This window comes from Paenibacillus sp. YYML68, assembly GCF_027923405.1.
Taxonomy (GTDB): Bacteria; Bacillota; Bacilli; order Paenibacillales; family NBRC-103111; genus Paenibacillus_G.
Genome location: NZ_BQYI01000001.1, coordinates 4,340,172 through 4,455,514 on the forward strand (window position 1 = coordinate 4,340,172; position 115,343 = coordinate 4,455,514).

General features: G+C 54.0%; 98 protein-coding genes, 1 CRISPR repeat array and 1 riboswitch (1 of these 100 only partly in view). Of the genes, 22 read left to right on the forward strand and 76 right to left on the reverse strand.

Annotated features, from left to right (window positions below):
- Nucleotides 1-7: 7 nt before the first annotated feature.
- Nucleotides 8-307 carry a hypothetical protein gene (locus tag PAE68_RS19470; RefSeq protein WP_281889712.1) on the reverse strand — a complete coding sequence of 100 codons (300 nt, stop codon included), beginning with the start codon at nucleotides 305-307 and terminating at the stop codon, nucleotides 8-10.
- A 352-nt stretch (nucleotides 308-659) separates the two neighbouring features.
- Between PAE68_RS19470 and PAE68_RS19475 the strand changes: the two genes are divergently transcribed.
- The 4 genes from PAE68_RS19475 (at nucleotide 660) to PAE68_RS19490 (ending at nucleotide 4,944) form a co-directional block, all read left to right on the forward strand.
- Entirely contained in the window at nucleotides 660-1,478 is an 819-nt protein-coding gene (locus PAE68_RS19475; RefSeq protein ID WP_281889714.1) for a hypothetical protein, read from the forward strand.
- 77 nt (nucleotides 1,479-1,555) lie between these two features.
- Nucleotides 1,556-2,398 (forward strand): hypothetical protein, encoded by an 843-nt coding sequence (locus PAE68_RS19480; protein ID WP_281889715.1) that lies wholly within the window; start codon nucleotides 1,556-1,558, stop codon nucleotides 2,396-2,398.
- 73 nt (nucleotides 2,399-2,471) lie between these two features.
- Nucleotides 2,472-3,317: a hypothetical protein gene (locus PAE68_RS19485; RefSeq protein WP_281889717.1), complete on the forward strand. Its 846-nt coding sequence runs from the start codon at nucleotides 2,472-2,474 to the stop codon at nucleotides 3,315-3,317.
- 34 nt (nucleotides 3,318-3,351) lie between these two features.
- Nucleotides 3,352-4,944, forward strand: coding sequence for an S-layer homology domain-containing protein (locus PAE68_RS19490; RefSeq protein ID WP_281889719.1), 1,593 nt, complete (start codon nucleotides 3,352-3,354; stop codon nucleotides 4,942-4,944).
- A 119-nt stretch (nucleotides 4,945-5,063) separates the two neighbouring features.
- Here PAE68_RS19490 and PAE68_RS19495 read toward each other — a convergent pair whose 3' ends face one another.
- The 5 genes from PAE68_RS19495 to yyaC all read right to left on the reverse strand — a co-directional run bounded on the left by PAE68_RS19495 (nucleotide 5,064) and on the right by yyaC (nucleotide 9,486).
- On the reverse strand, nucleotides 5,064-5,825 hold the full coding sequence (locus tag PAE68_RS19495) for a hypothetical protein (RefSeq protein ID WP_281889721.1): 762 nt from the start codon (nucleotides 5,823-5,825) through the stop codon (nucleotides 5,064-5,066).
- Complete coding sequence (locus PAE68_RS19500) at nucleotides 5,812-6,513, reverse strand: ABC transporter ATP-binding protein (protein ID WP_281889722.1); 702 nt, start codon at nucleotides 6,511-6,513, stop codon at nucleotides 5,812-5,814. Before PAE68_RS19500 ends, PAE68_RS19495 begins: the two co-directional genes overlap by 14 nt.
- A 7-nt stretch (nucleotides 6,514-6,520) precedes the next feature.
- Nucleotides 6,521-6,907 carry a GntR family transcriptional regulator gene (locus tag PAE68_RS19505; protein ID WP_281889724.1) on the reverse strand — a complete coding sequence of 129 codons (387 nt, stop codon included), beginning with the start codon at nucleotides 6,905-6,907 and terminating at the stop codon, nucleotides 6,521-6,523.
- Between the two features lie 162 nt (nucleotides 6,908-7,069).
- Nucleotides 7,070-8,887 carry an ABC transporter ATP-binding protein gene (locus PAE68_RS19510; RefSeq protein ID WP_281889726.1) on the reverse strand — a complete coding sequence of 606 codons (1,818 nt, stop codon included), beginning with the start codon at nucleotides 8,885-8,887 and terminating at the stop codon, nucleotides 7,070-7,072.
- Nucleotides 8,884-9,486 (reverse strand): spore protease YyaC, encoded by a 603-nt coding sequence (gene yyaC, locus PAE68_RS19515; protein WP_281889727.1) that lies wholly within the window; start codon nucleotides 9,484-9,486, stop codon nucleotides 8,884-8,886. Before yyaC ends, PAE68_RS19510 begins: the two co-directional genes overlap by 4 nt.
- Nucleotides 9,487-9,656: 170 nt before the next feature.
- Here yyaC and PAE68_RS19520 point away from each other — a divergent pair, with 170 nt between their 5' ends.
- The gene (locus PAE68_RS19520) at nucleotides 9,657-10,943 is read left to right on the forward strand and encodes a glycosyltransferase family 2 protein (RefSeq protein ID WP_281889729.1); all 1,287 of its coding nucleotides are present in this window, start codon (nucleotides 9,657-9,659) and stop codon (nucleotides 10,941-10,943) included.
- Nucleotides 10,944-11,459: 516 nt separating this feature from the next.
- Nucleotides 11,460-11,741 (forward strand): hypothetical protein, encoded by a 282-nt coding sequence (locus PAE68_RS19525; RefSeq protein ID WP_281889730.1) that lies wholly within the window; start codon nucleotides 11,460-11,462, stop codon nucleotides 11,739-11,741.
- Nucleotides 11,742-11,923: 182 nt separating this feature from the next.
- Here PAE68_RS19525 and PAE68_RS19530 read toward each other — a convergent pair whose 3' ends face one another.
- The 4 genes from PAE68_RS19530 to PAE68_RS19545 all read right to left on the reverse strand — a co-directional run bounded on the left by PAE68_RS19530 (nucleotide 11,924) and on the right by PAE68_RS19545 (nucleotide 14,332).
- Nucleotides 11,924-12,271 carry an aegerolysin family protein gene (locus PAE68_RS19530; protein WP_281889732.1) on the reverse strand — a complete coding sequence of 116 codons (348 nt, stop codon included), beginning with the start codon at nucleotides 12,269-12,271 and terminating at the stop codon, nucleotides 11,924-11,926.
- A 161-nt stretch (nucleotides 12,272-12,432) separates the two neighbouring features.
- Nucleotides 12,433-12,750: a hypothetical protein gene (locus tag PAE68_RS19535; protein ID WP_281889733.1), complete on the reverse strand. Its 318-nt coding sequence runs from the start codon at nucleotides 12,748-12,750 to the stop codon at nucleotides 12,433-12,435.
- Between the two features lie 93 nt (nucleotides 12,751-12,843).
- Nucleotides 12,844-13,350 (reverse strand): dihydrofolate reductase, encoded by a 507-nt coding sequence (locus PAE68_RS19540; RefSeq protein ID WP_281889735.1) that lies wholly within the window; start codon nucleotides 13,348-13,350, stop codon nucleotides 12,844-12,846.
- A gap of 25 nt (nucleotides 13,351-13,375) precedes the next feature.
- Complete coding sequence (locus tag PAE68_RS19545) at nucleotides 13,376-14,332, reverse strand: thymidylate synthase (protein WP_281889737.1); 957 nt, start codon at nucleotides 14,330-14,332, stop codon at nucleotides 13,376-13,378.
- Between the two features lie 142 nt (nucleotides 14,333-14,474).
- On the opposite strand from PAE68_RS19545, the gene PAE68_RS19550 reads away from it, so the two are divergent.
- Together PAE68_RS19550 and PAE68_RS19555 are read left to right on the forward strand one after the other, a co-directional pair.
- Entirely contained in the window at nucleotides 14,475-15,275 is an 801-nt protein-coding gene (locus PAE68_RS19550) for a Cof-type HAD-IIB family hydrolase (protein WP_281889740.1), read from the forward strand.
- 134 nt (nucleotides 15,276-15,409) lie between these two features.
- A complete protein-coding gene (locus PAE68_RS19555; RefSeq protein ID WP_281889742.1) occupies nucleotides 15,410-15,928 on the forward strand; it encodes a hypothetical protein in 519 nt (172 codons plus the stop codon).
- A 156-nt stretch (nucleotides 15,929-16,084) separates the two neighbouring features.
- Here PAE68_RS19555 and PAE68_RS19560 read toward each other — a convergent pair whose 3' ends face one another.
- The 4 genes from PAE68_RS19560 to PAE68_RS19575 form a co-directional block, all read right to left on the reverse strand.
- Complete coding sequence (locus tag PAE68_RS19560) at nucleotides 16,085-17,488, reverse strand: MFS transporter (RefSeq protein ID WP_281889743.1); 1,404 nt, start codon at nucleotides 17,486-17,488, stop codon at nucleotides 16,085-16,087.
- A gap of 174 nt (nucleotides 17,489-17,662) precedes the next feature.
- On the reverse strand, nucleotides 17,663-18,475 hold the full coding sequence (locus tag PAE68_RS19565; protein WP_281889744.1) for a VanW family protein: 813 nt from the start codon (nucleotides 18,473-18,475) through the stop codon (nucleotides 17,663-17,665).
- Between the two features lie 127 nt (nucleotides 18,476-18,602).
- Nucleotides 18,603-19,622, reverse strand: a complete 1,020-nt coding sequence (locus tag PAE68_RS19570) for a Gfo/Idh/MocA family protein (protein WP_281889746.1) — start codon at nucleotides 19,620-19,622, stop codon at nucleotides 18,603-18,605.
- Nucleotides 19,623-19,694: 72 nt separating this feature from the next.
- Complete coding sequence (locus PAE68_RS19575) at nucleotides 19,695-20,459, reverse strand: sugar phosphate isomerase/epimerase family protein (RefSeq protein ID WP_281889747.1); 765 nt, start codon at nucleotides 20,457-20,459, stop codon at nucleotides 19,695-19,697.
- Between the two features lie 142 nt (nucleotides 20,460-20,601).
- On the opposite strand from PAE68_RS19575, the gene PAE68_RS19580 reads away from it, so the two are divergent.
- A complete protein-coding gene (locus PAE68_RS19580; protein WP_281889748.1) occupies nucleotides 20,602-21,414 on the forward strand; it encodes a helix-turn-helix domain-containing protein in 813 nt (270 codons plus the stop codon).
- Here PAE68_RS19580 and PAE68_RS19585 read toward each other — a convergent pair.
- From PAE68_RS19585 to PAE68_RS19610, 6 genes are all read right to left on the reverse strand, one after another.
- Nucleotides 21,411-21,638 carry a 3-dehydroquinate dehydratase gene (locus tag PAE68_RS19585; protein WP_281889750.1) on the reverse strand — a complete coding sequence of 76 codons (228 nt, stop codon included), beginning with the start codon at nucleotides 21,636-21,638 and terminating at the stop codon, nucleotides 21,411-21,413. The genes PAE68_RS19580 and PAE68_RS19585 overlap by 4 nt on opposite strands.
- Before the next feature lie 120 nt (nucleotides 21,639-21,758).
- Nucleotides 21,759-22,124 (reverse strand): DUF2512 family protein, encoded by a 366-nt coding sequence (locus PAE68_RS19590; RefSeq protein WP_281889752.1) that lies wholly within the window; start codon nucleotides 22,122-22,124, stop codon nucleotides 21,759-21,761.
- 49 nt (nucleotides 22,125-22,173) lie between these two features.
- Nucleotides 22,174-23,286 carry a GerAB/ArcD/ProY family transporter gene (locus PAE68_RS19595; RefSeq protein WP_281889754.1) on the reverse strand — a complete coding sequence of 371 codons (1,113 nt, stop codon included), beginning with the start codon at nucleotides 23,284-23,286 and terminating at the stop codon, nucleotides 22,174-22,176.
- On the reverse strand, nucleotides 23,286-23,516 hold the full coding sequence (locus PAE68_RS19600; protein ID WP_281889755.1) for a hypothetical protein: 231 nt from the start codon (nucleotides 23,514-23,516) through the stop codon (nucleotides 23,286-23,288). The genes PAE68_RS19595 and PAE68_RS19600 overlap by 1 nt, the downstream gene beginning before the upstream one ends.
- Nucleotides 23,516-24,715 (reverse strand): Ger(x)C family spore germination protein, encoded by a 1,200-nt coding sequence (locus PAE68_RS19605; RefSeq protein WP_281889757.1) that lies wholly within the window; start codon nucleotides 24,713-24,715, stop codon nucleotides 23,516-23,518. The genes PAE68_RS19600 and PAE68_RS19605 overlap by 1 nt, the downstream gene beginning before the upstream one ends.
- Nucleotides 24,712-26,250 (reverse strand): spore germination protein, encoded by a 1,539-nt coding sequence (locus PAE68_RS19610; RefSeq protein ID WP_281889759.1) that lies wholly within the window; start codon nucleotides 26,248-26,250, stop codon nucleotides 24,712-24,714. The genes PAE68_RS19605 and PAE68_RS19610 overlap by 4 nt, the downstream gene beginning before the upstream one ends.
- 184 nt (nucleotides 26,251-26,434) lie before the next feature.
- Here PAE68_RS19610 and PAE68_RS19615 point away from each other — a divergent pair, with 184 nt between their 5' ends.
- Nucleotides 26,435-26,929 (forward strand): MarR family winged helix-turn-helix transcriptional regulator, encoded by a 495-nt coding sequence (locus PAE68_RS19615; protein ID WP_281889761.1) that lies wholly within the window; start codon nucleotides 26,435-26,437, stop codon nucleotides 26,927-26,929.
- Nucleotides 26,930-26,946: 17 nt separating this feature from the next.
- Here the strand turns inward: PAE68_RS19615 and PAE68_RS19620 are convergent, their stop codons facing one another.
- From PAE68_RS19620 to PAE68_RS19700, 17 genes are all read right to left on the reverse strand, one after another.
- Nucleotides 26,947-29,352, reverse strand: coding sequence for an EAL domain-containing protein (locus PAE68_RS19620; protein ID WP_281889763.1), 2,406 nt, complete (start codon nucleotides 29,350-29,352; stop codon nucleotides 26,947-26,949).
- An 87-nt stretch (nucleotides 29,353-29,439) separates the two neighbouring features.
- A riboswitch (cyclic di-GMP riboswitch) is annotated at nucleotides 29,440-29,522 on the reverse strand.
- 174 nt (nucleotides 29,523-29,696) lie between these two features.
- A complete protein-coding gene (locus PAE68_RS19625; protein ID WP_281889765.1) occupies nucleotides 29,697-30,839 on the reverse strand; it encodes a metallophosphoesterase in 1,143 nt (380 codons plus the stop codon).
- A 139-nt stretch (nucleotides 30,840-30,978) separates the two neighbouring features.
- Entirely contained in the window at nucleotides 30,979-31,674 is a 696-nt protein-coding gene (locus tag PAE68_RS19630; protein ID WP_397379115.1) for a sulfite oxidase-like oxidoreductase, read from the reverse strand.
- Entirely contained in the window at nucleotides 31,671-32,225 is a 555-nt protein-coding gene (locus tag PAE68_RS19635) for a hypothetical protein (protein WP_281889767.1), read from the reverse strand. Before PAE68_RS19635 ends, PAE68_RS19630 begins: the two co-directional genes overlap by 4 nt.
- Nucleotides 32,226-32,421: 196 nt before the next feature.
- Complete coding sequence (gene mnmH, locus PAE68_RS19640) at nucleotides 32,422-33,465, reverse strand: tRNA 2-selenouridine(34) synthase MnmH (protein WP_281889769.1); 1,044 nt, start codon at nucleotides 33,463-33,465, stop codon at nucleotides 32,422-32,424.
- Between the two features lie 37 nt (nucleotides 33,466-33,502).
- Nucleotides 33,503-34,555 (reverse strand): selenide, water dikinase SelD, encoded by a 1,053-nt coding sequence (gene selD / locus PAE68_RS19645; protein ID WP_281889771.1) that lies wholly within the window; start codon nucleotides 34,553-34,555, stop codon nucleotides 33,503-33,505.
- Between the two features lie 238 nt (nucleotides 34,556-34,793).
- Nucleotides 34,794-35,540 (reverse strand): phosphonate ABC transporter ATP-binding protein, encoded by a 747-nt coding sequence (phnC, locus tag PAE68_RS19650; RefSeq protein WP_281889772.1) that lies wholly within the window; start codon nucleotides 35,538-35,540, stop codon nucleotides 34,794-34,796.
- A 1-nt stretch (nucleotide 35,541) separates the two neighbouring features.
- Nucleotides 35,542-36,288, reverse strand: a complete 747-nt coding sequence (gene phnE, locus PAE68_RS19655) for a phosphonate ABC transporter, permease protein PhnE (protein ID WP_281889774.1) — start codon at nucleotides 36,286-36,288, stop codon at nucleotides 35,542-35,544.
- A gap of 5 nt (nucleotides 36,289-36,293) precedes the next feature.
- Nucleotides 36,294-37,241: a phosphate/phosphite/phosphonate ABC transporter substrate-binding protein gene (phnD, locus tag PAE68_RS19660; RefSeq protein ID WP_281889776.1), complete on the reverse strand. Its 948-nt coding sequence runs from the start codon at nucleotides 37,239-37,241 to the stop codon at nucleotides 36,294-36,296.
- 174 nt (nucleotides 37,242-37,415) lie between these two features.
- Entirely contained in the window at nucleotides 37,416-39,107 is a 1,692-nt protein-coding gene (locus PAE68_RS19665; RefSeq protein WP_281889778.1) for a methyl-accepting chemotaxis protein, read from the reverse strand.
- Between the two features lie 165 nt (nucleotides 39,108-39,272).
- Nucleotides 39,273-43,409: an S-layer homology domain-containing protein gene (locus tag PAE68_RS19670; RefSeq protein WP_281889780.1), complete on the reverse strand. Its 4,137-nt coding sequence runs from the start codon at nucleotides 43,407-43,409 to the stop codon at nucleotides 39,273-39,275.
- Nucleotides 43,410-43,411: 2 nt separating this feature from the next.
- On the reverse strand, nucleotides 43,412-45,487 hold the full coding sequence (locus PAE68_RS19675) for a lamin tail domain-containing protein (RefSeq protein WP_281889782.1): 2,076 nt from the start codon (nucleotides 45,485-45,487) through the stop codon (nucleotides 43,412-43,414).
- 43 nt (nucleotides 45,488-45,530) lie between these two features.
- A complete protein-coding gene (locus tag PAE68_RS19680; RefSeq protein WP_281889784.1) occupies nucleotides 45,531-46,739 on the reverse strand; it encodes a HupE/UreJ family protein in 1,209 nt (402 codons plus the stop codon).
- Nucleotides 46,740-47,927: 1,188 nt separating this feature from the next.
- The gene (locus tag PAE68_RS19685; protein WP_281889786.1) at nucleotides 47,928-48,020 is read right to left on the reverse strand and encodes a YjcZ family sporulation protein; all 93 of its coding nucleotides are present in this window, start codon (nucleotides 48,018-48,020) and stop codon (nucleotides 47,928-47,930) included.
- A gap of 422 nt (nucleotides 48,021-48,442) precedes the next feature.
- Nucleotides 48,443-49,522, reverse strand: a complete 1,080-nt coding sequence (locus PAE68_RS19690) for an ABC transporter ATP-binding protein (protein ID WP_281889788.1) — start codon at nucleotides 49,520-49,522, stop codon at nucleotides 48,443-48,445.
- Nucleotides 49,519-51,282 carry an ABC transporter permease gene (locus PAE68_RS19695; protein ID WP_281889790.1) on the reverse strand — a complete coding sequence of 588 codons (1,764 nt, stop codon included), beginning with the start codon at nucleotides 51,280-51,282 and terminating at the stop codon, nucleotides 49,519-49,521. Before PAE68_RS19695 ends, PAE68_RS19690 begins: the two co-directional genes overlap by 4 nt.
- 9 nt (nucleotides 51,283-51,291) lie before the next feature.
- Nucleotides 51,292-52,350, reverse strand: a complete 1,059-nt coding sequence (locus PAE68_RS19700; RefSeq protein WP_281889792.1) for an ABC transporter substrate-binding protein — start codon at nucleotides 52,348-52,350, stop codon at nucleotides 51,292-51,294.
- 357 nt (nucleotides 52,351-52,707) lie between these two features.
- On the opposite strand from PAE68_RS19700, the gene PAE68_RS19705 reads away from it, so the two are divergent.
- The gene (locus PAE68_RS19705; protein WP_281889794.1) at nucleotides 52,708-53,415 is read left to right on the forward strand and encodes a pirin family protein; all 708 of its coding nucleotides are present in this window, start codon (nucleotides 52,708-52,710) and stop codon (nucleotides 53,413-53,415) included.
- A 23-nt stretch (nucleotides 53,416-53,438) separates the two neighbouring features.
- Here PAE68_RS19705 and PAE68_RS19710 read toward each other — a convergent pair whose 3' ends face one another.
- From PAE68_RS19710 to PAE68_RS19765, 12 genes are all read right to left on the reverse strand, one after another.
- Entirely contained in the window at nucleotides 53,439-54,449 is a 1,011-nt protein-coding gene (locus PAE68_RS19710; protein ID WP_281889796.1) for a DUF3231 family protein, read from the reverse strand.
- Between the two features lie 40 nt (nucleotides 54,450-54,489).
- Nucleotides 54,490-55,599, reverse strand: a complete 1,110-nt coding sequence (locus tag PAE68_RS19715; protein ID WP_281889798.1) for an NAD(P)-binding protein — start codon at nucleotides 55,597-55,599, stop codon at nucleotides 54,490-54,492.
- Nucleotides 55,600-55,832: 233 nt separating this feature from the next.
- Entirely contained in the window at nucleotides 55,833-56,141 is a 309-nt protein-coding gene (locus PAE68_RS19720; protein ID WP_281889801.1) for a hypothetical protein, read from the reverse strand.
- 149 nt (nucleotides 56,142-56,290) lie between these two features.
- Nucleotides 56,291-56,770: a CBO0543 family protein gene (locus PAE68_RS19725; protein WP_281889803.1), complete on the reverse strand. Its 480-nt coding sequence runs from the start codon at nucleotides 56,768-56,770 to the stop codon at nucleotides 56,291-56,293.
- Nucleotides 56,767-57,258, reverse strand: coding sequence for a CBO0543 family protein (locus tag PAE68_RS19730; protein ID WP_281889805.1), 492 nt, complete (start codon nucleotides 57,256-57,258; stop codon nucleotides 56,767-56,769). Before PAE68_RS19730 ends, PAE68_RS19725 begins: the two co-directional genes overlap by 4 nt.
- 88 nt (nucleotides 57,259-57,346) lie before the next feature.
- Nucleotides 57,347-58,120 carry a DeoR/GlpR family DNA-binding transcription regulator gene (locus tag PAE68_RS19735; RefSeq protein ID WP_281889807.1) on the reverse strand — a complete coding sequence of 258 codons (774 nt, stop codon included), beginning with the start codon at nucleotides 58,118-58,120 and terminating at the stop codon, nucleotides 57,347-57,349.
- 89 nt (nucleotides 58,121-58,209) lie between these two features.
- Nucleotides 58,210-59,580 (reverse strand): ABC transporter substrate-binding protein, encoded by a 1,371-nt coding sequence (locus tag PAE68_RS19740; RefSeq protein WP_281889809.1) that lies wholly within the window; start codon nucleotides 59,578-59,580, stop codon nucleotides 58,210-58,212.
- 96 nt (nucleotides 59,581-59,676) lie between these two features.
- The gene (locus tag PAE68_RS19745) at nucleotides 59,677-61,107 is read right to left on the reverse strand and encodes an MBL fold metallo-hydrolase (RefSeq protein WP_281889811.1); all 1,431 of its coding nucleotides are present in this window, start codon (nucleotides 61,105-61,107) and stop codon (nucleotides 59,677-59,679) included.
- A gap of 41 nt (nucleotides 61,108-61,148) precedes the next feature.
- Nucleotides 61,149-62,081, reverse strand: coding sequence for an HAD family hydrolase (locus PAE68_RS19750; RefSeq protein WP_281889814.1), 933 nt, complete (start codon nucleotides 62,079-62,081; stop codon nucleotides 61,149-61,151).
- A gap of 90 nt (nucleotides 62,082-62,171) precedes the next feature.
- The gene (locus tag PAE68_RS19755) at nucleotides 62,172-63,059 is read right to left on the reverse strand and encodes a carbohydrate ABC transporter permease (protein ID WP_281889816.1); all 888 of its coding nucleotides are present in this window, start codon (nucleotides 63,057-63,059) and stop codon (nucleotides 62,172-62,174) included.
- A gap of 51 nt (nucleotides 63,060-63,110) precedes the next feature.
- Entirely contained in the window at nucleotides 63,111-64,181 is a 1,071-nt protein-coding gene (locus tag PAE68_RS19760; RefSeq protein WP_281889818.1) for a carbohydrate ABC transporter permease, read from the reverse strand.
- A 299-nt stretch (nucleotides 64,182-64,480) separates the two neighbouring features.
- Nucleotides 64,481-65,791, reverse strand: a complete 1,311-nt coding sequence (locus PAE68_RS19765) for an ammonium transporter (protein WP_281889820.1) — start codon at nucleotides 65,789-65,791, stop codon at nucleotides 64,481-64,483.
- 219 nt (nucleotides 65,792-66,010) lie between these two features.
- Between PAE68_RS19765 and PAE68_RS19770 the strand changes: the two genes are divergently transcribed.
- The gene (locus PAE68_RS19770; protein WP_281889822.1) at nucleotides 66,011-66,526 is read left to right on the forward strand and encodes a hypothetical protein; all 516 of its coding nucleotides are present in this window, start codon (nucleotides 66,011-66,013) and stop codon (nucleotides 66,524-66,526) included.
- A 31-nt stretch (nucleotides 66,527-66,557) separates the two neighbouring features.
- Nucleotides 66,558-66,752 (forward strand): hypothetical protein, encoded by a 195-nt coding sequence (locus tag PAE68_RS19775; protein ID WP_281889825.1) that lies wholly within the window; start codon nucleotides 66,558-66,560, stop codon nucleotides 66,750-66,752.
- A 249-nt stretch (nucleotides 66,753-67,001) separates the two neighbouring features.
- On the opposite strand, the gene PAE68_RS19780 is transcribed toward PAE68_RS19775, so the two are convergent.
- From PAE68_RS19780 to PAE68_RS19805, 6 genes are all read right to left on the reverse strand, one after another.
- Nucleotides 67,002-68,870 carry a sensor domain-containing diguanylate cyclase gene (locus PAE68_RS19780; RefSeq protein WP_281889827.1) on the reverse strand — a complete coding sequence of 623 codons (1,869 nt, stop codon included), beginning with the start codon at nucleotides 68,868-68,870 and terminating at the stop codon, nucleotides 67,002-67,004.
- A 74-nt stretch (nucleotides 68,871-68,944) separates the two neighbouring features.
- On the reverse strand, nucleotides 68,945-69,997 hold the full coding sequence (locus PAE68_RS19785; protein ID WP_309299344.1) for an HD-GYP domain-containing protein: 1,053 nt from the start codon (nucleotides 69,995-69,997) through the stop codon (nucleotides 68,945-68,947).
- 352 nt (nucleotides 69,998-70,349) lie between these two features.
- Nucleotides 70,350-71,069, reverse strand: a complete 720-nt coding sequence (locus PAE68_RS19790; protein WP_281889829.1) for a 3-ketoacyl-ACP reductase — start codon at nucleotides 71,067-71,069, stop codon at nucleotides 70,350-70,352.
- Nucleotides 71,070-71,140: 71 nt separating this feature from the next.
- A complete protein-coding gene (locus tag PAE68_RS19795) occupies nucleotides 71,141-72,109 on the reverse strand; it encodes a carbohydrate kinase family protein (protein WP_281889831.1) in 969 nt (322 codons plus the stop codon).
- A 140-nt stretch (nucleotides 72,110-72,249) separates the two neighbouring features.
- A complete protein-coding gene (locus tag PAE68_RS19800; protein WP_281889833.1) occupies nucleotides 72,250-72,711 on the reverse strand; it encodes an AraC family transcriptional regulator in 462 nt (153 codons plus the stop codon).
- 162 nt (nucleotides 72,712-72,873) lie between these two features.
- On the reverse strand, nucleotides 72,874-74,355 hold the full coding sequence (locus PAE68_RS19805) for a PepSY-associated TM helix domain-containing protein (protein ID WP_281889835.1): 1,482 nt from the start codon (nucleotides 74,353-74,355) through the stop codon (nucleotides 72,874-72,876).
- A 382-nt stretch (nucleotides 74,356-74,737) separates the two neighbouring features.
- Here PAE68_RS19805 and PAE68_RS19810 point away from each other — a divergent pair, with 382 nt between their 5' ends.
- A complete protein-coding gene (locus PAE68_RS19810) occupies nucleotides 74,738-76,474 on the forward strand; it encodes a methyl-accepting chemotaxis protein (RefSeq protein WP_281889837.1) in 1,737 nt (578 codons plus the stop codon).
- Nucleotides 76,475-76,633: 159 nt separating this feature from the next.
- Nucleotides 76,634-77,710 carry a C4-dicarboxylate TRAP transporter substrate-binding protein gene (locus tag PAE68_RS19815; protein ID WP_281889839.1) on the forward strand — a complete coding sequence of 359 codons (1,077 nt, stop codon included), beginning with the start codon at nucleotides 76,634-76,636 and terminating at the stop codon, nucleotides 77,708-77,710.
- A gap of 132 nt (nucleotides 77,711-77,842) precedes the next feature.
- Nucleotides 77,843-81,834: direct repeats of the CRISPR family, unit length 33 nt; unit sequence ATTTCAATCCACGCACCCCATACGGGATGCGAC.
- A 182-nt stretch (nucleotides 81,835-82,016) separates the two neighbouring features.
- Here PAE68_RS19815 and cas2 read toward each other — a convergent pair.
- The 7 genes from cas2 to cas3 all read right to left on the reverse strand — a co-directional run bounded on the left by cas2 (nucleotide 82,017) and on the right by cas3 (nucleotide 90,136).
- The gene (cas2, locus tag PAE68_RS19820) at nucleotides 82,017-82,307 is read right to left on the reverse strand and encodes a CRISPR-associated endonuclease Cas2 (protein WP_281891159.1); all 291 of its coding nucleotides are present in this window, start codon (nucleotides 82,305-82,307) and stop codon (nucleotides 82,017-82,019) included.
- Between the two features lie 9 nt (nucleotides 82,308-82,316).
- Nucleotides 82,317-83,348 (reverse strand): type I-C CRISPR-associated endonuclease Cas1c, encoded by a 1,032-nt coding sequence (gene cas1c / locus PAE68_RS19825; protein ID WP_281889841.1) that lies wholly within the window; start codon nucleotides 83,346-83,348, stop codon nucleotides 82,317-82,319.
- Nucleotides 83,345-83,998: a CRISPR-associated protein Cas4 gene (gene cas4, locus PAE68_RS19830; protein ID WP_281889843.1), complete on the reverse strand. Its 654-nt coding sequence runs from the start codon at nucleotides 83,996-83,998 to the stop codon at nucleotides 83,345-83,347. The genes cas1c and cas4 overlap by 4 nt, the downstream gene beginning before the upstream one ends.
- Complete coding sequence (gene cas7c, locus PAE68_RS19835; RefSeq protein WP_281889845.1) at nucleotides 83,988-84,848, reverse strand: type I-C CRISPR-associated protein Cas7/Csd2; 861 nt, start codon at nucleotides 84,846-84,848, stop codon at nucleotides 83,988-83,990. The genes cas4 and cas7c overlap by 11 nt, the downstream gene beginning before the upstream one ends.
- A 14-nt stretch (nucleotides 84,849-84,862) precedes the next feature.
- A complete protein-coding gene (gene cas8c / locus PAE68_RS19840; protein ID WP_281889848.1) occupies nucleotides 84,863-86,779 on the reverse strand; it encodes a type I-C CRISPR-associated protein Cas8c/Csd1 in 1,917 nt (638 codons plus the stop codon).
- On the reverse strand, nucleotides 86,776-87,495 hold the full coding sequence (cas5c, locus tag PAE68_RS19845; protein ID WP_281889850.1) for a type I-C CRISPR-associated protein Cas5c: 720 nt from the start codon (nucleotides 87,493-87,495) through the stop codon (nucleotides 86,776-86,778). Before cas5c ends, cas8c begins: the two co-directional genes overlap by 4 nt.
- A gap of 211 nt (nucleotides 87,496-87,706) precedes the next feature.
- The gene (gene cas3 / locus PAE68_RS19850; RefSeq protein ID WP_281889853.1) at nucleotides 87,707-90,136 is read right to left on the reverse strand and encodes a CRISPR-associated helicase Cas3'; all 2,430 of its coding nucleotides are present in this window, start codon (nucleotides 90,134-90,136) and stop codon (nucleotides 87,707-87,709) included.
- Between the two features lie 185 nt (nucleotides 90,137-90,321).
- Between cas3 and PAE68_RS19855 the strand changes: the two genes are divergently transcribed.
- Nucleotides 90,322-91,509 (forward strand): ATP-grasp domain-containing protein, encoded by a 1,188-nt coding sequence (locus PAE68_RS19855; protein WP_281889855.1) that lies wholly within the window; start codon nucleotides 90,322-90,324, stop codon nucleotides 91,507-91,509.
- Complete coding sequence (locus PAE68_RS19860; protein WP_281889857.1) at nucleotides 91,506-92,258, forward strand: esterase family protein; 753 nt, start codon at nucleotides 91,506-91,508, stop codon at nucleotides 92,256-92,258. Before PAE68_RS19855 ends, PAE68_RS19860 begins: the two co-directional genes overlap by 4 nt.
- A 109-nt stretch (nucleotides 92,259-92,367) precedes the next feature.
- Here the strand turns inward: PAE68_RS19860 and PAE68_RS19865 are convergent, their stop codons facing one another.
- A complete protein-coding gene (locus PAE68_RS19865) occupies nucleotides 92,368-92,970 on the reverse strand; it encodes a sulfite oxidase-like oxidoreductase (protein ID WP_281889858.1) in 603 nt (200 codons plus the stop codon).
- A gap of 145 nt (nucleotides 92,971-93,115) precedes the next feature.
- On the opposite strand from PAE68_RS19865, the gene PAE68_RS19870 reads away from it, so the two are divergent.
- A complete protein-coding gene (locus PAE68_RS19870; protein WP_281889861.1) occupies nucleotides 93,116-93,685 on the forward strand; it encodes a hypothetical protein in 570 nt (189 codons plus the stop codon).
- A 115-nt stretch (nucleotides 93,686-93,800) separates the two neighbouring features.
- Here PAE68_RS19870 and PAE68_RS19875 read toward each other — a convergent pair whose 3' ends face one another.
- The 7 genes from PAE68_RS19875 to PAE68_RS19905 form a co-directional block, all read right to left on the reverse strand.
- Nucleotides 93,801-95,432, reverse strand: coding sequence for a leucyl aminopeptidase (locus PAE68_RS19875; RefSeq protein WP_281889862.1), 1,632 nt, complete (start codon nucleotides 95,430-95,432; stop codon nucleotides 93,801-93,803).
- A 769-nt stretch (nucleotides 95,433-96,201) separates the two neighbouring features.
- Nucleotides 96,202-97,233, reverse strand: a complete 1,032-nt coding sequence (locus PAE68_RS19880; protein WP_281889863.1) for an aldo/keto reductase — start codon at nucleotides 97,231-97,233, stop codon at nucleotides 96,202-96,204.
- 257 nt (nucleotides 97,234-97,490) lie between these two features.
- Nucleotides 97,491-97,925 carry a hypothetical protein gene (locus tag PAE68_RS19885; RefSeq protein ID WP_281889865.1) on the reverse strand — a complete coding sequence of 145 codons (435 nt, stop codon included), beginning with the start codon at nucleotides 97,923-97,925 and terminating at the stop codon, nucleotides 97,491-97,493.
- Nucleotides 97,922-98,227 carry an antibiotic biosynthesis monooxygenase family protein gene (locus PAE68_RS19890; RefSeq protein ID WP_281889867.1) on the reverse strand — a complete coding sequence of 102 codons (306 nt, stop codon included), beginning with the start codon at nucleotides 98,225-98,227 and terminating at the stop codon, nucleotides 97,922-97,924. The genes PAE68_RS19885 and PAE68_RS19890 overlap by 4 nt, the downstream gene beginning before the upstream one ends.
- Nucleotides 98,228-98,531: 304 nt before the next feature.
- Nucleotides 98,532-100,076: an anti-sigma factor domain-containing protein gene (locus tag PAE68_RS19895; RefSeq protein ID WP_281889869.1), complete on the reverse strand. Its 1,545-nt coding sequence runs from the start codon at nucleotides 100,074-100,076 to the stop codon at nucleotides 98,532-98,534.
- The gene (gene sigI / locus PAE68_RS19900; protein WP_281889871.1) at nucleotides 100,069-100,872 is read right to left on the reverse strand and encodes an RNA polymerase sigma factor SigI; all 804 of its coding nucleotides are present in this window, start codon (nucleotides 100,870-100,872) and stop codon (nucleotides 100,069-100,071) included. The genes PAE68_RS19895 and sigI overlap by 8 nt, the downstream gene beginning before the upstream one ends.
- Before the next feature lie 276 nt (nucleotides 100,873-101,148).
- Entirely contained in the window at nucleotides 101,149-101,577 is a 429-nt protein-coding gene (locus PAE68_RS19905; RefSeq protein WP_281889873.1) for a hypothetical protein, read from the reverse strand.
- A gap of 221 nt (nucleotides 101,578-101,798) precedes the next feature.
- Here PAE68_RS19905 and PAE68_RS19910 point away from each other — a divergent pair, with 221 nt between their 5' ends.
- The 4 genes from PAE68_RS19910 (at nucleotide 101,799) to PAE68_RS19925 (ending at nucleotide 107,847) form a co-directional block, all read left to right on the forward strand.
- Nucleotides 101,799-102,308 (forward strand): DUF4912 domain-containing protein, encoded by a 510-nt coding sequence (locus PAE68_RS19910; RefSeq protein WP_281889875.1) that lies wholly within the window; start codon nucleotides 101,799-101,801, stop codon nucleotides 102,306-102,308.
- Between the two features lie 12 nt (nucleotides 102,309-102,320).
- Complete coding sequence (locus PAE68_RS19915) at nucleotides 102,321-105,245, forward strand: 1,4-alpha-glucan branching protein domain-containing protein (RefSeq protein ID WP_281889877.1); 2,925 nt, start codon at nucleotides 102,321-102,323, stop codon at nucleotides 105,243-105,245.
- A gap of 203 nt (nucleotides 105,246-105,448) precedes the next feature.
- Entirely contained in the window at nucleotides 105,449-105,658 is a 210-nt protein-coding gene (locus PAE68_RS19920) for a KTSC domain-containing protein (protein WP_281889879.1), read from the forward strand.
- A gap of 221 nt (nucleotides 105,659-105,879) precedes the next feature.
- Nucleotides 105,880-107,847, forward strand: a complete 1,968-nt coding sequence (locus tag PAE68_RS19925) for a glycoside hydrolase family 15 protein (RefSeq protein ID WP_281889880.1) — start codon at nucleotides 105,880-105,882, stop codon at nucleotides 107,845-107,847.
- Between the two features lie 198 nt (nucleotides 107,848-108,045).
- Here the strand turns inward: PAE68_RS19925 and PAE68_RS19930 are convergent, their stop codons facing one another.
- The 6 genes from PAE68_RS19930 to PAE68_RS19955 form a co-directional block, all read right to left on the reverse strand.
- On the reverse strand, nucleotides 108,046-110,064 hold the full coding sequence (locus PAE68_RS19930) for a heparinase II/III domain-containing protein (RefSeq protein ID WP_281889882.1): 2,019 nt from the start codon (nucleotides 110,062-110,064) through the stop codon (nucleotides 108,046-108,048).
- A 24-nt stretch (nucleotides 110,065-110,088) separates the two neighbouring features.
- A complete protein-coding gene (locus tag PAE68_RS19935; RefSeq protein ID WP_281891161.1) occupies nucleotides 110,089-110,874 on the reverse strand; it encodes a carbohydrate ABC transporter permease in 786 nt (261 codons plus the stop codon).
- Between the two features lie 112 nt (nucleotides 110,875-110,986).
- Nucleotides 110,987-111,883 carry a carbohydrate ABC transporter permease gene (locus PAE68_RS19940; RefSeq protein ID WP_281889883.1) on the reverse strand — a complete coding sequence of 299 codons (897 nt, stop codon included), beginning with the start codon at nucleotides 111,881-111,883 and terminating at the stop codon, nucleotides 110,987-110,989.
- 27 nt (nucleotides 111,884-111,910) lie between these two features.
- A complete protein-coding gene (locus PAE68_RS19945) occupies nucleotides 111,911-113,299 on the reverse strand; it encodes an ABC transporter substrate-binding protein (RefSeq protein WP_281889884.1) in 1,389 nt (462 codons plus the stop codon).
- A gap of 105 nt (nucleotides 113,300-113,404) precedes the next feature.
- Entirely contained in the window at nucleotides 113,405-115,039 is a 1,635-nt protein-coding gene (locus PAE68_RS19950; RefSeq protein ID WP_281889886.1) for a cache domain-containing sensor histidine kinase, read from the reverse strand.
- A 128-nt stretch (nucleotides 115,040-115,167) separates the two neighbouring features.
- Nucleotides 115,168-115,343, reverse strand: the 3' end of a protein-coding gene (locus PAE68_RS19955) for a helix-turn-helix domain-containing protein (protein ID WP_281889888.1). The gene runs 1,462 nt beyond the window's last position; the window shows 176 of its 1,638 coding nt (coding positions 1,463-1,638); the start codon falls outside the window, past its right edge; it ends in the stop codon at nucleotides 115,168-115,170.

Below are 115,343 nucleotides of genomic sequence, written 5' to 3' on the forward strand. Positions count from 1 at the left end.
AGCCTGCTCACGTCTGCGGAGGCAAGCTCGACAGCCCTGCTGCTGCGTGTGCACCCGGCGACATATGCTTAATCTGGTTGCTTAGCCACTCCTCATCCGCATTGTCAGCAATGTGCGGATCGAGCACAGGACGTGCGTCGTTCCAGACGCATTCCACGCCAAGACCTCCTGCGAAGCCCTCCAGCATCCCGCAGCCGCTGCAGAACTGCTGGATCTGCTGCTCATCCAGGCAGACCACCTTATTACGTAAGCAGCAATATACATTCCCCTTCTCATCCTTCAAATTAATATGCTTGATGCTCTTCAATGACTCCCGCTCCTCTCTGTCCAGCACACGAAGTTATTAAGTGGGTAATATTTATTGTATATGCGGACGAACTCCGATATGTGACAAACTTCAGAGTGCTCGTCCTTTATTAACGTATAGACAGTCATAATGCTATAGTACCAATTGTAGAGGGGCTAAAAATGGGACTTTTGACTAACTTGCACTTGTAAAGTCAAATATTTTTAAGGGTGTCGTGTCGAATTTTGACTATTCAAACTGATAACATTGGAGTATACTCGACTACACAACGCTTATACATAGCATCACTATGCACACGGAGGGATTCCAACTGAAACACTCAAAGTTCATCTCCAAAATGACCAAGACCAGCATGACTCTTCTGCTAGCTGGAGCGCTAAGCGCACACCCTGTATTCGCTGACGCCCCACCACAAGGTATCGGCAACGAGCTCGAAATGGAGTTCAACGTGTACGATGTCGTATACAGCAACATCGTCAAGCTGACGTGGGATGACGGCGGGCAAGCTCTGAAGCCGTTCCAGACCCGTCGCGGCATTGCTCAGCAAGTGAACTATAAGGTGACAGCTGGCACTGATTATGATGATTACACCGAGCTGGGTGATCAGAAGGTGGATGTGCTGCTGAAGGTATCGGGCATGAACCCGAGCAACATTCAGACTGTAACAGCAGACGGCAATGAAGTGCAGCCTGTGCAGATTGATGGGGAGACCTACTACTTGCTGAAGGACGGCGTCAATATTGCGCGCAGCATGACGGCCATTAACGGCAACATGTCGATCGCCTTCAACTCCGTTACGTACGGCAATCCGTACAGCGTGAAGATTGTAACGGTGAAGGATGAGGTGCAACAGCAGCTAGAGCAAGAAGCGCCTCAGTTCTATCATGTTTCCACAGACTACTCAAGTCCGGTCAGGAGCGTAACCTTGGGAGCTAATTCTCCGCTGGAGGATTGGTACGCCAACCTCTATTCGGTATCTTACAGCAAGGACGACGAAAGCACCTACAATATGCTAGATATGGACGACATCACTTTGAACTCTGATGGTACGATCACGATCACAGGAGATGCAGCGGAAATTGATTATCAGAACAACTACTATGTTTTGTATTACAAGTTCAAATCTACAGGATATAAAGAAGGGGCATTCAATTATTGGGGTGAAGTCTAGTACGTTCATCACCATTCCGTCCTTTATTACCAGCTCCAATCATACATAATACAACCATACCCCTGGAGGGATCTCGCTTGAAACATTCGAAGCTTATGTCCAAATTGACCAAAACGAGCATGGCACTCCTGCTAGCTGGAGCGCTAAGCGCTCAATCTGCTATCGCTACCCCTGCACCAGCAGGCATCGGTAACGAGCTCGAAATGGAATTTAATGTATATGATGTCGTCTACAGCAACATCGTCAAGCTGACGTGGGACGACGGCGAGCAAGCTATGAAGCAGTTCCAGACCCGTCGCGGCGCTGCTCAACAGGTGAACTATAAGGTGACGGCCGGCACCGATTTTGAAGACTATACAGAGCTTGTAGCGGAGAAGGTAGATGTGTTGCTGAAGGTTACAGGTATGGACCCGAACAACATTCAGTCTGTAACAGCAGACGGCAATGCGGTGCAGCCCGTACAGATTGACGGGGATACCTACTACTTGCTGAAGGATGGCGTCAATATCGAACGCAGCATGGCTGCCATTGACGGTAGCATGTCCATCGCCTTCAACTCCGTTACTTCCGGCAATCCGTACAGCTTGAAGATTGTAACCGTGAAGGATGAGGTGCAAGCGCAGGAGCCGCCTCAGTTGCATTATGTTAGCGATCTTAATAATGAAGGAGTATGGAGTATAACCTTCGGATCCCAATCGTCACTAACGAACTGGTACAACAATCTCACCTCTGCTACGGTCAGCAAAGATGCCAATACTACCTACGCTCCATTTAACCTGAGTGAAATCACCTTGAATTCTGACAATACGATCACGATCACAGGTGATGCAGCGCAGATGGATTACAATCACTGGGTTCTCTTTTACAAGTTCAATGCTACAGGATACAAAGAGGGCACGGCCATCTGGGGCATAGACTAGACCGCTCATCACCACTCCATCCTATCTTGTAAGCTTGTTATATCAATAAACCATACCCACGGAGGGATCTCGCTTGAAACACTCGAAGCTTATGTCCAAATTGACCAAAACCAGTATGGCACTACTGCTAGCTGGAGCGCTGAGCGCTCACCCTGCTATCGCGATCCCTGCACCGGCAGGCATCGGTAACGAGCTCGAAATGGAATTCAATGTATATGATGTCGTCTATAGCAACATCGTCAAGCTGACGTGGGAGGACGGCGAGCAAGCTATGAAGCAATTCCAGACCCGTCGCGGCTCTGCTCAACAGGTGAACTATAAGGTGACGGCCGGAACCGATTTTGAAGACTATACAGAGCTTGTATCTGAGAAGGTGGATGTGCTGCTGAAGGTATCGGGCATGGACCCGAACAACATTCAGTCTGTAACAACAGACGGCAATGCAGTGCAGCCCGTACAGATTGACGGGGATACCTACTACTTGCTGAAGGATGGCGTGAATATCGAGCGCAGCATGACGGCCATTAACGGCAACATGTCGATCGCCTTCAACTCCGTTACCTCCGGCAATCCGTACAGCTTGAAGATTGTAACGGTGAAGGATGAGGTGCAAGCGCAAGAAGGGCCTGTGCTCCATTACATTGATAATGACTTTAACAGCAACAACGAATTTTACGTCACCTTCGGGTCTCAATCCTCGTTGAGTGATTGGTTCTCCAATCTCACCTCGGTGACTGTTAGCAAGGACAACGGAGTTACCTATAGTCCGGTTGACCTGAGCAATTTGACCTTGAATTCGGACGACAGCATTACGATTACAGGAGACGCAGCGCAATTCCAGCAAGGTTACTGGATGCTCTATTACAAGTTCAAGTCCACAGGGTTTGGTGAGAGCACCTTCTATTGGGGCGCACCTTAAGCAACTAATTCATACATGAAGCGGTGAGAATAGATTGAATACACGACGACTTTCTATCAAACAGTTCCTCGTCGCAGCCGCCCTGCTCATCTTAACGACAGGACTGGCCGGCTCCACCATTGCCGTGAAGGCGGACCCGACGCTTCAGCACGTATCGAACGAGCTGAAGATGGAGTTCACGGTGCTTGAGCCTGTGCCTGATCCGGTGCCTGTTCCGGTCGACACAGGTTCCAGCGAGCCGACGACGGAGCAGATTACGGTCGTTGTCGATAGCGGCGACTCACGTGGAGGCACAGTCTCGACAGCGACGATCGAGCGAACGACGAAGACTAACGGCTCCAAGCAGGACAAGGTGACCTTCACGCCGGATAAGGCACAAGAGACGCTGGACCGCGCTGTAGTCAGCGGGCAGAAGACGTCCCGAATCGTCATTCCAGATACGAAGGACGAGGTCGCCGAGGTGAATGTCAGCATCCCACGGGACACACTGTCCAAGCTGTCTGGGGGCAGCATGAGCCTTGAGATCTACACAGACAATGCACGTATCGTACTCCCAAGCAATTCACTGAACGGACTCGATAAGGACGTGTTCTTCCGGGTCGTGCCGATCAAGGATCAGCCGCAGCGCTTGCAGGTCGAACAGCGAGCGAAACAGGAGCAAGTCGTGCGTGATGCGCTCGGTGACGGTACCGTACAGGTCGTCGGACGACCGGCTACGATCGAGACGAACATCTCGAGCCGCCCTGTAGACATTGTACTTCCGCTGCGCGACGTTACGTTGCCGACCGATGCACAGGAGCGCCAGTCGTTCCTTGCTGACCTCGTCATCTTCATCGAGCATAGCGACGGCGACCGCGTTCTAGTGAAGCCAGAGCCGATCGCGTTCAAGGATGAGCAGCTAGGCTTGAAGTTCACGGTGACGAAGTTCAGTACATTCACGATTCTCAATATGGAGAATTGGGAGGAGTACTTCAACGCCCAGCAAGGCGCACGAGAAGGCAAGCACCAGCCTTATATGCTCGGTTATCCGGATCAGACGTTCCGTCCAGACCGAGGCATTAGCCGGGCAGAGATGGCAGCTATCCTGAATCGTCTCGGAGCAAGAAGCGCTGCAGGCGCGTCGAATGTTGAGCTCGTACCAGCAGCTTACACGGATCTGGAGCCTCAGCACTGGGCCCATACAGCCATTGACGAGACGACGAAGAACGGTCTCATGAGCGGATATCCGGACGGCTCCTTCGCACCGGAGAAGCCGGTTACACGAGCAGAGCTTGCGGCTGTCGTATCGCGCTGGAAGGGCTACAGCACGGAGGGCGACGTATCGTCCAAGCTTACTGACCTTGCAGGTCATTGGGCGCTCCGTCACATTGCACAAGCGGAACAGGACGGTCTCGTGCAAGGGTTCCCGGACGGCACGTTCCAGCCGGATAAGCCGCTGAGCCGTGCGGAAGCGGTCACGACGTTGAACCGTCTGCTGAAGCGCGGACCGCTCACAGGCTATACGCTCATCCCTTGGAGTGATGTGAGCAGAGGACATTGGGCAGCTGACGATATTATGGAAGCGTCTGTCCCGCACAGCTTCACGAAGGATGCTTCAGGCAAGGAGAAGATGGTTGAGCCGCAATAAGCTTAGCTGCAGATGATCTCATATAGAATCAGGCACAAGCCGCTTTGGGAGCAGCTTGTGCCTGATTTTTTTTCAACACTGGTAGGACTGCCTCTTGATCACTTAAGCTGCGTGCTTGACTAAGACTGAACCCGCCTGTTCAGCAAATAAATCGAACCGAGCACATATAGCACGCTAAGTGCCGCATTCACCGCTAACGGGAGCGCCACATAGACCGTCGTAACGTTGTCCACTGTTAGAAACAGCGTACTACCTGGCAGCCCGACCACGCTCTGAATCACTCCTCCCCGATCCGCCAGCATGAAGCTGAGCATGGTCGGCGCATTCAGCAGCAATACGAAAGTGGCAAAGGTGACGAAGCCAGACGCTCGTCTGACCGCCTTCCCGAGCAGGAAGCTGAAGGACCCGAGCAGCACGATGGTGACAAGAGCGAACAGATTGGTGAAGATGGCACCTCTGGGCGCAAGAGACAGCACATCTGATATCGTTGGTACCCCGAAGGCGGTGCGAGCCTCGAGCATGAACAGCAGCACGAATACGCCTAGCAGCACCGTACCGGTCATCAGCGCGACCAGCACCTTGGACAAGTAGACCCAGCCACGATGAATCGGAAGCGTAAGCAGCAGCAGGTGTTGTCCGCCCTTCCACTCCGAGGCCCAGATCGTCATGGATATGACGAGCGTGCTGACAAGTGCAGAGCCGCCCGTCATCGCGTTGACGACCGTGAACCAGACCTCATACTCGCTGAAGGACAATCTATCGATGAGCAGCAGGAAGACCGCATGCACGATTGCATATATAGACAATGTGTAGAGCAGCTGAGTCCGTACATTGCGAAAATCCGTTCGAAGCAAGCGAATGAAAGCACTATACGTATTCATCGGCATACAGCTCCTTCATCATCTCGACGAGCGACTGCTTGCGCGAGAGCTTCAATTGCTCCAGCGAGCCCTCCAGCACGATACGGCCATTGCGCAGGAACAGCACCTCGTCTAGTATCATCTCAATTTCCTTCACCTCATGCGTCGTCATGAGAATCGTCTGTCCCTCCTCAGCGAAGTCCTCCACAAGTCCTTGGATCAAGCTCTCTCGAGCGAGCACGTCGATGCCGGACAGTGGTTCATCGAGCAGCACATAGCGGGCTCTGCGGCTGAGGGCGAGCAGCAGCTTCGCCTTGGCTCGCATACCCTTGGACATCGCGCTCAGGCGCATATCCGGCTGCAGACGGAAGTAATCGAGCAGATGTGCTGCCTTGCGCGAGTCCCAGTCGGCAAACAAGTCCCTCGTGTAGTCCATCGCGTCCTGCAGCTTCATCCAGCTGTAGTACGTGTCGCTGTCGGGTAAATACGCCAGACGCGCACGCACCTCAGCGGACGGCTTGCTCCCATCTACGAGCAGCTCGCCGCTATCCAGACGCCGGAGCCCAGCGATGCACTGGAGCAGTGTCGATTTCCCAGCACCGTTCACGCCGAGCAGACCGACGATCTTCCCTTCTCCGATCGTCACGTCCACATGGTCGAGGGCGACGGTGCGGCCGTACCTCTTACAGCCTTGCTTCAACGTAATCATCTTCTACTCACTCTCCTCCCGATTGTCCTTGGCCTTGCGCATCCAGCTGCTCCAGCACGAGCTGCAGCAGCTCTGTCTTGCCGATGCCGAGCGCCTGCATCTCCGTGATGAAGCCGGCGACGATGCCGCCGATCATCTCCCGCTTCACGCTGTGCAGCACCGCTGCATCGGTCGTCAGCACGCTGCCTTGCCCACGAGCCGTATGAATGAAGCCTTCATCCTCCATTTCGCTGTACGCCCGCTGTACCGTATTCGGGTTCACACCGAGCTGCTTCGCCAGCTCCCGGCGAGACGCAATGGGTTGACCGGGGCTGTAGGTGCCGTTGATCAGCTTGCGCTTGAAGTCCGCGATAATTTGCAGGTAGATGGGCTCCCGATCATTAAATTCCAGCAAGCGGCCTCCTCCTCTCGGTCGTACTCTTTGTTCAAGCATTCGTTATTCTTTCAATCATTCTGCAGCCGTCACCATCGTGTCGGTGTATTAGTTAACTAGTACAGTATTACAATAAAAGATCCGGCAGCATTTGTCAACCTTCTGCCACCGGATATAGTTCAACTACCTGCTTCCAAGCTCCGCCTGCCCGCGCTCGAATTGGGTTCGGAACAGTCGCGCGTACAGCCCTTCCTGCGCGAGCAGCTCCTCGTGTCGTCCGATCTCGACGACACGCCCGGCCTCCAGCACGACGATACGGTCAGCTGCAAGTATCGTCGACAACCGATGGGCGATGACGAGCGTCGTCCGTCCGACCATCAGCTTGTCGAGCGCCGCTTGAACATACGCCTCGGAGGCGGAATCGAGATGCGACGTCGCTTCGTCGAGTATGAGGACGCGCGGATTTTTCAATATCGCTCTGGCAATGGACAGCCGCTGACGCTCCCCGCCAGACAGCCGGTGTCCACGCTCGCCGACGACTGTATCGTAGCCTTGGGGCAGCGCCTCGATCACATCATGAATGTACGCCTGACGACACGCCTCCTCCAGCTGTTCATGTGTGGCGTCGCGGCTTGCGAACAGCAGATTCTCGCGTACCGTATCATGGAACAGGAACGACTCCTGCGTCACGTAGGCTAGCTGGCGACGTAAGCTATGTACCGTTAGGTCTCGCAGATCGAGACCATCGAGTGTGATCGCGCCGTCCGTCGGGTCGTAGAGCCGCGCCAGCATGCCGAGCAGCGTCGACTTGCCTGCCCCGCTCGGGCCGACGATCGCGACGACCTCACCTGGCGAGGCGGTGAACGTAATGTGCTGCAGCACCTCATCCCCGCCGCTCTCGTAGGCGAACGAGACGTCCTGGAACTCGACTCGTCCTCGCGAATTGGCTAGCTCCACCGCTCCCGAACGATCAGCGATATCAGGCTCGAGGTCCGCATACTCGAACAGCCGCTGGAACACGCCGAGCACCGTGCCGAGCTCGACCCGGAGGTTCAGGAGCGTGCTGACCGGGCCGTACAGCATGCCCAGATAAGCGGCGAAGGCGACGATGCTGCCGATCGTCATCGTTCCCTCGATCACCTTCCAGCCGCCGTACAGGTAGATGAGCGCGGTGCCGAGCGGGCCGAGTACGCCGAGCGTCATGCCGAACCAGCGCCCGACGAGCGTCAGCCGCAGCTCGAGCCGCATCACCTCCTCGTTCTGCTGATGGAACATGCGCTGCTGCACCGGCTCCTGCTGGAAGATGCGCGTCAGGAGCGCACCGGAGACGCCGAATAGGTCCCCAAGTCTCGCGGACATCTCCGCGCGCACCTGCTGCGTCTCGATCCGCAACCGCTTGCGCAGCTCGGACACCTTGCGCACCGGCAGCAGGAATAGGGGCAGGATGACGGTAGCCATGACCGCGAGCTGCCAGTCGAGCGTGAACAGAATTGTCACCGTCGTCACGACGATGACCGATTGTGTGACCGTCGAGACGACGAGCGTCGAGACGATGTTCTGCACCGCTTGTACGTCACCTGTCAGCCGCTGTACGATCTCACCTGACTTCGCATCGGTGAAGAAGCTCATCGACTGCCGCTGCAGGTTCGCGAACAGCGTCTGGCGCAGATCGCGCATGACGCCTTGGGCTACCTTCGTGTTCTCATAGTTTTGCCAGACGCTGAGCAGCCCGCCGACGAGCGGCAGCAGGACTAGCGCTGCTGCCAGCACCAGCAGCTGGCTTATGTTGCGCTCTGGCAGCGCGCCGTCGATAATCTCTCGAATGACGAGCGGGGGCAACAGGCCAAGCACACCGCCAACGAGCGCCAGCAGCAGTATAGCCGCGAGCGGCGCCCGGTAGGCGCGGAACAGCCCGTACACGCGGGAGAGCGGCACATCCTTCAGCTGCGCCCGGCCCCGGCTCTGCATATTGTGGCCCATACCTCCACCGAAGCCTCTCATCGCGTGTCCCCCTCACTGCGCCCCCCGCTATGCGGACGGGCTGACGGCTTACTGTCGCTCTGCGGCGTCAGCGGGAATGCCATTCGGATGGCCGTCGTAATTTCTTTAGCCATCATCATAACTTTATATAACGAGGTGCTCTGCAGGATCGAATACTTCTGCCCTTGGTCCACGTTCACGATCGCTGCGATCGAATACGTGCCTAGTAGCGGCAGCTGCTTGCCAACCGACTTGCCCGGCGCGAGCGGTCGGTTGGACACCTGGTACCAGCCGACCGAGGACGCTTGCCCGAGACAGGCGTCGATGGCGAGCGCGACGCTGCCCGGTGGAATCTCGATCAGCCGCGCATGCATATTGCTCGCGTCGAGCGGATGCTCAAGCGTGCCGATCACCCCTGTGTAGCCTGCCTCCTGCAGCATCGTGCCGACGATTGGACCGAGCGAATCGCCGGTCGAGCGGTCAGTGCCGATGCAGATGAAGACGAGCTCCTCTGCCTTCGCGCCTTGCTTTTGCATAAGCTCCATGAACGAATGCAGCTCGTCTGCCTTTACTTTTTTGCGGAGTAACGGCCCAGCCGCGTTCGAGTCCCCCCATATCATGTATGTCTCTTCCTCTCTCTATCGTGTAGTGACAGGTTCCCTCCATATCGGATTCACTCTCGATATTGAGCATACTGGAGCATAGGTGCGGAAGGCAACCATTTGTTGCGGCGATCCCGGCCATGCTATAATTCGTTCAACGCGAACGAACAGGCAGGTGAACGTATCGTATGAACCTATTCAGCCTATTATCCCTATTGTCTCTTGCCTATTGGCTTTACGTACTGCGCGATACGCTGCAGGCGCGACGGTGGATGTACAAGCTGCCCCGCTCGACGGATCGGACCATGTTCGAGGCTCAGCCTTCGGTCCGTGACCAGACACAGCCGAGGCCATCGGCTTATCGGCCGAGGAAGGAGCCCGCTCCGACTCAGGTGAAAGCCTCCGGCTCGGAATGGCCGCTCGTCTCCATCATCGTTGCCGCCAAGGAGGAGGAGGAGTCCATCTCCGAGACGGTGAAGCATCTGCTCAACCAGACGTATCCGCGCATCGAGATTATTGCGGTGAACGACCGCTCCCAGGACAGCACGGGACGACGACTTGACGAGCTGCGCCGCTGGTCCGAGAGCCGTGACGGCCTGCGCATCCCGATACGCATTATACATATTACGACACTGCCCGGCGGCTGGCTCGGCAAAAACCACGCCCTCTACCAAGGCTACGCCGAAGCGCGAGGCAAATACCTGCTGTTCACCGACGCCGACGTGCTGTTCGCCCCGGATACCGTAGCCGACGCGGTCGCCTACATGCAGCGCGAGCACGCCGATCATGTGACGCTGGCGCCGCGCATCCGTACGCGCAGCTTCTGGCTTGCCGCGTTCGTCGAATATTTCTTCTTCACGTTCAGCTTGTACGTACGGCCGTGGTGCGCCAATGCCGACCTGCAGCACAAGCACGGCATGGGCATCGGCGCCTTCAACCTGATCTCACGGCATGCCTATGAGAAGATCGGGACCCATCGCGCGTTCCCGCTCCATCCCGACGACGACCTGCAGCTTGGCCGCATGGTCAAGCGAGCGAAGCTGAGGCAGCGACTCGCCTCCGCAGTCGAGCATCTTGAGGTCGAATGGTACACGAGCTTGGACGAGGCGATACGCGGACTAGAGAAGAATCTGTTTTCCGGCTTCGGCTACAAGCTCTGGCTCGCGGCGCTCGGCGTGCTCGGTCAGCTGCTTCTCTTCTTCGTCCCACTCGTCGCCTGGCTCTTCGCCCCCGGCTGGAGTGCCGTTGCGTTCGGCGCATCCGCACTGCTGCTCATTACGGTCTATGTCATGCTGATCCGCTCCATAGCTGGCGGTACAAGCCGCGGCGTGCTGGTGCTGCCAGCGACGGTGCTGCTGCTAACGTACGTCGTCATCCGCTCGGTAGTGCTGACGCTTCGCCAAGGCGGCATCTATTGGCGCGGCACCTTCTACTCCTTGAAGGAGCTGCGAGCGATGCGCAGGACGGACGAATAAGCGTAAGCTTCATAAAATCTTAACACGACTCGTCCATATGCTGCGTTACAATAAGACATGGATAGACGGTTCAACCGAACAATATACGATCATTAGATCCAAGAAGGAGAGATTCCCGATGAACTACTCCATGCGAGCCGTTAAGTACGCGCTTGTAAGCGCCCTGCTCACGTTCACTCTCATTGTGCTTCATCAGGCTAAACAGCTTCTGTAACTCGAGCCTCCGATAGATTATAGAATTTCACTGACAAGCGTGCCGGCAGGTGCGCTTGTTTTTTGTACACCGAACAACTGGAATGTATGCCCATTTATTGCGAGGACTTACATAGACAAGTACCCGCTCCGCGTAAGCCACATATACATGTAGCGAAAGCCACTACATCAGCGAAAAGAGGAATCATGAAATGGCAAACAACAAGCGCTCCTATGGCCACTATCCGCAGGGCTACTCCATATTCCAGCCTTGGATGACAGGCACTTATCCATATCCGTCTCCTCAAGGCTGGGGCCACTGGTATGGTCATCATGGACACCAGGGGCATCCATGGCACCATGGACACCATGGGCATCACGGACACCACGGGCACCACGGGCATCACGGGCACCACGGACACCACGGGCATCACGGGCATCACGGGCATCACGGGCATCACGGGCATCACGGGCACCACGGGCACCATGGACACCATGGACACCATGGACAGCAGGGCCGATAACAAGTCAATGAATATGCTTGCCCACATCCGGGACCGGGCTAAGCTTATCAACATGCCGCTCCAGATGGAGCGGCTTTTGTGATGATGGCCTCCTCGAGCAGCATTGACTTAACATCAGCAATGGTCACGCGATCCCGCTCTAAACAGTACAAGATCGCCATTCCATACGATCTATAATAAAAAGAGACCTCCCACAATTGCGCAGAAGATCTCTATAACGAACAGTTATCCATGTGCCATACTGAGCTGATACAGCCTTTACTATTAGTTATTCGTCACAATGTATGTAACGCTGCAAGAATTTCCGCTTCCACCGATTGTTTGAACTGCATAGCTGTCCGAGCTGCTTGAACCCGAGAAGCCATTGCTGCCTACGTACGGATCGTCAAAGTACAAGCAGATTTCACCGTTTGGCAGGCTGTAATAAATTCTGCCTTCCACACCGGTAGCGAAACCATCGGAATCAGCCTGAAAATGTACAGGCTTGCCGTTACCCGGAACATTGGTAGGAGTGGAGGCCCATTCTCCATGTGCAAGAGTCGTCTTGCTCTCTAGCTGCATTTCAATTCCTGTAGCATTGATTACCGAAATGTGTACTTCACGTGCGGACATAGATCATAACCTCCAAAGTATAAAAATATTTACTACACAGTTAATATATTACATGTAAATATTTCCTGTCAATTCATTTTTCGACATTTACAAACATTTAATTTCACAAAACAGCCCCGTCGAGTCATTTCTCGACGGGGCTGTTTTGTGGTAATCGACAATTATCGGACCTGCTTCGGCTGCTGCGTATTCGCTGCAATCGCATCTAGGCTGTGCAGCGCCGCAGTCACCTGCTCCTCTACCTGCGTCAGCTGCTGGTGGAACCGCTCGTCATCCTGGGCCACGAGCTCTCGCTGCGCGTTCGTCAGCGCGTGCTGGGCCGCCTCCATCTCAGCCATAGCTGCGCTAAGCTTGTTCGGGTTTGACTCCAGCTGCGCATGGCGAACCGCCATCTCCGCATCCTTGGCGATCTGAATCGCCTTCTCCGCATTGTCGACGACATGGCGCATCGGCATCTGGTGCTGCTTCACATCGGTCATATCGGCATCTCCTCTTCGGCTGTGATGAATCCTGCAAGCCTTAAGATGCGCGAATGACCGCCTTTATATACCAAATACTTGCGAACGTACCGCTTAACGGGCCCGCTCATAGACGACAAACTCGTAGTCGTACGGGTTGCGCTCGTCCTTCACCCCGGCCGTGCGCGACGTCACCTGCCACTCTTCAGGCGTAACCTCCGGGAAGAACGCATCGGCTTCGAAGCGGCGAGCGATCTCCGTCAGGTACAGCTTGTCCGCGGCAGGCAGCAGCAGCTTGTACACCTCCGCGCCGCCGATGACGAACAGCTCCTCACCGGACCTGTCGCCATTCTGACCGTACAGGCTCACGATGTCGTCCACAGAGCTAACCACCTCACAGCCTTCAGCCGCATACTGCTCATCGCGCGTCAGCACGATGTTGCGCCGTCCCGGCAATGGCTTGCAGCCGATCGACTCGAACGTCTTACGTCCCATCAAGACCGGCGCCCCCATCGTCGTCCTCTTGAAATATTGCAGGTCCGCCGGCAGATGCCACGGCATCTTGTTGTGATGTCCGATTCCTCCACCTTGATCCATCGCCGCTATTAATGAAATCGTCATACTAGTCCCTCTCCTATCGTATGAACTACACGGCCACTGGAGCCTTGATCGCTGGATGCGAATCATAGCCCTCAAGGCTCATATCCTCCAGCGCACAATCGAAGATCGAGCCCATGCTCTCGCTCAGCTTCAGCGTCGGCAGCGCTCTTGGCTCGCGGGCGAGCTGCGTCTCGATCTGCTCCAGATGGTTCAAGTAAATATGCGCGTCGCCAATCGTATGGATGAACTCCCCGACCTCGAGACCGCACTCCTTCGCGACCAGATGCGTCAGCAGCGCGTAGCTCGCGATATTGAACGGAATGCCCAGGAAGATGTCGCCGCTGCGCTGGTACAGCTGGCACGATAGCTTGCCGTCCGCCACATAGAACTGGAACAGCGTATGACACGGCGGCAGCGCCATCGTCGGCACGTCCTCTGGATTCCACGCCGATACGATCAACCGACGCGAGTTCGGATTACGCTTGATCGTCTCTACGACATCGCGCAGCTGGTCGATCGTCTCCCCTGTCGTCGTACGCCAGGCGCGCCACTGGGCGCCGTACACATGGCCGAGCTCACCGAAGCGGGCCGCGAATGCATCGTCCTGCAGCACGAGCTGCTTGAAGCGCTCCATCTGCTGCTCATATACCGCACAGAACGCCGCATCCTTCTGCGACCGCAGGCCGAAGTCGGTCATATCCGGGCCGTCATAGGCATCGCTTTCGACCCAATGCTTGAACGCCCATTCGTTCCAGATGTTGTTATTGTGCTGCAGCAAGTACCGAATATTCGTGTTCCCCTGTATGAACCAGAGCAGCTCGCTGGCCACGAGACGGAACGACACCCGCTTCGTCGTCAACAGCGGGAAGCCCTCTGAGAGGTCAAATCTCATCTGGTAGCCGAACGTCGAGATCGTCCCCGTTCCCGTCCGGTCCTCCTTCTTACTCCCGTACTCACGCACATATCGCAGCAAGTCCAGATATTGCTCTTCATTCCGGCTCATCGCCGAGCTCCCCCTTTTTGCGCAAGCGTCATCATAAGCCCCTATTATACCACGGTAATAAATTGGTTTGAAACATCGGCCTAGAGCGCATATAATGAGAGCGATTCGTAACACGAAGCACGGAGAGGAGCACTTATTCATTATGTATAAAATGATTGCAATCGACATCGACGACACGTTGATCAACGACGAGAAGCAGGTGACCGCAGGAACGAAGCAGGCGCTCGCAGCAGCGATGGAGCAGGGCGTCGTCGTGACGCTGGCTACAGGCCGCATGTACGCTTCGGCACAGGCGATCGCCGCCCAGCTTGGCTTGAACGTGCCCCTCATTACATACCAAGGCTCTCTGGTCAAAAACGCGCTCGACGGCCGCGTCCTGTACGAGCGCAGCGTGCCGAGCGAGGCAGCCAAGGCGATATTCGACTACTGCGAGCGTGAAGGGCTGCATCTGCAGACGTACTTGAACGACGAGCTGTACGTCAAGGAAGCGAACGAGCGTGCGGAGGATTACGCCGCGCTGTCGCGCATTCCGTTCAAGGTGTATCCGAGCTTCTCGGAGCTCGCTGACCAGTCGGCAACGAAGCTGCTCATGATCGACGAGCCGGACAAGCTCGACCGTGTCGCGGTGGAGCTGCGTGAGCTGGTCGGCAGCGCCGTTCACATTACGAAGTCGAAGCCGCACTTCCTTGAGGTCGTCCATGCCGAGGCGACGAAGGGCCATGCGCTGACCCATCTGGCCGATCACTTCGGCTTCAGCGTGGACCAGGTCATCGCGATCGGCGACAGCTGGAACGACCGCGAGATGCTGGAGACCGCAGGTCTTGGCGTGGCGATGGCCAATGCGGTGAGCTCCCTGAAGGAGATCGCCAACTACATTACGCTCAGCAACAACGAGGACGGCGTGAAGCACGTCATCGACAAGTTTATTCTGCAGACCGTCTAAGCGAGAACATCCGACAAGCTCTCTTAATTCGCGGTTCAATTCTCCTTCTTCGCCTCATATAGTTGGGTAGGGATTCGTGGCATCGGCCTGAACCGGACCGGTGACCCACCTATATGAAGAAGAGGTGAAGCATAATGTTCAACTACCCTTACGCAACGAATGCATGGGCACGTGGCTTGTTCGGAGGCTTGCAGGGCGGTATTCCGGGAACGGGCACGACGGGCGTATTCCCCGGTCCTGGCCCATTGCCAGGTCCTGGCACGCCGCCGGGTGGCTTCCCTGGTCCGGGAGGCTACTTCCCACCTGCACCGTTCCCCGGCCAGCCAGGTCAGCCTGGACAGCCAGGCGGGTTCCCGCCGCCACCGGGAGGCGTACCGCAAGGTCAGCAGCCTGGAGCGCCGCAATCTCCTCCGCCGCAATTCATCCCGCAGAAATCTGCTCAGCTGTATGCGGTAGATCCGGGCGGTATTCGCCGTTGCCTGTATCGCTATGTGTATATTTGGCAAGATAACGGCGAGCAATATTGGGCGTACGTCACTTATGTCGGACGCAGATCGCTCTCAGGCTATCGCTGGTATGGCTTCGGTCCGCTCGGTTATTGGATATACTTCGGCTTGGATTTAAGACGTGTCGAGCAGTTTTTCTGCTACTAAGCGCTAGATTCTATAAGTCATCACAGCTCCATCTATGAAGAAGAAGCATCCCCGCTACTTCGCGCACGTTATTGGCGCGGCTGAGCGGGGATGCTTCTTGTCTTCTTGTCTTCTTGTCCGTTACATACTCCTATACTCCTGCAACCTGCACAACCACTAAGCGGCTTGGGATTGAGCCTTCGCCTCACGCCCGTAGCTGCGGTAATACAGCAGAGCGCCGATGATGACCGCTGCAGCCGATGCGAGCATCAGGTTGCTGTAGTTCCACGAGGCAGCCTCCAGCACGAATGGGTTCGCCTTGAATTGCAGCAGCTGCTCCGATAGTACCCGCCCGACGAGCGCCATCCCGACGGCTCCAGAGATGAAGCTGACCAGATTGAACAAGCCCATGCCGATGCCCGTCTCCTCCATCGTCAGCGTACGCGAGACGCTATTCGCAACGGCCGTCTGAATGAACGACAGCCCGATGTACATCAGCACGAGAGCGGCAGACAGCAGCCAAGCGCTGAACTCAAGCAGGGTAGAGAGGAGCAGGAAGCTGCTTACGAGCATCAGCGCGCCTGCCATTACGACGAACGTATTGCCCCTCTTGTCAGCCAGCCCCCCGCCGATCGGCCCGACGACAACGGCGCTGATCGCACCTGGGAACAGCACCCAGCCGACTTGACTCGCATTCATGCCCTTCAACTCGTCGAGCATGAATGGAATGGCGTACATGAGCCCCATTACTGTACAGAAGATGATGAACGCCACGATCAGACCGCTGCGGAACAGTCGGTTGCGGAGCAGCGACGGCTCGATGAACGGCGCGCGTACGCGGTGAATGTGAACGGCGAACCAGCCGATCAGCACAGCACCCATCGCGAGCCAATACCAGTGCGACTCCGTCGTGTAGAGGATGAGCGCAGCGACACCTGAGGCGATCAGCACCGCTCCCGGTATATCGATGGACCCCGGCTTCGTCCCCTCATCGGGCAGCACGCGGCTGAAGAATGGCAGCGAGATCAGGGTGAACAGCGGAATGATGAACAGATACGACCAATGCAGCGACGACGACACGAAGCCGCCGATGACCGGACCGATGCCGACCGCGAAGGCGACTGTCGAGTTCAGGATGCCGAACACCTTGCCCCGATCCTCCATGGAGAAATATCTCGCCACGACGACCATGATGAGCGCCGGAATCGCCGAGGCTCCCGCCCCCTGCAGTGCGCGGAACACGATGACGAGCGCATACGAGAACTGACAGACGAACCCGAGCACCGAAGCGATGTTGTAGATAACAATACCGATCACGATCAGCTTCTTCAGACTGAACAGATCGGACAGCTTCCCGTAGATGACCGAGCCAATCGCGAAGAAAATAATGAATGCCGTCGACACCCAGCTCGCCGCTGATGGCGTCAAGCTATACTGCTCCGCAATGCTCGGCATCGATACGTTGAACACCGTCTCATTCAACACACCGAAAAAAATAATAAAAATGATCCAAGGCGCCGTCTTCTTGACGTCCAAGGCGGGGTAGCTTGCAGCCGCCCCTTGAGCTGATGAATCCAGCATCGTGTGAATCTCTCCCTTCTCTTCCCTCCCCAATCGTACCACGTCCGTTAACGGCTGATGAGGGTAAACAATCGTTTCAGTTGTTTTTTCCATGACCGCAGCCCATAGCCGTCCTCCTGACAATACGTAATATAACAGCTATCCATGACAGCTTATGTCATAGATTGATCAGAATTATCGCTTCGCCTCACCCAGCATCGGCTCATACATCATGATGGCATGATTTTCCGTAACATATTCATCGTCAATAAGCTCACCCTCCAGACTGTACAGCTTGCGGTAGATCGTGTTATGTCTGACGTACCCGCCCCAATGCTCGTAAGTGATCCAATGGTCCTTCTCGTACACCTCATACGTGCACGCCCGCTGCGCATCCGACCGCCATTCTCCGACCAGATGCGTATCGGTCACATACACGATCAGCTGATACGATTGGGACGTCTCGTTCGTAATCTGAAGGTCCAAGTAATTGTATGCACAGGTAGCCCCACTTCCGAACGGCTGGCTGCGCTTCGAGTCCGGGAACACGTCGTAGCTATGCCGGTATCGTTCCGTCACCGTCAGCGGCGAATGGAGCGTCATCCAGTAGATTAGATTCGACAGCTGGCATAAGCCGCCCCCTACTCCCACCTTCAGCTTTCCGTAGAATAGCACCATTCCCTCGACATACCCTTTGCGCCTCGTCGTATGACCGATCAGACGCCAGTACGAGAACGTCTCGCCCGGCTTCACCAGCACCCCGCTCAGCCTCCCTGCTGCGAGCTTCAGATTCGTTACCTTATTACGCTGCAGTTGCATATCGACGTCCTTGAGCTCGCGGTACAGCGGTGTCTGATGCTTAAAGTTGACGTATGGAAGCTTATCGGCCTTCTCCGACGCATAAGCTCTCCCGTCTATATACCACGCCACGTATCGCTTGAGTCTGTAGTAAGCTTTGCCCGCACGTATACGCCATACGCTTCGTTTAATCGGCTTCAACGATGCCATCTCCGTACCCCTCCACTTGGTAGTGACTTCCTCCTCTTCCAACGTCTCCAGCGGCTATTTTGTTTCGATCTGCATATAAAAAACGCCCCGTCCCATCGGACGAAGCGCCGCTCGATCAATCACAAATCTAAAGCTTCACAATCTGACCCGTCGCCTGAGACTCGAACGCACCGAGGATCACCTTCAGCGAGCGCAAGCCCTCCTCGCCGGAGATGCGCGGAGGCGTACCGCTGCGAATGCCCTCCACGAACTCGTCGATGATGCCGCTCGACGTCTGCTTCTGGTTCGTTGCAATCTCACCGACCTTATGGCGCTCCACGGAGCCGTCGCGAAGCTCCACGATCACTTGATCCTGCGGGTCAGTGCCGATCTTCATCACACCCTGCTCGCACCACAGCACCGTGCTGTTGTCCTCGCCCTTGTAGTACGTCCAGCTGGCGACCAGCGTACCGATCGCGCCGCTCTGCATACGTAGAATGCACGTCGCGTTGTCGTCGACATCGGTGCCTTCCTTATGACGCGTGTCGATGAACGCCGCTACACTCTCCACCTCATCACTCAGCAGCCAGCGGATCAGGTCGGACTTATGTACGCCCAGATCGCCCATCGCTCCCATAATCGCCTCGGGCTTACGGAAGAACCAGCTCTCCTTGCCGTCTGCGCTCCAGCCCTCTGGTCCCGGGTGACCGAACGACGTGCGGAACGTGAGGACCTTGCCCAGCTTGCCGCTGTCGAGCACCTGCTTCGCCTTTACGTGCGGAGGCATCAGACGCTGGTTGTGTCCTACCATGAGGTGTACGCCGCTCGCCTTCGCTGCCTCGATCATCGCCAGCGCCTCATCCTCAGAAGCGGCCATCGGCTTCTCGACGAGCACATGTGCGCCTGCCTGCGCCGCGGCGATCGACACCTCGGCATGCAGTGCATTCGGCAAGCAGACACTTACCGCATCCGGCTTCGCCTCGGTCAGCATTTCACGGTAGTCCGTATATGCCTTGCCGCCATGCTGGTCGGCGAACTGCTGTGCGCGTGCTTCATTGACATCGACGAAGGCGACGAGCTCCACATCCTCGCGGCCTGCGTACTCTGGAATATGACGATGCTTCGAGATTGAACCACAGCCGATTACGGCTACTCTCAACTTATTCATGAACAATATCGCTCCCTTAGCTTCTTAGTCTGGTATGGAATAATTACGGAACAGATACAGAATGACAATAGACTACACCTGCTGCAAATAGTGCTCTCTCAGCCAGTTCAAGCTGTTCTCCACGCTGACGAGAGGCGGGTTCTGGCAGCGGTCCTGCTCGACGATCAGCCATTGTACCCCACTGTCCGAGGCAGCTGCAAGCACCTCCGCGAGAGGGACGATCCCTTGACCGAGCTCCAGCGTCTGCACACCGTCGCCATCATAGTTGAAATCCTTCATATGAACGAGCGGCAGCCGGCCGGCATACTTGTGAATATATGCAATAGGGTCCTGTCCGCCGCGCTTCACCCAGCATACGTCCATCTCGACTTGCAGCGTCTCGGGCGACGACGACTCGAAGATCGCATCGAAGATGAGCGAATCGCCGACCTTGCCCTCGAATTCGAACTCATGATTATGATACGCGAACAGAAGACCATGCTTGCTGATCTGCTCCCCGTACGACCTCAGCTCAGCAATGACCGCCTTCCAGCCTTCCTCATCTGCATCCGGCGAGGAATAGGGACAGATAATCGTCTTGCCGCCGATCGTCTTCATGTACGCGATCTCGCCCTCCAGATTGCTGCGCAGCCGCTCCAGGCTTACGTGGCTTCCTGCGACTTGAAGACCCAGCTCCTGTAGGAGCGCTTTCATTTCGTCTGCAGCAATATCCCCATAGCCGGCGAATTCAACACCCTCATAGCCAAGCTCCGCTACCTTCCGCAGCGTTCCCCGGAAGTCAGCAGCCAGTTCATCACGCAGCGTGTACAGCTGGACGCCGATACCCATTCTTCTCATTGCGGTCACTCTCCCTCTGAATTCATCATGCCCTTGTTACGTATTACTATATCCGCTATCGCCCTCGCTGCATATAAACGATATAATGAAAACATCAACTATTTTGCTATTATTTCATCGATACGAAGGAGACCGTACGATCATGAATGCAAATCTGCTGGCGTGCGGCTACGCCTACCACCGAGAACGTTATTACGGCATGGACAAGCATGGTGCCCCTAACTACTTGTTCCGTCTGCAGACAGAGGGACGCGCCAAAGCGTACATTAGTCATCAATGGGTTCCGATCGAGGCCGGCGATCTTATCCTTGTCCAGCCTGGAGATTCTTATGCGCTGCTGATCGAAGAGGAGACCGACACCAACGGCGTTACGATACCAATCGTAAGCGGGGATTACTATTTATTCTGCAACGGGTCCTGGATCAGCGAGTGGTGGCAGCGCAGTCATAAGCCCGGTGTCACGCGGATCGATCCGGACGACAAGCTGATTTCATTATGGCAGCAGCTTATTATCGAGAAGCGCAGACTCGGCAAGACCGATGGCAGCGAGCTTACAGACTATTTACTCCGCGCCATGTGCCTGTACTTGGAACGAGCGGTGACGGAGACGACGCCATCGCATGGCCGTTCCTTCTCCGCGATGCGGATGAAGCGATATATCGAGGAGCGGGCGACGCAATCGTTCAAGGTAGAGGACGTTGCCTCTCACGTAGGCTTAAGCGTCTCGCGAGCGGTCCATCTATACAAGGAATGCTTCGGCCAAACGATGCTGGAGTACGCCCTGCATCTTCGACTGTCGGCTGCCATTGAACGTATGCTATATACCTCCATGTCGCTGGAGCAGATCGCGCTGACCTGCGGCTTCGGCGGATATTCATACTTTCATCGGGTGTTCAAGGAGCATCACGGCATCGCGCCAGGACAATACCGCACAGAACAAAAAAAGTCCCTCTAATAGAGGGACAGTGCTAATGTATCTTTCTCGTTCAATGAATGCAAGATGGCTTCGCACCCGATGACCTCGATGCTGATTAACGTTTGTAAGCACTTCTGCAGAGCAGCTCTGCCGGTTTCTACCTTCTTGTCAAGCGCGGTCTTCAGAAGCTTCAGCGTCTTCTTATTCAAGCTGTCGGCGAAAACCGGGACTTGTCTATCTTGAAACGTGACGAATACTTTCATCCCCTACACCGTCCTATCCGAAAAATAGTCTAGTTTCTTCATCCACTAATAGTATAAATTACGATGATTAATAGAAGCTTAAAAATATATTACAAAATTAAAACAATTTAAGCAAATTGATTATTGAATGTCCCGATATGAGAACGCATTGCTGCGCTTGTCCCATCGAATTAGGATCACATGATACATGTACTCAAGGGCGCCGATGACAAGAGACGTAATGACGATTCCCCAAGCGGACATGGACCAGCCTACGTACCGGGATACAAGCAGCAAGTACAATGCGGTTAGACCAGCATCTGTAACGGTAGCCACCACGTTGCCCGACCTGCGCAGCACCCATTGATCGACCGCCGCGTACCCCAATACACTTAAGCCGACGCTCGTGCCGACCATCTGCCAAAAGGTCGCGTCCGAGAACAAATACAAGAGCGGAATAAGCAGAGCCGCGTTCAGCAGCAGCTTGAGTGATATGCGTTGAAACATAATCCGATCTCCTCCTTCATATGCGCAATGCGTCACGGGCCTAAGCCTCTTATATGCTAGAATGCCCAGACGCCTTCGGCTTATGCTTCCCGCTCGACGACCCGGCCTTCTTCGGACGTAAAAATAAATACAACAGCACCGGCATGAGCCCGGTAAACAGAACCGTTATCAGCGGCCAGCGCTTCATCATGCCCATCAGCTGCAAGTAGCTCTCATAGAACCAGATCGAACCGACGACTGCGGCCAGGGCAACGGGAGCGGCAGTTAGTGCCTCGTCCATCTGCGGTACGACCCGAACGACGGCGCGGCAGATCAGATATAAGATGATGCTCGTGCGCACGATCGCCGCTGGCAGCCATATACCGACAATAGCAAGGTCGAACCGGTCCAGGAAGTCCGTAATCCGAATCTCCCGTATGAGATGATAGTTCGGATAGACGGTCTGGCTCGTTAAGTCCGGATTCATCACCGTCATGCATAGCACAATGAGCAACTGAAGCAGACCGATGCCCAGCAGCAGGCCGAGCAGCCCTGCTCTGCGAGGGTACGGCTGCGCTGTAATGAGGAACGGCAGCAGGCACAGCTCGCCGATGTAGCCGTAAGCATAGAAGCTGGCAGTCGCAATTTCGTATATGCCCGTCTCCAAGAAAGGACGCGTATTGTTAATCTCAATCTCCTTAGCCAGAGCGAATGGGAGCATGCAGATGACGATGATAAGGAATGTCTGGTAGATCTCCGTCATCCGGCCCACCGCCGTGAGCGAGCCTCGGCTGATGAACACCAGACTTGCTCCTACTGCAAGCGCCAGTAAGATGCCAGGCGTCGTGGGCAGCAAGGAATAGCTGACGAAGTCTACGATAGACCTCATATCTCTTGTTAATATAAGAAAAAAGTAGCCGCCATAAGCGATAATGACCAGCTTGCCCAGCTTACCGAAGCGAGTCGTCATCGCTTGAAACAGATCACGCCCCGGATACCGGGCCATCGTCCTCGCCAGCAGCAGCCAGCATAGCCCGACAACCAATAACGGCAGCACGTAGCCGAATATCGCGCTTTGACTTGCCGCCTTGGTCATCAGCATCGGGGCGCTGATTAAAGTGGTGTTGAGGACAAGACTAGAGCCGATTAGAACAATTTGTCTATTCGATAGCTGCTGCTCCATCATTCCGCTCCTTGATAAGAGGATATCCATCGTCTCAAAAACCGATCGAGCTCGGTCAGCGGATGGATCGGATTCTCAGTACCTTGATCGATGACCCACATGGCAGCACATGCGACATATAGCATAACGGCAAACCACAGGTTCAACCGATGCTTCTTCCGATATGCTTTCCACTGAGCGAGCCAGATGAACACAATGAATACGACCGCTTGAGTGATGACGATCAGCATTATTCAATAACCGCCTCCTCAATCAATCCGAACGGCTTCGTCACGGCGCCAGGATGATTAATCTGTATGTTCGTTCTCACATCGAACTTGAGCCGGGGATAATACAATTCATTCCATTCCCGCTCCATCTCTCTCCATTCCTGCTTGTAGCTGCGATGTATATATTCACCTAGGCCGAGCGGATCGGATTTATATTTCATCTGAAGCTCACGTAGAACGCGCTCAACGTCAGACTTGATCTGTGTGGAGATGGCGCTGTTCAGCTGCAACAAATTTTCATCCGGCAATGGATCGTACAAGGATGCGTTCTCCATCATCGTTCCTTTGGCGCTGATCCTAATATCAAACTGAAACCGTTGGTCGTTCGTGCGGACCGGACTTACCTCAGTCGTCAATTCAGTCAGCATTACGGTAACTTGTCCTTTGCCCCGGGGGACGTCGAAGGAGATCAGCGGATTTTTGGCGTTATTACTGAGCATGAGCACATACATCGCATCCTTGCCCTCCAAGGTTCCGGTGAGCCGCCCTTCCTTGAACAAGGCGAGCCCCATCCACTTCACCTTCGACTTCGCCGTTCCATATGAGCCGGGAGATGTCTTGTCCAGCTTGATTAGAGGCAGCATCTCATCCATGCCTTTCGCCAGATGCGCCTGTACGTACGAGCGAAGCGTAATCGGACGCACCGTAAAGTTCTGTGCCAGCTCACGAATCATCTCCGCCGGCAGCTGCTCGATCGACGCCTCGGCATTCAGCACGCTGCGCGCCTCTCCCATGGATACGACCGGTATAGCGGAGAGCCGATTTTGCGGTGTTCGGATGAAAACATCTATCACAGGCGTAAGACCGTCTCTGGCAAGCTCTGCACTGAACACGACTGTACGCCGATGGGCAAAATATAGCTGACGGGACATCGCCTGCTGCTGCTTCTTATTCGCATCTCGTATGGTACCGCCAGTGTACGAGTCGATGAAGAACGACTTGTCGCCCGACGTACCGCCCCCGCCGCCCTTGGAGCCTGCGCCGCCGAGCTGGCTCGGCAGCGGAATTTGCACCGTGACGCGGTATTCATCCCCCGTCTTATCGAAGCCCGTTGCTGCGACGAATGCGACGTCGTTGACCTCCTTACGATCCCAGCAGCCGCTCAGCAGCAGCAGCACCAGCACAGCGGCCAAGGAGCGTGCTCCTGTCCAACGTCTCATGGCGCATCGTCCTTTTTGTTCATAATGATCGACTTCAGCTTGCTGGGCATGCGCTGTACATTGCCGACAGTCGGCTCCGGACGACGCGTCATCTTCCACCAAGGCGCCCTGACGAATATATCCTTGATCTCGTTCTTCCGGTACGGAGCGAAGCCCGACATATAAGGGGTGCCGAACGACTGCAGCAGGCACAGATGCGTCGTAATCCACAGCACACCAATGACGATGCCGAACAGACCGAATACACCGGCGAGAATCATAAGCGGAAAGCGGAGCATTCGAATCGCAATCGCCATGTTGAAGCGCGGCACGGTGAACGAGGCTATACCGGTTAGCGATACGACGATGACCATCGGCGCGGAGACGATTCCAGCCTCAACCGCTGCTTGACCGATTACGAGCGCCCCGAGAATACTGACCGCCTGACCGACCGTCTTCGGCAGCCTTATCCCGGCCTCGCGTAGCGCCTCGAACGCCACCTCCATGATGAGCGCCTCTACAAGCGCCGGGAACGGAATGACCTCACGCGCTGCTGCGATGCTCAGGATGAGCGTGGTAGGCAGCATGTCTTGATGGAACGTCGTCGTCGCAATATACAAGCTTGGCATCAGAAGCGCTACCGCGATGAACAGCAGGCGAAGCCAGCGCACGAGCGTAGAGATCATATATCGCTCATAGTAATCCTCAGACGCCTGCAGCATCTGCCAGAACGTCGTCGGACCCTTTATCACAATCGGTGTACCGTCGATCATAATTGCGAACTTCCCTTCTAGAAGCTGACTGACGACGGAATCCGGCTTCTCTGCATAGAGCAGCTGCGGGAACGGTGAATACGAGTTATCCTCGATCAGCTCCTCGATATACCCACTCTCCAGAATCGCATCGATGCGGATCGCCTCCAGCCTGCGCTTCACCTCCTGAATCACCTTCGGGTCAGCGAGCCCCTCCATATAGAGCAGAACGACCTTCGTTCTTGACTGCTCACCTATTTCGAATGGAATGGTCTTCATGCTCGCATTGCGAAGCCTCTTGCGCACCATCCCGAGGTTCGTCTGCAGGCTCTCGGTGAACGCCTCCCTCGGACCGCGGATGACGACCTCAACTGACGACTCCGTAATTGAGCGACCAGGCGTGCCGTCGATATCGAGTCGCAATGCCCCGGCCTGTCCCTCTATGAATAATACGGCACTGCCTGCCAATATATCGTGAACGGCACGCTCATATCGCTCTAGCTGAACGAAGCTGGATACGCTCAGCACCTGCTTGCCCAACTCGCTCAAGTCTGTAAGACGATCCAGCGTGTCTCGCTTCAGCTCCTGCAGTGGACGAATGACATGCTCCTGCAAGTCCTCTGACATCAGCATGCCGTCTATGTATAGGAAAAAAGCTCTCACATTCGCATCCGATATGTAAATCTCACGGAGAATGAGATCCGAGCATTGATCGAACTGCTGCAGCATCAGCTGCTTCGACTCTTCGTAACGATCACCGATCTTACTTTCCAGTGAAACCGTCGGCCCAGGTTTATCGTTCACGTTGATCGCCTCACACATCGTTATGGCTATATACAGCTATTTTTTGCATCTACGACCGTATTCATGCAGTCATTCTGAGGAATAGTTGCAAAAAAATCGCCCGGACACTCACTACGAGTTGCGACTACAGTAGTCAGCCCGTATACTTGGCTTAGCCTATAATAAGGGGAGGCGAGCACGCGGCATGGCTGAGAAAAAATATACAATACCCCGCTGGATATCGCTGCTGTATCGCTACGGTCAAATGTATATGGGTGATCGACTGGAAAAGTATGGAATAGGCAGAGGGCAGTTTATGTTCCTGAATGCGCTATACTGGAGAGACGGGTTAAGTCAAGAGGAGCTGTCCGAGCATCTGTGTATTGACAAGGGAACGACAGCCAGAGCACTCAAGAAGCTGGAGGAGCAAGGCTACATCTATCGGGAGGTGCGCGCCGAAGACAGACGGTATTACAGCGTCTATCTTACCCCGCGCGCTATGGAAATCAAGGATGAGGTGCGCGCCGTCATCGTGTCTTGGCGCAGTGTGCTGACCGATGGCTTATCGGAGGAAGAGCTGGAGATTGCGCTGGAGCTGCTAGACCGAATGGGAGCTAATGCGGAGCGCCAGATGAAGCTGCAATGGCAACAGGAGGAGACCGATGCACTGCCAAGCGATGAAGCCACAAAAGAAGCATAGCTAAGCAACGCCGCAGCTTATCCTGCGGCGTTGCTTCGATTATGCGGCTTGTTCTTGTGGTCCAGAAAGCGGACGAATTGCTCCGCCGCTACAGGACGGCTGACGACATAGCCCTGCACCTCATCACAGCCGAGCAGCTCCAGCATATCCCACTGTCCACGCTGCTCCACACCTTCAGCGACGACCTTCTTACCGAGGCTATGGGACATGGCGATCATCGCTTTAATAATGGCCCGGTCGTTCTCATTGCTCTCCATCTCCATCACGAACGAGCGGTCGATCTTGATCGAATGCACCGGAAGCTGCTTGAGCAATACGAGCGACGAGTAGCCAGTGCCGAAATCATCGATCGACAGCTTGACGCCGAGTGCCATGATCTCTTGACAGAGCACGTTGCTCTGCTCCTGCTCCAGCATCGCAGTGCGCTCCGTAATCTCAAGGCATAGCAGCGACGGGTCGATGCCGGTGCGATGAAGCGTCTCTGCGAGAACCTGAGGGAATTTAGGGTCCTGGAATTGCTTGGCCGACAAGTTAATAGACAGACAAATCGGCTCATAGCCAGCCTCCAGCCAATCGCGCAGCTGCTCACAGGCCGTCTCCAGCACCCAGTAGCCGATATCGACGATGGTGCCCGATTCCTCCGCGAGTGGTATGAACAATCCAGGTGAGATGAGCCCCCTCTCTGGATGATTCCACCGGATAAGCGCCTCTGCGCCGATCATTTTCCCCGAACGAATATGCACCTGTGGCTGGTAATGAAGCGCGAACTCTCCTTGCTTCAGCCCCTTACGAATCCAACCATCCATCCGGAAGCGCTCCCGCTCCTCATGATGAATCGAAGGGTCGAAGATGACCGCGCGATTACGACCCGATTTCTTAGCGTGGTACATGGCCAGATCCGCATGCTGCTGCAGCTGCTCCGCCGTCTGCCCATGCTCCGGGAAGCTGCTGACGCCGATGCTCACCGAGATGTAGTGCGACTTACCCTCATACACAATCGGCTGCTGGAAGCGCTGGTACAGCTCCTGACAATAAGCCTGAATTCGATCCAAACCGGACAGTCCCGGCACGAGTATCGCGAACTCGTCTCCAGACAGCCGCGCAACGGTCATATTCGGAAGCGCAGCACCTCGCAGCAGAGCTGCCACATGCTCCAGCAGTCGATCACCGACGTGATGTCCTTGCGTGTCGTTAACTTTCTTAAAGCCGTCCAAGTCAAGCACCATCATCGAGAAGGGCGCATCGAACTTCATGCCGTGGAGCAGGTGCTCCTCAAGCTTTCTCTGCATCATATACCGGTTCGGCAGCTCGGTCAGCTTATCGAAGTAGGCCATGTGCCTGATCTGCTCCTCGGCTTCCTTCATACCTGTTATGTCGAGCAGAACCACACATTGGAATCGTTCTCCTGCTGTATGTATAGCCTCGCTGTCCGCTCTCACGTACTTGAGGCTTCCATTACCGAGGTTAACCTTATACTCGCCCTTGAACATCGGTTCATGAGACCCCTTACGGCGATCGTCAGCTTCAACTGGTTCTGCCACAAGCTCCATATAACTCGACAAACGGGTTAGATTCGACTTGTCCTTCGGCTTAGACAGCTTCAGCATAGCCTGTGCCTCTGAATTGAGCTCACGGATATATCCGTCTCGATCCAGCAGCAGAATGGCCATAGGCGAGAGCTCGTACAGCACCTGATACTTCCGTTCAATAGAGGGCAGCAGATCGTACTTGATCATCGCATACCGCATGAACAGCGCATAGATCATGACACCGAACAGGCTGAAGTCGACGACCCGCATCATCTCCGGGACGAGCTGTAGGCCGCGAAGCATCGTAAGCACTACGACCCACATTCCTCCGAAGCCCAGTCCGATTAGCACCGTCTTCAGCTGCTTACGGCGAAGCTTGATAGCGGTGTGGTCGGCAGAGCGTAGACAAGAGATTATAAATATGGAGGACAGAACGATCGTATAGACGGCCGCTCCTAACGTCATACCGAGCAGCATCGGTTGTGCCGTCTGGTAGCTCCACATGCCGATGCTGTCGATCTGAATCAGCTGCTCCGGCTTCCAATATAACGTGACCATTACAGCAAGAAGCGGCATCAGAGACAACGCTTGAATTAGCCTGTGCCCCCATATGCGCTTCATCTCCGTTAGCTCCGCGAAGAACAGAATCACACAGCACATGATGAGATAAGCAGGTATAAAAACGGAAATATAAACAAAAGCTTCGGCGAAGGGCAGCTGAACGATACTCGTCAACATATTTCCCAGCAGGAGCACGATCGTTAAGAAGAAAAAAACGGCTGCAATTCGATTCAATAAGCCCTTGCGGTCACGCTGAAGCGTCTCCATCGCGATAAAAAACAATACGGAGATCGGGATGAGGTGAGCAGCTAGAAGGATAATAAATGATATCATGGAGCATACCTCCGGTTTGAAGCATATAGTCATCATCGTCTGTCTGTAACGGAGGGCTAACTTAAGCGTTCGTTGTCGTCTCTACGAGACGGCAGCTGGCTGGCAAGCGTGTTCGCGTAGCCCCTGTAGTTTTGCGTCCCTTGCTTTCGCAAGGTTTGCCAATCCCAATATACAACATGAGCTAATTCTGTTATAACATAATATTCCGAATAATGAAAGCGTTTCACTTAAATTCTTGACCGCTCCATCCATGACGCGAAGCCTCATCCAAAAGCACAAAAAGGCTGCTCGATCCGTCTCCCGCACGTAGGTGCAAGTCTTGGATCGAGCAGCCATATGACCATCTATGAAGTAAACCTGATGTCCAGCTGAAGCAGCTCTGAGCGGCTGCCGATGCGCATAGGCGGGCCCCAGAAGCCGAAGCCTGACGAGACGAGCGCGTGCATGGAGCCTTTGCGCACATAACCCCAGTCCAGCTCGAACAATCGCCGTGTAATGAGATGGTTCGGCATCATCTGGCCGCGGTGCGTATGACCTGACAGCATGATGTCCGCTCCGGCCTCGGCAGCCTTATCCAGCTTGTAGGGCTGGTGATCGAGCAGCACGATCGGCTTCGTCCGATCGATGCCGTCCAGCAGCTCACTCACCGTAAGCCGGGCAGACTTGGCGAAGCGCTCGACCGCGTAATCCTTGCGTCCAGCGATGACAAGTCCCCCTTCGAGCTCGACCGTACGGTCGAGCAGCACCTCGATGCCGATCGCCTTCATCCGTTCCACATACTCATTCACGTGACCACCGATATACTCGTGGTTGCCGAGCACGGCATAGACGCCCAGCGGCGCTCGCAGCTGCTGCATCACGCCCTCCATCCGCTCCTGCACGAACGGCTCGATGCTGTCGTCCAGCACGTCACCCGGCAGCAAGATCAGGTCTGGCTTCATCGCCTCCACCTGCCTCACCAGCCTCCGCAGATGACGCGTGCCGACCATCGTGCCAAGATGCAGATCCGAGGCGACCGCTACGCGCAGCTCCTGTCGCCCTGCAAGCCGCTTCGCGATGGTCAGCTCGTAGCGGCGAACGACCGGGCTCCACGCATTGCGCAGCCCGATGACAGCCAGTACAGCGAGCACGACCACGAGCACCGTACCGACAGAGACGATAGCCCCTGTCTTGGTCATACCTCCGACCATTAGCCCCCATACAGCTAGATGTCCGAGCGGAACGAGCAGAATCGCATAATACAGAAGCCCCATGCCGATCGAGCCAACCTGCCTCAGCAGCTTGAACATGCGGTATGGCAGCACTCTGCGCAGCAGCATGGCCAGCATGTAGCCGAAGGCCAGCAGCACATAGACCGTCACGTATACGACAAGTGGGACTTCAGGCAATATGGCTTGCCAGTACGCCGAGCCGGCCCACCCGATGTATACGAGCAGCGCCACCAGCAAGGCTACGATCGCAAGGAACAGGAACAGCTGCTTTCTCATGGCAAGGTTGATCTCCTTCAATTAACTATTGTGTGCAAGCCTCGATCCATCTACCGCAACGGCTACTATTGTCCCACAATGAACAGCTCTGCACAACGCGGTACACACTGGTCAGAGCTTCCTCGTCACCGTCATAAGCTCAGTCGTACTCCTTGTGCACCCATTCGTCCTCAGGCAAGCCGAGGTCCTCCCCCGAGAAGCGCTCCTCGCGGAACGGGTCTGCCTCCAGATGAAACCCGTTGCGCTCCCAGAAGCCCGGCCGATTGTCATGCATCAGCTCGAAGCCGCGAATCCACTTGGCACTCTTCCACAGGTACAGGTGCGGCACCAGCAGCCGCAGCGGCCAGCCATGCTTCGGCGTGAGAGGCTTGCCGTCATACGAATGCGCCAGCAGAACATCGTCGCCCATCAGATCAGCGAGCGGCACATTCGTCTCGTAATCGTGATCCGCATGAACCATCACGTAAACAGCGCCAGACTTCGCCTGTATGCCCGCCAGCTCCAGCACATCGCGGAAGCGTACCCCTTCCCAGTGCGTATCCGCCTTCGACCACCGCGTGACGCAATGAATGTCGCACTTCACCTGTACTTGTGGCAAGGCGAGCAGCTCACGGTAAGTGAGCGTCCGCTCCTCCTCGACCTCACCGAAGAAGCGCAGCGTCCACTGCTCCATATCGTACTCCGGTACTTGACCTTCATGAAGGATAGGGAATCGATCCGTCCATACTTGACCTGGCGGCAAGCGGTGCTCGAAGCCCGGCAGCTCCACGCCCATCGACTGCGTCTGTTGTGCAGACTGCTGCTTCAGCTTCTCCGCTTTATCATGTCTCTTCATTGCAGCTTCCCTCCCTCGGCATACAGATGAATATGTGTAATATACTCGCTGACCATCGTATGGATCGCTCGTGCCGCCTCATCAGACGGACCGAGTGCAGACAGCTGCTGACGGATCGCCTCGATCCAGCGTGCGCATGACTCCGCTCCGGCCGCGTGCACCCGGCTGAAGTCATCCAGATAAGCCGGAATGAAGCTGCAGTCGATCGAATTCATCGAGTACGTATACGTTGCTGGGTTGTGGCCTGCGGCCTCCCATTCCTTCAGCCCATCATACAGCTGACTTAGTGTAATGAGACCGAGCCTGTACGTGCGCCTCGCATATTCATATGCATCGTGCTCGATGAGTCCTTTCTCATACCGCTTCTTGTTCGTCTCGTCGAGCAGGTACAGTGCGCCTCCCCATTCCAAGGCGAACTTGAGCCAGAATTCGGCGTCCGCCTTCTCAAGGGTCAGACGGATCCGTTCCTCGAATACGAGATCGGGATTCGCCGCCAGCAGCCGTCTTGCTTCCTCCGCCTCGCGTCGCTGCTGTTCCGATTGAACGTTCATGCTCGTGTCATCTCCTTGTTAGATCATGGTGCTCCAGGTTGAAAAAAGAAGACGTCGCCGTCTCCCGCAACGTCTTCTCTTGAACGGCTGCCAGCCTTCACGCTACGCTTAGTCGTCGGCGGCTCTCTTGAGCTTCCACCGGGCTTCACGCTTCGCGTATGTCATCTGCTGCGGCCCTCTCGACTTCTACCGAGCGTCACTCTGCCGATTCCAGCGGTGGCAGCAGCTTCATAATCTGCTTCAGCGCGTCGTCCAGATCGGTCGCCTGAATCGGGATGCGCTCCTTCTCATACTTATCGGTCGCGTGCTGGTAGCGCGGATCGTAATAATACAGGAGCAGCAGCTCGACCCCTTCGTCGAACCGATCGTGCTGCAGCGCCTCGCGAATTTGTGCGGCGATCGGCGTATGAATGCGATCGGCGATAAGCTCGAAGGCCGCAATGCATGCAGCCTTGTGCTCCTCTGGCTTGTAGTCGCTCAATATATGCTTAACGCGCTCCTTCGTCGGCATCTCGACGAACAGCGCTGTACCGTTCTCCTTCGCCTGAACGACGAGGTCAGGCAGCACGACCTTGCCGACCCGCTTGCTCTCCGCCTCGATGATCAAGAATGGAGCATCCTGGTACCGCAGCAGCTCATGTAGCAGAAGCGACTCGAACGTCTTCTGGTTGTTCGGCACAAGGCCGATCTGACCGAAGATGGAGCCGCGATGCTGCGCCAGCGCCTCGAGATTGATCACCGGATAGCCGCGAGCAGCAAGACGGTTCAGCAGCTCCGTCTTGCCGCTGCCCGTATAGCCATTAATGACATAGCAGGGAGGCAACGACGTCAAGCTCGCCAGCGTCTCCACGACCCACTTGCGGTAAGCGCGGAAGCCTCCTGTGAGCCGGTACATCCGCAGCCCCATCAAGGCAGTGACCGTCGCGCTTGTCTTGCTTCGCATTCCCCCGCGCCAGCAGAACACAGCCTTGCGTCCTGGACCGGCCTGCTCGATCGACTGGATGAAGGCCGGCAGCTTGCGCGACACAAGCTCGAGACCTTTCGTTTTGGCAGCGTCTACACTGACCTGCTTGTACAGCGTGCCGACCTCAGCCCGCTCCTCGTCGTTGAACAGCGGAATGTTCAGACTCCCCGGTATGGTCGAGTCCACATACTCGGACTCCGACCGTACATCGATGAGTACGATTTCCCGCTTGCGCTGAAGCTCCAGCAGCTCAGCTACCGTAATATCCTGAAACATGGCCATGCTCTCCTTTGCAGGTAAAGTCTTGTTGATGTTACTTCGTCACGACAATATGTCCGGGGTGCTCGCTTGTGATGTCACCGATCTCATGAGCATCGACGCCAGCTGCCCGCAGCTCGCTGAGCAGCTTGTCCGCCTGAGCGGCCTCGACCGCAATGAGCAGTCCACCGGACGTCACCGCGTCGCATAGAATCCATTGGTCGAGCTGATCGAGGTCAGCCGGGAACGTCACCGCGCCCTCCAGATGGGCGTAGTTGTTCTTCGTGCCGCCCGGCACGAAGCCCGCCTCCGCCAGCTCCCGCACCCGCGGCAGCAGCGGCACGTTCGGCTGAGCGATACGCACGCCGACTTGGCCGCCGCGCGCCATCTCCAGCGCGTGACCGAGCAGGCCGAAGCCTGTGACATCTGTGCAAGCATGCACATCATACGGCTCCATCGTCTCGGCGGCCGTCTTGTTCAGCGTCGCCATCACCTTCGTTACCTGCGCGACCTCGTCCGCGTTCAGCTGATCCTTCTTGATCGACGTCGTCAGAATGCCAACGCCGATCGGCTTCGTCAGAATGAGCTTGTCGCCCGGCTTCGCGCCCGCATTCGTCCGCACCTTGTTCGGATGAATGAGACCGGTCACCGCAAGCCCGAATTTCGGCTCATTATCGTCAATGGAATGTCCGCCTACGAGCGTAGCGCCAGCCTCCTTGACCTTGTCTGCAGCGCCACGGAGAATGTCGGCCAGCACCTGCTTGTCGAGCTTCTTGATCGGGAACGCCACAATGTTGAGCACCGTAAGCGGCTTGCCGCCCATCGCGTATATATCGCTAATGGCATTCGCCGCGGCCACTTGTCCGAACGAATATGGATCATCCACGATCGGCGTGAAGAAGTCGACGGTCTGTACGAGCGCCAGCTCATCGTTCAGCTTGTATACGCCCGCATCGTCACTCGTATCGATCCCGACGAGCAGGTTCGGGTTCAGCTCAGCTGGAGGCAAGTTGCTCAGCACCTGAGACAGCTCGCCTGGACCGATCTTGCAGCCGCAGCCTCCCTTGCTCGACAGGCTGGTCAGCTTTACATTTTCAACAGAAGACATACGCGTTCTTCCCCCCCCTGGAATAACAGATTCCGTATATATCGGAATCTGTTATGGCAAGCCTCGAATTTGGCACAGCCAAATTGAGGGCCATCTTTGGTATTACCCCTGGAATAACAGATTCCGTATATATCGGAATCTGTTATGGCAAGCCTCGAATTTGGCGCAGCCAAATTGAGGGCCATCTTCGATATGACTTAAAATCTTCGATATACTTCACCTGAACCCTCAAATCACTCTAAACGTCATCCGGCGGGTAGATCAGCTCAAGCTCAGCCTCGCCAAGCTGGTCAGGAGTCCCATCGAAGACGATGCGTCCGCCAGCCATGCCGATGATGCGCGAGGCACAGCTTCGAGCGAGCTGCAGATCGTGCAGGTTCATCACGACCGTCAGCCCTTGCTCCCGATGGAGCGACTGAATATAGCCCATGACGCGCCCGGCTGTCACCACATCAAGGCTCGACACCGGCTCATCGCCGATCAGCAGGCGAGGCTGCTGCATCAGCACGCGCGCAATCGCGACGCGCTGTCTCTGTCCGCCGCTCAGCTGCTCAACGCGCCGCTGCGCCAACGCCTCGAGACCGACCTGGCGCAGCGCCTCAAGCGCAGCAGCCCGGTCGGCCTCGCTGAACAGCCCGAGCAGGCTACGCCAGCGCGGCATCACCGCGAAGCGGCCGGCTAGCACATTGGTCAGCACCGATAGCCGGGGGAGCAGCTGGAAGTGCTGGAACACCATCCCGATCTCGCCCCGAATCGCCCGCAGCGCCTCCGACTGCATCGCCGTAATGCTGCGCCCACGCCACAGCACCTCGCCTGCATCCGGCTCCACGAGTCGGTTAATGCAGCGAATCAATGTCGACTTGCCTGCTCCACTTCGACCGAGAATGGCGACGAACTCCCCTTCCTCAATGCGCAGGTCAACAGCGGCCAGAGCGGGCTTGGCAGCAGATTTATACGTTTTACTAATTCCACGTAGCTCCAGCACCTTAATTCACCCTCTTTCGAATGAAGGCGCCCGTATAGTCGACGAGCGTAACTAGAGCCATGATGAGGATGACCTCGAACGTCACCTTCGGGTACATGAACTGCTTGAAGTCGTTGTACAGCATCTGACCGATCCCGCCCGCTCCGACGATGCCGAGAATGAGACAGGTACGAATCGCAACCTCCAGCCGATAAAAGTACTGCGACAGCACAAGCGGCAGCATCTGCGGCAATATACCGTACAGAGCGACATGCAAGCGCGTGCCGCCGACCGCCCTTACCGCCTCCTGCGGCCCGTCGTCCATAGCTTCAATCATCTCCGAAATCATTTTGCCGAATACGCCGACGTTATGAATAATAAGCGCGATAACTGCAGGTAACGGACCGAGGCCGAGCGTCGGGATAAAAATGAGCGCAAGCACAAGCTCCGGTACCGAGCGGCATAAATTGAAAAACGTCCGCGAGGCATCGTACACCCATCGGGCCGGCGTCCAGCTGCGAGCTGCGAGGAAGCTTGCGGGCAATGCCAGCAGCACCGCAGCTAGTGTGCTGAACAGCGCAATCTGCAGCGTATCGAGCAAAGCCTGAAACGCCGGACGCCAATCTGAGGCGTCCGGCGGCAGCCAGTGCTCCGCGATGAACCGGTACGTGTTGCCGATATCGCGAAATAAAGCAAGGTCGATCCCGACACCTTGTCCGGACCATACAAGTAGCACAACGATGACAGCTGCAACAGGTAAGACTCTCATGCTCGCTACTGCTTCACCTTCAGCCTTCCGTCTTCAATGGCTGCTTGACGAATAGCGGCATAGTCCTCATTCTTCGCTTCAATGAAGCTGCTTGCTCCACCGAATGCCTTCAGCACATCCGGATCTTGAATCGCCAGCATCGCTTCCTGAATTTTCTTCACATCGGCATCCGACACCGTCTTGATGACCGCCCACGGATACTGGAACAGCTCCTCAGACTGCCATACCGTCTTAATCTTCGTACCGTCCACCTTGCCCTGCTTCACGAGATTGTTGAATATCGCGCTATCAATGGCGCCGATGTCCTGCTGCTTGTTCTGAATCGCAAGCGCTGTAGCCGTATGATCGCCCGTATAGGTCACGCTCTTGAACTTATGCTCCTGCTGCGTCTTGAACACGCCAGCCTTCTTCAGCGCAATGCCCGGAATCAAGCTGCCCGACGTCGAGCTGATGTCTCCGAATGCGAAGCGGATCGAGTCGGATTGCTTCACGACATCATCGAACGATTGATACGGGGAATCCGCAGGCGCGATCAGATAGGAATAGTAGAACGGCTTGCCATTAATCAGCTGTGTCATGACCGCCTTCACTCCGTAGCGCTCATGCGCCTCCACATACGTCAATGGTCCGAGGTACGCCATATGCGCCTTGCCCGCTCCCATCGCCTCGACAACACCGTTATAGTCAGGATATACTTCAGCGCGCACCTTACGGCCCAGCTTCTCGCCGAGCACCTCCGCAAGCTTGTCCGCACCGATCTTCATCTGGTTGCTGCCTTGCGCCGGGATCACGCCGATTAGGAACTCCTCCTGTACTGCGGCTCCTCCTGCTTGCTGCCCTGCTTGTCCTGCTGTCTTGTCCGCTGCCGGGGCGTTGCTGCCGCACGCTGCCATGACGAAGCAAGAGAGCACAAGACCTGTTAATGCCAGAAACGATTTTCTTCTCCGGAACATGATCTTCTCTCCTTCATATGTGGTTAGGTTTACATCTATTCAGATTAGCATAGTTTACGGTTAATGAAAAGAAGCCCGCCTGCACAAATAAGAGCCGCGGCCAATGGCTCACAGCTCCTTCGGCGGCATCAGCTGCCGCTTCATCATGTACAGCCTACCGTGTCGTCTGTCGTCCTACTTCACCTTGAAGCGCCGTACCGATTCCTCCAGCTCACGGGCCATCATAGCTAGCTCCTGCGTCGATGCGGTCATCTCCCCCATCGTCGATTGCTGCGCAGTCGATGCGTGCAGGATGTGGCTGGACACTTCCGAATGGGTTGCCGCTATTTCCGCTACCGTGTGGATCGTCTCCGCGACATGCGCAGTCTCGGCCGCCATCTCCGCAGAGGAGCGCACGACTTCCTGGAACTCATCATCCAGCTCGTGAATCGTGCGGACGATGTGATCGAACGAGCTTCCGGCATCATTCACGAGCTGCAAGCCTTCCGTGACCTCATCCATGCTCGCCTGCATCCACAGGGCCGCCTTCTGCGTCTCGTCCCGAATGAGCGCAATCGCTTCAATAATATGATCGGCAGACTCAGAGGAACGCACCGCCAGCTTGCGCACCTCCTTGGCGACGACCTCGAAGCCTTTGCCGTGCTCGCCGGCTCTCGCCGATTCGATGCCCGCATTAAGCGCGAGCAGGTTCGTCTGCCGCGCGATGTCGTGAATAAGCTGAATCATGCTGCCAATATCCTGAGAGCGCTGCTGAAGTCCGGATACGATGTCCTTCATCAGCGACATTTTGTCATGAACCGAGGACATCTGTTGCATAGCCGCTTGGATCGACGCGTTACCGTCTGATGCCGTGCTTCGGGTATGGCTCGTCTTCACGGATACGCCCTCCGACTTAATGGAGATTCGCTTCGCGTGCTCGGAGATGTCATCGATGATGCGTGAGCTCTCCATGACGCTGCTGTGCTGCTTCTCGGCACCAGCGGCGACCTCTGTGACTGTACTTGCGATCTGCTCGGCAGCTTGTCCGGTTCTCGACGTATTGTCCTTCATATGAGACGTGTACCGTGCAATGTTGTCGGCATTCTCGCTAACTTGATGAACCAGCTTGCGCAGGTTGCCGAGCATCCGGTTGAACGAGCTGGCCAATTGACCGAACTCATCCTTCGACTCAATGCGAATCTCCTTCGTCAAATCTCCATCGCCCTGTGCAATCTCCTCCAGCTGTCGGTTCACAAGTCGCAAGGATCGGGTGAACTTGACGGCGAGCGCCATCCCGATGACAAGGGCAATGACGACCGCTCCAAGACTGGCCGCTAATATCATCGTCCGCGTATGCTCGACGAGCCCTGCGCTCTCCTCGCTCGAAACCTTCATCAACAGCTCCTGCTGATCGACGACGACCTTAGCGAGGTTCACAATCTCCGTCCCGGTGGAGAACACCTCAGAGCTGATGACAATACGCGCCTGCTGCGGATCGCTCTTGAGCAGCGACTCCACCTTAGCGGACTGCTCCAGCAGCTGCTTATTCTTCGTCTGAATCTCCTGGAGCGGCTCTCGGTGCTCCTCCGGCAGCAGCGGAGACACCTTATCGACCATCGCAGTCAAGTCCGCATTCGTATACTGAAAGCCCTGCAAGTATTGACTCTCCTGCGTCGCGAAGTATGCGTTCAAAAAATTCATCTGCTGCGCGGCATCATACTGAATCACATGCGTGTCCAGCGCCGCCCGCGCACGTTCATTCACCAAAGCTGCGTAAGCGTCATTCACTTGCCCTAAATAAAAATAGGACGTGCCGCCAGTAGCGATGATAAGCAGCGGCGCGACAATGAACCCGATCATAATTTGCTTGGCAATATTGATCCTCATGCGAAACCCCGCTTCCCACTTGGTCATGTACGTTATACCGAATGAAGTCTTCGGGTACATTGTACACTTCCCCGTATTAAGCCCGTGTTAAGATTTGGTAGCTGGGCGAAAAAAGACGCGTCCACTCTTCTCTCAAGAGCAGACGCGCCTCCCGGCACGATATAATTACAGCTTCATCAGTACATTCAAAATCGCTTGTGCGCTCTCCGCACGGGTCATATGCCCAAGAGGTGCGAACAGCTCCGCAGCGCGTCCCTGGACGAGCTGCAGGCTATAAGCTTCCTCGACCGATTGCTTCGCCCATTGCGGCGCATCGCTCATGTCCCCGAAGGTTGACTTCAGCTGAGGAGCTGCTGCGCTTGCGCTCGGCGAAAGCTTGTACGCACGAAGCAGCATGACTGCCATCTCCTGACGCTTGATCGGCGCCTGTGGAGAGAACATATGCTCGCTAGTACCTTCTACAATACCGGCTTCGACTGCTGCCGCAACAGCGTCAGCGTACCAATCCGCGCGTCCTACATCCGAGAAGCGGCTGTCGGTCGTCTTCGCCTTAAGACCGAGCAGACGCACCAGCATCGCGGTGAACTCGGCCCGCGTCACTTCCGCGTTCGGCGCGAATTCGTTCGCGCTGACTCCGTCGATCAGATGCTTCGCCGCGAGCTCCGTTACCGTCGACGACGCCCAATGACTGGACGGTACATCGGAGAAGCTCTTCCTGTACTCCAGCACGGCATACTTGCTGAAGTGCGTAATCGGTGCCGTCAGCTTGCCGTCACTCCACGTGCCGCCGATATATTCCAGCTTGCCGTCGTCTGCGACATAATAAATGCCCGCAAGTCGCTTGTCCGCGCTAGTCGAGGCTGCCAGCGTCAGCTCGATCGGCTGCTCGAAGCGGCTAAGCTCGCTCGACTTCCCATCCTTCGTCATAATCTCAAGCTTGAATTCGTACACTTCTCCAGCTGCGGTAACTGCTGCTCCAGCTTGCTGTCCGGCTGCCGCAAGCAGCTTGTCAGCCTCCGCAGCTTGCACCGGCTCAGCCTTCAGCACGATGCGGCTGTCCGCCAGCTGCTCGGCTGGCACGAGGCGACTCAATGTCTTGAGCACCTCGCTCGGCACCGCCAAGCTCACCTGCTGTGCTTGCACCACGATCGGCTTCTCACCAGCGAGAGTCGAGACGAGACCTGGCAGCACGAGCTCCTTCTTATCCGCCTGAAGCTGCACGACGATGCCAGCCTCTGTTACAAGCTCCTTCAGCTGCTCCGTCGTCACCTCGACAGCCTCCTGATTGCTCAGGTCAGCAGGAGGTGCTTGGCCTGAAGCCGGTGCTGAATCACTGCTTGATGGCTCCTCCACCGTCAGCTTCACAGTTGAGATCAAGCTCGCGTAGGTCGCAGTAATCACGGTCTGACCGCTTGCAAGCGCACGTACGACGCCTGCGGCATCTATAGTGGCAACCTGCGGGCTCGAGCTGCTGTACACGGCGCCAGCTGTCATCGCTGCCTTCGTGCTGTCGCTGTAGTGTCCGTACAAGACGGAGGCACGAACATCGCCGCTCATGAGCAAGCTCGGAATGCCGGACAGCTCAATGCTCTCCAGCCTCGGTCTGACGACAAGCGTGTACTCCGCGGTAAAGCTGCCATAGCTCGCCTTAACGATCGTTGTACCAGCGCCTACAGCAGTAAGCTGACCTAACGTATTAATAGTAGCTACAGCCGTATTCGTGATGGAATACGTCACTCCTTCGGTAACTTGTCTAGAGCCGCCGCTATAGACAACCGACGTTACCGTTACGTCCTGCTCTCCAATGTACAGCTCCGATTGACCCGTCAGTGTAATAGACGTAATCTTCTGCGGCTGACCGGAGTTACCACCCGAGGAGCCACCATCTGGGCCTGGGTCAGGCTGGCCGCCACCAGAGCCCCCGCCGCCAGAGCCAGGCTGACCGCCACCCGACGAACCGCCGCCGGAGCCTGTCTCGTCGTCCCGATCACCGGTGACGAAGCTCCAGATGTCCGACACCGTGCGGCCGCCGAACAGATCCTCTGCCACGGCGTACCATTGGTGGAGCTTGTTTTTCACCAATCCGAACCAATTCGTCCTTGCTTCTGTCCCGCTATCCGCCTGCTGCACAGTACCGATCTGCTGATCCGTGTACACCTTCAGCTCCAAGTAGTCGGTCGACACGCGCTTAAGCTTCGGCTGCAGACTCAGATCGAGCGAGAATTCATCCTTGCCCGGATACTGCGCAGGGTCGTAATAGTTGTAATCGTCGAGATACGGCGAGTACGTCTTCATATGCAGCTTGTTGTTGTCAATATCGAACTGCATCAGACGGATGTAGCCTTGACCGCCCTCAGGTCCGCCCTGATAATCAGCCAGCATCTGATACACGTTGCGATCCGGCGTGCCGTCGCCGTCGTCATCGATCTGATCAACGAGCAGCTCGGCATCGTGATAGTGACCGGATAGCGCAGCGACGACGTTCTTGTTCGGTACGACTACCTGCTCGAAAATTTTGTCCGCAATCGGAGCACGGTTGCCCGACACGAGCAAATACTCATGGAAGCTCAGCACCGCCATCCGATCCGGGTGCTGCTGCAGCACCTCGTTCATCCATGCGATCTCGGCATCGCCGATGCCCCAGCCCATGTACACGAATATATAATCGTTGCCGTGTGAAGAGATGAGATCGTAATGGCCGCGATTGTTGTCATACGACCCGCCGAACGTCTCCTGACGCTTGAAGCGCTCCTCGCCAAAATGCTGCCAGTAATAATCGTACGCTCCTGACTTGCCCGCCACGTCGTGGTTGCCCGCCAGCACGCCGTAAGGAATGCTCGCGTCCTCCAGCACCTTCATGTTCTTCGACGCTTCTGCCCATTGGTAAGCCTTATCCGCTTCATCGACCAGGTCGCCGGTATGCACGACGTACTTGATCTTCATCTCGTCCTTCTTCTCGGCAATCCACTTCACAATGCTCTGATAAATGTGCGGGTAGCTCTCGGAATAATATTGCGTATCGCTCATCCAGACGAACGAATAATCGTAATCGGCTGGTGTCGGCGGAATCTCATCCTGCACGAGCACATATATCGTCTGCTGAAGCATGTAGTCGCCAGCCTTCACAGACGCCTTCAGCTCGAAGTCGTCGCTAGCGGCCACCTTCGTATCGAGCTTCGACCATTCGCCCTGCTGCTCGTTCCACGCATAGAGCGTCACCTTACGTCCCTCCAGCGAGCGCCCGGACCAGTTCATCTCCACAAGATCCGTTGGCTGAACCGAATCGTCCACCATCACCTCGAAGCGCTGGTACGGGAATTGTGTCATCGAATCGTTCGTCATGTAGCGTCCGTCACGCTCTGCGATCAGCTCCCGCTGCTCATCGTTCAGACGGTGCTCGCCCGGCAGCACTCTCTGCTTCGGCGGCTCGACGTCAGCTGCGTGCTGGTAAGCATCGAACGATGCGCCCGAAGCCGCCGTATACTTGTAGCCCCTGAAGAAGGAGACGTTCATCGCATCATTCGTCGGGTCCGATACTCGCACCGTAAGCTGTGCATTCGTCAGCGTGCCTTCGACACCGGACTGCGGAGCGACCAGCTCAGGAGCATTTGGGTGCTCCGGCTCAATCTGGATCGTCACCGCTTGCTCGGACACATTGCCGATCTTGTCCACCGCTCTTACCTTCACCGTATGATCACCGGCAGACAGCTTCGCCGAGGACGTCTCATACGGCATAACGATCGGCTCGCTGTCGATCCATGCCTCCACCTTGTCCACACCTGCATGAACGTCCGTCACATCGGCTTGAATCGTGAACGGCCCCTTGTACGTCTGACCGTCGGTCAGCTCCAGCTGGATGACAGGTGGCGTATTATCTACGGTAATGGTGGCCTTCTTCTCCCCGTCATTCAGATGTGCGACCTTCACCTCGTGCAGACCGTCCACCAGCTGACGCGTATCCCACGCATAAGCCTTCGAGGCAAGGTGCTCCGCACCAAGCGCGAACTCGAAGTCGATGACCGGATGCTTGCCCGCGCTGTCGCCCATCTTCAGCACCGTTTCTTTATCGCTGTAGCGCGAATCCCTTATCTCGGTTCCGTCGGCAAGCACGAGGCGCACATTGCGCACGTCGAAGTCGTCCTTGTTCTCCTCTGTACGCGTATCGAACGGCGAAGCCTTCGAGCCGGCCCGAATCGAGATGACGTTATCACCCAGCTTCAGCCGGTTCGCCGAGATCGGCACGGTCAAGGTCACATAATCATTAATCGTATCGTCGAAAATGCGGAGAATCTCTTCCCCCATCGTCACACCGTTCTTGAAGTAGAAGTTGACGCCCGTCGTCTCGAAGGCGAGTAGGCTCCATTTTCCAAGGCTGCATACGTGTCTTCGGTTATGGCCGTTCCATCGATGGACAGCTCCAGCTCCTCAGCAGGCGCATGCTCGCCAGTCGCCTTCAATACATAAGTGCCCGATACGAATCCGCCATCCGCCACATTGAGCCGCAGCGCCGAGCGGTCCGGACCACCGGTCACCTGAATGCGGTACGTCTCGCTCGTGACCTCATGCGTACCATCCGAGACGACGAAGTAATACTCGTAATACGACTTGCCGATCAGGTCCGGGGAGTACAGCTTGTAATGGTAGAAGCCGTCCGCGAAGCTCTCCGCCAAATATCGCTTCGTGTAAGCCGTATCGGCGTTGCTGCGGAAATAGAACGCGACCGTCTTCACACTCTGGTCGTCCTTCGCCTCCGCCACTATGTCCACGTCATTCGCTTGATCAACCGTAGCTTGACCTGTAATATCCGTCACGGTCGGCTTCTGTGTGTCGGCCGTAAGCTTGACCGTCACCGGCGGCACCTGCTCGTCACTGACGACACCCGGCGTTGCCGGCAGCAAGCCTGCGCTGTACTTGATCATCGTCGTTCCGCCGTCGACCGGATATTTGTAGAAGATCCCTTTATCCGGCTTCGTCTCTTCATCTGTTTCGTAATACGCTGCCGACAGCTCCGTACGCGTGTTCGTCGCAACGACGAGTCCGCGCTTGCCCGAGTTCGCCATACCCGCGCTGTAGACGCGAACAATGTCCACATTCTCCGTCAGACTGCTGCCATAATTCGCATTGAAATCTGCTACCGTCTTGGTGTCGTTCTTGCCATTGATCACCCAGAACACGAGCGTACCGCGTGAAGGCACGACCAGCTCCTCCGGCACACCCGCCCAGATGACGTCCGCCTCCGGCCCGGAGTCGGTGTATCGGTATTGCAGCTTGTAATCCTTGAAGTTCAAGTCGCGATTCGTATTGTTATAGATTTCGATAAACTCATAGCCGTCCGCACTGTTCACATTCGTCGAATCCGGCACGACCTCCGTCACGAGAAAATGCGGCATCCGATTGTAATCGATCGCCCCTAGATCCATACGGACTGTGTACGTGTCTGTCGTCACCGTATGGACGCTGTCCTTCGCCTGAATATAGTACAGCAGCTCCTGCTCCTGCAGAGCTGACTTCGGAATTACGCCGCTGTACTGCGAGTCTAAGGCGGCCGTCAACGGAGCGGACGCATACACCGCCTGGGATACAGTCCGGTAATAGACGGCAGCCTGCACCGTATCAAGTCCTGTCGACTGCTCCGCATTGTCAATGCGAGCCGTCACGGCCAAGTCGGTGCCGACCGCACCGTCTGTAATTGGTGTATGTGCAATCGTCGGCGCCATATTGATCGGCTCATCCGGGAACATGACCGGCTCTGCTGGAATCTGGCCCGAGTGCAGAGCACCCGGTGTCGGTGCGGCCTTCGTGTACAGCTTGTCCGCCGCAATGCCCGAGGCTGCGAGCTTGTAATGAATGCCGAGGCCACTGCCGACATCGGCCTTCAGGTAGATGGAGGAGGCTATTTCTACATGATGCTTATTCCGAATGACAACCCCGCGGTCCCCACTGTTGGAGAAGCCGTCGAAGCCGTCGAACTCGATCACCTGCGACGTAGACAGGCTCGTTCCGTATTTCGCGTTGAACTCATCCAGCGTCTTGTTGGTGTTGTTCCACCAGAGCACAACGGTCTGCTGAGGCGCGAGCGTATAGTCGTCGAATGTGAACGTCTTGTCCGCCGTCGAGCCCGTCGTGTACCGATACAGGAACGTGTAATCGTTCAGTGCGAGCGGCTTATTCGAATTGTTGTACACCTCGAAAAATTCATAGTGATCCGCCCCGTCTACATCCGGATGAATTTCGGTCACGAACAGCTCTGGCGCCGTCTGAGCCGTGGCTGGCTGTGCCGTGACTGGTGCTGTGAAGACTGTCGGCCAAGCGGTCTGCAGCGTCATTGCGCATACAGTCAGCACGGCGGCCCATCGCTTGAATCTCGTTGTTGTTGCCACGTGTACCACTCCTCTAGGTTATGTAAGTACGTAGTAAGGTGATCTACACTTGCAGGATGCGCTCGATGAACCAATACAGACCGAGCACACCGACAATTCCTGAAGCGACCTGAACCCAGCCCGTGCGCGGAATCCAGCGCCTTGCTGCCCACAGTAACGGGAGCACGAGCAGCACGACGGCAACCTGTCCGAGCTCGACGCCAACGTTGAAGGCGAGCAGCGGCAGCGCCACAGATCCACTAAGCGTCCCTTGCAGGAGCTCGGCGAAGCCGAAGCCGTGAATGAGCCCGAACAGCAGCGCAACGCCCCAACGCTCCTCCTCATCCTTGCGCCATATGCTCCGGGCTGCCACATACACGATGCTGAGCGCGATGAGCGGCTCCACGATCAACGGCGACATGGAGGCGAGCTCGAGCGATGCGAGAATAAGCGTCAGACTGTGACCGACCGTGAACGCCGTCAATAGCAGTAGCAGCCTGCGCATGCTGCGATGCGTCAGGACGAGCGCAGCAACGAAGAGGAGATGGTCGATACCGGAGAAAATGTGCTCCATGCCCATGACCATGTAGCTGCCGACTGTCCCGAGGAGCGTACCCGATGCTGTGGATTGATAAACCGAATCGTTTAGTGTTGGTTGCCCCCCGGTCGTTGCTGGATCCGCAATTGTATGCGGATTGCTGTCTGCGACCTGAGCGGCCTTGAACTGCACGATGCTATTGTTCTTATTCAGCACTTGTTCAATAATTTGATCGCCGAACCGGATCGAAGCAAAGCTGCGGTGCTGCGGATCCAGCCCATCATAGAACACCGCGTATTGGACCTGATACCGCGTTGCCGGCTTGTCGAAGCTGTACGTGATCGGTATGTTGACCATCGGCATTTTGCTACGGGTAATGTGCTCGGCCTGTCCGAGCTTGGCCACGCCTACCTTGCCGTCTCCGGTCACGATCAAGTAGTTGCTCACGAACTTATCCAGTGCCTGACTGCTCTGCGCCTGTGCAAGCTCCTCCTTGCTGAGAACGCCGTCCTGATCAGCATCTAGCTTCAGCCCTTCCATCAGGTCATGCTCCGCCAGTACAAGCTGGTAGCTTAGCCCCTGCTTCTCGACCACGATGTCAGAGAAGCCCGAGGATGAGAAATGCGCCTCCACCTCTGATGGGAAGCTCAAGCCGAGCAGCAAGCATCCCACCAGCAGTACGCGCCAGACAAAAAGGCCGATAACAGATCGGCCTGCAGCTTCAATTAAATGCATCATGACCTCCGCTGTTCGCTCTGTGTCGTGTGAGTATCGTTTGGTGTCGAGTAAATAAGACGAATGACTCAGTCATTATATCGTTCGGATGTAAAATGCAAGTCAACGGTTCGTGAAAAATTTGTAAATGAAGCTTGATAGTAAAAAAAAGCTCGAATAGAGCTCGAGGCTTTCCACGACAACGCAAAATAGGGACCCCCGTCGCATCCGGCGGAAGTCCCTATCGTATCGTCGTATTCAATTGTAAACTCCTTCCTCGCATTGTGGCTGCTTCTATTCAAACTGCCTTATGTACCCGCCAGCTCCTTCGTTGATTGAGCGTCGGCTTCGCCTATCGGTAGTCCATTGGATGAGCCTCCCTCCAGGTTGGTTAGATTTCGCAACCTCCACTTAGTTACACGACCTGTTCGGTGTACCCGCCTGCTCCTTCGTTTCGTTGAGCATCAGCTTCGCCTTTCGCTAGCCCATTGGATGAGCCTCCCTTCAGGTTGTTTAGACTACGAGATCTCCTCTTAGTTACACGACCTGTTCGGTGTACCCGCCTGCTCCTTCGTTTCGTTGAGCATCAGCTTCACCTTTCGCTAGCTCACTGGATGAGCCTCCCTTCAGGTTCATTAGGCTACCTCGCGACCTGTACCTTGTACCCGCCTGCTCCTTCATTTCGTTGAGCATCGGCTTCGCCTTTCGCTAACCCATTGGATGAGCCTCCCCTATGCTAGTGTCGAGCATCAGTGACTATGACGACTGCTTCTCTTGGCTATGGTCCCATCAGCATTACCTCCGTTCTTTGATGAGGTAATATTAACATATTGTAAATATTATTGCAATATTCAGAATATTATAATTTTATTGGTTTAGTCGTGAGCGTGACCCACACTCCCGCTCTCCATTAGCGTACGAAACGTTCGCTATTGGGCGACGCTGCCTCCGTGACCCACACTCCCGCTCTCCATTAGCGTATGAAACGTTCGCTATTGGGCGACGCTGCCTCCGTGACCCACACTCCCGCTCTCCATTAGCGTACGAAACGTTCGCTATTGGGCGCCAGGAGTACTCGGCCCTTGGTGCATCGACCCATTATGTGATGCTAGGACCGAACGGCGTCATTCTCCTTAGCTACATTCAGCTACTCCCCACAAACAAAAACGAAGGCGACCACAAGGGCCGCCTCTTCAGCATGAAGCTTGATTACACGAGAAACGCTCGGGAGACAATAACCAAAAGAATGAAGAGCACCAAAATGGCACCTGTCGTCGTGTAAGCTGCACCTGCGTATGTCATACTAATCGTCCTCCTTCATGTTGTTGCTTGCCTTACGCTATATCCTATGCCCGCCTTGCCTACATGGGATGGGCGAACGTCCCATGCATCGACGAATTGAGCGTTCGCCTATTGGTTACGGCATAGGGAGGTCAGGAGCACATATGATATGAGGACGTACCCATTGACCTTTTACAACTTTGAGCTTGCTCAACAAGCGCCGCCGCATCATCATTCTGCCACAATAATGACTCACACACATCGGCCATATCACAAAATCAAACGCTTCGGTCAACAGCCTATGTCAGCAGCCAGTCCATCAGTGCGTCGGTCCACCAGCCAGTTCACCAGCCAGTCCATCAGTACGTCAGCCCGACCGTCAGTCCGTCAGTCTGCCAGCCCGGCAGCCCACCAGCCATCCATTCAGCCAACCGCCTCCTCCATCAGCACGTAATCACAGACTCCTGCTGCAGTGACAGCACCACGTTGTCGCCGACACGCAGCCTCAGACGGGACCATGCCTCCACGTCACCGTCCGACGTACGCAGATGGCACTGGTACAGGCTCCCCTGGTATTGCACATTCACGACCTCGGCGGGGATGCCAACTGCTCCAGGCGACTCGACCGTCCACTGGTCCGGGCGAACTGGATACAAGCCGCGCTGCTTGAATTCATCCGCAACATCAGCAGCCGGCCAGCATAAGCGCTCCGCTCCATTCGGAGCGGTGTTGCCCTGCACCCCGCCAGCAGGCACGAACCCTGCCGACGTCCAGCTGCCCGGCACCAGATTCGCCTTCGATACGAACCGGGCGACGAACTCCGTCTGCGGTCTCTTGTACATAGCTTCAGGCGTGTCGACCTGCTCGATCCGTCCGTCCTTCATGACGACGATTCGGTCCGCCATCGCAAGCGCCTCCCCTTGATCGTGCGTGACATAGACAATCGCGGAGCCGGTCTCTCGGTGCACGGATTGAATTTCCCGCCGCATGTCCAAACGCAGCATCGCATCGAGACTGCTCAGCGGCTCGTCCATCAGCAGCAGTGTAGGCTGGGCGGCAATCGCTCGGGCAATCGCCACCCGCTGCTTCTGCCCGCCGGACAGCTCGTGCGGCAGTCGGTCGCCAAGTCCGCTCAAGCCGACGAGCCCCAGCACCTCGGCGACTCGCTCCTTCTCCCGACTGCGGATACCAGGAGGCGTCGCCCGATGATGGCGAATCGGGAAGCGAACATGCTCGGCGACGCTCAGGTGCGGCCAGAGCGCGAACGATTGGAACACCATTCCGATCTTCCGCTGTTCGGGAGGAAGGCTGAAGTCCGGTCCAGCAGCCGCAGCACCGTCCATCATGATCGAGCCGCCCGTCGGCTGCTCGAAGCCGGCCAGCAGGCGGAGAAGCGTCGTTTTGCCACAGCCCGAAGGACCGAGCACCGCCACGAACTCCCCTGCACCGATCGTCAGGTCGATCCCCTTCAGCGCCTCATGACTACCGAATGCTTTCGTTAATTGTGTCACTTGTATCGTCATGCTCGCACTCCTCTCCGATTGCTCCAATGCTGCAGCGCCAGCGTCCCGCCCATGCCTGCTGCCGTAAGCAGCACAATAAGACAGGACAGCGCCGTCGAGTACATCGTGTCGCCTGCCTGCTCGAACCCGAATACGGTCACCCCGATCGTCTGCGTGCCAGCAGCATAGAGCAGCGCCGAGACCGTGAGCTCCGTCAGCGCGGTGAGGAAGACGAGGAACGCGCCGCTCAGCAAGCCCTGCAGCAGCAGCGGCACAAGAATCACCCGCCACGTCGTCCACATGCCAGCCCCTGACGCGCGGGCAGCCTCCTCGACAGAAGGGTCAATTTGCAGAAAAGCTGTCGCACTCGCTCTCGCCTGCAGCACTAGAAACCGGCATACGTAAGCAAGCAGCAAAATGCCGGATGTACCATACAGCCCCGGATTCCAGCCCGGTATCGGCTCCATCCAGGCCAGAATCATTGACAGCCCAAACACGATGCCTGGCAGCGCATACGGAATCGCGATGAGCCCCTCTGCCGTCTTCACCAGACGGCCGGGCCTGCGTACCCGAAGATAGGCAAGCCACGTACCCGCCGCAAGACAGATCAGCATCGCGTACAAGGACAGCTTCAGGCTGTTGGCGATCGCCTTGCTCACCTTCGGATTTTCGAACAAAATGTACGTATAATTCGACAATGTCATATTCTCAAAGCCGAACGGCAGCCCGTACGCCTTCTTAAGCGAGATTGCGACCATGGAGAACAGCGGCACGACCGCAATGAGCAGCAGGAAGCCCCATACCGCAAGCTCCACAGGTCGGCGCCAGACGCCCAGCACAAGGCGGGGGCGATCGTCCGGCACAAGTGTCTCAGCCGCCTTCGCCCGCCTCGACAGCAGCCGCTGCACCAGCGCGCCCGCGATGGCGATGCTGCCAAGCAGGACGGACAGCGCAGCACCTCTTGCGAAGGCCGAAGGCCCGAAGCCGATAATCTCCTCGTAGATAAGCGTGCTCAGCACCGATATGTTCGCCGGGATGCCGAGAAAGGCCGGAATGCCGAAGTTATCGAGGCTTGCGAGAAAGGCAAGCAGACCTCCGGCTGTAATGCCCGGCATCGCCATCGGAAGCGTGACGAGCCGCAGCGTCCCGAGCCGCCCGGCTCCCGAGGCGCGCGCTGCCCATTCGAGATCGCGCGGAATGCGACGCAGCGCATCAACCGTGAGCAGGTACACGAGCGGAAAGTGATGCAGCCCCATCACGAAGATGATGCCGCCGAGGCTGTACATGCTCCAAGGCTTCGCACCTGCACTCAGCAGCTGAAGCAGCGCGGCAACTGGACCTTGACTGCCCATGAAGGACGACCACGACAGCGTCAGCACGTACGAGGGCAGAATGAACGACAGCAGTATCGCCAGATGCAGCGCCTTCTTCGCCCTCACGTCGGTGTAGGCCATCATCCAGGCAGCCAAGACGCCGAGCACGACAGCCATGCTCGTAGCGCCCGCCACGACGACCAGCGTCTCCTGAAGTGTCTTCCACGTACGCGGCTGCTCGAGCACCTCCATATAGGCTCGAAGCGACAGCGGCAGCCCCGCATCCGACTGCAGACTCAGCAGCACCAGCTTCACGATTGGGAGCAGGAACAGCACAAGGACGAGCAGCAATCCCAGCCATCCGAGCAAGCGACGACCCGACAAGTAAGAAAAGGAAAGAAAGCCGGGCTCGTCGGCCCGTCTTTCTTTCCCATATGATGATTGGTTCAGCTCTGGCTTCATTCCCATGCCCGCTTCCTATTGTCCGAAGATGTCAATGAACTGCTTCTTATCTGCCTCGCGAGCGTCGGTCAGCGTCTTGATGTCAGCCGACAGCACCTTGAACTCGCTGATCGTCTTCAAGCCCTTCGGCGCAGCGACGCCTTCACGAATCGGCGTGTAGCCGATCTCGGCGGCGACCTTCTGTCCGTCCTCGGACAGCACGAAGTCGACGAACGCCTTGGCTGCAGCGGTATTGGCAGCGGACTTCATAATACCGATCGGCTCGGTAATAACCGGCACGCCTTCTAACGGATAGACGAGCTCAACCGGGGAGCCCTTCGCCTTCTCGCGCGCGACGAGGAAGTCGACGACCATGCCGTACGGCTTGTCACCTGTCGCGACAGACTTGAGCACCGCACCGTTCCCCTTCACGACGGACATCTCTCCAGCCTTCAAGCTCTTGAAGAAGTCCCAGCCGAAGCCGTCTGTGCGCGTGAACACGCCTACGTTATAGGCAGCGGCGCCAGAATAGAGCGGGCTTGGCATAATCGTCTGCGACTTGCTCTCAGCAGCCGCCAGCGCCTTCCACGAGGTAGGCACCGTCTGCACCTTCTGCGTGTTCACCGCAAGGACGGTCGCCATCACCTTCGTGCCTTGGTACATGCCGTCCGAGTCTACGAGAGCTGCTGGAATCTTGGCAAGCTCCGGCGACTTGTAGCCGAGCAGCATATCCTGCTTCTTCAAGCCCTCGAACGTAACGGCATCGGCCACTAGCAGTACGTCGGCCTGCACCTTGCCCGCCTGCTTCTCCGCCTGCAGCTTCGCGATGACCTCCTCTGTACCGGAACGGAACGTCTCCACTTGTACGTCCGGATGCTTCTTATTGAAAGCTGCGATCAGCTTCGTTGCGTCTTCCTCAGGCTGGGACGTATAGAAGGACAGCTTGCCCGCTGGCTTCGCAGCTACCACTGTCTCCTTACCTGCCTCTGCCGAGTTCGCGGCCTGCTGTGGAGCTGCCGTCTCCTTCGATCCGCAGCCGCTGAACAGCAATAGTGCGGCCAAGCTGATTAGTGCAGCGTTACCTTTTCTCAACATGTGCGCTCTCTCCTTTAGTGTCTCTAGTCATCGTAAGCTCCGAGAACTAGATTAGAGATGTCCGACACATTTGACAAGTTAAGAGTATGTAAATATGAAGAGCCGTCAGACGCTTCCCCTAGCTAGGAAAACGCATCTGACGGTTCGATCTAGTCTGAGCCGACGAGCAGCCCACAATCCACCGCTCGCCTTCGAATCGAATAACGCCGGGCCGCCGAATACACGGCGAATGTAGAGATGATCGATCATTCTCGCTCCGCCCTTCTTGAGAAATGGACTTGACTTAACACAATTATAACACGTATACTCACTTACATAAAGTAAGTTAATTAATTTTTTCTCAAGGAGATGAGCGCTATGATTCATACCTCCCCCGCTGATTCGCGATATTCCGCCCATCATGGCTGGCTGCAATGCAACTTCAGCTTCTCATTCGCCGATTACCAGGATCCGAGCAACGTGCAGTTCGGTCCGCTCCGCGTGTTCAACGATGACTATATTCAGCCGCAGAACGGCTTCGGCACCCATCCGCACCGTGACATGGAGATCGTCACCTTCATCGTGAAGGGACAGCTGGAGCATAAGGATAACACGGGCGGACATGAGGTGCTGCGTCCGGGCGAGGTGCAGCGGATGAGCGCAGGCACCGGCATTCTCCATTCGGAGATGAACAATTCCGAGGACGAGGTGACGAACTCGCTCCAGCTATGGTTCCTGCCGAAGGAGCGCGGCATCGCACCGTCCTACGAGCAGCGTGCCTACGACGTTGACGCCGCGAGGAACGAGCTGGTGCCTGTCGTATCGGGCCGCGCCGATCGCCCGAACGGGATCACCTACATTCACCAGGATCTGACGATCTACATGTCGCAGCTGCAGGAAGGCCAGTCCATATCGTTCCAGCAGGAGACCGGACGCCGCATCTACGTATTCGTCATTGAGGGTGAGCTTCGTCTGAACGGCGAGGAGCGCCTCGGACGCCGCGACGCAGCACGTATAACCGAGTTGACCGAGCTGACAGTGGAGGCGCTGGCGGACGCTTCCTTCATGCTGATCGACCTTCCGTAGCGCGTACACAGCAGGCGGGTGAGCTAACGGATCAGCGCCGCGCGATCTACCGCTCCCGGCGTCTTCTCCAGCCATTCGCGGGCAATGAGCAGCTTCGTCGCCTCCTCGGTCAGCGTGCCCGCCTCTGCGATCAGCTCCATGTACAGGACGAGCAGATCGTGCTTCATGACCGAGCCAAGAGACTGCCCACAGTGGGTAATGAACGAGCCCATCATCCCCGAGACGTGGCACAGCATGAGCCGGTCCGAGAAGCTCGCTCGCGTCGTACCCGTCACATCGGCTTCGCGCGAAGCGACGAGCGGCAGGTCGTCCTTCGTCAGCATGCCTGCGATCTGCTCGGACAGCTGCTTCGTCTGCATCCTTGCGCGCTGCAGCAGCGTTCGCACCTCCGGATCTTGGGCCGTCTGGGCGAACGCGGTGCACAGCGCCTCCAGAATGGCGATGATCTCGGCAGCCTTGTACAAGTTAGCGATCTCCATGCTGTGCAACGGACGCGTATCCCCGAGCCAGCCTTGCAGGAAGCTTTCCTTCTGAATGTGCTCAGGCTGCTCAGGTGCAGGTATCGACGGATGAGCCGTATATTCGCCGCTTGCTCTTAATTGCTCGACAGTCAGCCGATACAGCTCGATCGTATGCCCAAGACTTTGCGATGCGAATTGCCTCATATCTTCACGAACCGATACAGACAAGCACTCCGCGTGGTAGTGCAAGCCGAGCCTTGACGCATTCATCATATAATGCAGAAAGAACCGATCTGTGAACAAGGCGGGCATATCAGGACGCACCTCCTCATCCTTAAATCCAAGCGGTATCGGAAATTGCTCCCCGCTGAGTAGCGTCCGACGTACCTCATTCTGTCTGACTGCCAGCTGCATCGCGATCTGCAGCACACTTCTAGCCCGCTCCTCCTGTACCTGTTCGAGGAACACGGATAGAAACCGTATAGACATCGCGTCGATCATATAGCCTGACCACACATAACCGATCTCAGAGGCGGTCAGAGTGTTCTTATTCTCGCTCCTGCTTTCCTGCATCGTCGTCACACCCCTTCATCTTCGTCGTTCTCGTTATTCCTCATGACATAATGCCCGTCTTCAGCTTCACATAAGGACGCAGCACATAGCTTGCTAGCTTCAACGGGTCGAACGTGCCAGGCTGAAACAGCCTGCTGCCCCACGGTCCGCTCAGCAGCTTCACGATTCGATCCAGGTCAGCATTGTCCAGCTGCTCCAGACTGCGTCGAAGCACCAGCGAATTCTCATAGCTCTGGCGAAGCGGCTCCATGAGCTCGACGTACTTGCCGATTCCGAGCAAATCATGCGCCGCATAGATACCTGATAATATAGCCGCGAACTGACCGAAGCCCAGATAGGGCATCATCGTGCCGAAGCAGTTGCCGACGAAGAACGTGTTGCCGATGCGCGCCGACTCACATATGCCGACCGGATACTGTCGAATCTGGAACTGGTCAATCACTCGCAGCTGCTGTCCCAGCCTCTGCTGTGCCTTCGCATAGAGACGCTGCCACAGCGCTTCGATGTCTTCCCCGCCTGCATGCGGCTCCTCCGGGTCAGGGAACGCAATGACGAGCTGAGCCTCCCGATCTGAGAAAGGAATCAGGTAGCCGTAGCCCTTCGGCGCCAGCTCATAGTTCAGCCACGCCATCACTGCATATCGGTCGAAGCAGCCCTCCACCGTCGCTCCCTTGATCGACACGGTGAAGTCACGTCGGAAATTGTGCATGCGCCGGCTGTAATCCCCGTCTCCGGTTGCCAGCACAATGTGCGTATGCTTCTGAAGCAGCTGCTCATACGTCTCCTCCGCATGCAGCCGAATCGGCGAGGCGAGCTGCCGAGCGAGCTGACACTCGTACGCATCATGCTGTCGGCCTCTGACATTCGTGAAGCCGAGCCTGCCTTCTATGAGTGCCTCCTCATTCTCAGAGTATATATACATGTGACTGACATGAGCCTGCGGCTGCAAGTACAGCTTGTGCGTCTCTGCTAAATAAGCGATGCAATCATCGATGGGGCGGCTCAGCAGCGACAGCATAAATTCACCGTTAACGAACCGATCGCCGACCCTTCCTCTCTTCTCATACACAACAGGCATCACACCGCTTCGCTCCAGCGTAAGCGCACAGGCTAGACCGGACAGCCCGGCCCCCATAATCGCGACGTTCATCTCGCGTCTCCTCCTCACAGCGCCCCTTCTAACAGACGTAACGTCCACTTGACCGTCGCTCGCAATACACATATAATTCCATATTATGCAAAAATCCATACATCCTATTGTCGACATGCAGCTGGAGCAACCAGCGGCAGTCGGGTACAGCCGGGCAACCTCAGTGAACAACAAAGAAGCCTCCGAGCCTGGGCATCACCCTAAGACGGAAGCTTCTTGACCTTACGCAGCAATTATCGAGTCGTAGAGAACTCTTGCATATTTTGCAGGTTTTCCAAATTCCCAAGTAAAGCTGCGCCGAACACAATAAAGACAAGTATGTAGAGTGTGATACCGATAGCAGCCCAGATCAAATTTGCCTTGGCAAAGTTGGCCTTGGACGGGCTCGCACCGCCGCCGAACGCCCATACGAACAGCATAATCAAATTCACGAGCGGAATCATAAGAATTAACATCGTAATCATCCAATCCTTCACACTGATTGTACTGGATTGGTTCCCACCGTACGACACTTGCTGACCTGTCTGTGTCTGCGCTTCCACGTTTCCATCATCCTCCTAGAAATAGAGTACTTCGCCAATGGGTTCGACACCATTCTGACAAATCCTCCATAGATCTAGGTAATTTTATGGAAATTTAACTATTTACAAGTCGAAACGGCTGATTAGTGCCAAGGTTAGCTCTGACCAGCTTACTCCGCTCTATACTTCGGCAGCGTATCAAAAAACCAGTCGCAAAACTTCTTCGTTATCCAAAACGTAATAAATAGCGAGCCGTACGTGTAAAACCAGTGCCACGTTATGTATTCGACAAGATCCGTGTATTCTTCAATGAGCACTTCAATAATCGTGAACAAGCTGCAATACAGCACGTAATACCCGCACTGGCGAGCACGGCTCGTGTGACGCGGATATCGCGCATTGAACACGGCGCACAATACCGGATAAGCCAAAAATTCATAGGTAAAGCTTGCCCGATTCACATCCGCCAGCTCTCGCACCGGATATTGCAGCATACCGTTCTCGACGGCGAGATATCCCAGCACAAAGGTCATCACTTGCTTGAACAAAAAAGCGGTCGCACCAACTCGCCTCATCTCCTTCGGTATCGTAAACAAGAGCAAAAACGAGCTGATCCATACAGCCACGAGTATGATATATTCCTTGCTCATGATGTTGACTCACCGCCTGCCGCCATGGAGTAAGGCTTGAAGAACAGATCGGTCAGCATGCACGTGCCGAATATAAAGCTGCCAAATACGATTGGGCTCCATAGCCAGTGATACGCCTTCAACGAGATGAGCTCCGTCCAACGAGCCAGCCCATATTGCAGCAGCACCAGCGCAGTCGTCCAGACAAGCACGCATAGGATGCTCTTGACTACAGAGCCTCGAGGGGCGAAGCGGTGCGCAATAGCAGCGAACATCGGATAGACCATGTACGCCATCGAGAAGCCCATGTTGGTCGCATTGGGAAATTCTCTTACAGGATAGGCAATGAGTCTTAGCTGTAACAATCCGAACTCCATCAGCCATATGATCGCTTGTCCAATCATAAAAGAGATGACGAAGGCATGAAGATGCTTTTTGCGGACAATAACAAGTACAGCAATTACTGCAATACCCCACAGCGCAAGCAGTACCGCTCTCTCCACGCTCATCCTGTTCTCCATCCCCTCTTTAAGCATCATGTACTATGACTATTATGGATACCTCCCTGTCTATTCATGCAAGCATCGGCATAGGATGTCAATCGGCAGCCGTCTTGGCTACAATGATGTGGCTGATCGGCTGGCGCAGCTTCTCCAGCGTAGCGGCAGGCACGTCACTGTCCGTCACGAGTGTGTCGATGCGTCTGAGGTCAAGACCGAAGAACAGCGCATTGCGATTCATCTTGCTGAAGTCTGCCATTAAGATAAGATCCTTGCTAATATCGGCCAGCATCTGTGCAACATGGAGCGGATCGACCTTGGAGAAGAAGCAGCCCTGCGACGTAATACCCATACACGAGAACATCGCCTTATCGAATCGGTACTGACGCAGCTCCTGATACAGCTTATGACCGGACGTCATCCCGTCCTCACCGACCTCGCCTCCGATCAAGAACACCTGAGCCTTGCCCTTCTTCTGCACAATATTGAGCGCAGCGAACGTCGAATTCGTCACAATCGTCGCCTCCAGCGACACGGGAATGTGACGCGATACAGCAAGTCCAGTCGTGTTGCCGTCGATGAAGACGCTGTCGCCGTTCTCGATGAGCTTCACAGCCTCCTGCGCGATCGCTTCCTTCTGCTTATAATTCAGGTTCACCCGCTCGAGGTACGGCATATCCCACGTCTTCTGCTCCTTCTTCACGGCGCCGCCGTACGTGCGGCGAACGATCCCCTTCTCATCGAGAATGCGCAGGTCGCGGCGAATCGTCTCGACAGACACTCCATATTTCTCGACGAGCTGATCGACATCGACGCTGCCTTGATGCTTGACGAGCTGAATAATATCATTTCTGCGGCGAATCGAATTCATGCTTGCTTCCCCCTTGGAACGAGCAGAAGAGAGAGGGATATCCCTCTCTCTGCAAGTCTGCAATTGTGCGGACCGAGCCGCTTATGCTGTTATTGGAACTCCTTGAGCGCCTTCGTCGCGTCAGCCTGAGCCTTCTTCATGGCGTCAGCCACCGGCATTTTACCGGAAATGATCGCCTCAAGGCCTGCGCTCACCGCATCCTCAATCGGGCGGCGGGCAGCTGTCGATACGTCGATCTGCGCATGCGGGAACACCTCAAGGAACGCCTGCTTCTTCTGCGGGTTATCCGCATAGTTCTTCTTCAGCAGCTCGGTGTCCTGAGAAGAGATCGTCGCCGGGAAGTAGCCAGTCTTCGCCGCGTAGATCGACTGCGCCTTCGGCTGGCCGAAATATTTCATGAACACCCAAGCGGCCAGCTCCTTCTCCGGTGTGCTCTTGAAGATGACCTGGTTGCCGCCGTACAGCTCCGTTATCGGCTTGCTGCCTTCCTTGCCCTGCGGAATAATCGTCATGCCCCACTTGAATTTATCCTTAATGAGGTCGAGCTTAGTGCTAGTGCGGGCCGTTGTGCCGATCTCCATCGCGGCGCGTCCGTTCGTGAACTCCTGCTCGGTATTCTCGGCAAGCAGGATCGCCTTCTTATCGACCAGATTCTTGATGATCGTCGCCAGCTGTACCGCTTCTGGATTGTCGAAGTTGACCTTGCTGAGATCTTTGGCGATCGGGTCGACACCGTACGTGCGCAGCCATGTACGGAACGTGCCGCCGTTTTTGCCATTCGTCATGACGAGCGCCGGGACGCCTGTCTTCTCTGTAATCGCGAGCGCCTGCTTCTCGAATTCCGCCCACGTCTTCGCCGGCTTGTCGAAGCCTGCCTGCTTCAGCAGATCCATGTTATAGTACATGCCCATCGAGCTGTTGCCGTGAATCCAGCTCATCGTCTTGCCTTCATATTGAGAGATGCGCTGACGGTCGAGCACGCCAGGCATAATATCCTTCAGCTCTTCCTCCTTCAAGCCATACTTCGGATCGTTGATGAAGCTGTCCAGCGCGACGATTTTGTTCGCCTTCATATATTCGAGCGTGTCGCTCTCGTACGCCATCGCTACAGCCGGCAGGCCGCCGCCTTGCAGCGCGGCGCGAATTTTTTTATTCAGATCGTCATAAGTGCCCTGAAATACTTCCTTGACGACGATTTTACCTTCATATTCCTTGTTGAACTCAGTTACGATGTCCTTGATCGCTTCGCCGTAGATCGTCGCTTGAATGTGCCAGTAGTCGATCGTCACCGGACCGTTCTTGCCCAGCTCCAGCTCGATCGGCTTCGCCTCGCTCTTGCCTGCTGTGCCAGGAGCTGCAGAAGGCTCGCTACCTCCTGTTGTACCTCCGCATGCGGCTAGCAGCGCCATGCTGGACGCGACGACAAGTGCTGTTGTGCTCTTCAACCATGTTTTGTTCACTTTGATTTCTCTCCCTTAATCGATCGATTTGGCAAAGCTTATGCATGTGGCATGGTGGCTGGCATCAGTCTTGAATGAAGCTTGAACTTGAATGATCTAGGTCAAAGAGGCCTTAGCCTCGATGATTCGCTCCAAGTGGATCGTCTCTCCGTACACAGGGAAAATGCGCGGCACCTCACCCGTCGGAAGGAGCGTCGGATGCATGCTGTGCAGCGGAATAACCGCCTGCGGCCGAATCGCCTGCACCAGCTCACTGATCTCGTCCGTCGCGGCGTGTCCGCCGGTGGCGAGGTAATGATACTGGACGGAGTATTCCGTCAGCCAGCGGTGCAGCGTGTCATCGCTCGGCGTAAGCGGATTGCCGTCCGCATGCACATAATGCGATCGGCTCGAACGGTCGCCGTACGTCTCCAGCTCTGCCATGAGCGGGAGCTGGCGATACGTCAGGAACACCGAGTAGTCGGACTTGCTCTTCACGAGCTGCTCCATCGTCACCTCTGCGTAAGGGAGCTGCCCGATGACGCTCGGGTCGAGCTCGCGTCCTGCAGGTGTACGCACCAGTCGGATCGTATCGCTCTCCTCCAGAGCCGGATGTCCGTTCAGCGCCCGGATGCCTTCCGCCGTAGCGGTTCTCCAGAACACTGCGGTGCTCTCATCCATGACGAGCTTGCGGCCCGCCGACTTCGCCGCCATGATGATGTCTGCGACGCGCTCGACATTGCGGGACAAAATGTTGACGTAGACGAGCCCCTTCGCCTCCTGCAGTACAGCCTCGTACTGCTTCGCCACGTCCAGCTCCAGCCGATCGATCGGCTTGCGGAACAGCGTGTCCGGACGGAGCCTCGTCCCTTCCGTAATGACCAGATCGACCTCCGCCTTACGGCACAGATCGATGAACCGATCCAGCCTCGCGCTGTGGCGGCCGTGACGGCGCCAGTCGCCTGTGAAGGCGATTGTATGTTCTCCAGTGCGAAGGATGAAGCCCGAGGAGCCCGGCGTATCGTGATCGACCTCGATCAGCTGCAGCCGATACGGTCCGAAGTCGACCTCCTCGAGATCGCGCAGCTTCGTAATCGTCGCCTGTGTACCCTCGTACTCGCCCGAGGCGATCACGGCCTGATACACCGCATAGGCGTCCTCATGCATGTACACTGGCACATCCTTACGCACATAAGGCAGCAGCGCCATATGATCTTGATGAATGTGGCTGATGAAGACGTTCAGCTTGGCGAAGGAAGGCAGCTCGGTGCGGCCCCATACCGCGGCGAGCGTGCTGTCCGCAAGCGGACCGGTCAGCTCCGGGTCATACAAGCCCGGCACCGGAGGCGCGCAGCGCGTTAACAAGTAAGAGCGGATGCCCTCCTTGCGGTCAGCTCGCACCGATTCGTTGAACATGCCGCGTAACGCGAGGCCCAGATCGAAGATCAAGCCCGTATCCTGCTTGCCGTATAGGATGTGTACACCGCCAATCGTGTTCAGACCACCGTAGAACGTCATCGACTCCTGCTCGCTGTGCTTGAATACCATGCTTAGCACCCCTTTTTTCCACTTGGAATGGTATATCTGAATTAGCTGCTCATCAGCTCTGAGTTGTTCTCCTGCCTTGCCTGCTGCAGCGCACGAAGCAGCTGCTCCAGCTCCTCTAGCGTGTACAGACGCGCATCCCAATCGTGGGAATCGTCGATCGACTCGTAAGGGGAGATGAACACGGTGCGTCCGCCCATCTCGCGAATCGGATACAGATCGTTCCAGGCGTGGTCACCGATGGACAAGATCTGCTGCGGCTCGATCCCGGCCTCTTGCGCAAGTGTGCCGATATGCTCGGACAGCTTGTACGGCTTATGGCCCCCGAAGATGACGCTGCTGAACGTATGCTCCAGACCCATATAGTTGACAAAAGGCTTCGCCGCCGGCTCCGGAGAATTCGTGATGAGCCACTTATGCGTTACCGCATCAAGCGATTCGATCGCCGCCAGCAAGCCCCGGTGCTTCTCAATCGCAACGGCAGCCGCTTCGTTCACCATCTCCTCGCGAACTCGCATGAACGCCTCGGTACGCTTCGCCGGGTCCACGTTCCAATAGCTCGCCACGACGTTCACTGCACTCCAGGCGTCGCCGACGTACATATGCCGCTCCATCTGTGGCTGGGTCGCAGGTTCGGTCTGCTTCAGCTTCTGCGGCGATTGGTCGTCGGTGGCTCCATCTGCTTCGGCTTCGGCATGCTCTGAGGCTGTCGTACCGTCCCAGTGAATATCTGCGGTCATATAACCATTCGCAAGCGTCCAGCCCGTGCGGGTGTGTGGCTCGTAGAAGTGTCCGATCCGAATCGGGTGCCGACCGGATACGATGTCCATGACTGCCTCATACAGCTCGTCATAACGCACCTCAAGCTCGGTGCCCTCCACCATATATCCGATATAGCTGTGGATAAATCGTTCATTCTGATACAGCGTACCGTCAAGGTCAAATAAAATTGCGCGAATGTCTTGAAGCCAGTTCATGCTGAATGTTCTCCTCTCGTCTTTCCAGTTGTAGGGTCATGCGTTGCCGTGCATAGAAGCGTGCCAGATTGTCGTCGCGGATGGCTCTGCCTAGCCCTTCAGGCCGGAGGCGGCAACGCCCGTATGAAACCAGCGCTGCGCACCGAAGTAGAGCAGGACGATCGGCATAATCGTGAACGTCGCCGCCGCCATCAGATGGTGGTAGTTGTGCCCTTCCTCGCTGACGAAGTAGAGCAGACCGACCTGCAGCGGCCGAAGCGATTCGCTCGATGTGATCAAGAGCGGCCATAGCACACCGTTCCACTTGCCGACGAAGGCGAGCAGACCCGCAGTGACCAGACCCGGCGCAGACAGCGGGACAAGCACGCGGCACAAGTACATGAAGCGCGACATCCCGTCAACCTGAGCAGCCTCCCAGTACTCCTTCGGCACAGACAGGAATGTCTGTCTCAGCAGGAAGATCGTGAACGCATCCGCGAGGAATGGCACGATCATGCCGAGGTAGCTGTCATACAAGCCTTGTCCACCTTCACCGAGCCAATCGTTGCCGCCTGCCAGCGGCATATGCCGCAGCGTGACGAAGTTCGGAATCAACGTAATATCATACGGAATCATCATCGTGCACAGCACGAGCATGAAGATGAAGCTGCGTCCCGCGAATTGAAAGTGCGTGATCGCATACGCGATCGGTATGCAGATCAGCAGCTGCAGCACCGTACCAAGACCGGCAATGATGAAGGTGTTGTAGAAGTATCGGCTGAACGTCGACTCCGGCTTGTTCCACGCATGGACGTAATTGTCGAAGACGAAGCTCTCCGGCAGGAAGCTCGGCGGCATCAGATTGATCTCGTACGGCGTCTTCAACGAATTCAATATCATCCAGATGAACGGGAACAGCGCAGCCAGCGCCAGCAGCAGCACGATCGCGTACACAAGTCCCCACATCGTTTTGGAATACCATTTTGCATAGGGAACCATTCATACTTGCCCCTCTCCTGAAATAATCGGTTCCGATAATCTCCTAATAGATTAGGCCTGGTAATGGACCCGCTTCTCGCCGAACTTATATTGCACCCACGTCAGCACGAGCAGAATGCCGAACAGCACCATCGAGGCCGCCGCCGCATACCCGACTTGACCGTATACATAGAAGCTGCGGAAGATGTACAGCGGGAACGACATCGTCGAGCCGAGCGGACCCCCTTCGCCACCGGAGAACACATAGAAGGCGTTGAACGATTCGAACGCACCGATCACCGATACGATCAATAGCATGAACAGCATGGGCATCATCAGCGGCACCGTGACGTGTCGGATCAAGCTCGGCGTCCGGGCGCCGTCGATGCGGGCCGCTTCGTACAGCTCCTTCGGGATGCTGCTAAGTCCGGCCATAAAGATGACGACATTGAAGCCGACGGTGCACCATACGGAGAACAGCATGATGACGAGAAGCGCGAGCGTCGGACCGGCCAGCGCCTGCGGCAGCCACTCTGGCCAAGCTCCGCCGAAGGCGTGCAGCAGCTTCATGAGCACTGGGTCCGGGTCATAGAGCCAGTTCATCCGGGCGAGGCCCGCTGATTCCAGAGCCGCATTCGCAATGCCGACGTTCGGGTGAAAAATCCACTTGAACACGATCGCCGCCGCAACCTGAGACGTAATGAACGGCAGGAAGAAGATCGTTCGCACCATGCCGCGTCCCTTGAAGTTCTGGAACAGAACGTATGCGATGAAGAATGACAGGACAAGTGCGGCCGGAATCGTGCCAAGCGCATAGTAGAATGTGACGAGCAAGCTTTGACCGACAGCACCGAGCTGTAGACCCGCGACCGGGTCCTGCACGATGAGCTCCTCGGTGAATATTCGAGTATAGTTATCCAAGCCGATGAATCTCTCTGGCACGTAGCCCCACTTCCAGAGGCTCATCCACATGCCGAAGACGAGCGGCCAATACCGGAACAGCACCAGGAGCAGCAGCGCAGGCAGCGCGTAGGCTAGTCCGATTAGCGCCTCCTTGCGCCTTCTCTTGGAGCGCGGCAGCACGCTAGCCTTCACCTTGGCCGCCTTCGCCCTCCAGCTTAACGTTGTTTCGCTCATGGACATGGGAGCATCTCCTTTTCTGTAGCATACGTTCATGATAACCAAGCTTTGTCAGACGATAATTATCGTTGTGTGTAGTATTTGTTGAGATAGTGTCGACATTTGATACAAATATGCCCGTTGTTAGCGCACAACGGGCATATTCATTCAACAAACGGTAATCTATGACATATGTGCCCTAAACGCCAAACAGCCCCTTCCAATAAAGGGAGGGACTGTTTATTGACTCGTTACGAGAAAAGACCGCCCAGCCGTCCTAATGGACAGCATAGGCAGTCTATGAATGAAAGATAAGGACTATGTTACATCGTTGTTTGCTTCGATTGCGAGAGTCCACCGCGAGCTGCAGTCGATTCAGCCTGCAGTCTCATTTGCTCCGGATAGCCGTACGTGCCGTGCTCACTGAGGTCAAGACCAATCGTCTCTTCTTCTTCCGTTACACGGATACCGACAACAGCCTTCATGACTGCAAGGATGATGTACGAGGCCGCGAAAGCGAACGCTCCGCAAGCAAGTACGCCGAGCGCCTGTACGCCGAGCTGCTCGAAGCCGCCGCCGTAGAACAGACCTGCTTTACCTACGCCCACCTTCTCCACAAGCTCAGGCGTTGCGAACAAGCCGTTGGACAACGTTCCCCAAATACCAGCCATACCGTGTGCAGATAGCGCATAGATTGGATCGTCAACGCGCAGCTTCTCGAAGAAGCGCATGCTCATGAATACAACGATACCTGCGATGAAGCCGATCAAGATCGCTGCCCAAGAATCTACGAAGGCGCAAGATGCAGTGATTGCAACAAGACCTGCCAGCGCACCGTTCAGCATGACGGACACATCTGCCTTACCATTAGCGAGCCAGCTGATCAGCAGTGCCGCTACCGCACCGGCCGCTGCGCCAAGCTGGGTGTTGATTGCAACGAAGCCGAAGAAGCTGCCATCGCCTACTGCGATCGTGGAGCTTGCATTGAAGCCGAACCAGCCTACCCACAGAAGCATAACGCCGAGCGTTGTGAACACCTGGTTATGACCAGGGATTTCATTCGGTGTACCGTTCTTATTGTACTTACCAAGACGCGGCTTCAATAGAAGCGTTGCCGCCAGCGCCGCCATGGCACCTGTCAAGTGAACGACCGTCGAGCCTGCGAAGTCCTGCTTACCATGCTCAGCGAGCCAGCCGCCTCCCCAGATCCAGTGTGCAATGACCGGATAGATAACAGCGGAGAACAAGACTGCGAAGATCAAGTACGCGGACAGCTTCGCTCTCTCGGCGAATCCGCCCCAAGCAACCGACAGCGAGATCGCTGCGAATGCCAGCTGAAAAATAAACATAACCGTCGGAGCAACCAAGCTGCCCTCTGGAACATCCTTCACATCAAAGCCGAAATAATCGCCCCAGCCTATAATTGCGTTACCCTGCGAACCAAAAATAAATGCGTAGCCGACAGCCCAAAATACGATCGACGCGATGCCAAGTGTAAAAATCGTCTTACCCGCGATGTGACCCGCGTTCTTCATCCGAGTTGAACCGGCTTCCAGCATAACAAATCCGCTTTGCATGAAAATAACTAAAATTGCGCCAAGCATGACCCAAATTGCATTCATCCCTAATTCCATGTGTGTCAACCTCACTTTAAGTTAAATTATTGTCTTCCTAAAGCGCTGTTTCTCTCTCTAATGCCTTAGCTATGTATATATCTTATGACACAAAGCACACTCATGTCAATATAGTTAACACAAAAGATTATTTTTTATGTCAGAAGCCTATGCGAGTTAAGTGGAATAGTCATACCGTGCACGAACATGACATAATAGCGTTATGTTTCGCGTGAGTTCGTGCTCTTCAGTAGCTTCACCACGTTCGCGGCTAGGCTATGGAAGAAAGCCCCTGCTCACGCTCGCGGCGGGCTTAGCGCACGATTCGTTACTTATTTCGAGCGGGCGATGCTCCTGCTCACGCTCGCGGCGGGCTGTAGCGCACGAATCGTTACTTATTTCGAGCTGATGGCGCTCCTGCTCACGCTCGCGGCGGGCTTTAGCGCACGATTCGTTACTTATTTCGAGCTGATGGCGCTCCTGCTCACGCTCGAGGCGGGCTGTAGCGCACGATTCGTTACTTATTTCGAGCCCAGGATGCTCCTGCTCACGCTCGCGGCGGGCTGTAGCGCACGAATCGTTACTTATTTCGAGCTGATGGCGCTCCTGCTCACGCTCGCGGCGGACTTAGCGCACGATTCGTTACTTATTTCGAGCCGATGGCGCTCCTGCTCACGCTCGCGGCGGGCTTTAGCGCACGATTCGTTACTTATTTCGAGCCGATGGCGCTCCTGCTCACGCTCGCGGCGGGCTTAGCGCACGATTCGTTACTTATTTCGAGCGGGCGATGCTCCTGCTCACGCTCGCGGCGGGCTGTAGCGCACGAATCGTTACTTATTTCGAGCTGATGGCGCTCCTGCTCACGCTCGCGGCGGGCTTTAGCGCACGATTCGTTACTTATTTCGAGCTGATGGCGATCCTGCTCACGCTCGCGGCGGGCATCTCGCTCACGTTCAAGCCGTTACGATGCTTCTCATCGTAACGGCCTCCCTCGCGCTGGCCCTGCCGCGATCCCGCAGCCATCCACCCTAACGCCAAAGAGGCCGCCTCCGTACCGGTTTGCCGGTTCAGGAGACAGCCTCGCAGGTGTGCGCCAGATTTTAACCTACTACTATTACGATTGAATGTCCTTCATGCCCGTATTAGCACCAGTATACGGTATTCTAATCACGAATGCCCCAGCAGACCTCATCAGGCCGGCTGGGGCATGCTTCATAGACATAGACTAGGACTACTCCTCATGCGCATCATAATACCGGTTACGGCCCATCCGCTTCGCCGCGTAGAGCGCATCATCGGCTGTATTGATCAGCAGCTGCAGGTCAGCCTTCTCCCGCTGCAGCTCCGACCAGCAGACGACCCCGCAGCTGATCGTCACGTAAGAGGAGGTTTCCGATCCAGCATGTGGAATGGAGAGCTCCTGAACTTGCGCAACGAGTCGCTCCGCAAGCTTCCTTGCGCCCACCAGGCCGACGGGAGCCAGCACAGCGAACTCCTCTCCGCCGTAGCGAGCGGCCATGCCACCGTATGCCTCCGATTCCTTCTGGAGCGTCTGCGCAACCTTCACAAGACAATCATCTCCGGCGTAGTGACCGTACGTGTCGTTGAATTTTTTGAAATGATCGATGTCCATCAGAAGCAAGCTGAAGTCATCGCCTGCCTGCAGCATCGCCTGCGCCATGCTATTGAAGTGTCTCCGGTTCGCTATACCTGTTAAGGCGTCGCACAGCGATTGCTTGAGCAGCGCTTCGTTCATTTCCTCCAGCTTCTGAGTTCGCTCCTGTACCATCTCCTCCAGCGAGCTGTTCACAATGAGCAGCTTCCGGGCGAGCACCTCGCTCGTTACAAGCGCCCGAGAGAAGCGGATGGCCAGAATGAACGATTGAAAAATAATGAACGCATACAGCCCATGTGTCACATAGAACTCAGTCTGGATGAACCCTCGCGACGTTAATATATCGTTCACGACCGTTACGAAGAAGCAGACTGCCCCTAATGCAGACAATAGCGCCATTGCACGACGTCTTACGATTGCCATAACATAGATGTATACCGTATAGACGACAAGCGCCAGCATGAAGGCTTGAAAATAAATGAGGCAGTATGTCGAGAACCTAGGCGGCATCAGCAAGCAGATCAAGCCGTACAACGTGCACACCGAGGTGATCATTACTACAGCCCGCCTGTGAAGCTCCTTAGGAAACACACGATGTAAAAATAACGCGAAGCTGCATACACCGACAACCAGCGCGACATATTCGATACGCAAAGCAGCTTGCCAGCTTATAGCTGTGGTGAAGCTATAAATAACCTTCTCACCTGTAAATAAGCTCCGCACCCCAAGCGCTAAGCAAAAAGCACCGAAATAAAGCGGCTCCGGCTCCACTCTTCGCAATACATAGAGGCCAACATGATAAAGCGCCATTATAATGAGTCCGCCCGCCAAAAACATCTCAACCGACGTCTGCGCCTTCGACGCCTTATAGATGACATCGGACTTGCCGAGCTTGATACTGCTCGTGATGCCGCCGTTACGCGATACTTGATTCGACGCATGCATAACTAGCGTCAGCTTCTCGCTCTGCACATGGAAGTCCACAATGCGACTCTGACGACTCGGAAGCTCGGTCAGCCGATCACCGACAACGCCGTTGCGAAGCACCTCTTCTCCGTTCAACCATAAGGTATACGCAGAATAAACCGCAGGAATGTGCACCGCCCACACTTGTCCCTTGGCCTCGGTCGGAAGCAGAATGTCGAGCCGGTATGTAGCGCTCCCATAAGAGGGTAGCTTCTTTCTCTTCCCGTCATCGACGTAGGACGTCCAGCTACTTGGCACCTGAACCGACTCGTATGGCTCCTTATCGAACTCCTGAGGCGTCAGAAGCCGATTGTAAGAAAACTGCCATTCGCCGTCCAGCTTGTACATAGCTTCAGTGCCCGATCGTGACAAATCAAGCAAGCCGTTATGAGCAGTCGGCGGCTTCATATTACGGATGTACTCCTTGTCATTGGTGCAGCCTGCTGCAAGCACACAACTCAGCACAACCGCGACCAGCAGCCATATTCGATATGAGAGTACATGATGTACCTGCTTCATGGTGACCTCGTTTCCGGTATACCTACGTTGCGGACTTCTGCCTTCCCGTCATCCCGCTCATCGTTAGATACACATTACATCGTAATATCGACAATGTCGAGGCTGCTCTGATGGGACAGGTCGATGAACTCTTCCTGCACCTGAACGAGTGGGCGGAAATAATCGGTCGCATTGGTCATCACGATTTTACCTTGCCGACCGTCGTTCAGCACAACCTGCTTGCCAATGAAGTTCGGAATCATGTGCTTAATGAACGTGTGCGCCACAGTGGCGTCCAGCTCTCCGAATGAGCAGCGGTGAATTTCTTTCAGCACGACGAGGAGATCACGCTTCTTCTGGTATACTCTTGTCGTAATCATCGCACTGTATATATCGGCAACAGCAACAATTTTCGCAAATGGATGAATATGGGCTGCCGTCTTACCCAGCGGGTAACCCTTACCATGCAATCGTTCGTGATGCTGCAGCGCGGTGAGGGCGTACTCCTCCTGATCGTCCAGCTCCAGACTCTTCTTGATAATGTCGTAGCCGTACACCGTATGCCGCTTCATCTCCTCGAACTCCTCGTCGGTGAGCTTCCCTGACTTGTTCAGAATGTCACTATTGACTCTCGATTTGCCAATGTCATGCAAATATCCGGCCTTCCCGACACGCAGCGCTTCATATTCGGGCATCCCCATCCACTTCGCTATAAAATAAGAAATCATTCCGACGTGCACACAATGGTAGTACGTATAGTCGTCCTTATTGTTGAGCAGCAGCAGCAGCGATACGATGTCCGTCTCATTCTTGAACGAACCGATGAACGGAACGAACCCTTCCTCTACATCGGCATCCGTAATTTGGCCGGCACTTCTGCATTTCTCGAATATCGTTTTAATTGACTCCAGCGATCTCTCAAAAGTAACAAGCATGTGCCGCATATGCTCAGTCTTGTAGTAGGAGCTTGTTAGAGCTTCAGGCTTCCGCTCGATCATGACTTCATCGATCCGGTGCTTGTACAGCAAATCCAGCGCATCTTGATCTAATACCGTATTAGCAGCCAAGACCGGCACGCCATAGCTATTGAACACATCTTGGGTCAGTCGATCCCCGAGCATTAGCTCATCCACTTGTACCTGCATCATGTCACCTTCATATCAGCATCAACTTTTTCATCATTCTGCCGCTGCCTCAGCTGCAAGCAACCTCATATGAAGCGCCCTGAGCTTAAGCCTTGTCTGCGACGATATGCAGCATAGAGCTCCAGTACTTGGAGGTTCTCGATTGAAGTTATAATTCCTGCCTAGCATAGTAAGGGGTGATATATTCTTATTCGACATCATTCTTCATTCTCCTACAAGAAGGATCGAAATCTTGAATCGACCTCCTCCAATAGCAAGTGCTTGTCTGTATAGAAAAATACGACCTTAAGCCGCGAGGCCAAGGTCGTATTTTTTGGAGCTGCACAGATATACAGCTTGCATATAGAAATACCGTCTATTGCGGATTCGTCGTCCATATGCCTGCTGTCTTCACGAATACGCGCGGTGGCAGCTGCAGCGTAGCCATGATCAGGTCTGCCACGTCCTCCGGCTGCATCATCCGGTCCTCATCGCCGATCTTCAGTCCCGCCTTCACAGCCAGCTCCGTGTTGACCGTGCTCGGCGTAAGAGCCGTCACCCGAATGTTCGACTTGCGAACCTCCTGCATCAGCGCCTCCGTCATCCCCATAACTGCAAACTTCGAGGCGCAGTACGCTGAGCCGGTCGCGAAGCCTCTCTCTCCGGCCGTCGAAGCAATATTAATGATACTGCCGCTTTGCTGCTCCAGCATGGTCGGCAGTGCGGCGCGCGTTACATAGTAGGTCCCCATCACATTCGTCTGAATAATCTGCTCCCACTCGGTCGGCTCCATCTCTGCGAGCGTTCCGAACTTAGCTATACCGGCATTGTTGATTAGAATCGATAAGGAGCCCAACTGCTCCACAAGTGAGCGGACTGCCTTCTCCGCTTCGTCCTTCTTCGAGATATCCGCCGATGCGATGAACACCTTCGTTCCGAACTCGCTAGTCAGCTGCTCTCGAAGCGCCTCCAGATCCGCACTACTTCTGGCGATAAGTCCTAGATGCACGCCGCTCTCTGCCAGCTTCAGTGCAGCGGCCTTGCCGATTCCTTTGCCCCCACCGGTAATGATGGCTGTACCATTACGAAGCTCCATGTGATCCGTCACTTCTCCTTTATTCGATTCATATGGTAAATGCTTTCCACCGCATTATAGCAAAGCCGCGCTTATTCCTCCAACCAAGCTCGCACTTCCTCCCGCGTCGGCAGCGCCGGAATCGCACCCGGCCGTGTCGTCGTAATCGCCGCCGCGGCATTCGCGAAGGCGAGCAGCTCAGCCGCACGCTCAGCCGTTATGCCCGCTCCCGAGGTGAAGCCCGCCTCCTCGGCCAGCTGCACGAGCAGCGCCCCGATGAACGTATCGCCTGCGCCGGTCGTATCGACCGCCTGCACCCGAAGTCCGGGCTTCGTCACCTGAGCGCCCTCCCGCATGAACCACGTCGCCCCTTGCGCCCCGCGTGTGTACACGACGTGCTGTACATCACCGACGAAGAGGGACGCAATCGCCTGCTCCTCCTCCTCGATGCCAGTAATGAAGGCCAGCTCCTCGTCGCTGATCTTCACCATATGGCTCTCGGGGATGAACTCCAGTATTGTCCGTCGGCACAGGTCAGGCTCGCTCCACAGTGGCAGCCGTACGTTCGGATCGAAACTGACGAAGCCGCCCTTCGCCTTCACCGCCGCGATCGCCTTCCGGTGCGCATACTTAACCGGAGCCTCGATCAGATCGACCGAGCAGTAATGGAGAATGTCCCCGGGACCGAACCACTCAGGCTCAATCTCATTCTCATGGAGCAGCATATCTGCGCTCGGATTGCGATAGAAGGAGAAGTCGCGGTTGCCATCCTCCTTCAAGCTGACGAAGGCGAGCGCTGTATTCGCCTCCGTCGTGCGAAGAACGCGGCTCGTGTCTACCCCTGCTCCTGCCATCGTCTCGACGAGGAAGTCGCCGAACGCATCGGCGCCGAGCTTGCCGATGAAGCTGCTCGTCCCGCCGAGCCGTGCTACGGCGCAGGCGACGTTGGCCGGCGCACCGCCGGCCGCCTTTTCGAAGCCGCTGACGGCTTGCAGCGGCACACCTTTTTGCACAGGAATGAAATCAATAAGCGCTTCCCCCATTGCGAACACGTTGACCATAGATCCATTACCGCCCTTCTATGTGCTTAATCAGATCGTTTGCACGCGCGAGACCTAGCCTTACTATACTGGATGCTGAAGGTGAACACCACTGGCAGGCGGGCGAGGTTGAGGAGACCAGACTTTGTTAACCTGTCAGGCTATAGCGCCGAATATACAGGCACACATAATTCACAATAATCTTCGCGTAGCAGCTCACCCGTATACCTCTCCACAATCGGTTTATGCTCGATCTGATAGCCTAAGCGATACAGTTGCGGGATGATCTCAGCCCAAGCTCGTTCAATATCCTCAGCCGTATGCTTGATTCTAAAAACAGCGTATGCACCACCAGACAGCTCCCCTTCACGAACGTCATGCACATCCAGTTGAGTCTCCTCTGGTAAGACGATACATGCATCATACCTACACATCTCAGGAGGCGTGGTCCGAGGATCATCCTGCGGAATACCGAATAAGATCGCTGTGTCTGTAAGCAGCTCATTGTCCAGCGCCCAGCTCTTCAACCGTTCCATCGCTAGAGCGTTGGCAGGACCATATGGCCCTACCTGCCGTACATATGCAATGCAGTAATTCGGAATCACTTCTATCCTAATATCCATTTCTCCACTTTCCTTTCCATCAAAAGGATGTCTACACGCGGATCATAGCTTGATATAAAAAAAATCACAATATTTTTTTTAAAAATAACCATGATTTGTAAAAGAGATAAGCCACCCTCACGGGCGGCTTATCTCTATTGCATAAACGCTTCAAAACTTCCACTACGCGCCCAAATAACGCTTCACCGCTCCAACTCTCTGAACAAGCAGCACATCAATGAGCAGCGCAGCTAGGATCGACAGCCCGACGAGCGGGAAGAAGATACCGAACGCCGCAACGATCACAGCGGTTCCCTTGAGCACTCTGCCGCCGCGCTGCGCAGCAGGTGCGCCGAGCTTGCCAGCCGGTCTGCGTCTCCACCACATGACCGCGCCGGTCACCGAGGTCAGAATGAGACCGAGGCATAGCAGCAGACAGATGATCTGGTTCGCCGTTCCGAAATATCGCCCCTCATGCAGAGCGATGCCGATGGATACCATTTTGCCCAAGATGCCGTAATCGGCAAATCGGAGGTCCGCCAGCACGTTCCCGCTGTACTGATCAATATGAAGCGTCGCGCCGTTCTCCGGCACGGACGCATTGACCGCAATCGTATACACGCCCAGCTCACCCTTCGGCAGCGTCACCGTATACGGCTCCTGGAAGCGCTGCTCCTCAGCGAGCTTGACGATGTCCTCGAGCGGAACGACCGGAGCGAGCGGCTTGCCTGTGCTGCCAGTGCTGGCGCCAGTTGCGCCGCCGTGCTCGCCATGATGGTCGCCGGCGCTCTTCGCCTGACCCGATGTAGGCGCATGTCCGTCATGCCCCGTATTGGTGCTGGCGGCCGCGCGATCCGAGGTCGGCACAGGCAGCTGCTCGGCTGCCCAAGGCACCTCGGCCACGTCCTTCGTCGGCATAGCCGACTGCGGCTTCATGAATAACAGCGCCGGTGTCCCCGTGCCCGTCGCCGCAGAGAACTTGCTCAGCCCATCGCCCCATACGCCCGACCACGGCAAGCCCGTCATAATGAGCAGTGCCACGCCTACGGCCATCCACATGGCGGGCACCGCATGCAGGTCGCGCCAGAAGATTCGCTTGCCTTGGTTAAGTCTTGGCAGCCAGACGCCCATCACCTTGTTGCCCGAGCGCGGCCACCACAGATAAAGACCCGTAACGAGCAGAATCATCCCCCAGCCTGCCGCCAGCTCAATGATTCGATTACCAGTCGTTCCCATCATGATTGAGCCATGCAGCGTCTTCACCAGCTTCATGAACGTATGGTTGTCCGCCACTTCTCCGGTAACGGCGCCGCTATAAGGATTGACGAAGACGGTCACCGGCTCTCCTTGCCGCACGATGCCGACCACCGACGCCAGCTCCGGCTCAGCCCCCGGCTTGAACCTCGTCACGCTGGCATCCGGGTAATGCGTCTTGACCCGCGCCACCTGCTCGGACGCAGACAGCTTGTCCCCTGCTGCTTGTACATGCATATAATCCTTATACTGCCACGCTTCATATTGCGGCTTGAACAAGTAGACCGCACCTGTCACCGCGAGAATAATTAAGATCGGCGCGAACAGCAGGCCCGCGTAGAAGTGCCACCTCCATACCATCCGGTACAGCTTCGGGGTTGGCTGCTCTTGATTGACATGACTCTGTTCCATATTCCTCACAATTCCTCCTAATAAGTCTACGTTAATGCTACCTGTTGTGCTGCTGAATCCAAGTATATGCGCCACGTTCTCACTTGAATATGACTCACTCGGGCTAATCGGCAAGCGAGATTGTGTAGAATTCATGTCCATGAGAAAGACGATGGACGCTCCGCTTACAGACGGGGCGTTTTTATATTTCAAAACAAGTTTGTGTTCGCTATTTTTTCTTTACAAATAATTAAAAGATATGTATTCTGTGAAAAAGAGAGAAATTAGTCGTATTATGTCGAATTATGTTCTTTGAAGTCTCTTTACCTCTAAGATAACGCTTTCAAAACACTCTTATTCGACAAACACTCTAAAAGGGGGGCTTACCTTGGATGTACGCGGTATGTTTAAAAAACTTCCGCTGGATAACCTACGTGGCCGATGGCAAAATCTCGCGCTTGGCTGGAAATACGGCTGTGCGCTTCTATTGTCCATCCTTCTATTTGCAGGCTCAACGGGCATCGTCTTCACTTCCGTCCAATCCATTAAGAAAGACATTCAGCTCGTAGAGCATGTCAACAACGAGACGTTTGAAATTGCAAGATCGATCTCTCTGCTTGACGCCATTGATGTGCAGGCCTATGAATTTATGATCTTCTCCAGCGGCGAGCGCAAGCAAACCTTGAGCAAGCTGGTCCAAGAGCTCGATCAGCTTCTCGATCAAATTGAGCAATCGCATAGTTCGAACACCGATGAAATTCATGCAACCATCGCTAAGCTGAAGCAAAATAACCAGGCAAATTTCAACACCTTCGAGAAGGATCTTGTATTTGCGGTTGAGCGCAATCTCAAGACAGACCTTGTGCTTGCCCGTCAACAGATGACGGAGAACAAGCTCGAAAATTATGGAATATTGCTCAACCTGCAGGGCCTGCTTAATGAGCAGCGCACAAAGGCCATACAAAATACATACAGCAATCTGACTCAAACGATCATCGTACTGCTATTCTCCTTCGTCCTGTCTACCGCAATAGGCCTAGCGATTACGTTGTCGATCTCACGCTTAATCAAGAGACAGATGGATCAGCTCATTCGCATTAGCGACCGTATCGCCGACGGGGACCTTACGGTAGAGGACATGCTGCATGCAGGTCAGGATGAGATCGGGAAACTCTCACAATCGGTCTATAAGATGGCAGAGAACTTACGCACTATTATTATCAAAATGTCAGGCGTCTCTGAGCAGGTCAGCAACCAAAGCGCCATGATGCTCCGAGCCTCAAACGAGGTGCAAATCGGAAGTCTCCAGATCTCGCAGACGATGGAGCAGCTGGCTGCCGGAACAGAGGAGCAAGCCGACTCCTCAACCGACATCGTTAACGTCATTGAAGGCTTGAACACGAAGGTGCTGGAGGCCAACAAGGAGAACGATACGTTAACCGGCGCCTCCCGTGACCTCATGGACATGGCCAAGGAAGGCAACAGCCTTATGCTCAGCTCCAAGCAAAAGATGGAGGAAATCAACAGCATCGTTCGCGGCTCCGTCGATAAAGTCAAAACGCTGGATCATAAATCGAAGGAAATTTCGAAGCTGATCGAGGTTATTCACGATATTGCGGGTCAAACGAACCTACTCGCGCTGAATGCAGCGATCGAAGCGGCCCGCGCTGGAGAGGCCGGACGAGGCTTCGCTGTAGTCGCTTCCGAAATTCGCAAGCTATCCGAGCAAGTTGGACAATCCGTCGTTCACATCACCAAAATTGTGAAAGGGATTCAAGACGAGTCCAGAGCCGTTGCCAGCTCGCTTGAAACCGGCTACGAGCAGGTCGAAGCCGGCAGTCATATGGTGAAGGTGACAAGCGATACGTTCCAGAGCATCAATGCTGAAGTCATTAAGGTCGCAGATGGCATCCGCAACGTAGGCAGCAATCTGGAGCAAATCGCCGCAAGCAGTGAACGGATTCATAGCGCTGTCGAAAATATCGCCGCCATCTCCGAGGAGACTGCAGCCGGCGTGGAAGAAACGTCCGCATCCGCCCAGCAGCAGCATCAATCGGTGGAGGTCATTTCCCGATATGCGCAGGATTTGTCCAAGCTTACTGACGATTTGAACCAGATGATCGCCTCCTTCAAGCTGTAGCTCCCCCTCATCAGATCGTTTGAGGAGGTGACCGCTTACCGGTAGAGATGAAGGCTGCCATTGCCATGCCCTGTGAAATGAAGTGAAGTACCCCCAACAGCATGAATCACTCGTCTTAGCGCGTATGGAACAACATCACACATTATGGAGGAAACTAATATGAAAAAAATAAACAAATCGATGAGCGCCCTATTAGCACTGGTCCTAACAGCATCCTTAACTGCAGCCTGCGGCCAAACGAAGGAGGCGCCGCAGCAAGCAGCGAAGCCGGATGCTGCTACGTCAGGTGCTACCAAGCCGGAAGCGAAGCCGCAAGAGGCACCAAGTCAAAAATTCGTCTTAAACTTCGGACACGTTCTCTCCGAATCTGACCCGTATCATGCGGGCTACCTAAGCTGGGCTAAGAACGTCTCGGAGCGCACCAAGGGAGCACTTGAAATTAAAGTGTACCCGAACTCCCAGCTAGGTGTGGAGGAAGACATTATTAAGCAGATCAAGGACGGCAAAAGCCTCGGCTATAACACAGACTCCGCACGTATGAGCAGCTTCATCCCGGAGATGGCCGTCATGAACGCGCCTTACTTCGTAGATAGCCTGGATGAGGTCATTAAGCTGAATGATACCCCTACCGTGAAGGCATGGAAGGAGAAGCTCGAGAAGGAGCACAAGATTAAGATCTTATCCTTCAACTGGGTGCAAGGCTTCCGTCACATGGTCATGAATAAGCCAGCCAAGACACCTGAGGACTTGAAGGGCTCCCGCATTCGTACACCTGGAGCTCCAATCTGGCAGGAATCGATTCGTGCCGTAGGTGCAACACCAGTTGCTCTTCCGTTCGGCGAAATTTACTCGGGCATTCAGAAGGGTACCATCGACGGGGCAGATAACGTATACAACAGCACGCTGAACAGTAAGCTGTTCGAGGTTACCAAATATGTGAATGAGACGAAGCACATTCTGCTCATCAACTTCGCGATCGTAAGCGCCGACTTCTTCAACAGCCTGCCTGCGGACTACCAGCAAATCTTAATGGAAGAAAGCGACAAGGCCGCGATCGAAACATCCAAGAAGATCGAGCAAATTACGGGCGAATCCAAAAAGAAGCTGATCGAAAATGGCATGAAAATCGTCGAGGTCGACATGAACGCTTACAAGGCGGCCGGTGAGAAGGCTTACGAGGTGCTGAAGCTGAACGACATTCGTCAGCAGCTGTATACGGAAATGGGTAAGAAGTAAATACAATTTTTTTATGAAGATATGTTCTGAACACACAGGCCTATGGCCTGTGTGTTTGCTTTACAACTGAAAAGCATTTTTTGCATTCCCAAATGTTTCATACTTCGACGTCGGAACATTCGACAACACTTGAAGTCGGTCCAGGCATCCCATACGGGATGCGACCGTCCTCGACGTCGTCCTCGTCGCGATTTTTAGGATTTCAATCCTCGCACCCCATATGGGATGCGACGTCTATGTGATGGTGACAGGTCGTCAGATCGGATAATTTCAATCCACGCACCCTATACGGGATGCGACAGCTTGAGCAACTGCAGGGGGCGAGCGCATGCTATTTCAATCCACGCACCCCATACGGGATGCGACCCATAAGGCGAGCATCGAAGCTCCTTACGATGCAATTTCAATCCACGCACCCCATACGGGATGCGACGGAGGACTTCGTATCCATAGGCGCTAGATTTGATATTTCAATCCACGCACCCCATACGGGATGCGACGCACAAGGCAAGTCTTGTCCTACGATTGGGCAGAATTTCAATCCACGCACCCCATACGGGATGCGACCTGTAATATTTTTCTTCTCGCAGGCCGATGACTTATTTCAATCCACGCACCCCATACGGGATGCGACTCAGCGTGGTGCATGCTGACCTCGGTGTGGTGATTTCAATCCACGCACCCCATACGGGATGCGACCGGCCTCTGTAGCCCAGCTCGCGCATACGGTCGCTATTTCTATCCACGCACCCCATACGGGATGCGACGGCTGGTGTGTTGACTGTATCGGTAGATCATTAATTTCAATCCACGCACCCCATACGGGATGCGACGGTATTTTCAAGTTGGTTAGGAGATTGATTGGATATTTCAATCCACGCACCCCATACGGGATGCGACCTCTTCAACTTGATCACCTCGCCTTGTTACTAATTTCAATCCACGCACCTCATACGGGATGCGACGTCGTGACGACGCAGATTCAGAATCCGTCGTGTATTTCAATCCACGCACCCCATACGGGATGCGACCATAACGGACATGTCCCAACTTGCTCAATATTGGAATTTCAATCCACGCACCCCATACGGGATGCGACAAAATATACTGACGAAATTGATTTAGAAGATGCATTTCAATCCACGCACCCCATACGGGATGCGACGAAAATATCGATTACAAGCGCCGCCGCTTGCGTATTTCAATCCACGCACCCCATACGGGATGCGACGCGAACGATCCTCCTTCGGGATGCCCGCCCGAAATTTCAATCCACGCACCCCATACGGGATGCGACTGCCGGCATCGAGCGTCCCTGCGCTCGCTTCAGATTTCAATCCACGCACCCCATACGGGATGCGACGATCTGCCCGTCTCCAGGCTGCCAGAGTGACATATTTCAATCCACGCACCCCATACGGGATGCGACCGTGCATTTTGCTCGCGAAGCTCACGATTAAAGGATTTCAATCCACGCACCCCATACGGGATGCGACTTAATAAACTCACCTTAGCTGACCGAATCAAAGGATTTCAATCCACGCACCCCATACGGGATGCGACACTATTTTCGTAAACTTCATTCGCGTTCGAATTGATATTTCAATCCACGCACCCCATACGGGATGCGACGATTCGTTCCCTGAAATATCTACGGCAGATACCTATTTCAATCCACGCACCCCATACGGGATGCGACTCGGCTGGCTGATCAATATTGCGAAACGTAAGATATTTCAATCCACGCACCCCATACGGGATGCGACGGGAGCTAAGCTCCATAAGGCCACCCCGAGGAGGGATTTCAATCCACGCACCCCATACGGGATGCGACGTCATCGGGATACCGCGATATGGACACCATGACATTTCAATCCACGCACCCCATACGGGATGCGACTCGCAGTCCGAAGGGGCCTCAGTATTCCAAGTCAGAATTTCAATCCACGCACCCCATACGGGATGCGACGCTATTGGGCACTGCAAGCTTATAGAGCAATGCTATTTCAATCCACGCACCCCATACGGGATGCGACGTATACGTCAAGAAAGAATGGTCACCGCAAGAAGATTTCAATCCACGCACCCCATACGGGATGCGACCTTCGCAGGAGGAGGCGGCGCGAGTACAGGGATTATTTCAATCCACGCACCCCATACGGGATGCGACCCGGAAACAGAGCACTACTGCGAGGATGTTTTATTTCAATCCACGCACCCCATACGGGATGCGACAACTGATCGCGGAGGGAGACGCATGACAACTGCAATTTCAATCCACGCACCCCATACGGGATGCGACTGCAGCGCGGATTCGTGCCCAACAGGAGGCCGAGGCATTTCAATCCACGCACCCCATACGGGATGCGACGGAATACGCCAAGAGCGCGGCAGCTCGCGAGGCTATTTCAATCCACGCACCCCATACGGGATGCGACTGGATCTCCGCACTGGCTGCTGCTGGTTTACAAGTATTTCAATCCACGCACCCCATACGGGATGCGACGTCGTCCCAAGATGCACCGCAAGCCCGGAAATCGTATTTCAATCCACGCACCCCATACGGGATGCGACCTCTTTTAGCCAGTCATTGTCCTTGCCGATCTCAGGATTTCAATCCACGCACCCCATACGGGATGCGACACTCATTGACCTGCAGCAGTACGGCGATCAGAAGATTTCAATCCACGCACCCCATACGGGATGCGACGATATTAAGTTTCGCAGGGAGGAATTAAACGATGATTTCAATCCACGCACCCCATACGGGATGCGACTGGCTCTGCAAGTTCTTATTTTCATGGTAGTCTTATTTCAATCCACGCACCCCATACGGGATGCGACCAGCGGGTACCTCCGGCGCTACGTCCGCACTTGATTTCAATCCACGCACCCCATACGGGATGCGACCCGTTTATCGGCACACTAAGCCTTGTCTGCAACATTTCAATCCACGCACCCCATACGGGATGCGACCCTGACTCTCCAGATACTCCATATACCTTCAATGATTTCAATCCACGCACCCCATACGGGATGCGACGCGCCAGCGTAATCAGACCTTTATAGCCGATCTATTTCAATCCACGCACCCCATACGGGATGCGACGGTTCATGCAGCGGCGCGGGCTAGGTCCTTACAAATTTCAATCCACGCACCCCATACGGGATGCGACGGCGATGCAGACGCTGCTCGACTATCAGATGAACATTTCAATCCACGCACCCCATACGGGATGCGACTATACGTGACGAATCCGATCTCATTAACTGCCTATTTCAATCCACGCACCCCATACGGGATGCGACCCTTGGTTGGGCTGATCTACTTATCTTACAAAGAGATTTCAATCCACGCACCCCATACGGGATGCGACCATCGTTGCGGCTAGCCGTAGTAGCGGAATTTTTGATTTCAATCCACGCACCCCATACGGGATGCGACTTGTAGGGATACCAAAGAGAGGAGACTGGACTGATTTCAATCCACGCACCCCATACGGGATGCGACTCAAACGGAATGTAGTAAACGTTCTTCGGGATGTTATTTCAATCCACGCACCCCATACGGGATGCGACGTAATGATGGGTCAAAAAGCGCCGTTTGGTGACAAAATTTCAATCCACGCACCCCATACGGGATGCGACTCGCGTCGACCTCATCGTCGTTAGCGACCTTCGGATTTCAATCCACGCACCCCATACGGGATGCGACCCTAGCGAGTTGAAGTAATTACCCGTGGATACTTATATTTCAATCCACGCACCCCATACGGGATGCGACCTTCTCAATCCACCGACCGTAGTTGTTTTTGAGGTTATTTCAATCCACGCACCCCATACGGGATGCGACTGAACCTTGCGATGATTAAAAAGCTCAGCCTGCAATTTCAATCCACGCACCCCATACGGGATGCGACTCGTTTTCTGGTGCAGTCCCGTAAACTCGGTGTCGAAATTTCAATCCACGCACCCCATACGGGATGCGACAGTGCAGGGGCAACGTCAATAACTGGGAGCACATATTTCAATCCACGCACCCCATACGGGATGCGACAGCAACCAACAAGCCGCAGACAGCGGATGAGGACATTTCAATCCACGCACCCCATACGGGATGCGACAGCGATTTTTGACTCTAAAACACCCAAAACTCAGTGTATGAGTACAAAAACACACACAAATCAACTAAAACAATAGTAAATATACACGTATGTAACGCAGATATGGTATTGATTAACATTTATTTGGTGCGAATATCCCTGAAATGATATGTGCACTCCATATTCGCACCGTCACATTCGCACTACAACAACAATGGACCTTCTAAGTCAAAGACTTCTTTCGCTCCAATGTGCTCTACCTTGTTCTTATAGTTATTTCCCAGCTGATAGAACCGAAGACTGTCTTGCTCTTGATCGATAATGTCTAGAAGCTTTATCTTTAATATAGCAAATTGTGTTGGATCGATCACGCATTCAAAAACTGAATTTTGTACTCTTTGACCGTAACTCAGACAAGTCTTCGCAACTTGCCTCAGCCTTCTTTGCCCTGCACTGCTTACAGTGCTCACATCGTATGTAACTAATACCAGCAGATCCTTCACCTACTTCCACAAGAATGGTGGATACTCGTCCAGATCATTACGCAAATATCTAGCTAACAGTAAGGCTTGTGCATGAGGAACCAAGCCCCATGAGATCTTCTCCCCCAGATAAGGGTGAGTGATTTTCTCCTGCTTCTTATCCTGCCAAGCGGCTAAAAACTTCTTCCTACCTTCATCCCTCATGATAGCAGCGCCGTTCTCTTTCTTGATGAAGTCGTCTTTATTTACAATCCTCTTGTTAATAAGCGACAACACAAACTTATCTGCCACAACTCCGCGTAGCTCCTCCATAACATCCAATGCCAAGGATGCGCGACCTGGCCGATCTCGATGTAAGTATCCAACGTAAGCGTCCAAGCCAACGCCTTCTAAGGCAGCCGCCACATCACTCGCAAGCAACGAGTAGGCGAACGACAGCATCGCATTGACGTAATCCAACGGAGGTCGACGTGAACGAGAATGAAAGTAGAAGTCCTCTTTCTGCTGCAGGATCATAGAATCAAACAGCTTATAATAGCTAGTAGCGGCTTGGCCTTCCAGGCCTCTTAATCGCCCCAAATCCTCGCACGCTCTTACATCGAGAATGGCAGCCGATAGCTGCTGTGAAATCGATTTGAACTGGTCAACATCGATACGCAATGGATAATCTCTAGTCATTCTTTCGATCATCCACTTGTGATTGTAGAGCTTGCCTACGATAAAGTTTCGTGCGATCTTCGCTGACAGCGCTTCGTCTTCCGAGATTTTATACTGTTTTTTTCGCAGAACGACATTTCCCTTGCTCTCCCCAATAACTCGGGCAAGAAATCTACCGTGCGCAGTGAAGAATACAAGGGAAATGCTACGCTCTGCGCAATAACCCATTAACGCAGGACTTGCTCCCGTATAACCAAACGTAATGATCGCTTCCAAGTTGTGCAGCGGCAGTCTCCCTAGCTTCTCTTCATCCTTCAGAACGACAACATTATCGCCATCCAGCGACAAATACGTATCGGGCTGTGTAATATACAACGTATTAAGAAGCTTTTTCATTCCCTGATTTTCCCTTCAAGATAACTTTTGACGGTCTGTTTACTCATAAGCTCCGGCAAGCAAATATGGAGAAGGGAACAGCTTTGACAGTAGGGCCCAGTTTTCACCTTGGGTGTATGTCTTCGTATGAAATAGTCATGCATTTCCTCTACAATTAGCCTTACCTTTGATTTAAGTGCTGCGGTAATTGGCACTTCAATTCGATGCTTGATCTCGTTATAAAATATATAGCCTACGTTGACCTCGCATAGCAGCATTTCCTCCAGACAGAGAGCTTGTGCAGCTAATTGCAGCACATCCTCATCCTTCATTTTGGGCTTACCGCGTTTATATTCAACAGGATAAGCCAAATATGTCCCCTCAGCTCCGCTGATTGCAACGCCACGGTCATCTTTAATAAACTCGACAACATCACAAATTCCGGTAATCTTCAGTTCCTCGGACTTTACTGGCATCCCTCGAACAGTAAGCTTGTCTCCCCGTTTTTCCCTGGTAAACGGTTGGTCGACGTTCCGATGAAGGTGATTACCCTCAATTGTCTTGACGTTCTCTTCCCACTGCTGTTCAATATGGATCAGCGCCCACTGCCGCCTGCAAAACTGATAGTGCTGTATACCCGATAACAACAAATAATCTTCGCTATAATCCATGAATGATCTCGACTTCTAAGCCTTCCAAGGGCACAACTGAAAACGTATAGTCCGTATAAGCTTTAGGCTCTTCAACAAGTCTTTCCACCAATAACGATCGATGAACCTTGGCCGAAGAATATTGGCCCATCTTGGACCGATGCGCCCACCAATAAACAGTGTGTACTTCCATGCTTCCTTCGGGCCTAGCTGATGATGCATCGTTCTCGAACAAGGAGACGAGCGCTTTCTTCATTTTCTCGGCATCTTCAACTGAAAACCCTGTCTTCTCAGCCAACTGTGTATTGATACTTCCATAGAACAGATACACCCCCGAATCTACGCGATGCTTCATACCCATCGTATCCGAACCTCTTGCAGCTCCCGGCTCCGAGTTCACGCTCTTCGTAATTTGCATACTCGTAATATCGATTGGATCTAAACTAGTTGCGGTGTGGATAGATACAGGCCCCCGGACACCGACAGAGACACCGCCGTTCTTATCTCCTTTGAATGCAAATACTTGACCGAATGCTCTGACATCTAACCATTCTTGACAAGCGATGCTGGAAAAATCATCACTCGAGACCGTCTTTGACTTCAATATTTTCTCCAGCTTAGGATTCGCGTCGGCCCGCTCTCTTAAGCTATTGAATGCATCCGACTTCCGGTCATTCGATTGAACAAAGATCGATTCGCCCATATCCTGCAGACGATTGCGAATCTTCCGCTTCAGAGCAACATCCGAGATTTCACCGTATCCATCGTAATTTTGACGAGGACGATTACCATTCAGTGGGTCACCGTTTGGGTTCGCCTTACTTACGGACAATACAACTGCAAAATCAATTTTGTGATCTAATGGTTTCATCTCAATCTCTCCTTTTAATTGTTTACTTCGGCTGAATTGGTATTCTCTTTCTTCGGGTATAGCTCATGACGTTGACTATAGTAGCCGAGTAAATACAATCCGGATAATGGCTTGTTATTAAACTGTTCAATCGGAATACGTGAGGCCACTTCATCAATAATCTTGGTCAAGTAGGTTGCCTTCGTCCCTAATCTAGCCTGATACGGCTGCAAGCAATCTTGTATCGTTTTCCATGTTCTAGCCGGATGTCTCGAGAAAGCATTCATATAGCGTATGGCGTTACTAGCTCGTTCTTCATCACCCAACGCACGTCTTTCCAGTACATCGGCCACTGCCAGCAAGCGACCGAATAAATAGTCACGATCATTATTTTTTGTATCTAATGCCACATTGAATCCCTCCTGTCTATTACTGAGCACTTTGTTGACCAGCGCGCATGTAATGCTGAGCGTCTTCTCCCATTCCCATTTATCCATCGACACAGGACTTGACGCACGGTGGTACGCGCTATTTACAATATCTGAAGGTATACTGCGACCATCGACGATGCAGGGTAGCATGCGCTCCATTAGACCCTTGACGATCTTGTCGTTTGCTCTTGGACCGTATGCAGCGAATGCGATGTCCCTAGTTGCAGGTGCGCCGTAAAATTGAATAAACTGATTCTTATCATTCTTTCGATACCGATGCAGCCACGCACAGGTGGAATGCCACTCCACTAGCCTGTCCAAGTAAAAATCAATATCCATATTGCGATAATGCAGGACGGCCATACGACCAGTAGTGGCTGAGTCGAGTATGAGCAGATTCACTCTCACCTTCTCATTAGATGGTGCAGAGAGACGATTCTTGTATCCAGCTAATGCCTTGGCCACTTCAGTAGCATATTCCTTGTTCGTAAACGAAACCTTCTCTTGTACAATAACGGCGCTCGGGTCTATGGAGTACATATCGTCACAGAATCCTGGAATGTCTGGATTCTCGTTAGCCCATACCATGAACACTCGATCATCATGAATGATTCCTTGTCGATTAATGAGCCACTTCAATGCATTATGGGCTTTCTGAGACACCTCATAGCTGATGCTTGCTGCTTCATGAGATAGATTGAATCGCCCCCGATACGTAAAGCCGCTCGTATCATTGGAAGAGATCAATTTCGCCTTGTCCCCTGAGTTTCTGATTTTGTTCGCATGCTTGTCCGTCGCAGGAAGCACTCTTCCTGACACATAGCAAAGCTTCTCTTCACCCAGCTGACCGTTGTAGAATCGGATGAAGGAATCATACATCTCCTTATCCTTCCACACCTTTGTGAGTGTTTTATGGGGGGAATACACGTTAAACCGAACGAATGCGCTCGTAATCTCGCCATTGACTACACTATAGATTGGCGGCTTTTTGCCGTGCAGACTCTCTGCTTGCTTATCCCAGGTGTCAATGAGTCGATTACTTGTGTCTGTGTACAGAATTCGATGACGAACTAAATCTTCAATCAGACGCCGCTTAACCACATACGTGTAAATACTCTTTACTTTGGAGGTCGCATGCGGTGAGTTCGTCCATTCTTCCAGTTGCTTGATGTAATATGCGAAAGGCTCTTCTTTCTTAATCTCCCCGCCATAAGCTGCAAAGTCTCCTGCCACGAAGCTCAATTTATCATGCAGCGGATAGGGCATAGTCACCGCCCCTTTACCTGAACGGCTTGAGGAATTCTCTGTACATGGGATCAGCGTAATGGCATCATTCTTGTCTATGACTGACGCCCAATGGAACTCTCCGTCTTCTGTGATGTGCACTTCGATATGCGCGCTTTGCGTAGTATGAGAGACGGGAAGCAACGTGAATTCTTGTTCGTTCCTCTTCTTCTCAATCTCACCAACAAGGTCCACGTTGGCTTCATACGTCTCATATAGATTCAATAGCCAGCTCATGGATTCCCCCCCTCATCCAGTTGTGCGAATAGCTCCTCGGCAGATACGACTGTGTTGTGGTCAAAATGCTTCGGCCTCATGTCCTTAATGGTGCGAACATTCGTGCACTGCTCAGGAGTGATGAACTTAATGATTCCATCCTTCATGACAGGATTCCACAAGCGTACTTCAAGCTGATTTCTACCCGTCTCATCCGGATAATTAAGACCATGGACCATAGTACCGAGATGAATATCGCCATAGCTATCGTAGAATCCGTCCCCTTCTCCAAAAACACAAGGCTCCACATACGCTTGGCATTCCCTCGTTCCGAGGAAGATGTCTCTTCGCCCTCCCGCCTGAAGTGCACGCTTGAATATGTTATGGTGCTTGTGCTCATTATGGTCATAAGCCAGGTCTGGACGATGCATGTTAAATTCAAAATGAGCTCGAACCTGATACAAAACGTCTCTCAGATACGTGTAATTAGCCAGAGAATTCCCTCCACCATATTCCAGCGGGCGAACTCCTTTGGACTCCATCCGAATCGGCTTCATGACGCGAATTTCGTCGACGACCATAATCAGAGTGGGCTTGAAGTAAATACTTTCCACGATCCCCTTCATAGCCTGATACGTAGGTGCTTGATAACTCAACTTCTCTCCGCCCAGCTTGGTTAGCGGATCTGTGAAGAGCGCATAATCACCATAAACGACAAACTCTATAGAATTTCGCATGGATTCACCTCCAATTCCTGTTTATTACACTTCTTACAACCCAATAATATCCTAAAAGTAGACATCTGTAAATACATAATAAATTATATGAAAGATAAAATATTCTTTAACAATGTGTTATACTAAATTGTCGCCGTTGGCGTGGATTGAAATATATAGTTTATGATGTGGGAACCTATCCTCTCAGCGAGAAGATAGGTTCTAGCTATTGTTAGATTATTCCCGATACAGGATTACTGTCATTGTCGAGATCGACTCCGTATTCTTGGTTGTAGGCCGTCTCCTTGAGCACACATACTTTGCCATCCAGCAGGTAGACCAGTCCATCATTTCTCTCCAGCCTCTCTTTCTCGTAAGGAGACAGATTAATCGAATACTGCTGAGCCTTGCGCAGCACCTTGGACAAGCTATCGATTGAATCACGTCCGTTCAGCTGTGCAATGATCTCTCGGCCTTCCTCACCATAAGGAACGATTACGGAGGTCGTATAGTCCTCGATCACTTGAAAATGCTCTGCAGCCATCCGATAGCTATTTACTATAATCAGCGGCAGCTTCTCCCCTTTACTGTGCTCATAGGCTTGGTTATACGAGCTTTGTTTCCGATTGGACGTCAGCAAGTCGGTCATGTCCTTCTCCAATTTCGGAACATAATAATTTAAGCTGGAGCTGAACTCTTCATAGAACTCCATAAAATATTTGTTCATAGCCTGAACAGATAACAAATGACCTCCGTGCAGCTTCTGGTCTCTCCTGAGATCGAGGAGAATCTGCGTTGTCAATTTCTTACCAACCTGTATCTCTCGAAGTTGCTTCAGGTTCTCCTCCGAATGATCGATGACATAGACCTGCTGAACGGCCTCCTTCCCATGACGATTACATCGGCCTGCAGCTTGTGCTATAGAGTCGAGTCCCGCCAAGGAGCGAATGACACAATTAAAGCTAACATCGACACCCGCCTCAATCAGTTGAGTGCTCACACAAATTACTTTTTCTTTTCTCTCCAGACGTTCCTTGACTTGTCCTAAAATATAATTCCGATGCGCCGCGCACATGGAAGTGCTTAAATGGTAGATCGGAATATCTCCCTCCTTCATAAGAAGGTACAGTCTTCGAACCACCGTCTTCGTGTTCAATATGACCAGTATGCTCTGGACTTCTTCCAGCTTCTCAAAGACAAATTGAGCGAGCCTTTCACTGTCGATTGATCCATCCGTTGCTTGATCCACGATCTCCACACGTTTGAAGGCTTCAATAATGCGATCCAGATCTTGAATCATTTCGTGGTTGGCGTTCAGATCGAGCTTATGCTCGACATCATCTAATCTAGGTTGAGTTGCCGTACAAAGAATGAGAGTGGACCGACCGTAAACCTTCAAGAAATTCAGTGCCTGATTAAATAGCGATACACAAGGGACTGGAACCTTCTGCACCTCGTCAAAAATAATAACCGATTCACATAATCGATGAAGCCTTCGAATATTCCGACTCCCTTTAGCGAAAAACACATTCAAAAACTGCACCATCGTAGTAAAAACGATCGGACAGTCCCAGTTATCCTTCGCAAGCTTTAATTTGTGCTGCGTATTGATGATTCCATCCTGATGCTCATCATCATCGTTAACATCTTCGATGACGTTCGAGTGGTGTTCTAAGATATGGACATCGTCATCTAAGATTTCTCGAACCTCTCTAGCATTCTGTTCAATAATCGTTGTGAATGGAACAATGTAAAATATTTGCCTCTTGCCATACCGCTTAGCATGTTTAAGTGCGTATCTTAGGCTAGCAAACGTCTTCCCTCCGCCTGTGGGGATCGATAGCGTATATATTCCGGGTGATTCCTCCGCAAACTGATCGCACCGATTGGACATCTCTCTCCGAAGTTCATTAATTCGTTCGTTCGATGTTTGTTGAGAATTTAACTTATTGAGTTCGACCATCAGCTTCTCATAATACATCGTAAAAAGCTGTGTGCGGTCTTGTTCCGGTTCTCTGCTGGTATTGTCTTCAAATATTCTCGTATCGGTTCGGTCGGCATCAATTAACATGCTAAATACAAGCTTGGTTAGGAACATTAGCTTCTGTTCACCGCTTCCTGTAAACGGTGTTTTCAAAAAAGCATCCAGTTCTGCAATTGCACGGATAACGTATTGCTGAAAATCCGCCTCACTGATTACTTTATCGAAAAATAGCTCCTTCGATCGCTCATATTCGGGCAACTGATTCTGATCCTTGAGCACTCGCTTCAAGTAAGGTGACTCCTGCTCTTGATTCAAAAAATCATGAAGGTAGGAATGATGCGATAAGATCGCATTTCCTACAACTTCAGCCAAAATCCATTCGAGTCTGGAAGGTGCTCCTGTATGATACAGCTGATACAAGAGCTTACCACCAGCTGTCGAATGGTCGACACTTCCTCTTTTCGGCGGAGCATCAGGGTTGTTCACGGCTTCAAGAATATATGCCCTGAATTCATTCGTGTATTTGCCCATGTCATGAAGCATACCCGCAAGACCAGCTATGTGCTTAATCCCCAGCTTGTCCCCATACGATTCCGCCAATTTCTTAACTCCGATTAAGTGCTCCTCTACGGTCTGAATCTTCTCGTCCCGTTCGCGTATGTGGGCTATGTATTCCATTTAACCCCTCCGAAACTGTTTAATTGATGATCTATCATAATTATACAACATATATACTGACAACAGGTTGTCAGGGAACGTGTGTTCCAACATCTTAACTTTACAATTCATTTTCTTGAATCGTTGGAAGGATGAGGATATGATTTGAAGTGATCGCTGTTTAGTGTTTAGGGGGGGGAAGAAGGATGAACTTTATTTTTTTCTCGCCGAATTTTCCAGGTTACTGCACATCATTTTGCTTTCACCTGAAAAGCTTCGGAGTCAATGTGCTTGGCATCGGGGATGCGGACTACCACACGCTGAACGAGACGCTGAAGCAGTCGCTTACCGAATATATCAAGATCGATCGTCTGGACAATTACGACGAGGTATTACGCGCAACCGGTTATTACACGCATAAATATGGGAAGATCGACCGGTTCGAGTCACTGAACGAGCACTGGTTAGAGCTTGAAGCTCAGATCCGAACCGACTTCAACATTTTCGGAACGAAGCTCGATTTCATCGCTAATCTGAAGCAGAAGTCGAAGATGGAGACCTTTTTCAAAAAAAGCGGCGTCGCGTCGATTCCTTCTATCACGAAGCTCACTCGAGCGAAGGCGAACAAATTTATCGACAAGGTCGGCTATCCCGTCGTCGTGAAGCCGAATCAAGGGGTAGGTGCTAGCCTGACCTATAAAATTACGGACACCTCGGAGCTCGAGCAGTTTCTGCAGACGAAGCCGGCCGACGTCGAGTTTATTATGCAGCCTTATATCGATGGCATCCTGCAGACGTATGACGGTCTTGTGAATAGAGATGGTGAGATCGTATTTGCAGCTAGCCACGAATTCCCCTACAGCATCATGGACGCTGTCAATTCGGGCTATCACTTCAGCTATTACTGCTTAAAGGAAGTCAGCAAGGAGATCGAGGAGGCCGGGAGGCGCATTATTCGAACGTATGGAATTAAGGAGCGGTTCTTTCATCTCGAGTTCTTCCGATCGAAGGCCGATGGTCAAATTATAGCGCTAGAGGTCAACATGAGGCCGCCAGGCACGTGGATGACCGATGCGATCAATTACAGCTACGATATGGACATATACCGGATCTGGGCGGATATGGTCGTTCATCATCAAGTCGAGGAGCCTCCGACCGGAACGTATTATACCGGATTCGCCAGCCGCAAGAATCACCTCGACTATGAGCATGAGCATGAAGAGATCATGCAGCGGTACCCGTATGAGATCGTCCATCATGACAGCATCACCGATGCACAGAGCCGTTCAAGAGGCAATTATGCGTACCAATTCCGTTCGACCGACTACGATGAAGTGAAACGAATTGCAGCCTACATCCAAGCGGTGAAAAACAAAGTCGAGGTGTTCTCATGAATGTGACCTATCATAACGTATACAGCAGCAGCCTGAATCGGAACATGGAGTACAAAGTATACGGACATCAAGGCAAGCCCGTTCTCGTATTCCCGACCTCCTGCGGACGGTTCTATCAATACGAGGACTGCGGCATGATCGGCGAGCTCGCCCCCTACATCGAGCAAGGACGCCTTCAAGTGTGGACGTGTGACAGCATTGATGAGGAGACGTTCTATGCCGACGGCCGATCAGCTGACGAGCGGATGAAGCGCCACGACCAATACGATGCCTACATTAGCCGCGAGCTCATCCCTTCCATTCTTGAGCAGAGCAAGGCCAACAACGATGGACACGCACAGAAGCTGCTCGCGACAGGCTGCTCGCTGGGCGCTTATCATAGCGCTAATGTGTTTTTTCGCCACCCGCAATATTTCGATAGCTTAATCGCGTTAAGTGGCTTGTATTCGATGAATCGCTTCTTCGGTGAGCATATTCCGGCCTCCTCCTACTTCCACTCGCCGCTTCATTACTTGAGCAATCTAGAGGACGAGGCCTACTTGACGCCATATCGCAACAGCCGCATCTTCGTCTGCACCGGACAAGGCGCGTATGAGGACTTAATGCGAACGGAGACGCAGAAGCTCAAGGAGGTGCTGCACAGCAAGCACGTTCCCGCTACGGTCGACTTCTGGGGCCACGATGTCAGTCATGACTGGCACTGGTGGCGGAAGCAGATTCGACATTACATGGACCAGCTTATGGGTTAAAAAAGAACGAGAGCCGTCCGGTCCGACGGCTCTTTGCGTATTGTTCAGGCGTGGGGTGAACACGTGCGTGGATCGCATTAGGGACTTCAGCTGCGAGGAGAGGAGCCGCTTAGTCGAAGTCGTACCGCTGCTCCCGCCACGGATCTCCGTACATATGATACCCGTTGCGCTCCCAGAAGCCCGGCTTGTCGGTGGCCATGAACTCGATGCCGCGTAGCCACTTCGCACTCTTCCAGAAGTACAGATGCGGGACGACCATCCTCAGCGGGTAGCCGTGGTCGGGCGTCAATGGCTCGCCGTTATGCTTGATGCCGAAGAACGACGTCTCCATGAGGAAGTCCTCCAGCGGCAGGTTCGTCGACCAGCCATGCTCGGCATGCAGCATGACGTATTTCGCCTCCGGCTTCAGCTTCACACGTTCCATGACGGTCGATACGGCGATGCCCTCCCAGACGTTGTCCAGCTTCGACCAGGTCGTCACGCAATGGATGTCGTTCCTGAACTCACGCATCGGCAGCGCCATGAACTCCTCGTAGCGGAAGACGACGTCCTCCTCGACGAGCCCGAATATACGGAAGTCCCACTTGCTTAGGTCCCGATAGTGCGGCGTCTGACCGTAATGAAGCACCGGGAAGCCGTCCGTCAACGTCTGTCCGGGTGGAACGCGGTCCTCCTCCGGTCGAGGAGCGATAGAATGCTCGTTGCTGTTCATAAAATCCCCTCCTTTTTGTTCATAAAAAGTTTACGCGCCTCGCGATCTACACAGCTTACAAGCCTGCCCATGATGTGGTAATATTAAGGGTGGCGCAGCTTCATCCGCCTACTTCGGCTTATATGGGTGTGGAGGAATTATTCGAATGTCCAAGTGGAAGATAGCCATGCTGATTGGCTCAACCTTACTATTTATTGCGTTCGTCGTCTTGGCGATCGCCTATGAATCGACTTATTATTTACACATTGCCAGCGCCTTGCCGATTCTCATCGTGCTCTGGCTGCCGGATACCGAGAAGCATCAATACATACGCGGCAAGCATAAGAAGAACGTTCGCCTTGTTGTTCACCATACGGGCGAGCATGGCAAGCTCACGATTACGTTCCCTGCCGGCTACGTCCAGTGGAAGAAGAGCAAGGTGCTGTATTTCCATCTCGACAGCTTGACGCGAGAGCAGACTGCAGCGACAGCAGCTGGCGACTTCACGCCAGCTTCGCTGGCCGTCCTCCCCTACGATCTGACGGCGCATCCGCGCAAGTCAGGCTGGATCGGCATCAATCTGGAGCATCTGGCCGACCGAACCGCCGGGATGTCCGTCACCACGAGCGAGATTACGCAGCTCGTCCTGCAGCTTCGCGACGTCGAGCAGCTGGCGATCCAGCACATGTCGAGCGCCGCTCCCGTCGTCCGCAAGGGCAACCAGATGCAGGCTTGACTGTCATACGGTTGGATCGGCTGAATGATTTGCATAGGTTGTATGGCAAAAGCAGAGGAACGCGCCGCCGATGGGCGCGTGAGACCTCTGCTTTTTATTTCGTGCTGATCGTCACTCAGGTCGATGAAGACTGAACGATATAGGCGGCGAGTGTCCGCACCATCGCCCCTGTGCCGCCTGCCGGCTCCGTTCCGCGCTCGCTCCACAGCCATGCGGTACCGCCCGTGTCCAGATGCACCCAAGGCGTATCCTCGGCGAAAAATCCGATAAACAAGCCGCCCGTAATACAGCCGGCCCACCGATCCCGTCCGGTCGCATTCTTAATGTCTGCGATGCGGCTCTTGAGCATGTCCCGATACTCGGGGTAATTCGGCAGCGGCCACACCTTCTCATCCGCGTTCCGCGCGGCGTCGAGCACGTGCTGCAGCAGACTGTCATTGTTCGTTACGGCCCCGGTCGCCACATCCGCGAAGGAGACGAGCACCGCTCCAGTCAGCGTCGCCACGTCGATCAGCTTCGTCGCGCCGAGCTGCTTCGCATACAGCACGCCGTCGGCGAGCACTATTCGGCCCTCGGCGTCCGTGTTGAGCACCTCAACCGTCTGTCCGTTCATCAGCGTCACGATGTCGCCGGGCTTGAACGCTGTGCCCGACGGCATATTTTCGGCAGCCGGGATGACGATGACGACGTTGACGGCCGGCTTCAGGCGGCCGAGCACATGGACGAGGCCGAGCAGTACCGCCGCACCACCCATGTCGCTGACCATCTCCTCCATCCCCTCCGGCTTCTTGAGGGAGATGCCGCCTGTGTCGAAGGTGATTCCCTTGCCGACCAGGCCGAGCACCTCGGACGGGTGTGACGGGGCGGACGGATCAGAAGGATCGGATTCGTCGCCTTCAGGCGCGCCCTCGTAGCGGATGGCGATCATCCGCGGCGGGTTCACGCTGCCTTGACCGACAGCGGCGAGGCCGCCCATGCCGTGCTCGCGGATCGCTTGCTCCTCGAGCACGGTGCAAGCGAGCCCGTAGCGGGCGGCGAGGCTCACCGCCGCCCCCGCCAGCTCTGCCGGCCCGAGGTAATTGCCGGGCAGGTTGGTTAAGTCTCTCGCCGTATATACGGCGAGAGCGATCGCCTCTGCGGCCTCGAGCGCCTGCGCGAGGCCGGGCTCGTCCGCGCTGCCTGCGGCCAGCAGCGCGACGCTGCGCAGCGCCGGCGGCGGGGCATCGCCCTCCCCGCCGCCGGCGCTGCCGCGGGCATAGCTCGGCATGCGGTAGCTGCCGAGCCACAGCCCTTCCGCGAGCGCCTGCACGCGCTCGCGCAGCTCATCCGCGCGCTCCGCGTTCGCGCGCGGCAGCGGCGCCGCAAGGCGCTCCAGCCGGAGGCTGAGCGCCTTGCGGGCCGCGTAGACGCCGGCGCTGCGCCAGCCGGCGGCGCCGCTCGTGCGGGCGGCTTCGCCGAGCCCGCACAGCAATAGGGCCTGATGCTTCGCCATCAGGCCGCACGTGTACACGGCCTCGGTCTCCCCGAGGCCGGCCGTGAACTGTCCGCGCGCAGCGAGAGCGCGGACCGTCTCCTGCAGCGGAGCCGGCACGTCTACGCCGGCCTCCGCTGCCCAGCTGCCCGCGAGCAGCTCCTCGCGGGTCACGAACAACACCAGTGCGTCGGACTCCGCCTCCGACGCCTCCAGCGGCTGCAGCTCGATGCGCAGCTGCAGCTCCTGCGTTACATATTGCGCATAAGCATCCATTCGCAGCACTCCTCTTCAACATTAGCCTATTAGCGGCTAGAGGCTCCGCTCACTCCACGGCCTCTCACTCACTCGCTCGCTCAACCGCATTAGCGCACCTTTCGTGCGCTATCCGCTCACTCCTCGGCCTCTCACTCGCTCGCTCAACCGCATTAGCGCACCTTTCGTGCGCTATCCGCTCACTCCTCGGCCTCTCACTCGCTCGCTCAACCGCATTAGCGCACCTTTCGTGCGCTATCCGTTCACTCCACGGCCTCTCACTCGCTCGCTCACCTGCGTTAGTGCACCTTTCGTGCGCTATCCGCTCACTCCTCGGCCTCTCACTCGCTCGCTCAACCGCATTAGCGCACCTTTCGTGCGCTATCCGCTCACTCCTCGGCCTCTCACTCGCTCGCTCACCTGCGTTAGCGCACCTTTCGTGCGCTATCCGTTCACTCCACGGCCTCTCACTCGCTCGCTCACCTGTGTTAGCGCACCTTTCGTGCGCTATCCGCTCACTCCTCGGCCTCTCACTCGCTCGCTCAACCGCATTAGCGCACCTTTCGTGCGCTATCCGCGCACTCCTCGGCCTCACACTCGCTCGCTCACCTGCGTTAGCGCACCTTGCGTGCGCTATCCGTTCACTCCACGGCCTCTCACTCACTCGCTCACCTGCGTTAGCGCACCTTCCGTGCGCTATCCGTTCACTCCACGGCCTCTCACTCACTCGCTCGCCCTCGTTAACGCACCTTCCGTGCGCTATCCGCTCGCTCCACAGCCTCGCAATGCCTTACAGCCGATCCCCCACCTTATAATAATCCGAAGCCGCCATCACAACCTCGCGCATCGGCAGGTCATACGGACAGAGCGGCTCGCACAGCGGCTTCTCCTTACAGGGCTCATGATCGGCACAGGACAGAATCTTCTCCTTGTTCTTCTGGTAGAAGCCGTCACCCTTGGGCAGCAGACCGAACGTCTTGCGTACTTGACTTGAGATCATAATGTCCGGGATCGCGATGCCGACCGGACACTGGCAATAGTTACAGCGGCGGCAATTGTGCTCACCGAGCTCGGACGCCAGCTGCTCCAGCTCCGCACGCTCCTCATCGCCGACCGCCGTACGCATCGCCGCGATGTTCTCCTTCACTTCGTCCACACTGACCATACCGGAGATGGTCACGTGTACATTTTGACTGAACGGATAACGAAGCGCCTTATCGACAGGCTGAATAAAGCCGCCGGACAGCGGCTTCATCGCCGTCTTGCCCATATCCAAGCGCGTCAGCTCCGGAATGAGCTCATCCAGCGCGAACGGCTGTGCGAGACTGAGATGGAACAGCACCTGATCGAACTGCTCCTTCTGAATCCACTTCACGAGCAGGTCCGGACGATGACCCGTAATGCCGATGAACCGGATATGACCCTTGCGCTTCAGCTCCAGCGCTGCTTGGTAAGCGCCGTCCTCCGCCATCGCGTCCTTGAACTCCTGCGGTCTGTTTACATAATGAATTTGCAGCAGATCGATGACGTCCGTCTTCATCCGTTCCATGCTGCGCTGCATCTCTTCCATCGCAGACTTATAATCCCGCTTCGCCGTCTTCGTCGCGAGGAAATAATCAGCTCGCCTATGAGAGATGCATTCCCCGATGATCTCCTCACTGTTCCGATAGCCTGCCGCTGTGTCGATATAATTAATGCCTTGATCCAGTGCATAATTGAGTGTCTCTCTCGCCTGCTCCAGTGGAACGCTCGGCAAATTCATCGCCCCAAAGCCTAACGAAGAAACCTTGTATCCAGTTTTCCCAAAAGTTGTGTAACGCATAACGTCCGTTTCCCCTCCCCGGTTAGTTGATCGCGCCTAGCGCTTAACGACTAGATAAGTACTGCTCAATTATAGTCGATCAATTCTGAAATTACACCCTAGCCGGAGCGAGGGTACAGAGGATCGCTAGGTGGTACACGTTTAGATTAGCACATACAGATCACCGTCAGCGCCGGCTTGTACTGGAACAAGGCGCGATTCGATCTTCAACAGCTCCCACAGCTGAACCTCCTCTCTACTTGCACTATTGTTCATGCTCAACTACGCTTGCGAGCCTCCACCTGAAGCGCTTCATTCGCGCGCTGCAGCAGCGTCTTGTAGCCGCTCACCCGAGCCGAGCTTAAGGAGCTCTCACGATCCAGTGCGTCGGCGATTCGCTCGAAATTATCTACCAAGTGCTCCGGCCCCATGCCGAATCTACCTAATATTCCGTTCAGCCACAGCGCATAGTCCGTGAATACGTCCTCATTGGACAGCTGGTAGGCGGTATCCAGATGCTTCATATGATGCACGTTATCTTCCCAGCACTTCTGCTTTCCCCGCTCCCCATACCGCTCGAGCAGCTGCGGATTCGCCTCATAGATCGAGGCTGTCACTTGGCTGGCCAATCGTTCGTGCGCTTCATGAAGAATGCCTGGCTGCACTTCTCCGCCTTCAGTGCTGTGCTCCAAGCGATCGCTATTGCCGCTCATTGCGCCACCACCTTGTATCGTTTAACGGTCGGTATAATCGCGGCCAGCTCCTGGTCCGGATATTTCCGCTCCAGCTCATGAATACGCTTGAAATCATCACTCGTCACCCAGCGCAAGTAATGCTCCTTACTCTCCCACTGCATATGCACCGTCAGCTCCCCAGCGCTCGCCTCGCTCTGCCATAGCTGGAAGCCGATGAAGCCCGGCGCATTGTCAACGAGCCGCGACCGATTCCGATACAGGCCGATCACCTCCTCTGCCTTCCCTTCAGGCACCTCTACAATCGAATGAACAATGTACATTTTATATCTCCCCCTGAAATAACAGCCTCCGAGCTTTGTCGGAGCGGTTATGGTAAGCCTCGAATCGAATCCTTCTTCCCATCATACCAATAGTGCGGCACGGGGAAAAGCAACCTACCCCAACACCCAACGCTCACTTCAAAGAAACAGCTCCACAACAAGTAACGCCTAGCCACAAAAAACACCCCGAAGCAAGCCATCGGCCTGTACGGGGTGTGAGTCAGAGACAAATCTATGCGTTCTAGTCCCGAACATCGTCCTCAGCCTGCTTGCCGCTGGACTCGTCCAATTCGTAGAAGCTGCATTAATCATCGTCCTTTTTCTGCTGCTCTTGCTTCTTCCTTGCCTCTTCCTGCTTCTTACGCTCTTCCTCTTGCTTTTTCCTTGCCTCTTCCTGCTTCTTGCGCTCTTCCTCTTGCTTTTTCCGCGCATCTTCCTGCTTCTTGCGTGATTCCTCTTCAAGCTGCTGCTTCTTCTCCTCAGCCTGCTTCCTTAGCTCTTCGAGACGCTTTTCTTCCTCGCGCTTACGCTCCTCTTCCTTCTTCGAGCTTTCCGACTGCTTGCCGTTATTGGTCGCTGGCTTCTTGTCGTCATCGTCGTCATCCTTACCGTTGCCGCCAGAGGACGAAGTGCCGGGCTTACTGCTTCCCGGCTTCTGCTCAGAAGGACTGGCCTTCGAATTGCCCGTACTGTTCTTCTTATCGTCATCGTCTTTATCATCGTCATCCCGATCATTCGAGTTGCCCGTAGAAGGCTTCTTCGGATCGGTCTTCGTGCTGCCACCGGACGTTGTGCCTGTCGTACTGCCCGGCTTCGCGCTGCTGTTCGTCTTGCGGTCATCATCCTTGTCGTCCTTATCGTCGTCCTTCTCCTTGCTATCGGTCTGACCCGGCTTGGAGCTCGTGCTTGTCGACTTGGACCCGGAGTTGCCGGAGGACGTGGTGGAGCCGGTCTTGCTGCTCGTGCTTGATTTGGAATTCGAGCTCGAGCTTTTCTTCTCCGCTATCTTCTTGTCGAGCTCGCCGGATTTCTCCTCCTCCACGAGCTTCTTCAGATCCACCTTAGATGGCATGGGCTCCTGCTTGATCAGCTCCGCGACCTCCGGCTTATTTTTCACAACAGACATGACAGAGGTCTTCTTCAGCTCCTCCAGCGTCACGTCGGCACCGTTGCTCTTGGCGTGCAGGTACATCGCGTATTTACCGGCAGATACGTCGTTCTGGCTGGCCGCCTCCCGTATTTCCTTCGGTGCTGCGATGGCAGTCACCTGATATCGCTCGGTCTGCTGCGGGTGCGTCGTCTTGATATGCTTCGTAACCTGCTGCTTCACTTTATCGACAATCGCTTCATCGCTCATCTTAGTCCCGGAAGCAACGACAGTGCTCGCGATAACGATATCCGCCTCACCTGACGCCAGCGGCCCTTGCTCAGCCTCATCGAGGAGCCCCTCGGTCACCTGCACGAGACTCTTCCCCTTGTAATCGATTCCTTGAACAAGAGCCATACCGTCCTCATTGAGCCCCCGCAGCTCCAGCACCGTCTCCTCAATGTCAATTCCGATCTCGACACTAGGATTAATATCCATCGTTATGTAGGCGACGACCTCAGGACTGCCGAGCTTGCCATTGAAGCTTGCGAAGAGCACGAGGCAAAACACGACAGCCGCCGCAATCGCCGAGCGTCCTGCTATTGAGGGACTCCGCCAATTAATACCGGAATCCTCGGTGTATACAATCTCCTCACCGACCTCGCAGCTGCGCTTCTTGCGCGAAATTCGATCAAACTTGCCATCAGGCCGCATGATGATAAGATGCCGGTCTGTCATCTCCATCACAATTCCTCTATGCACGGGCGTCCCTCCCTTCCTCCTCGTCGTCTCTAATCTGCAGGTAATCCTTCAAGTACGGATATGGCCCGTTAAAGATCAGAGCGACAGCAATAATAAACTTCCGATTGCGCTCCAGCGTCTTCCTGGATACGTCCACCAGCGCTAGCAGCTCCTTGATCGGCAGCATGCGCTTCTGCAGCATCGTACGCATCAGCTCCGGATGTGCTGACAGCTGGCGTGCAATGAACAGCAAAGACTGCCGGGAGTCGTCATGCTTCGGAGATGCATCGACGAGCTCCTCGAACCTAATACCGAATTCGGACAAGCATCGACTTAAGTCGACAATTTCACTGCGTCGTTCGTCAATACCCTTCTGCTTCTCGAACTGCTCGATCGCCTGATGAACCTCAATCGGGTTGACCGTATTGTTCTCCTCATCCTCGACGTCGAACGTGCTGTATGGAACCTGCCCCGAGAACCGCTGCTCCTTGCGCACATAATCGATCAGCCGGCGGCGAATCACCTGCTCCGAGAAGCCGAGGAACGAACGCCCGGCCTGTGCGGAGAATTGATTGATCGCCTCATTGAACGCACCGAGCGCAATGCTGAACTCATCGTCCCTCGACGGGTCGACATAACGCTTGCAGAAGCGACTTGTGACCTTGGCCACATAAGGCTGGTAGTCCGTAATGAATTGATTGCGCAGTCGAATATCGCCTGCTTGAATCTGTAATACAATCTCCTCCGGAGTGCGCTGCTCCTCCGTGTCCGGCGACTGTCGTTTACCGAGAAATCTCTTGAATAAAACAAGCAGCAACCGTTCCACCTCACACTAATTTTTTCGCGACGTTGCGATCGTTTACGGGGGTTGACTTCGATCATCCCGTAACATACTGCATCAGGTTATTAATGGAAAAAACGTCCCTCTCACCTGCAGCCATACGGTACGCTTCGAGCCCTCGGCCCGAGACTGCGCATGTACAGCCTGCTCGCACACCTCCTGCCTGGACAGCTTCATAAGCCGGTTAACAGGAGGTGACGCAGGTCAAAGGGACGATGATAGGACGAGCCTATGGAATTCAATATAGCCGAATCAGGACATGCCCCGCAGCGGCTTCTTGCTCTTGAGCTTGTTCCTGCGCGTATTGAGCACCTGCAGCCGCTTCTTCAGCTGCTGCTCCCACTCCACGTCTCCGAGCTCCTTGGCAACAGTCAGCAGGTCGAGCGACATATCGATCTGATTGCGGACGACGTCGAGCGGCTCTTCATACTCATGATTCACGCAGTTCTCGAACAGCTCCGTCTGATCGCGATGATCTACATATTCTCCGAAGTCGACCTCAGGGGCGCCGTCCCCATGTGCGTACTCGGCTAAAATTTCGTACTCGTTCTCCACACTATGATGCACTTCAACCCGGTGGCACACCGGACAAAACAACAGAGGCACGTTGTGAATCTGCGTTCTGATATGCTTCAACGTTCCCTTCGTCCCCAACATGCTGGCTCCGCAGCAAAAACTCATCACATTCGCCTCCTGTTTTGTTACCTGCACTTCCGGCAGACCCACTTCACGATATATTCGACTTCAACTGTCAAAAATCCTTTTTTGACGCTTGTCTCCCGACCCGTTAAATGTTGGCTTGTCTAGTGATCACATGTCGAAAATTTGCTCAAAGCGGTATATTTACAAGCATCATTGTAAATTATGTAAATTGTTAATCCAGATACGAGGGGGCATGTAACGTGAATGCAACACCAACCTCCGGTTATGAGCTGCCGGATCGTTATGAGAAGGACATGCTGCAATTAATGGCCCGCGACTCCCACTCCATGCATGTGTATTGGGAGATCGGGAACCGGAAGCGCTGGCTCTGCTCGCAGCATTTCCAATGCGATTACGGTACGCTGCCGAAGGCGTTGCGCGTCTACGATGTGACGAGCGTCTATTTCAACGGAAGCAATGCGAACAGCTACTTCGATGTCAACGTTACGCCTGAAGCGAACAATTGGTACATCCATGGTCTTACACCAGGAGCTACGTATCTCGTCGATCTCGGTGTGTATTCGATCGAGCGACAATTCATTACGCTGCTTCGCTCCAATTGTGCAGCTACTGCACGTGACAGCGCTGCGCCATGGGGAGCTCCGCTTGTACCGGTGTTCGATGAAGCTGCTCACCCGATCGCCTTATTCCAGCGCTTGATGCCGCAGCACTTCGAGAACTTTAACGCTTACTCCAACTGTATGAAATGAGGTCACTCCAATATGATAAACCGCATCAAGGCAAAACCCGAGGTTAAAGGCTATCTCTCCCTGGTCCTACACGCTCATCTCCCTTACATCCGCCATGCGGACCGGGATGACTACATGGAGGAGCGCTGGTTCTACGAGGCGATGACCGAGACGTACCTGCCGCTCATCGACGTGTTCGATCGACTCACGAATGACGGCGTTGACTTCCGCATTACGATGTCCCTTACGCCTACACTGCTCTCCCTGATGGCGGACCGGCTCATGCAGGAGCGATATGCCGCCCATCTCGCCAAGCTGATCGAGCTGGCGGAACGGGAGATCGATCGCCTGGAGCAGGACCAGGGCCTGCAGCCGCTTGCCCGTATGTATGCGCAGCGGTTCCGTGAGCTGAAGGCGATCTACGAGTCGAGCGGCCGCAATCTCATTACCCGCTTCCGTCATTACCAGGACCTCGGCAAGCTCGAGATCGTCACCAGCGCGGCGACACACGGCTTCCTGCCGCTGATGAGGACGGAAGAAGCGATCACCGCTCAGATTAAGACGGCGGTGCGCCATTACGAGAAGCATCTGGGACGTTCGCCGCGGGGCATCTGGCTGCCGGAGTGCGGCTACACGCCAGGAGTGGACCGCATCTTGAAGTCATGCGGCCTGCAATACTTTTTCGCCGATTCGAAGGCAGTTGCCTATGCGTCACCGCGGCCGAACCGCGAGCTGCTCGCCCCGCTCATGACGCCGTATGGCGTCACCGCCTTCCCGCGCGATCCGGAGTCGTCCCAGCAAGTGTGGAGCTCGGAGAACGGTTATCCGGGCGATTACAACTACCGCGAATATTACCGCGACATCGGCTGGGATCTCGGCTGGGGCAGCGCAGAGGAGTGGGAATATATTCGCCCATATGTACTGCCGACGAACGAGCGCGTCAATACAGGCATCAAGTATTACCGGATTACGGGTAAGGGTAAGCACCGCGAGCCGTATAATCCCGAGTGGGCTCGCGAGCGGGCGGCTGAGCATGCGGGCAATTTCATGTTCAACCGCCAGAAGCAGGCAGAGCATTGGGATGCGCATCTAGACCGCAAGCCGATTATCGTGTCGCCGTATGACGCCGAGCTGTTCGGACATTGGTGGTACGAAGGACCGTTATGGATCGAGATGCTGTGCCGCAAAATTTTTCACGATCAGCACGAGCTGCAAATGATTACGCCTTCTGAATATTTAAACGAATATCCGATCGCCGACACAGGCAAGCTGAACGAATCGAGCTGGGGACGGAACGGCTCGGCGGAGGTATGGCTGCAGGGCGACAACGACTGGATCTATCGCCATCTGCACGAGGCGGAAGGACGCATGGTGCAGCTCGCAACGCGGCACGAGCATCTGGAGAGTCGTCCGCGGCTGTCTGCCTCGCTGCTCAAGCGCGCCTTGAATCAGGCGGCCCGCGAGCTGATGCTGGCGCAAAGCAGCGACTGGGCGTTCATCATGGACTCGAAGACGGTCGTCGATTACGCGTGCAAGCGAACGAAGAACCATCTAGGCTGCTTCCGCGCGCTGTGCAGCCAGATCGAGGATGGATATGTGGATGAGGCGTTCGTCGCCGAGCTGGAGGAGAAGGACAATATATTCCCGGACATCGATTACCGCGACTACGCGAGCATCTACCGAACGGCTCCTGTTGAGCTGATCCGCGATGAGGCGACATGGCGCACCGTTCTGCAGGAGACGAAGGATCGCGCCAACGTGTTCCTGCTCGCCTGGGAGTATCCGCCCAAGTACGTCGGCGGCCTGTCCCGCGCCGTATGCGATCTGGCGGAGGCGATGGCCGCACAGGGCGAGATCGTGCACGTCGTGACGAGCTCGCACTACGGCGCTCCGGCCTTCGAGAAGCGCAATGGCGTGTACGTCCACCGCGTGACACCGCTGTACTCGGCGGAGACGGACTTCTACCACTGGACGTTCGAGATGAACCTTGCGATGATCGACCACCTCGTGCAGTGGAAGGAGCATGGCGGCCGCATCGACCTGCTGCATGCGCACGACTGGATGGTGTATCACACGCTGCGCGAGATCAAGCTGAGCTACGGCATTCCTGCTGTCTGCACGATTCACGCCACAGAGTGGGGACGCAATCAGGGACGACTTAGCACCGAGCTATCCCGTAACATCCATCGGCTCGAGACTGGCCTCGCATACGATGCCGAGCAGGTGTTCGTGTGCAGTCAGGCGATGAAGCATGAGATTCAGCAGCTGTTCCATAAGGAGGAGTCGAAGGTGCTCGTCTTCCCGAACGGTGTGAAGCGCGCCGATGCGATGGAAGCGGCCACCTCGTGCCACAACCGTGATGCCGCCAAGCGGGAGCTTGGGGTCGAGCACGAGCACGTGCTCTATTTCGTCGGACGACTGGTTCATGAGAAAGGTGTGCAGACGCTCATCCATGCGATGCCAGGCATACTGAGCCGGGTGCCTAATACGGTGCTGTACATCAGCGGAGCAGGCCCGATGGAGAATGAGCTGAAGCAGCTGGCCGCTCATCTGGGCGACCGCGTCCGGTTCACAGGCTTCGCTCATAAGGAGCAGAAGCATACGCACTACTGCGCCGCAGACGTCTGCGTCATCCCGAGCCTGTACGAGCCATTCGGCATCGTCGCGCTGGAGGCGATGATGTATCAGCGTCCGCTCGTCCTGTCGGACACCGGCGGACTCGCCGAGATGATCGAGCACGGTGTAGACGGCTACAAGGCGCTGCCTGGGCATGTCGACTCGCTCGTCTACCATGTGACCGACCTGCTGCTGCAGCCACAGTTCGGACGCCAGATGGCGGAGCGAGCCTTCGCCAAGCTCGAGCAGCGCTACATCTGGGAGCAGCTCGTGAACAGCATCCGGGAGCAATACCGCAAGTTCACGCATGAGCTGCTGCCCGCAGCACCTGTCAAGCCCTAGGCGGCTTGACAGCGCCTGGTCCACTCGCCACCCGCGCCGAGTGGGCCGAGCGCTTCGGCCAGCGGCCGGATCCATTCTAAATAGCACCCTGGGCACATACAATGAACCATAACCAAGTCAGTCTGTACCGGTAAGCCCTTCGCCTACCAGAGTCGGACTACAGCTTATTGGACATCCCACAGAGCGAGAGGAGAGATGAACGGATGAAGCTGATCCCGATTGGCTCCAAGCAGATCCAGTACGTGCAGTACGACGACGAAGCGTCACAGATGCATATTCAGTATTACACGGGGCAAACGCATACGTGCACGAATATTGCACCCGACCAGTACAACATGCTGCTGCAATCTCCGAACCGGTACGACCTTATTATGAAAATGGCAGCTAGGCCTAACTTCCCTCCTCAAGCCTGACCGCTGCGGGAGTCCGATCCTAATCTCCCCAGCGTGCCGGGAGATTATTTTTTTGTCGCATAGCAATCGCTGTATATGGAAATAGTGGATGAGGGAACTATACCTTCGACAAATAATGTGGCTGCGAATCCGTTTTCATTCATTTTCACGGATTGACCGGCTTGGCATAAAACGGTATCTTAAAAAAGAAGGCATTCTGGATAAAGAAGGATGTGGACGTTTTGCCTAGACATCTCGTTATCGGGAACGGTAAGTTTTTGATCAATTTGGATCGCAACAACTACATGCGGGATCTGTATTATCCGTATGTGGGCCAATTAAACCATGTGGGCGGCTATCATTGCCGCGTAGGTCTATGGGTAGACGGAACGTTCTCATGGCTATCCGATCCGGATTGGAAGATTGAGCTCTCCTACGTGGAGGATTCACTGGTTACCGAGGTCCGGGCATCGCACTACCATTTGGGCATTACGCTTTACATCAATGATGCCGTTCATCAGCGTGAGGATATTTATCTCAAGCGGGTTCGTGTTCACAATCATTGGGACAAGGTGCGCGAGGTGCGCATGTTCTTCCATCAGGATCTCGTAATCAATGAGACCGAGGTCGGCGATACAGCCGCCTACTACCCGCTCAACAACACGGTGTTCCATTACAAGAAGGACCGCTACTTCATGTTCAACGGCTTGAGCGGCAGCGACGGTCTCTACCAGTATACGGCCGGGGTCAAGCGCTTCTATCATGCCGAGGGCACATGGCGCGATGCGGAGGACGGCAACCTGTCCTGCAACGCGATCGCTCAAGGCTCCGTCGACAGCACGATTTCACTTCGCACGCACGTCGCTCCGAACGAGGATGGATTGATCTATTACTGGATGACCGCGGGCAAGAATCTCGAGGAAGTGAAGAAGCTTGACGCCTACGTTAAGGAGAGCCACCCGGATAAGCTGCTTGAGCGTACGAAAATATATTGGCAGCGCTGGGTTAACAAAAGCGAGCGCGACTACGGCAACCTGACAGATGCCTGCGTTCGCATGTATAAGCACAGCCTGCTCATGGTTCGCACACAGACGGACGTGAACGGCGCCATCATCGCCGCTAACGACTCCGACATTATGCAATCGAACCGCGACCACTACAGCTACATGTGGCCTCGCGACGGCGCCTTGATCGCCTATGCGATGTCGATGGCCGGCTACCAGGGCATGATTACACCGTTCTTCCATTTCTGCGCGAACGCCCTGTCGCCGGAAGGCTACCTGCACCATAAGTACAACCCGGACGGCACGGTGGGCTCCAGCTGGCACCCTTACTTGAACGGTGACAAGGTGCAGCTGCCGATTCAGGAGGACGAAACGGCGCTCGTCCTGTTCGCGATGTGGCAGGACTACACGCGCCACGAGGATATCGAGCTCGCGCAATCGCTGTACCGGAACCTGATTCGCCGCGCAGCACGCTTCATGTCGAGCTACATCGAGCATGACCTGTCGCTGCCGAAGCCGAGCTACGATCTGTGGGAGGAGCGCTATGGCATCTTCACGTTCACCGCATCGGCTGTATACGGCGGCTTGATCGCCGCGGCGAACTTCTGCAGCCTGTTCGGTGACGAGGAGCGCTCGAGCCGCTACCGCCATACAGCGGAGAAGATCAAGACTGGCATCCTGAAGCATCTGTATTGTGAAGAGGAGCAGCGCTTCGTGCGCGGCCTATATCTTGAGGATGGGGTATGGGTGAAGGACCGCACGTACGAGAGCAGCGTCTACGGCATCTTCGAATTCGGCGTCCTGCCAGCCGACGACCCGCGCGTCGCCAGCACGATGCTGAAGAACCGCGACCGCTTGACGATCAAGACCGACGTCGGCGGCATCGCTCGCTACTACCATGACTACTACTTCCAGCGCTCCTCGGATATCGAGAAGGTGCCGGGCAACCCTTGGATCATCTGTACCCTATGGATGGCCGAGTGGGAGATCGAATACGCGAAGACACTCGCCGATCTCGAGTCGCCGCGCCGCACGCTCGAGTGGGTTGTCAAGCACGCAATGGAGAGCGGCGTCCTGTCCGAGCAGCTCGATCCGTTCACCGGCGATCCGGTATCGGTCGCACCGCTCACCTGGTCGCACGCCACTTATGTGCTGACCGTTGTGAAGTATACGGAGAAGTTCAAGAAGCTGCAGCAGCAGGCGTAAGGCTTCATTCGACACCTATTTCGACAGATGGCGGCTGCAAGTGCTGCTATAAGCGTATATGCCGAGCGTATGCTAGCAAGACGAGATATAGAACAGGCCCATGCGGTGAGCATGGGCCTGTTACGTATGCTCGGGGCAATAACAGTCGGTATTGACCGAACCATCGATTAAGCCCCTGCCTGTAAGCGTGGGGAGTCCTTACAAATCTTCCCCTATTTCAAACAAATGCTCCTTGACTTCCCCATCCTCACAAGTAAGCACAACCTTTACTTGCCGATCATCTTTCGTTTCAATTGTTGCACCTACTATATAAGGTCGATGTCCTTCGTATGCTTCAACCACATTCACATATAGTACATCATTTGCAGATTCGACTCGATTAAATAAATATGACAGTTCATTCACTGACGGATTATCTGGTCCCTTACCATAAATGAGCGTGTTCTCTTTGCTGCAAAAACTAAAAAGACTCAGTGTACAACGGCTACAGCTCCATCTCGTATGCCAAGTTCCATTCGGCTTATGACGCTGTAGCTGTTGAATATATGTTAACGGTTTACGTGTATCGAGCGCTTGGAGCTCTTCACTAGGCGTCACATTAGACTCAACCATCCGTTCCCCGCGGCTATGAAGAATCCAATCCACCGTCTGACCGCCAGCATTCTTAACAAGAAATGCTTCCACGAAATATTTGTCATGCCAGATAATTAATCGTCTCATCTGAATGCCAGCGTAAATAGACTCCTCCCATTCAACCCTCGTCAATGAATCAATACCAGAAAATGATCCATCCCAAACTGCTTCTACTTCGATTAGCTTATAATCATGCTGTTGGAGGTATCTGACCGTCCTCCCATTTGCCGGCGGTTGGTTCGAACCTTGAATAGCTACCGTATTGTGGGTCGCGGTATTTTTATAATAGTCATAATGTAGCGGTGCCCCATATCCTGTCGTTCCTAAATCCGGGGCGATCTCATCGCCGAATGCTGAAAAGTGAATGCCTAACTTATCGTAATGGTCATGCTCTCCGCCATACTTCCCATGCTTGATTAGCAAGTACTTTTGACCTGAGCCTCTAAATACAGTAAAGCCGGATGCATCATTGTCATGATAGTCTCTTAGTACATACTCAGGCGTCTCCGGTATATTCTCCACACCATATAAGAAGGCATCGATGTTATTTCGTTCGTGCGTCTGATAATACTGGTCGAGTAACCAGGCGTATTCCCAGTCTCCATATACCGCGAATGCAAATTCATAAAACTCCGGTAAATGATCATTTAGAATGTTTCCAACACCATCTCCAACCTTAGGCAAACTTAAGTCGGACTGCAAAAGTTGAATCGGCATACTAAGCATTTTTCTATATTCAGGACGCTGAAGCAAACCATAAGGGGTATGCCTAGCGAATTTTTCATATACCATAAATGCCTCTAGAGCAAAAAAATGGTAATGGAATGTTCCTTCAAACCAGAAATCATCATGCAGTACGCCATGTTCCAGCTGATACACAAGCCCATACTTCGAGTGAAGCGCATAGTCCACATAATCCGATCTGTTTAACAATATACCCAGAATGCCAAGACCCCCGCCAACAAGCACTTCATGGTTATGAATTTGATCCATCCTGTACGTCTTTAATACCTCCGCACATACAGTAAAAAGATCTTTCTCAATGAATAATTGTTGTTCTTCTGATAAGGTCTCCTTAATGATGTCATATCCCATTGCTAAACTGCGGATCCACATTGCTTCGCATAACGTTTGGGAATTAGCCTTACCCGGATTATTGTACGGAATTCCGCCATGGATCTCATAGCTTGGATAATAGCGCGCATATTGCACCAAAATGTCTTCAGCTTTATCCCTGAATGTTTCTGTACCGGTCAGCAGCCATAATAATGCTAAATCATAGCAACCATCTGCGTTCAGACCATTAACGTGTCTCCACCAGCCTCCGTCAAACGGTTCTCCTAGATGCACATCTGTACATAACGAACACCTGTGCTGCTCGCCTTCAGCATAAGTGAATTCTAATGGAACGGAGTGAATCGGACAATAATAATAGAGGCCCCAGGTAGCAAGCGCTGTTACGGGAACTTTAAGGTCATGTTGTAGTAATGGCTCAACACGATCTAGTAGTTTGTCAATGATAGCTCCGTTTCTAAGAGCTTTGTGACGGAGTCCGGTCACTTCCAGCTCTGTAAATTGGATCATGCTGTCGCTCTCCTTCATTAGGTGTTAACCCTTAATTGAACCTGCAGACATCTGCATGAACGATTTATTAGCAAACATATAAACAACCAGAATTGGCAGAATGGATAAACATGCCCCCGCCAGCATCAAATGTGTCTGCTGCGCAGCCCCTAATGCACCGTACCTTAGGTTAGCCAGCCCTACGGTCAAAGGCTGAAGGTCCGGTTTACTCATCGTAAAGATTAGCGGTAAAATATATTCATTCCATCCATTTCTGAATACGAGCAGTCCGGCAACCCCTAACCCTGGTGCAAGCAATGGAAGAATGACTTGCCAATACAATCGGAAAAAACCGCAGCCGTCAATCATTGCGGCCTCATCAAGATCTTTGGGAATAGAACGGTAAAAACCAATAAGTATAAAAAATGTCGTAGCATGCCCAGCGATTATAATAAGTATGACACTTAGTAGAGACTTGTTTAAACCGATTGCATTCATCATATCGAATTGTGGCCGTAACACCACAGCCCCGATCGAAATAAATAAGGTCGTGGATTGAATGAATACATACCATCGCTTACCGGGAAATTCGATACGATCAACGGCATAACCCGCCAGAGAAGCAACAAAGAGCGTACCTACTGTTGCAGCGCATGAAATGAATAAACTATTCCAAGTAAATCGACTAAAGTTAGCACCATTCCAAGCTGCGACATAGTTGGACCATTGCCATGCTTCGGGCAGGAAGTTATCGCCGAGACTAATTTCAGCGTTACTTTTAAAAGAGCCTAAAATGGCCATAATAACTGGAAATACAGTGAATACAAGCATACAAAGCAAGAACACCCAAAGTAGAACAAAACCAATTGTCTTTTTGGCATGGATTCTAGCGACGCGTTCACGCGAAAGTGCAGCAGAGTGTACTGACATGGCGGCCCTCCCATTAATAGATCTTGCTCATTCTACGCGACAGCAGGAAGTACACCGCGGTTACCGCACCCACAATCAGTGCTGTAGCAAAGCCAACGGCACTTCCGTAACCAAAGTCCTGTTCGACGGAGGCTCCAGTAGATACAGGGAAAAATAGTCGGTATACGTATAAATACATCACTTCTGTCCTGCCGACAGGCCCACCTTCAGTTAACACCATAATGCTCTCATAGCCCTTTAGAGAAACGGTTATGGCCAACATCACAATCATTTGCATTACAGGTCCTAGCATTGGAATGGTGATAAAACGAAACTTCTGCCACTCACCTGCTCCATCGAGCGATGCACTTTCGTATAAGTCATTCGGAATACCTTGTAAGCCAGCAATAAACATCAACATATAGTTTCCAATAGCTCCCCAGGCAGCAATGAGAATAACGGTCAGCATCGCATACTTGGTTCCCAGCCAATCAATGGGTGTATCAGCAAGGTGCAGCTTAATCAGAAGTTTATTCAATATTCCGTTATATGAGTTGAAAATGACATAAAATACAATAGCCATCACGGATGAACTGATAATGGTAGGAAGAAAATAAACTGCTCTCAACAGTTGCCTGCCTTTTATTGCTCGATTTAAAATGACTGCGAGCATAAGAGATAACGGAAGCGTGAGTAGCAATTTACCACCTGCATAGAAAGCAGTGTTAATCACGGATTGCCAGTATAAGCCGTCATGCAGAAGCCTAGTGAAATTATCCAGTCCTATGAATACAGGTGTCCCATAACCTTTATAATCATAGAACATGTAACGAATAGCCCAAAAAATAGGGTATACGACAAGCACGATCGTTAGTAGAAAGCTGGGTAATGTGAACATATAAGCAACGCCGAGCTTACGTAGGTTACTCATGGGTATCCCTCCTTTTACGAAGCCGATTTATTTCACCAAGCCTCCCTGCAATTTTGCAGCATCAAAACTCGGGTTCTTGGGGTCTGTAATATCCCCACTGCTAATAGCCTTATCGAGAGCGGTGTTGTATCGATTATTTAAATCTTTTGCCACCTCATCCCAGTCGCCTCCTTCTAGGATATACCTCCAGAATGTATCCGCATATTTCAAGCCCGTTACTGTCAAGAGACTTGTGGGTGCCACAGGCCATGCAAGCGCATCGTATTTCGTTGGCATGAAGTAGTCAAGGCCGTAAATTTCGCTACTCGATTTGACTTTATTGGCGATACCCGGTGCAACCGGAACTCCTAAGCCTTGCTCGGCATACTTCACGAGGGAGTCCTCACTTTGAAGAAATTCAAAAAGTGTCCATGCTGCTTTCTTTTTCTCCGAGGAGCTGCTAATTGCAAGCCAATTTCCTCCTGTAGTTGCCACAGTACCTTGAATGCTGCCGTCAGCGGTTGGAACTGCGGATGCAGCCCATTTAATTTTTGTCGGGAACTGCGACTGATATACTCCTACTTCTGCAGAGTATGAGATATACATTCCAATTTTGCCAGCTGCAAATTGTGCGCGAAGTGGATCAATATCCAAAGACTCTACGCCTGGAAGCATGCTGCCGTCATCCTTCATTTGTTTATAAGCCTGCACAACATCTTTATACATACCAAAATTATATTTTCCTTGTTTAAAATCGTACCCATAAGATCCTAGACCCATCGCTTGTGCAACTCGTACCCCAGAACGTTCAAATGCACTATTCGGATTTTTAAAGTTCAATGCAAAGCCGTAAATACCGTCCTTTTTCCCGATCTCAGTAATCTTTTTGGCATATTCGGTCATTTCATTTAATGTTTTGGGCGGATTTGAGATTCCAGCTTTTTCAAAAAGCTCCTTATTGTAAACCAACCGGACCGTATAACCGAAGTTTGGAAGTGAATACAGCTTGCCTTTGTATGTGTTGACACCTTCCATCACAGATGATTCGTATTGTTGCTTCATCTCTGGAGTCATATATCCATCTAAAGGCTCAAAGTATCCCTTCTTGGCAAAATCAACAAAATATGCAGAGTTGGGAACAAAAATATCCGGGGCTTGACCGCTAGCCACAGCTACCTCGTAAGATTGTTTAAAGTTTTCCGACATGGAGACTAATTCAACTTCGATATTATCTTTATTGGATTTATTAAATTCATCTATCTTTTCCTTCATAAAATCCAAATCATGCCGATTGAAGGTCCAAAATAACAATTTCGTTTTCGGATGGATAGACGCTCCTGCGCCTTCCTCAGCCTGTTTGGTTCCCGTAGTACTACAAGCCGACATCGTTAATGCCATTAAGCTAATCAAACCGATAAGCCCTGCTTTTTTCATCATAATCATGTAACCTCCCTTAATATAATTGCCTACATGTCTATCATAGTATTTTTGAATGCAGTAGCGTGTGATGCCATTCCATGCACTAAGGGGGGAGAATCAACTCTACTCGCTAAGATTCGAGAGCGGTATTCGAATGCGGATCGATGTTCCACCGTCACTTGTAAAATGAATGCGGGCCATTTCGCCATAACACAGCTGGAGCCGCTGAAACACATTACGCAAAGCAAATGAACCATTCGTACTCTCCATGTATATACCAGCCTGAACTTGTTCAACATCTATACCACAGCCATTATCTCTAACTTCAAGACATAATTCTTGGTGTCCCCTTTCAACGCGAATATAAATATATCCACCTTTCTCCCTATTTTTAAAGCCATGTAGAATAGAATTTTCTACTAAAGGCTGAATGATGATTTTAGGAATCATCAGACTCAATAGACTGCGATCCTCTATATGGATTTCATAAGCAAATAACTCTTCATAGCAAAGAACTTGCAGGTTCAAATAATGCTCCACATGCTGAAGCTCCTTCTCGAGTGTTGTCCATTCCTGCCCATTATTAAGACCAAGCTTAAAAAGCTTTGAAAGTGACATGACCATTTGCATGACATCCTTTGTCCGCTGGGAACCAGCCTTCCAGTAGATTGTATTCAAAGTATTGTAAAGGAAGTGCGGATCAATTTGGGCCTGTAATGCTTTAATCTCGGCCCTTCGCTTTTCATTCTCTACATCCTTTATTTCTTGGATGAGCATCGATATTTGCTCTAGCATTTGATTGAACTGATTTCCTACTTGGCTGATCTCATCCCGATAGGGGCTTTTAAATCGAACATTCAGATCACTGTGAGACCCCGCCGCTCGCATGAGTCTTTGCAGCTTGATTAAAGGACCCGATAAATACTGTGCTAGCAAATTGGACAAGATCAAAGCTAAGACAGCACTTGCCAAAGTCGCGGTAATTACAATCCATTGAATATTTCTTAGCTCCTTTAATACCTCACTTCGCGGCTTGATACTGATCAGTGTCCAGTCTTTTATTACTTTGGAATGTTGAAAATTTATTAAGAGTTCATCACCATTATGTTGAACATCAAAGGAACCTGCTCCCAATTTTATTTTTTCTAAAATGGCTGAACTTTGCACCATATCCTTATACTGAAAATACGGCTGAGCCATGAGTAACTGACCATCAGGACCGATCCACGCAACTCCTTCGCGATAATCGATTGCATTCTCAAATAAGAAGTCCTGTAATTCGCTCTCACTAAAATTAGCAATAACATTAACATCCTGATGGGGGTCATCATTTGCAATACCTATGAGTACAAGGGAAATCACACGATCATGATCTGTGAAAAATGGATCTTCATGGCCTCCAATCCAGAATGATCGCTGTTCTTGCATCATTTTTCTATAAATATCACTACTTTTGTCCGTATCCTGTTGGACACGGACATTGTGGGTGGAATAAAATTCTCCGATGGGCGAAGTGACGAGTACAGAACGAATGAATGGTTCGATCAATCGCAGCTGCATGAATGGAACCTGGAGCGAGGAGTAATGCCTAAAATATGTCCCCTTCTCTCCATTCTCAGAAGCACGAGCCATCTCTTTAAATTCATTGCTAGTTAACAAAGTAGAAAGTGATACGCCAAAGTGTCTCAGTTTCTCATCGAAAGCCTGTGCTGATTTGTTAAGGGTATCCTGACTCAAGGTCATGGCCTTGACTTGCATAATTCTCGACGTCATATATAGGGTCATGGTGCCGGTTGCAAACACAGCCATCAGGATTAGACAGATGAATGCCATTCTGATTCGATTTTTGAAAGATATACTGTAAAAAATGGAGCTTATTCCAATATTCATCTCCCATTGATCGGATCGTACCCTAAAGTAGTTCGATATTCAGTTGGCGTCATTCCAGTTAACTTCTTGAACATATCGCTGAAATTACGGCGATCCTCATAGCCAAGGGTGGTAGCAACCTCTTGAATGGATTTACCTTCAATTAGAAATTGCTTGGCTTTTTCGAGTCTTA

Coding starts and splice junctions, on each gene's coding strand:
- PAE68_RS19475 (WP_281889714.1), top strand. CDS start 660: ATGACTCTTCTGCTAGCTGGAGCGCTAAGCGCACACCCTGTATTCGCT.
- PAE68_RS19495 (WP_281889721.1), bottom strand. CDS start 5,825: ATGAATACGTATAGTGCTTTCATTCGCTTGCTTCGAACGGATTTTCGC.
- PAE68_RS19500 (WP_281889722.1), bottom strand. CDS start 6,513: ATGATTACGTTGAAGCAAGGCTGTAAGAGGTACGGCCGCACCGTCGCC.
- PAE68_RS19510 (WP_281889726.1), bottom strand. CDS start 8,887: ATGAGAGGCTTCGGTGGAGGTATGGGCCACAATATGCAGAGCCGGGGC.
- yyaC (WP_281889727.1), bottom strand. CDS start 9,486: ATGATATGGGGGGACTCGAACGCGGCTGGGCCGTTACTCCGCAAAAAA.
- PAE68_RS19520 (WP_281889729.1), top strand. CDS start 9,657: ATGAACCTATTCAGCCTATTATCCCTATTGTCTCTTGCCTATTGGCTT.
- PAE68_RS19525 (WP_281889730.1), top strand. CDS start 11,460: ATGGTCATCATGGACACCAGGGGCATCCATGGCACCATGGACACCATG.
- PAE68_RS19530 (WP_281889732.1), bottom strand. CDS start 12,271: ATGTCCGCACGTGAAGTACACATTTCGGTAATCAATGCTACAGGAATT.
- PAE68_RS19535 (WP_281889733.1), bottom strand. CDS start 12,750: ATGACCGATGTGAAGCAGCACCAGATGCCGATGCGCCATGTCGTCGAC.
- PAE68_RS19540 (WP_281889735.1), bottom strand. CDS start 13,350: ATGACGATTTCATTAATAGCGGCGATGGATCAAGGTGGAGGAATCGGA.
- PAE68_RS19545 (WP_281889737.1), bottom strand. CDS start 14,332: ATGAGCCGGAATGAAGAGCAATATCTGGACTTGCTGCGATATGTGCGT.
- PAE68_RS19550 (WP_281889740.1), top strand. CDS start 14,475: ATGTATAAAATGATTGCAATCGACATCGACGACACGTTGATCAACGAC.
- PAE68_RS19555 (WP_281889742.1), top strand. CDS start 15,410: ATGTTCAACTACCCTTACGCAACGAATGCATGGGCACGTGGCTTGTTC.
- PAE68_RS19560 (WP_281889743.1), bottom strand. CDS start 17,488: ATGCTGGATTCATCAGCTCAAGGGGCGGCTGCAAGCTACCCCGCCTTG.
- PAE68_RS19565 (WP_281889744.1), bottom strand. CDS start 18,475: ATGGCATCGTTGAAGCCGATTAAACGAAGCGTATGGCGTATACGTGCG.
- PAE68_RS19570 (WP_281889746.1), bottom strand. CDS start 19,622: ATGAATAAGTTGAGAGTAGCCGTAATCGGCTGTGGTTCAATCTCGAAG.
- PAE68_RS19575 (WP_281889747.1), bottom strand. CDS start 20,459: ATGAGAAGAATGGGTATCGGCGTCCAGCTGTACACGCTGCGTGATGAA.
- PAE68_RS19580 (WP_281889748.1), top strand. CDS start 20,602: ATGAATGCAAATCTGCTGGCGTGCGGCTACGCCTACCACCGAGAACGT.
- PAE68_RS19585 (WP_281889750.1), bottom strand. CDS start 21,638: ATGAAAGTATTCGTCACGTTTCAAGATAGACAAGTCCCGGTTTTCGCC.
- PAE68_RS19590 (WP_281889752.1), bottom strand. CDS start 22,124: ATGTTTCAACGCATATCACTCAAGCTGCTGCTGAACGCGGCTCTGCTT.
- PAE68_RS19595 (WP_281889754.1), bottom strand. CDS start 23,286: ATGGAGCAGCAGCTATCGAATAGACAAATTGTTCTAATCGGCTCTAGT.
- PAE68_RS19600 (WP_281889755.1), bottom strand. CDS start 23,516: ATGCTGATCGTCATCACTCAAGCGGTCGTATTCATTGTGTTCATCTGG.
- PAE68_RS19605 (WP_281889757.1), bottom strand. CDS start 24,715: ATGAGACGTTGGACAGGAGCACGCTCCTTGGCCGCTGTGCTGGTGCTG.
- PAE68_RS19615 (WP_281889761.1), top strand. CDS start 26,435: ATGGCTGAGAAAAAATATACAATACCCCGCTGGATATCGCTGCTGTAT.
- PAE68_RS19620 (WP_281889763.1), bottom strand. CDS start 29,352: ATGATATCATTTATTATCCTTCTAGCTGCTCACCTCATCCCGATCTCC.
- PAE68_RS19625 (WP_281889765.1), bottom strand. CDS start 30,839: ATGAGAAAGCAGCTGTTCCTGTTCCTTGCGATCGTAGCCTTGCTGGTG.
- PAE68_RS19630 (WP_397379115.1), bottom strand. CDS start 31,674: ATGAAGAGACATGATAAAGCGGAGAAGCTGAAGCAGCAGTCTGCACAA.
- PAE68_RS19635 (WP_281889767.1), bottom strand. CDS start 32,225: ATGAACGTTCAATCGGAACAGCAGCGACGCGAGGCGGAGGAAGCAAGA.
- mnmH (WP_281889769.1), bottom strand. CDS start 33,465: ATGTTTCAGGATATTACGGTAGCTGAGCTGCTGGAGCTTCAGCGCAAG.
- selD (WP_281889771.1), bottom strand. CDS start 34,555: ATGTCTTCTGTTGAAAATGTAAAGCTGACCAGCCTGTCGAGCAAGGGA.
- phnE (WP_281889774.1), bottom strand. CDS start 36,288: ATGAGAGTCTTACCTGTTGCAGCTGTCATCGTTGTGCTACTTGTATGG.
- phnD (WP_281889776.1), bottom strand. CDS start 37,241: ATGTTCCGGAGAAGAAAATCGTTTCTGGCATTAACAGGTCTTGTGCTC.
- PAE68_RS19665 (WP_281889778.1), bottom strand. CDS start 39,107: ATGAGGATCAATATTGCCAAGCAAATTATGATCGGGTTCATTGTCGCG.
- PAE68_RS19670 (WP_281889780.1), bottom strand. CDS start 43,409: ATGGGGGAAGAGATTCTCCGCATTTTCGACGATACGATTAATGATTAT.
- PAE68_RS19680 (WP_281889784.1), bottom strand. CDS start 46,739: ATGCATTTAATTGAAGCTGCAGGCCGATCTGTTATCGGCCTTTTTGTC.
- PAE68_RS19685 (WP_281889786.1), bottom strand. CDS start 48,020: ATGACATACGCAGGTGCAGCTTACACGACGACAGGTGCCATTTTGGTG.
- PAE68_RS19690 (WP_281889788.1), bottom strand. CDS start 49,522: ATGACGATACAAGTGACACAATTAACGAAAGCATTCGGTAGTCATGAG.
- PAE68_RS19695 (WP_281889790.1), bottom strand. CDS start 51,282: ATGGGAATGAAGCCAGAGCTGAACCAATCATCATATGGGAAAGAAAGA.
- PAE68_RS19700 (WP_281889792.1), bottom strand. CDS start 52,350: ATGTTGAGAAAAGGTAACGCTGCACTAATCAGCTTGGCCGCACTATTG.
- PAE68_RS19705 (WP_281889794.1), top strand. CDS start 52,708: ATGATTCATACCTCCCCCGCTGATTCGCGATATTCCGCCCATCATGGC.
- PAE68_RS19710 (WP_281889796.1), bottom strand. CDS start 54,449: ATGCAGGAAAGCAGGAGCGAGAATAAGAACACTCTGACCGCCTCTGAG.
- PAE68_RS19715 (WP_281889798.1), bottom strand. CDS start 55,599: ATGAACGTCGCGATTATGGGGGCCGGGCTGTCCGGTCTAGCCTGTGCG.
- PAE68_RS19725 (WP_281889803.1), bottom strand. CDS start 56,770: ATGAGCAAGGAATATATCATACTCGTGGCTGTATGGATCAGCTCGTTT.
- PAE68_RS19730 (WP_281889805.1), bottom strand. CDS start 57,258: ATGAGCGTGGAGAGAGCGGTACTGCTTGCGCTGTGGGGTATTGCAGTA.
- PAE68_RS19735 (WP_281889807.1), bottom strand. CDS start 58,120: ATGAATTCGATTCGCCGCAGAAATGATATTATTCAGCTCGTCAAGCAT.
- PAE68_RS19745 (WP_281889811.1), bottom strand. CDS start 61,107: ATGGTATTCAAGCACAGCGAGCAGGAGTCGATGACGTTCTACGGTGGT.
- PAE68_RS19750 (WP_281889814.1), bottom strand. CDS start 62,081: ATGAACTGGCTTCAAGACATTCGCGCAATTTTATTTGACCTTGACGGT.
- PAE68_RS19755 (WP_281889816.1), bottom strand. CDS start 63,059: ATGGTTCCCTATGCAAAATGGTATTCCAAAACGATGTGGGGACTTGTG.
- PAE68_RS19760 (WP_281889818.1), bottom strand. CDS start 64,181: ATGTCCATGAGCGAAACAACGTTAAGCTGGAGGGCGAAGGCGGCCAAG.
- PAE68_RS19765 (WP_281889820.1), bottom strand. CDS start 65,791: ATGGAATTAGGGATGAATGCAATTTGGGTCATGCTTGGCGCAATTTTA.
- PAE68_RS19775 (WP_281889825.1), top strand. CDS start 66,558: ATGCTCCTGCTCACGCTCGCGGCGGGCTGTAGCGCACGAATCGTTACT.
- PAE68_RS19780 (WP_281889827.1), bottom strand. CDS start 68,870: ATGAAGCAGGTACATCATGTACTCTCATATCGAATATGGCTGCTGGTC.
- PAE68_RS19785 (WP_309299344.1), bottom strand. CDS start 69,997: ATGATGCAGGTACAAGTGGATGAGCTAATGCTCGGGGATCGACTGACC.
- PAE68_RS19790 (WP_281889829.1), bottom strand. CDS start 71,069: ATGGAGCTTCGTAATGGTACAGCCATCATTACCGGTGGGGGCAAAGGA.
- PAE68_RS19795 (WP_281889831.1), bottom strand. CDS start 72,109: ATGGTCAACGTGTTCGCAATGGGGGAAGCGCTTATTGATTTCATTCCT.
- PAE68_RS19800 (WP_281889833.1), bottom strand. CDS start 72,711: ATGGATATTAGGATAGAAGTGATTCCGAATTACTGCATTGCATATGTA.
- PAE68_RS19805 (WP_281889835.1), bottom strand. CDS start 74,355: ATGGAACAGAGTCATGTCAATCAAGAGCAGCCAACCCCGAAGCTGTAC.
- PAE68_RS19810 (WP_281889837.1), top strand. CDS start 74,738: ATGTTTAAAAAACTTCCGCTGGATAACCTACGTGGCCGATGGCAAAAT.
- PAE68_RS19815 (WP_281889839.1), top strand. CDS start 76,634: ATGAAAAAAATAAACAAATCGATGAGCGCCCTATTAGCACTGGTCCTA.
- cas1c (WP_281889841.1), bottom strand. CDS start 83,348: ATGAAAAAGCTTCTTAATACGTTGTATATTACACAGCCCGATACGTAT.
- cas4 (WP_281889843.1), bottom strand. CDS start 83,998: ATGGATTATAGCGAAGATTATTTGTTGTTATCGGGTATACAGCACTAT.
- cas7c (WP_281889845.1), bottom strand. CDS start 84,848: ATGAAACCATTAGATCACAAAATTGATTTTGCAGTTGTATTGTCCGTA.
- cas8c (WP_281889848.1), bottom strand. CDS start 86,779: ATGAGCTGGCTATTGAATCTATATGAGACGTATGAAGCCAACGTGGAC.
- cas5c (WP_281889850.1), bottom strand. CDS start 87,495: ATGCGAAATTCTATAGAGTTTGTCGTTTATGGTGATTATGCGCTCTTC.
- cas3 (WP_281889853.1), bottom strand. CDS start 90,136: ATGGAATACATAGCCCACATACGCGAACGGGACGAGAAGATTCAGACC.
- PAE68_RS19855 (WP_281889855.1), top strand. CDS start 90,322: ATGAACTTTATTTTTTTCTCGCCGAATTTTCCAGGTTACTGCACATCA.
- PAE68_RS19860 (WP_281889857.1), top strand. CDS start 91,506: ATGAATGTGACCTATCATAACGTATACAGCAGCAGCCTGAATCGGAAC.
- PAE68_RS19865 (WP_281889858.1), bottom strand. CDS start 92,970: ATGAACAGCAACGAGCATTCTATCGCTCCTCGACCGGAGGAGGACCGC.
- PAE68_RS19870 (WP_281889861.1), top strand. CDS start 93,116: ATGTCCAAGTGGAAGATAGCCATGCTGATTGGCTCAACCTTACTATTT.
- PAE68_RS19875 (WP_281889862.1), bottom strand. CDS start 95,432: ATGGATGCTTATGCGCAATATGTAACGCAGGAGCTGCAGCTGCGCATC.
- PAE68_RS19880 (WP_281889863.1), bottom strand. CDS start 97,233: ATGCGTTACACAACTTTTGGGAAAACTGGATACAAGGTTTCTTCGTTA.
- PAE68_RS19885 (WP_281889865.1), bottom strand. CDS start 97,925: ATGAGCGGCAATAGCGATCGCTTGGAGCACAGCACTGAAGGCGGAGAA.
- PAE68_RS19890 (WP_281889867.1), bottom strand. CDS start 98,227: ATGTACATTGTTCATTCGATTGTAGAGGTGCCTGAAGGGAAGGCAGAG.
- PAE68_RS19905 (WP_281889873.1), bottom strand. CDS start 101,577: ATGAGTTTTTGCTGCGGAGCCAGCATGTTGGGGACGAAGGGAACGTTG.
- PAE68_RS19915 (WP_281889877.1), top strand. CDS start 102,321: ATGATAAACCGCATCAAGGCAAAACCCGAGGTTAAAGGCTATCTCTCC.
- PAE68_RS19920 (WP_281889879.1), top strand. CDS start 105,449: ATGAAGCTGATCCCGATTGGCTCCAAGCAGATCCAGTACGTGCAGTAC.
- PAE68_RS19930 (WP_281889882.1), bottom strand. CDS start 110,064: ATGATCCAATTTACAGAGCTGGAAGTGACCGGACTCCGTCACAAAGCT.
- PAE68_RS19935 (WP_281891161.1), bottom strand. CDS start 110,874: ATGCTTGTATTCACTGTATTTCCAGTTATTATGGCCATTTTAGGCTCT.
- PAE68_RS19940 (WP_281889883.1), bottom strand. CDS start 111,883: ATGAGTAACCTACGTAAGCTCGGCGTTGCTTATATGTTCACATTACCC.
- PAE68_RS19945 (WP_281889884.1), bottom strand. CDS start 113,299: ATGATGAAAAAAGCAGGGCTTATCGGTTTGATTAGCTTAATGGCATTA.
- PAE68_RS19950 (WP_281889886.1), bottom strand. CDS start 115,039: ATGCAAGTCAAGGCCATGACCTTGAGTCAGGATACCCTTAACAAATCA.